The sequence below is a fragment of the Streptomyces sp. NPDC041200 genome (assembly GCF_055591805.1).
The window spans coordinates 1-112,540 of record NZ_JBVIZF010000002.1 but is presented as its reverse complement, the minus strand read 5'-3'; the positions used below and the strand labels follow the sequence as shown (position 1 = coordinate 112,540).

The 112,540-nt window shown below is 71.3% G+C and carries 99 protein-coding genes, 1 tRNA gene and 4 pseudogenes (1 of these 104 cut by a window edge); 49 read left to right on the top strand and 55 right to left on the bottom strand.

Annotated elements, in window-relative coordinates:
• On the top strand, window positions 1-1,702 hold the 3' portion of the coding sequence (locus ACZ6CL_RS05550; protein WP_468931519.1) for an NHL domain-containing thioredoxin family protein. It extends 119 nt beyond the left edge of the window; only the last 1,702 of its 1,821 coding nucleotides appear in the window; the start codon falls outside the window, past its left edge; its stop codon occupies window positions 1,700-1,702.
• Window positions 1,703-1,725: 23 nt separating this feature from the next.
• Here the strand turns inward: ACZ6CL_RS05550 and ACZ6CL_RS05545 are convergent, their stop codons facing one another.
• The 5 genes from ACZ6CL_RS05545 to ACZ6CL_RS05525 all read right to left on the bottom strand — a co-directional run bounded on the left by ACZ6CL_RS05545 (window position 1,726) and on the right by ACZ6CL_RS05525 (window position 8,174).
• Window positions 1,726-2,451 carry an XRE family transcriptional regulator gene (locus ACZ6CL_RS05545; protein ID WP_468931517.1) on the bottom strand — a complete coding sequence of 242 codons (726 nt, stop codon included), beginning with the start codon at window positions 2,449-2,451 and terminating at the stop codon, window positions 1,726-1,728.
• A 240-nt stretch (window positions 2,452-2,691) separates the two neighbouring features.
• Window positions 2,692-3,684, bottom strand: a complete 993-nt coding sequence (locus ACZ6CL_RS05540) for an NlpC/P60 family protein (protein WP_468931514.1) — start codon at window positions 3,682-3,684, stop codon at window positions 2,692-2,694.
• Window positions 3,685-3,992: 308 nt separating this feature from the next.
• Entirely contained in the window at window positions 3,993-4,763 is a 771-nt protein-coding gene (locus ACZ6CL_RS05535; protein WP_468931511.1) for a DUF4232 domain-containing protein, read from the bottom strand.
• A 134-nt stretch (window positions 4,764-4,897) separates the two neighbouring features.
• On the bottom strand, window positions 4,898-6,880 hold the full coding sequence (locus ACZ6CL_RS05530; protein WP_468931509.1) for an AfsR/SARP family transcriptional regulator: 1,983 nt from the start codon (window positions 6,878-6,880) through the stop codon (window positions 4,898-4,900).
• Between the two features lies 1 nt (window position 6,881).
• On the bottom strand, window positions 6,882-8,174 hold the full coding sequence (locus ACZ6CL_RS05525; RefSeq protein WP_468931507.1) for a M18 family aminopeptidase: 1,293 nt from the start codon (window positions 8,172-8,174) through the stop codon (window positions 6,882-6,884).
• A 190-nt stretch (window positions 8,175-8,364) separates the two neighbouring features.
• On the opposite strand from ACZ6CL_RS05525, the gene ACZ6CL_RS05520 reads away from it, so the two are divergent.
• Together ACZ6CL_RS05520 and ACZ6CL_RS05515 are read left to right on the top strand one after the other, a co-directional pair.
• On the top strand, window positions 8,365-9,114 hold the full coding sequence (locus ACZ6CL_RS05520; protein WP_468931505.1) for a TNT domain-containing protein: 750 nt from the start codon (window positions 8,365-8,367) through the stop codon (window positions 9,112-9,114).
• Window positions 9,115-9,131: 17 nt separating this feature from the next.
• Complete coding sequence (locus tag ACZ6CL_RS05515) at window positions 9,132-9,497, top strand: hypothetical protein (protein WP_468931503.1); 366 nt, start codon at window positions 9,132-9,134, stop codon at window positions 9,495-9,497.
• A 96-nt stretch (window positions 9,498-9,593) separates the two neighbouring features.
• On the opposite strand, the gene ACZ6CL_RS05510 is transcribed toward ACZ6CL_RS05515, so the two are convergent.
• Entirely contained in the window at window positions 9,594-11,420 is a 1,827-nt protein-coding gene (locus ACZ6CL_RS05510; protein ID WP_468931501.1) for an acyl-CoA dehydrogenase, read from the bottom strand.
• A gap of 160 nt (window positions 11,421-11,580) precedes the next feature.
• Between ACZ6CL_RS05510 and ACZ6CL_RS05505 the strand changes: the two genes are divergently transcribed.
• Window positions 11,581-12,078, top strand: coding sequence for an SseB family protein (locus ACZ6CL_RS05505; RefSeq protein WP_009716404.1), 498 nt, complete (start codon window positions 11,581-11,583; stop codon window positions 12,076-12,078).
• Window positions 12,079-12,224: 146 nt separating this feature from the next.
• Window positions 12,225-13,178 carry a pirin family protein gene (locus ACZ6CL_RS05500; RefSeq protein WP_468931498.1) on the top strand — a complete coding sequence of 318 codons (954 nt, stop codon included), beginning with the start codon at window positions 12,225-12,227 and terminating at the stop codon, window positions 13,176-13,178.
• Between the two features lie 26 nt (window positions 13,179-13,204).
• Here the strand turns inward: ACZ6CL_RS05500 and ACZ6CL_RS05495 are convergent, their stop codons facing one another.
• Window positions 13,205-15,319 carry an ATP-binding SpoIIE family protein phosphatase gene (locus ACZ6CL_RS05495; protein ID WP_468931495.1) on the bottom strand — a complete coding sequence of 705 codons (2,115 nt, stop codon included), beginning with the start codon at window positions 15,317-15,319 and terminating at the stop codon, window positions 13,205-13,207.
• A 118-nt stretch (window positions 15,320-15,437) separates the two neighbouring features.
• Here ACZ6CL_RS05495 and aspS point away from each other — a divergent pair, with 118 nt between their 5' ends.
• The 3 genes from aspS (at window position 15,438) to ACZ6CL_RS05480 (ending at window position 19,193) form a co-directional block, all read left to right on the top strand.
• The gene (gene aspS, locus ACZ6CL_RS05490; RefSeq protein ID WP_468933266.1) at window positions 15,438-17,276 is read left to right on the top strand and encodes an aspartate--tRNA ligase; all 1,839 of its coding nucleotides are present in this window, start codon (window positions 15,438-15,440) and stop codon (window positions 17,274-17,276) included.
• 57 nt (window positions 17,277-17,333) lie between these two features.
• Window positions 17,334-18,173, top strand: a complete 840-nt coding sequence (locus ACZ6CL_RS05485; protein WP_468931493.1) for a L,D-transpeptidase family protein — start codon at window positions 17,334-17,336, stop codon at window positions 18,171-18,173.
• A gap of 84 nt (window positions 18,174-18,257) precedes the next feature.
• Entirely contained in the window at window positions 18,258-19,193 is a 936-nt protein-coding gene (locus tag ACZ6CL_RS05480) for an intradiol ring-cleavage dioxygenase (protein WP_468931491.1), read from the top strand.
• A gap of 63 nt (window positions 19,194-19,256) precedes the next feature.
• On the opposite strand, the gene ACZ6CL_RS05475 is transcribed toward ACZ6CL_RS05480, so the two are convergent.
• The 3 genes from ACZ6CL_RS05475 to ACZ6CL_RS05465 all read right to left on the bottom strand — a co-directional run bounded on the left by ACZ6CL_RS05475 (window position 19,257) and on the right by ACZ6CL_RS05465 (window position 23,672).
• Window positions 19,257-19,646, bottom strand: coding sequence for a DNA-binding response regulator (locus tag ACZ6CL_RS05475; protein WP_468931488.1), 390 nt, complete (start codon window positions 19,644-19,646; stop codon window positions 19,257-19,259).
• An 87-nt stretch (window positions 19,647-19,733) separates the two neighbouring features.
• Window positions 19,734-21,488: a methionine--tRNA ligase gene (gene metG / locus ACZ6CL_RS05470; RefSeq protein WP_468931486.1), complete on the bottom strand. Its 1,755-nt coding sequence runs from the start codon at window positions 21,486-21,488 to the stop codon at window positions 19,734-19,736.
• A 147-nt stretch (window positions 21,489-21,635) separates the two neighbouring features.
• Window positions 21,636-23,672, bottom strand: a complete 2,037-nt coding sequence (locus ACZ6CL_RS05465; RefSeq protein ID WP_468931483.1) for a VWA domain-containing protein — start codon at window positions 23,670-23,672, stop codon at window positions 21,636-21,638.
• Window positions 23,673-23,962: 290 nt separating this feature from the next.
• Between ACZ6CL_RS05465 and ACZ6CL_RS05460 the strand changes: the two genes are divergently transcribed.
• Entirely contained in the window at window positions 23,963-26,020 is a 2,058-nt protein-coding gene (locus ACZ6CL_RS05460) for a PhoX family protein (protein WP_468931480.1), read from the top strand.
• Window positions 26,021-26,050: 30 nt separating this feature from the next.
• On the opposite strand, the gene ligD is transcribed toward ACZ6CL_RS05460, so the two are convergent.
• Window positions 26,051-26,986 carry a non-homologous end-joining DNA ligase gene (ligD, locus tag ACZ6CL_RS05455; protein WP_468931478.1) on the bottom strand — a complete coding sequence of 312 codons (936 nt, stop codon included), beginning with the start codon at window positions 26,984-26,986 and terminating at the stop codon, window positions 26,051-26,053.
• Between the two features lie 81 nt (window positions 26,987-27,067).
• Here ligD and ACZ6CL_RS05450 point away from each other — a divergent pair, with 81 nt between their 5' ends.
• On the top strand, window positions 27,068-28,156 hold the full coding sequence (locus ACZ6CL_RS05450; protein ID WP_468931475.1) for a LysR family transcriptional regulator: 1,089 nt from the start codon (window positions 27,068-27,070) through the stop codon (window positions 28,154-28,156).
• Here ACZ6CL_RS05450 and ACZ6CL_RS05445 read toward each other — a convergent pair.
• The 3 genes from ACZ6CL_RS05445 to ACZ6CL_RS05435 all read right to left on the bottom strand — a co-directional run bounded on the left by ACZ6CL_RS05445 (window position 28,153) and on the right by ACZ6CL_RS05435 (window position 31,499).
• Entirely contained in the window at window positions 28,153-29,190 is a 1,038-nt protein-coding gene (locus tag ACZ6CL_RS05445; protein ID WP_468931473.1) for an endonuclease/exonuclease/phosphatase family protein, read from the bottom strand. The two genes, ACZ6CL_RS05450 and ACZ6CL_RS05445, sit on opposite strands and share 4 nt — an antisense overlap.
• 99 nt (window positions 29,191-29,289) lie before the next feature.
• A complete protein-coding gene (locus ACZ6CL_RS05440) occupies window positions 29,290-30,828 on the bottom strand; it encodes an ATP-dependent DNA ligase (protein ID WP_468931471.1) in 1,539 nt (512 codons plus the stop codon).
• Between the two features lie 116 nt (window positions 30,829-30,944).
• Window positions 30,945-31,499, bottom strand: coding sequence for a DUF7144 family membrane protein (locus ACZ6CL_RS05435; protein WP_468931469.1), 555 nt, complete (start codon window positions 31,497-31,499; stop codon window positions 30,945-30,947).
• Between the two features lie 340 nt (window positions 31,500-31,839).
• On the opposite strand from ACZ6CL_RS05435, the gene ACZ6CL_RS05430 reads away from it, so the two are divergent.
• Window positions 31,840-34,545 (top strand): SpoIIE family protein phosphatase, encoded by a 2,706-nt coding sequence (locus ACZ6CL_RS05430; RefSeq protein WP_468931466.1) that lies wholly within the window; start codon window positions 31,840-31,842, stop codon window positions 34,543-34,545.
• A 43-nt stretch (window positions 34,546-34,588) separates the two neighbouring features.
• Here the strand turns inward: ACZ6CL_RS05430 and ACZ6CL_RS05425 are convergent, their stop codons facing one another.
• Window positions 34,589-35,188, bottom strand: coding sequence for a TetR/AcrR family transcriptional regulator (locus tag ACZ6CL_RS05425; RefSeq protein WP_468931464.1), 600 nt, complete (start codon window positions 35,186-35,188; stop codon window positions 34,589-34,591).
• Window positions 35,189-35,461: 273 nt separating this feature from the next.
• Between ACZ6CL_RS05425 and ACZ6CL_RS05420 the strand changes: the two genes are divergently transcribed.
• The 6 genes from ACZ6CL_RS05420 (at window position 35,462) to ACZ6CL_RS05395 (ending at window position 40,825) form a co-directional block, all read left to right on the top strand.
• Complete coding sequence (locus tag ACZ6CL_RS05420; RefSeq protein WP_468931462.1) at window positions 35,462-37,072, top strand: sensor histidine kinase; 1,611 nt, start codon at window positions 35,462-35,464, stop codon at window positions 37,070-37,072.
• Window positions 37,073-37,086: 14 nt separating this feature from the next.
• Entirely contained in the window at window positions 37,087-37,518 is a 432-nt protein-coding gene (locus ACZ6CL_RS05415; protein ID WP_468931459.1) for a roadblock/LC7 domain-containing protein, read from the top strand.
• Window positions 37,515-37,877, top strand: a complete 363-nt coding sequence (locus ACZ6CL_RS05410) for a DUF742 domain-containing protein (protein ID WP_385445530.1) — start codon at window positions 37,515-37,517, stop codon at window positions 37,875-37,877. Before ACZ6CL_RS05415 ends, ACZ6CL_RS05410 begins: the two co-directional genes overlap by 4 nt.
• The gene (locus ACZ6CL_RS05405; protein ID WP_468931457.1) at window positions 37,858-38,478 is read left to right on the top strand and encodes a GTP-binding protein; all 621 of its coding nucleotides are present in this window, start codon (window positions 37,858-37,860) and stop codon (window positions 38,476-38,478) included. The genes ACZ6CL_RS05410 and ACZ6CL_RS05405 overlap by 20 nt, the downstream gene beginning before the upstream one ends.
• Window positions 38,475-39,749, top strand: coding sequence for a cytochrome P450 (locus ACZ6CL_RS05400; protein ID WP_468931455.1), 1,275 nt, complete (start codon window positions 38,475-38,477; stop codon window positions 39,747-39,749). Before ACZ6CL_RS05405 ends, ACZ6CL_RS05400 begins: the two co-directional genes overlap by 4 nt.
• Window positions 39,750-40,198: 449 nt before the next feature.
• Window positions 40,199-40,825: a TetR-like C-terminal domain-containing protein gene (locus ACZ6CL_RS05395; protein WP_468931452.1), complete on the top strand. Its 627-nt coding sequence runs from the start codon at window positions 40,199-40,201 to the stop codon at window positions 40,823-40,825.
• Between the two features lie 50 nt (window positions 40,826-40,875).
• Here the strand turns inward: ACZ6CL_RS05395 and ACZ6CL_RS05390 are convergent, their stop codons facing one another.
• The 4 genes from ACZ6CL_RS05390 to ACZ6CL_RS05375 all read right to left on the bottom strand — a co-directional run bounded on the left by ACZ6CL_RS05390 (window position 40,876) and on the right by ACZ6CL_RS05375 (window position 43,216).
• Complete coding sequence (locus ACZ6CL_RS05390) at window positions 40,876-41,589, bottom strand: DUF305 domain-containing protein (protein WP_468931449.1); 714 nt, start codon at window positions 41,587-41,589, stop codon at window positions 40,876-40,878.
• Complete coding sequence (locus tag ACZ6CL_RS05385; RefSeq protein ID WP_468931447.1) at window positions 41,586-42,251, bottom strand: DUF3105 domain-containing protein; 666 nt, start codon at window positions 42,249-42,251, stop codon at window positions 41,586-41,588. The genes ACZ6CL_RS05390 and ACZ6CL_RS05385 overlap by 4 nt, the downstream gene beginning before the upstream one ends.
• 73 nt (window positions 42,252-42,324) lie before the next feature.
• On the bottom strand, window positions 42,325-42,810 hold the full coding sequence (locus tag ACZ6CL_RS05380) for a hypothetical protein (protein ID WP_468931445.1): 486 nt from the start codon (window positions 42,808-42,810) through the stop codon (window positions 42,325-42,327).
• A gap of 58 nt (window positions 42,811-42,868) precedes the next feature.
• Window positions 42,869-43,216, bottom strand: coding sequence for an ArsR/SmtB family transcription factor (locus ACZ6CL_RS05375; RefSeq protein ID WP_468931443.1), 348 nt, complete (start codon window positions 43,214-43,216; stop codon window positions 42,869-42,871).
• 91 nt (window positions 43,217-43,307) lie between these two features.
• On the opposite strand from ACZ6CL_RS05375, the gene ACZ6CL_RS05370 reads away from it, so the two are divergent.
• Window positions 43,308-44,420, top strand: a complete 1,113-nt coding sequence (locus tag ACZ6CL_RS05370) for a cation diffusion facilitator family transporter (RefSeq protein WP_468931440.1) — start codon at window positions 43,308-43,310, stop codon at window positions 44,418-44,420.
• A 9-nt stretch (window positions 44,421-44,429) separates the two neighbouring features.
• On the opposite strand, the gene ACZ6CL_RS05365 is transcribed toward ACZ6CL_RS05370, so the two are convergent.
• Together ACZ6CL_RS05365 and ACZ6CL_RS05360 are read right to left on the bottom strand one after the other, a co-directional pair.
• Window positions 44,430-44,774, bottom strand: coding sequence for a hypothetical protein (locus ACZ6CL_RS05365; RefSeq protein ID WP_179935572.1), 345 nt, complete (start codon window positions 44,772-44,774; stop codon window positions 44,430-44,432).
• 144 nt (window positions 44,775-44,918) lie between these two features.
• Window positions 44,919-46,649, bottom strand: a complete 1,731-nt coding sequence (locus tag ACZ6CL_RS05360; protein WP_468931438.1) for a cellulose binding domain-containing protein — start codon at window positions 46,647-46,649, stop codon at window positions 44,919-44,921.
• Window positions 46,650-47,252: 603 nt separating this feature from the next.
• On the opposite strand from ACZ6CL_RS05360, the gene ACZ6CL_RS05355 reads away from it, so the two are divergent.
• The gene (locus tag ACZ6CL_RS05355; protein ID WP_468933263.1) at window positions 47,253-51,575 is read left to right on the top strand and encodes a molybdopterin-dependent oxidoreductase; all 4,323 of its coding nucleotides are present in this window, start codon (window positions 47,253-47,255) and stop codon (window positions 51,573-51,575) included.
• A 66-nt stretch (window positions 51,576-51,641) separates the two neighbouring features.
• A complete protein-coding gene (locus ACZ6CL_RS05350; protein WP_468931436.1) occupies window positions 51,642-52,397 on the top strand; it encodes a hypothetical protein in 756 nt (251 codons plus the stop codon).
• Window position 52,398: 1 nt separating this feature from the next.
• On the opposite strand, the gene ACZ6CL_RS05345 is transcribed toward ACZ6CL_RS05350, so the two are convergent.
• Both ACZ6CL_RS05345 and ACZ6CL_RS05340 read right to left on the bottom strand, forming a co-directional pair.
• Window positions 52,399-53,424, bottom strand: coding sequence for a zinc-dependent alcohol dehydrogenase family protein (locus ACZ6CL_RS05345; protein ID WP_468931434.1), 1,026 nt, complete (start codon window positions 53,422-53,424; stop codon window positions 52,399-52,401).
• Entirely contained in the window at window positions 53,421-54,281 is an 861-nt protein-coding gene (locus ACZ6CL_RS05340; RefSeq protein WP_468931432.1) for a PhzF family phenazine biosynthesis isomerase, read from the bottom strand. Before ACZ6CL_RS05340 ends, ACZ6CL_RS05345 begins: the two co-directional genes overlap by 4 nt.
• An 84-nt stretch (window positions 54,282-54,365) precedes the next feature.
• Between ACZ6CL_RS05340 and ACZ6CL_RS05335 the strand changes: the two genes are divergently transcribed.
• The gene (locus tag ACZ6CL_RS05335) at window positions 54,366-55,265 is read left to right on the top strand and encodes a LysR family transcriptional regulator (protein ID WP_468931429.1); all 900 of its coding nucleotides are present in this window, start codon (window positions 54,366-54,368) and stop codon (window positions 55,263-55,265) included.
• Between the two features lie 4 nt (window positions 55,266-55,269).
• Here ACZ6CL_RS05335 and ACZ6CL_RS05330 read toward each other — a convergent pair.
• Window positions 55,270-55,678, bottom strand: a pseudogene (locus tag ACZ6CL_RS05330) (NUDIX hydrolase).
• A 227-nt stretch (window positions 55,679-55,905) separates the two neighbouring features.
• On the opposite strand from ACZ6CL_RS05330, the gene ACZ6CL_RS05325 reads away from it, so the two are divergent.
• Window positions 55,906-56,973, top strand: coding sequence for a hypothetical protein (locus tag ACZ6CL_RS05325; RefSeq protein ID WP_468931427.1), 1,068 nt, complete (start codon window positions 55,906-55,908; stop codon window positions 56,971-56,973).
• A gap of 20 nt (window positions 56,974-56,993) precedes the next feature.
• Here ACZ6CL_RS05325 and ACZ6CL_RS05320 read toward each other — a convergent pair whose 3' ends face one another.
• The 3 genes from ACZ6CL_RS05320 to ACZ6CL_RS05310 all read right to left on the bottom strand — a co-directional run bounded on the left by ACZ6CL_RS05320 (window position 56,994) and on the right by ACZ6CL_RS05310 (window position 61,400).
• On the bottom strand, window positions 56,994-57,566 hold the full coding sequence (locus ACZ6CL_RS05320; protein WP_468931424.1) for a hypothetical protein: 573 nt from the start codon (window positions 57,564-57,566) through the stop codon (window positions 56,994-56,996).
• Between the two features lie 82 nt (window positions 57,567-57,648).
• A complete protein-coding gene (locus ACZ6CL_RS05315; RefSeq protein ID WP_468931421.1) occupies window positions 57,649-59,748 on the bottom strand; it encodes a restriction endonuclease in 2,100 nt (699 codons plus the stop codon).
• Window positions 59,749-59,876: 128 nt separating this feature from the next.
• A complete protein-coding gene (locus tag ACZ6CL_RS05310; RefSeq protein ID WP_468931419.1) occupies window positions 59,877-61,400 on the bottom strand; it encodes a GMC family oxidoreductase in 1,524 nt (507 codons plus the stop codon).
• A 122-nt stretch (window positions 61,401-61,522) separates the two neighbouring features.
• Between ACZ6CL_RS05310 and ACZ6CL_RS05305 the strand changes: the two genes are divergently transcribed.
• Window positions 61,523-66,385 (top strand): RHS repeat-associated core domain-containing protein, encoded by a 4,863-nt coding sequence (locus tag ACZ6CL_RS05305; protein ID WP_468931417.1) that lies wholly within the window; start codon window positions 61,523-61,525, stop codon window positions 66,383-66,385.
• Window positions 66,385-66,756, top strand: a complete 372-nt coding sequence (locus ACZ6CL_RS05300) for a DUF6193 family natural product biosynthesis protein (RefSeq protein WP_468931415.1) — start codon at window positions 66,385-66,387, stop codon at window positions 66,754-66,756. Before ACZ6CL_RS05305 ends, ACZ6CL_RS05300 begins: the two co-directional genes overlap by 1 nt.
• Before the next feature lie 66 nt (window positions 66,757-66,822).
• Here ACZ6CL_RS05300 and ACZ6CL_RS05295 read toward each other — a convergent pair whose 3' ends face one another.
• The gene (locus ACZ6CL_RS05295) at window positions 66,823-68,232 is read right to left on the bottom strand and encodes a DUF1996 domain-containing protein (RefSeq protein WP_468931412.1); all 1,410 of its coding nucleotides are present in this window, start codon (window positions 68,230-68,232) and stop codon (window positions 66,823-66,825) included.
• 150 nt (window positions 68,233-68,382) lie between these two features.
• Here ACZ6CL_RS05295 and rpmG point away from each other — a divergent pair, with 150 nt between their 5' ends.
• Genes rpmG through rpsR form a run of 4 tightly spaced genes read left to right on the top strand, consistent with a single transcriptional unit; the run spans window position 68,383 to window position 70,260 of the window.
• Window positions 68,383-68,547 carry a 50S ribosomal protein L33 gene (gene rpmG / locus ACZ6CL_RS05290; protein ID WP_009716346.1) on the top strand — a complete coding sequence of 55 codons (165 nt, stop codon included), beginning with the start codon at window positions 68,383-68,385 and terminating at the stop codon, window positions 68,545-68,547.
• A gap of 5 nt (window positions 68,548-68,552) precedes the next feature.
• A complete protein-coding gene (locus ACZ6CL_RS05285; RefSeq protein ID WP_468931410.1) occupies window positions 68,553-68,813 on the top strand; it encodes a type B 50S ribosomal protein L31 in 261 nt (86 codons plus the stop codon).
• Window positions 68,810-69,982: a GTP-binding protein gene (locus ACZ6CL_RS05280; RefSeq protein ID WP_468931408.1), complete on the top strand. Its 1,173-nt coding sequence runs from the start codon at window positions 68,810-68,812 to the stop codon at window positions 69,980-69,982. Before ACZ6CL_RS05285 ends, ACZ6CL_RS05280 begins: the two co-directional genes overlap by 4 nt.
• A 35-nt stretch (window positions 69,983-70,017) precedes the next feature.
• Window positions 70,018-70,260 (top strand): 30S ribosomal protein S18, encoded by a 243-nt coding sequence (gene rpsR / locus ACZ6CL_RS05275; RefSeq protein ID WP_468931405.1) that lies wholly within the window; start codon window positions 70,018-70,020, stop codon window positions 70,258-70,260.
• Here the strand turns inward: rpsR and ACZ6CL_RS05270 are convergent.
• Window positions 70,245-72,464, bottom strand: a complete 2,220-nt coding sequence (locus tag ACZ6CL_RS05270) for a protein kinase domain-containing protein (protein ID WP_468931403.1) — start codon at window positions 72,462-72,464, stop codon at window positions 70,245-70,247. The two genes, rpsR and ACZ6CL_RS05270, sit on opposite strands and share 16 nt — an antisense overlap.
• A 249-nt stretch (window positions 72,465-72,713) precedes the next feature.
• Between ACZ6CL_RS05270 and ACZ6CL_RS05265 the strand changes: the two genes are divergently transcribed.
• Both ACZ6CL_RS05265 and ACZ6CL_RS05260 read left to right on the top strand, forming a co-directional pair.
• Window positions 72,714-73,046 carry a hypothetical protein gene (locus ACZ6CL_RS05265; RefSeq protein ID WP_468931400.1) on the top strand — a complete coding sequence of 111 codons (333 nt, stop codon included), beginning with the start codon at window positions 72,714-72,716 and terminating at the stop codon, window positions 73,044-73,046.
• Window positions 73,047-73,177: 131 nt separating this feature from the next.
• Window positions 73,178-73,903, top strand: coding sequence for a DUF899 domain-containing protein (locus ACZ6CL_RS05260; protein ID WP_468931398.1), 726 nt, complete (start codon window positions 73,178-73,180; stop codon window positions 73,901-73,903).
• Between the two features lie 187 nt (window positions 73,904-74,090).
• Here ACZ6CL_RS05260 and ACZ6CL_RS05255 read toward each other — a convergent pair whose 3' ends face one another.
• Both ACZ6CL_RS05255 and ACZ6CL_RS05250 read right to left on the bottom strand, forming a co-directional pair.
• Window positions 74,091-74,819 carry a hypothetical protein gene (locus ACZ6CL_RS05255; protein WP_468931396.1) on the bottom strand — a complete coding sequence of 243 codons (729 nt, stop codon included), beginning with the start codon at window positions 74,817-74,819 and terminating at the stop codon, window positions 74,091-74,093.
• Window positions 74,820-74,875: 56 nt separating this feature from the next.
• A complete protein-coding gene (locus ACZ6CL_RS05250) occupies window positions 74,876-75,451 on the bottom strand; it encodes a TerD family protein (protein ID WP_468931393.1) in 576 nt (191 codons plus the stop codon).
• Between the two features lie 117 nt (window positions 75,452-75,568).
• Between ACZ6CL_RS05250 and ACZ6CL_RS05245 the strand changes: the two genes are divergently transcribed.
• Window positions 75,569-75,964 (top strand): BlaI/MecI/CopY family transcriptional regulator, encoded by a 396-nt coding sequence (locus ACZ6CL_RS05245; protein WP_385446421.1) that lies wholly within the window; start codon window positions 75,569-75,571, stop codon window positions 75,962-75,964.
• Between the two features lie 6 nt (window positions 75,965-75,970).
• Window positions 75,971-76,909, top strand: a complete 939-nt coding sequence (locus tag ACZ6CL_RS05240) for a M56 family metallopeptidase (RefSeq protein WP_468931391.1) — start codon at window positions 75,971-75,973, stop codon at window positions 76,907-76,909.
• Between the two features lie 33 nt (window positions 76,910-76,942).
• Here the strand turns inward: ACZ6CL_RS05240 and ACZ6CL_RS05235 are convergent, their stop codons facing one another.
• The 4 genes from ACZ6CL_RS05235 to ACZ6CL_RS05220 all read right to left on the bottom strand — a co-directional run bounded on the left by ACZ6CL_RS05235 (window position 76,943) and on the right by ACZ6CL_RS05220 (window position 80,132).
• Entirely contained in the window at window positions 76,943-77,398 is a 456-nt protein-coding gene (locus ACZ6CL_RS05235) for a tellurite resistance TerB family protein (protein WP_468931389.1), read from the bottom strand.
• Between the two features lie 81 nt (window positions 77,399-77,479).
• Window positions 77,480-78,454, bottom strand: a complete 975-nt coding sequence (locus tag ACZ6CL_RS05230) for a sporulation protein (RefSeq protein WP_468931387.1) — start codon at window positions 78,452-78,454, stop codon at window positions 77,480-77,482.
• Between the two features lie 139 nt (window positions 78,455-78,593).
• Window positions 78,594-78,902 (bottom strand): SCO5918 family protein, encoded by a 309-nt coding sequence (locus tag ACZ6CL_RS05225; RefSeq protein WP_468931385.1) that lies wholly within the window; start codon window positions 78,900-78,902, stop codon window positions 78,594-78,596.
• A gap of 276 nt (window positions 78,903-79,178) precedes the next feature.
• Entirely contained in the window at window positions 79,179-80,132 is a 954-nt protein-coding gene (locus ACZ6CL_RS05220; RefSeq protein ID WP_468931382.1) for a helix-turn-helix transcriptional regulator, read from the bottom strand.
• Between the two features lie 251 nt (window positions 80,133-80,383).
• Here ACZ6CL_RS05220 and ACZ6CL_RS05215 point away from each other — a divergent pair, with 251 nt between their 5' ends.
• On the top strand, window positions 80,384-81,733 hold the full coding sequence (locus ACZ6CL_RS05215; protein ID WP_468931380.1) for an MFS transporter: 1,350 nt from the start codon (window positions 80,384-80,386) through the stop codon (window positions 81,731-81,733).
• 55 nt (window positions 81,734-81,788) lie between these two features.
• A complete protein-coding gene (locus ACZ6CL_RS05210) occupies window positions 81,789-82,832 on the top strand; it encodes an NAD(P)-dependent alcohol dehydrogenase (RefSeq protein ID WP_468931378.1) in 1,044 nt (347 codons plus the stop codon).
• 7 nt (window positions 82,833-82,839) lie between these two features.
• Here the strand turns inward: ACZ6CL_RS05210 and ACZ6CL_RS05205 are convergent, their stop codons facing one another.
• The 3 genes from ACZ6CL_RS05205 to ACZ6CL_RS05195 form a co-directional block, all read right to left on the bottom strand.
• Window positions 82,840-83,841 (bottom strand): cyclase family protein, encoded by a 1,002-nt coding sequence (locus ACZ6CL_RS05205; RefSeq protein ID WP_468931376.1) that lies wholly within the window; start codon window positions 83,839-83,841, stop codon window positions 82,840-82,842.
• Window positions 83,842-83,859: 18 nt separating this feature from the next.
• Complete coding sequence (locus ACZ6CL_RS05200; RefSeq protein ID WP_468931375.1) at window positions 83,860-84,723, bottom strand: IclR family transcriptional regulator; 864 nt, start codon at window positions 84,721-84,723, stop codon at window positions 83,860-83,862.
• Between the two features lie 212 nt (window positions 84,724-84,935).
• Window positions 84,936-85,340 (bottom strand): MerR family transcriptional regulator, encoded by a 405-nt coding sequence (locus ACZ6CL_RS05195; protein WP_468931373.1) that lies wholly within the window; start codon window positions 85,338-85,340, stop codon window positions 84,936-84,938.
• Between the two features lie 252 nt (window positions 85,341-85,592).
• Here ACZ6CL_RS05195 and ACZ6CL_RS05190 point away from each other — a divergent pair, with 252 nt between their 5' ends.
• Window positions 85,593-87,092, top strand: coding sequence for a SulP family inorganic anion transporter (locus ACZ6CL_RS05190; RefSeq protein WP_468931371.1), 1,500 nt, complete (start codon window positions 85,593-85,595; stop codon window positions 87,090-87,092).
• 99 nt (window positions 87,093-87,191) lie between these two features.
• Here ACZ6CL_RS05190 and ACZ6CL_RS05185 read toward each other — a convergent pair whose 3' ends face one another.
• Both ACZ6CL_RS05185 and ACZ6CL_RS05180 read right to left on the bottom strand, forming a co-directional pair.
• On the bottom strand, window positions 87,192-87,860 hold the full coding sequence (locus tag ACZ6CL_RS05185) for a DUF4232 domain-containing protein (RefSeq protein ID WP_468931370.1): 669 nt from the start codon (window positions 87,858-87,860) through the stop codon (window positions 87,192-87,194).
• Between the two features lie 220 nt (window positions 87,861-88,080).
• Window positions 88,081-88,659: a LysE family translocator gene (locus ACZ6CL_RS05180; RefSeq protein ID WP_468931368.1), complete on the bottom strand. Its 579-nt coding sequence runs from the start codon at window positions 88,657-88,659 to the stop codon at window positions 88,081-88,083.
• A 158-nt stretch (window positions 88,660-88,817) separates the two neighbouring features.
• On the opposite strand from ACZ6CL_RS05180, the gene ACZ6CL_RS05175 reads away from it, so the two are divergent.
• The 5 genes from ACZ6CL_RS05175 (at window position 88,818) to ACZ6CL_RS05155 (ending at window position 93,943) form a co-directional block, all read left to right on the top strand.
• A complete protein-coding gene (locus ACZ6CL_RS05175; RefSeq protein ID WP_468931366.1) occupies window positions 88,818-89,792 on the top strand; it encodes a LysR family transcriptional regulator in 975 nt (324 codons plus the stop codon).
• 256 nt (window positions 89,793-90,048) lie between these two features.
• Window positions 90,049-90,471, top strand: coding sequence for a PepSY domain-containing protein (locus ACZ6CL_RS05170; protein ID WP_468931364.1), 423 nt, complete (start codon window positions 90,049-90,051; stop codon window positions 90,469-90,471).
• Between the two features lie 304 nt (window positions 90,472-90,775).
• Window positions 90,776-91,528, top strand: a complete 753-nt coding sequence (locus tag ACZ6CL_RS05165; RefSeq protein WP_468931361.1) for a response regulator transcription factor — start codon at window positions 90,776-90,778, stop codon at window positions 91,526-91,528.
• The gene (locus ACZ6CL_RS05160; protein ID WP_468931358.1) at window positions 91,525-92,976 is read left to right on the top strand and encodes a sensor histidine kinase; all 1,452 of its coding nucleotides are present in this window, start codon (window positions 91,525-91,527) and stop codon (window positions 92,974-92,976) included. Before ACZ6CL_RS05165 ends, ACZ6CL_RS05160 begins: the two co-directional genes overlap by 4 nt.
• Window positions 92,977-93,397: 421 nt before the next feature.
• Entirely contained in the window at window positions 93,398-93,943 is a 546-nt protein-coding gene (locus ACZ6CL_RS05155; protein ID WP_468931356.1) for a hypothetical protein, read from the top strand.
• Between the two features lie 1,188 nt (window positions 93,944-95,131).
• Here ACZ6CL_RS05155 and ACZ6CL_RS05150 read toward each other — a convergent pair.
• The 3 genes from ACZ6CL_RS05150 to ACZ6CL_RS05140 all read right to left on the bottom strand — a co-directional run bounded on the left by ACZ6CL_RS05150 (window position 95,132) and on the right by ACZ6CL_RS05140 (window position 96,565).
• Window positions 95,132-95,566, bottom strand: coding sequence for a DUF2267 domain-containing protein (locus ACZ6CL_RS05150; RefSeq protein WP_468931353.1), 435 nt, complete (start codon window positions 95,564-95,566; stop codon window positions 95,132-95,134).
• A gap of 68 nt (window positions 95,567-95,634) precedes the next feature.
• Window positions 95,635-96,030, bottom strand: a complete 396-nt coding sequence (locus ACZ6CL_RS05145) for a DUF2267 domain-containing protein (protein WP_468931351.1) — start codon at window positions 96,028-96,030, stop codon at window positions 95,635-95,637.
• A gap of 103 nt (window positions 96,031-96,133) precedes the next feature.
• Complete coding sequence (locus ACZ6CL_RS05140; RefSeq protein ID WP_468931348.1) at window positions 96,134-96,565, bottom strand: Hsp20/alpha crystallin family protein; 432 nt, start codon at window positions 96,563-96,565, stop codon at window positions 96,134-96,136.
• A gap of 128 nt (window positions 96,566-96,693) precedes the next feature.
• Here ACZ6CL_RS05140 and ACZ6CL_RS05135 point away from each other — a divergent pair, with 128 nt between their 5' ends.
• Together ACZ6CL_RS05135 and ACZ6CL_RS05130 are read left to right on the top strand one after the other, a co-directional pair.
• On the top strand, window positions 96,694-97,323 hold the full coding sequence (locus tag ACZ6CL_RS05135; RefSeq protein WP_468931345.1) for a type III effector protein: 630 nt from the start codon (window positions 96,694-96,696) through the stop codon (window positions 97,321-97,323).
• A 202-nt stretch (window positions 97,324-97,525) separates the two neighbouring features.
• A pseudogene (locus ACZ6CL_RS05130) lies at window positions 97,526-97,903 on the top strand (PucR family transcriptional regulator); the annotation flags it as partial.
• 130 nt (window positions 97,904-98,033) lie between these two features.
• Here the strand turns inward: ACZ6CL_RS05130 and ACZ6CL_RS05125 are convergent.
• The 5 genes from ACZ6CL_RS05125 to ACZ6CL_RS05105 all read right to left on the bottom strand — a co-directional run bounded on the left by ACZ6CL_RS05125 (window position 98,034) and on the right by ACZ6CL_RS05105 (window position 102,185).
• Window positions 98,034-98,243 (bottom strand): hypothetical protein, encoded by a 210-nt coding sequence (locus ACZ6CL_RS05125; protein ID WP_468931343.1) that lies wholly within the window; start codon window positions 98,241-98,243, stop codon window positions 98,034-98,036.
• A 39-nt stretch (window positions 98,244-98,282) separates the two neighbouring features.
• Entirely contained in the window at window positions 98,283-99,044 is a 762-nt protein-coding gene (locus ACZ6CL_RS05120) for a class I SAM-dependent methyltransferase (protein WP_468931341.1), read from the bottom strand.
• Between the two features lie 502 nt (window positions 99,045-99,546).
• Window positions 99,547-100,791 (bottom strand): PP2C family protein-serine/threonine phosphatase, encoded by a 1,245-nt coding sequence (locus ACZ6CL_RS05115; RefSeq protein ID WP_468931338.1) that lies wholly within the window; start codon window positions 100,789-100,791, stop codon window positions 99,547-99,549.
• Window positions 100,792-101,038: 247 nt separating this feature from the next.
• Entirely contained in the window at window positions 101,039-101,305 is a 267-nt protein-coding gene (locus ACZ6CL_RS05110) for a hypothetical protein (RefSeq protein WP_468933260.1), read from the bottom strand.
• 298 nt (window positions 101,306-101,603) lie between these two features.
• Complete coding sequence (locus ACZ6CL_RS05105) at window positions 101,604-102,185, bottom strand: DUF5994 family protein (protein ID WP_468931335.1); 582 nt, start codon at window positions 102,183-102,185, stop codon at window positions 101,604-101,606.
• A 239-nt stretch (window positions 102,186-102,424) separates the two neighbouring features.
• On the opposite strand from ACZ6CL_RS05105, the gene ACZ6CL_RS05100 reads away from it, so the two are divergent.
• Window positions 102,425-102,970: a DUF5994 family protein gene (locus tag ACZ6CL_RS05100; RefSeq protein WP_468931332.1), complete on the top strand. Its 546-nt coding sequence runs from the start codon at window positions 102,425-102,427 to the stop codon at window positions 102,968-102,970.
• Between the two features lie 58 nt (window positions 102,971-103,028).
• The gene (locus ACZ6CL_RS05095) at window positions 103,029-103,403 is read left to right on the top strand and encodes a hypothetical protein (RefSeq protein ID WP_468931329.1); all 375 of its coding nucleotides are present in this window, start codon (window positions 103,029-103,031) and stop codon (window positions 103,401-103,403) included.
• 138 nt (window positions 103,404-103,541) lie between these two features.
• Here the strand turns inward: ACZ6CL_RS05095 and ACZ6CL_RS05090 are convergent.
• Window positions 103,542-103,730, bottom strand: a pseudogene (locus ACZ6CL_RS05090) (SCO5918 family protein); the annotation flags it as partial.
• Window positions 103,691-104,305, bottom strand: a pseudogene (locus tag ACZ6CL_RS05085) (DEAD/DEAH box helicase); the annotation flags it as partial. The pseudogenes ACZ6CL_RS05090 and ACZ6CL_RS05085, both read right to left, overlap by 40 nt.
• A 444-nt stretch (window positions 104,306-104,749) precedes the next feature.
• Between ACZ6CL_RS05085 and ACZ6CL_RS05080 the strand changes: the two are divergent.
• On the top strand, window positions 104,750-104,986 hold the full coding sequence (locus tag ACZ6CL_RS05080; protein WP_468931326.1) for a hypothetical protein: 237 nt from the start codon (window positions 104,750-104,752) through the stop codon (window positions 104,984-104,986).
• Here ACZ6CL_RS05080 and ACZ6CL_RS05075 read toward each other — a convergent pair.
• Window positions 104,983-105,309, bottom strand: a complete 327-nt coding sequence (locus ACZ6CL_RS05075) for a hypothetical protein (RefSeq protein WP_468931323.1) — start codon at window positions 105,307-105,309, stop codon at window positions 104,983-104,985. The two genes, ACZ6CL_RS05080 and ACZ6CL_RS05075, sit on opposite strands and share 4 nt — an antisense overlap.
• A gap of 527 nt (window positions 105,310-105,836) precedes the next feature.
• Between ACZ6CL_RS05075 and ACZ6CL_RS05070 the strand changes: the two genes are divergently transcribed.
• A complete protein-coding gene (locus ACZ6CL_RS05070) occupies window positions 105,837-106,853 on the top strand; it encodes a hypothetical protein (RefSeq protein ID WP_468931320.1) in 1,017 nt (338 codons plus the stop codon).
• A 568-nt stretch (window positions 106,854-107,421) separates the two neighbouring features.
• Here the strand turns inward: ACZ6CL_RS05070 and ACZ6CL_RS05065 are convergent.
• Complete coding sequence (locus ACZ6CL_RS05065; RefSeq protein ID WP_468931317.1) at window positions 107,422-107,940, bottom strand: hypothetical protein; 519 nt, start codon at window positions 107,938-107,940, stop codon at window positions 107,422-107,424.
• A gap of 353 nt (window positions 107,941-108,293) precedes the next feature.
• On the opposite strand from ACZ6CL_RS05065, the gene ACZ6CL_RS05060 reads away from it, so the two are divergent.
• Complete coding sequence (locus tag ACZ6CL_RS05060) at window positions 108,294-109,067, top strand: hypothetical protein (protein ID WP_468931315.1); 774 nt, start codon at window positions 108,294-108,296, stop codon at window positions 109,065-109,067.
• A 415-nt stretch (window positions 109,068-109,482) separates the two neighbouring features.
• Here ACZ6CL_RS05060 and ACZ6CL_RS05055 read toward each other — a convergent pair whose 3' ends face one another.
• Window positions 109,483-109,773, bottom strand: a complete 291-nt coding sequence (locus ACZ6CL_RS05055; RefSeq protein ID WP_468931312.1) for a hypothetical protein — start codon at window positions 109,771-109,773, stop codon at window positions 109,483-109,485.
• Complete coding sequence (locus ACZ6CL_RS05050) at window positions 109,770-110,174, bottom strand: ATP-binding protein (protein ID WP_468931309.1); 405 nt, start codon at window positions 110,172-110,174, stop codon at window positions 109,770-109,772. The genes ACZ6CL_RS05055 and ACZ6CL_RS05050 overlap by 4 nt, the downstream gene beginning before the upstream one ends.
• Window positions 110,175-110,329: 155 nt before the next feature.
• Between ACZ6CL_RS05050 and ACZ6CL_RS05045 the strand changes: the two genes are divergently transcribed.
• A complete protein-coding gene (locus tag ACZ6CL_RS05045; RefSeq protein ID WP_468931308.1) occupies window positions 110,330-110,872 on the top strand; it encodes a GntR family transcriptional regulator in 543 nt (180 codons plus the stop codon).
• Entirely contained in the window at window positions 110,869-111,648 is a 780-nt protein-coding gene (locus ACZ6CL_RS05040; protein ID WP_468931306.1) for a GntR family transcriptional regulator, read from the top strand. The genes ACZ6CL_RS05045 and ACZ6CL_RS05040 overlap by 4 nt, the downstream gene beginning before the upstream one ends.
• Before the next feature lie 252 nt (window positions 111,649-111,900).
• Here the strand turns inward: ACZ6CL_RS05040 and ACZ6CL_RS05035 are convergent.
• A tRNA-Gly gene (locus ACZ6CL_RS05035) sits at window positions 111,901-111,974 on the bottom strand.
• Between the last annotated feature and the right edge of the window lie 566 nt (window positions 111,975-112,540).

Genomic DNA, 112,540 nt, shown 5'->3' with positions numbered 1-112,540 from the left:
CTGGACGTTCTGTTGTGTGAACTGTCTGCACGTCCTGGACGAGCTGCGCGAGCTGGAGGAGAAGCACCGCGACACCGTCGTGATCGTCGGGGTCCACTCGCCGAAGTTCGTCCACGAGGCCGACCACCGGGCCGTCGTCGACGCCGTCGAGCGCTACGAGGTGCACCACCCGGTCCTGGACGACCCGGAGCTGACCACCTGGAAGCAGTACGCGGTCCGCGCCTGGCCCACCCTCGTCGTCATCGACCCCGAGGGGTACGTGGTCGCCCAGCACGCGGGCGAGGGGCATGCCCACGCCATCGAGGCCCTGGTGGGGCAGCTGGAGGCCGAGCACGAGGCCAAGGGCACGCTGCGCCGTGGCGACGGCCCCTACGTACCGCCCGAGCCGGTCCCCACCGAGCTGCGCTTCCCCGGCAAGGCGCTGCTGCTGCCCGGCGGCACGTTCCTGGTCTCCGACACCACCCGCCACCAGCTGGTCGAGCTGGCGGAGGACGGGACAAGCGTGCTGCGGCGCATCGGCGCGGGCGAGCGCGGCTTCGCCGACGGCCCGGCGGACCGGGCCCGGTTCAGCGAGCCGCAGGGGCTCGCCGCGCTGCCCGACGGCACGGTGGCGGTCGCCGACACCGTGAACCACGCGCTGCGCCGCTTCGACCCCGCGACCGGCGAGGTCGGCACGCTCGCCGGGACCGGCCGCCAGTGGTGGCAGGGCTCGCCCGCCGAGGGACCGGCCCGCGAGGTCGACCTGTCCTCCCCCTGGGACCTGGCCTGGTTCGCCGGCCGGCTGTGGATCGCCATGGCGGGCGTGCACCAGCTGTGGACGTACGACCTTCAGGACGGGACCGTCGCGGCCGCCGCCGGGACCACCAACGAGGGGCTGGTCGACGGTCCCGCGGACCAGGCGTGGTTCTCCCAGCCGTCCGGGCTCGCCGCGACGGACGACCGGCTGTGGATCGCCGACTCCGAAAGCTCCGCGGTGCGCTGGGTCGAGCGGGACGGCGACGGCTTCGCGGTCCGCACCGCCGTCGGCACCGGCCTCTTCGACTTCGGTCACCGCGACGGCGCCGCCGACCAGGCCCTGCTCCAGCACCCGCTGGGCGTCACCGCGCTGCCCGACGGCTCGGTCGCCGTCGCCGACACCTACAACCACGCGCTGCGCCGCTACGACCCGGCCACCGGCGAGGTCTCCACGCTCGCCACGGATCTGCGCGAGCCGTCCGGCGCGGTCCTGGTCGACCGGGACATCGTGGTGGTGGAGTCCGCCCGGCACCGGCTGACCCGGCTGCGGCTGCCCGAGGAGGCCGTACGGGTCGAGGCGGTGGCCCACCGGACCCAGCGCGCGGCCACCGACATCGCCCCGGGCACGCTCCGGCTGGACGTGGTCTTCCAGGCGCCCGCGGGCCAGAAGCTCGACACCCGCTACGGACCCTCCACCCGGCTGCTGGTCAGCTCCACCCCGCCCGGGCTGCTCGCGGGCGGCGAGGGCGCGGGCACGGACCTGCGCCGGGAGCTGGTGCTGGCGGAGGGGGTGACCGAGGGCGTGCTGCACGTCTCGGCGATGGCCGCCTCCTGCGACGACGATCCTGCGAACGAGTACCCCGCGTGCCATGTGCACCAGCAGGACTGGGGCGTTCCGGTCCGGGTCACCGAGGGCGGCGTGGCCCGGCTGCCGCTGGTCCTCGCCGGGCTGGACGAGGAGGCCTGACCCAGAAGCATCGACGTGGAAGGTCAGTCGGGGCAGTTGGGGAGCGTCGTGTACTGCACCTGGTCGTGATCGATCCGAATGGCCGGGATCCACATCCGCTGACCGTCTCTTAAGACGCGGAACCACATGCTGCTGTGCCCGCCCGCCTCGTCGGTGACGGTGACGCCGTTGGCGATGCGGCAGTCGGCGCGCAGCACGTCGCCGTGCCAGGCCCGGCCCGTGATGTTGGCGGGGCGGTAGGCCATGTACGGATCCCTGGCCAGGCCCAGGGAGCAGCTGCGGACGTGCTCGCCCCGGCAGCTCTTCTCCGCGTTGAAGACGGTGATCCGGGCGTTGCCCAGGGTCGCCGGGGGCTTGTCGGTGTCGGATGAGTCCGACGACTGGAAGGCGAGGACGGCGACCGTGGTCCCGGCGAGGACGGTGACCGTGCCCACCGCCGCGAGTGCGAGCCGCAGCCGCCGCCGGGGCGGCCGGTCCCCGGCCTCAGGGGGTGTGCCGTCCGCCGGGGCTTCGCCCTCCGCGTCCGTGACCGGCCCGGCCTCGTTGGCCCGGTGGAGCAGCTTCACCAGCTCGGGCAGCCGGTCCTCGGCGGTGAAGGACAGCGTGCCCCACTGGACCAGGAGCCGTTCGTCGGGAAGGCTCTGACCCCGCAGATAGCGGGAGAGCGAGGAGCGGCTGGCGGGCAGGCGCCCCTCCAGCTCCTTGAGGCTCAGGCCGAGTTCGCCGTGCATGTGGCGCAGTGCGGTCACGAATTCCCGTACCGGGCCGGAGAGTTCTTCGGGAAGCGGGGCGAGCGGTTTTCGTCGCGGGTGCTCGGAAGGACGCGGATCGGAATGACGCGGATCGGAATGATTCGGATGCGCTGGCACGCTTCCCATTGGAGCATGTGGATCATGAACATGACGAGCGACACGTCCACACCCCCGAGGTGGACGTGCCGCTCGTTACCGGAACCGGATCGTTCGCGCACCGGCCGGTGAACTACCCCGTCAGTCCGTGAACTTCAGCGGACGGTAGGGCTTGTACTCGCTGCCCGGCGCCAGGCCGTAGGTGCGGGTCGCGTGGTCCGTACCGAAGTCGCCGCGCTGCTCGTACGAGGTGTACGAGGTGTGGGCGTCGTTGTTCCACTTCTCGAACATCACGACATGGCGGGTGTTGTTGTCTCCGGCGGCGTCGATCAGCAGATCGCCCGGCCTGAGGTCGTTCACCGCGATCGGCTTGGTGATGCCGGAGCCGGTGAGGCCGACCGTGTTGGTGCCGGGCGTCTTCAGGCCCAGGGCCATGGAGACGTAGCCCGAGCAGTCCTGGCGGTAGCCGTCCTTCCAGATCTTGGCCTGGCTGTACGGGACCCGGCCGCCGCCGTTGGCCGTGAGCCAGGTGGAGGCGCGCTGCAGCGCCTCGGCGCGGGTGCCGCCGGGCTGGGGCGGCTTGGGCGGCTGCTGACCGCCGTTCTGCACGGGGACGCCGGGCAGCGAGTCCTCGGGGATGTCCACCGCGAGGACGCTCAGAAAGCCGCTGACCGGCCCGGTGATGTGCGCCATGTACGTCGAACAGGTGCTGCCCTCGCACGCCTTCTTGCCGGTGTCGACCTGGTAGTCGGCGGTGATGCGGTCCTGCCCGGCCACATCCTTGTTGATCATGCCGACGGACGGGCTGCTGGTGTCGGCCGTCTCGTGGACGACCCAGCGCGTGCCCCAGGTGGGGAAGTCGGCGGCGGCCGCCGCCTTCGTGCCGAACTCCCCGCTGGTCGTCTTCAGCTTGAGGGCGCCCCCGCCCTTCGCGGCCCCCGTGTCGCGGCTCATGGCGTTCTTGTCGGCCGCCCGGGCGCTGCCCGCCTTCGCCGCCTTCGCGTCATGGCCTCCGGTGCCCCCGTCGCCCGAGCAGCCCACGAGTCCGGTGGCGCCGATGCCCGCGGCGGCGATCGTGGGGAGGACCTTGCGCCAGATGGTCCGGCGCCGGGCGGTTGTGGTGGAGTGCGTCATGAGTGAATCCCCCTGTGCGGTTGAGCCGCCGGGCCGGTCCGCCGCGGCGACGGGAACCACTCTCGGCCGGGGGACAGGGGAGTTCGGGGCAGCTGTCGTCCCATGGGACGTCCCATCCCGTCACACCGCTTCCACCTGCGGGGACATGCCCGAGGAGGGCCCGGTGCGGGACATCGGCGGCGGCGCCGCGGGACATGACGGGACAGCGGACGGACAGCGGACGGCCCCCGCCGGGGCGGGGGCCGTCGGGGACACGTAGCCGGGGGGAGTCGGCTACGGGTCCGGTCTGGGGAAATCGTGGGGTGCCGTTACCAGGTGAGCGCGTCGGAGGCGGTGTTCTGCCAGTAGGTCACCTGGGCGGTGTTGTCGAGGTACACCGAGCCGCCGGGCAGGTCCAGGGTCGTCTCGGCATCCAGGCCCTCCAGGGACACCCCGAGCTTGGACACGTCGGTGCCGCCCGCGTCCGGGTCGTCACCGCGGGAGGTGGTGATGCCCGCGTAGGCGGACTCGCCGGGCGCCAGCCTGATGACGGACTGCGGCGTGGTCTCCCCGGCGGCCGGGGTGGCGGCCTGCGCGTCGTCGAAGCGGAGGATCGGGAAGCTGGGGACCTCGCAGTCCACTCCGGCCCGGTTGGTGAACTTCAGCAGCAGGTGGTTGATGGGACGCTTGACGGAGTCGACGGTCACCATGGCCTTGTTGACGTCGCAGGTGCCGACTTCCTGCTCGGCGTCCGTCCCGGAGCCGCCCCCGTTCTGCTTGGCCGCGCCGCCGTTCTGCTTCGAGACGCCCCCGGCCTGTCCGGCGGCGTCCTTCGTGCCGCCGGTGCCGCCGCTCTCCGAACCGCCGGTGCCGCCACCGTTCCCGCCGCCGGTGCCGCTCTCGCCCCGCGCGCCGGCGTCGGCGCCGCCCTGGTCCGCCGGGGCGGCGGCCGTGGAGTCGGCCTTGCCCGAGCTCTTGGCCCCCGTGCCGTCGTTGTCACCGCAGGCGGTGAGGGTCAGGCCCGCTGCGACGACCGTGAGACCGGCGGCGACGGAGCGGATGGCGCGGGCGTGGCGGGCGAGGAAGGTGGCGTGCGACATGGTGGGTTCCCCCCGGGGGTGAGGTTCGGCTGCTGTCCCGTGCTTTCCGGTACGACAATCAGCTTGTCCGGGGCCGCTGGCGTTCGGCTGCCGTGTGGCTGCCGAACGCTAACGCCTCACTAACGCCCCGCTGTTCAGGCTGGACCGGCCCCCTCGCCCGCGCCCTCGCCCGCGCCCTCGCCGGGCCTCCCGGCGCCGCGACCGCCATCGCCCTGGGCGAAGAGTTTCACCAGGTCACTCATGACGTAGCGGTTGGTGGCCTCCTCGTCTAGGAGATGCATCTCGGCAAGCCGTTCCAGGGAGTCCTGGATCAGGTCGGGGTCCGCCCCGGACAGCGCGGCCGCCTCCGCGGTGTTGACCTCCCGGGCGAAACCGGCGCCCAGGACCCGCAGCAGCTGGGCGTCGTCCGCGGAGAGCCGGGCCACCGAGCTGCGCAGCGCGGCCGCCACCCCGGCGTCCTCCGCCGACAGCAGGGCCAGCCGCCGCCGCTCGTCGCGCAGCGCCGTGGCCAGCCGGGCCAGCCGCCACCGCGGCCGGGCCACCAGCTGGGCGGAGGCGGCGCGCAGCGCGAGCGGCAGCCCGTCGCACAGCGTCACCAGCTCCTGTGCGGCCGCCGGGTCCTCGGCGACCCGGTCGGGGCCGAGCAGCGCGCCGATCAGGGCCACCCCGTCCTCGGGGCCGAGCGCGTGCAGCCGCACCGGCCGGGCGGCGTCGGTGGCGATCAGCCCGTCCAACCGGGAGCGGCTGGTGATCAGCGTGGCGCAGTGCTGCCCGCCGGGCAGCAGCGGCCGCACCTGGGCCGAGCTGCTCGCGTTGTCCAGCACCACCAGCAGCCGCCGCTGGGCCACCAGCGAGCGGTAGAGCGCCCCGGCGGCCTGCTCCGAGGGCGGTATCTGGTCGGCCGGGGTGCCCATGGCGAGCAGGAACTCGCGCAGCACGGCGGCCGGTTCCGCCTCCTCCCCGCCGCTGAAGCCGCGCAGATCGGCGAAGAGCCGCCCGTCGGGGAAGGCGGTGGCGTACGCGTGGCCCCAGTGCACGGCCAGGCCCGTCTTGCCGACGCCCGCGGGCCCGGTGACCAGGGTGATGCCGCCCTCGGCGGGGAGCCCGGCGGGAGCGCCGCCGTACGGGTGGTCCTGCCCGGTACCGGGCAGGACCAGCCGGGTCAGCTCGGCCAGCTCCGCGTCCCGGCCCAGGAACCCGGCGGGAGGCCGGGGCAGCAGCTCCGGCGCGGGGCCGGAGGCCGCCGCGGGTGCGGCGGGTGTGGCGGGTGCGGCCGGGGCCTCACCGCCGACGCGCGGGTCACGCGGAGCGTGCGCCTCCCGGGGGTCACGGGGGGCCCGCGGCTCGGGCGGCGGCTCCGCCACGGGCGTCGCCCGCAGGATCTCCTGGTACGCGGCGTTCAGCCGCTCCCCCGGGTCGACCCCCAGGTCGTCGGCGAGCATCTCGCGGGTGCGGTGGAACCAGGCGATCGCGTCGGACTGCCGCCCGGTGCGGTAGAGGACCAGCATCAGGTCCGCGATCAGCCCCTCGCGCAGCGGATTGCCGAGCGCCGCCGGGTGCAGCGCGCCCGCCGCCTTCTCGTACTCGCCGAGCGCCCCGTGCGCCCGCGCGAGGGCCTCCACGGCGGTCAGCCGCCGCTCCTCCAGGGCGTGCGCGGCCGCCGCGAACGGCGGGCTGGCCACCGTCCCGGTGAGCGCCGGGCCGCGCCACAGCCCGAGCGCCTGCCGCAGCATCGGCACGGCCTCGGCCGGGGCCGACTCGGGGTCGGCCCGGGCCACCAGGTCATCGAAGCGCACGGTGTCCACCAATGAGGCGGGCAGCCGGAGCAGATAGGCGGAAGCGTGGGTGGTCAGTTCGACACCGTGTTCCCCGGCGCCGCCCTCGGCGAGCGCCGCGCGCAGCCGGGAGACATGGCCCTGGATGACGGTACGGGCGTGGGCGGGCGGCTCGTCTTCCCACAGACCGGCCACCAACTGCTCGACCGAGACGGTCGAGTTGGGACGCAGAAGCAGCATCGCGAGCACGCTGCGGCGCTTGGCCGGTCCCAGCGGAAGCTCGACGGGGGCCGCCGCGGGGCCTGTGGTGACGGTCACCGGGCCCAGCAGGGAAAAGTCCAACTCAGCCCTCCAGAAAGGCGGTGAGTGCCTTGGCCAGCAGCCGCGGGTCCTGTGCGCCGCACAGTTCGCGCGCGGAGTGCATGGACAGGATCGCGACGCCGATGTCGACGGTGGTGATGCCGTGCCGGGCGGCGGTGATCGGGCCGATCGTGGTCCCGCACGGCATCGCGTTGTGCGAGACGAAGCTCTGCCAGGGCACGCCCGCGCGCTCGCAGGCGCCGACGAAGACGGCCCGCCCGGAGCCGTCGGTGGCGTACCGCTGGTTGACGTTGACCTTGAGGATGGGTCCTCCGTTGGGCCGCGGGTGGTGTCCCGGCTCGTGGCGTTCGGCGTAGTTGGGGTGGACGGCGTGGCCGGTGTCGGAGGACAGGCAGACGGTGCCCGCGAAGGCCCGGGCCCGGTCCTCGTAACCGCCGCCGCGCGCGTAGACGGACCGTTCCAGCACATTGCCGAGCAGCGGGCCGTCGGCGCCGGTGTCGGACTGGCTGCCGTTCTCCTCGTGGTCGAAGGCGGCGAGCACCGGGATGTACGGCAGCTCCGGGCGGGCCGCGACAGCGGTGAGCGCGGCCGTCCCGGCGTGCACGGACAGCAGGTTGTCCATCCGGGGCCCGGCGACCAGCTCGCGGTCCCGGCCGAGGTAGGCGGGCGGCTCGACGCTGTGGACCATCAGGTCCCAGCCCGTCACGTCCTCGGCCGCCACCCCGGTCTCCTCGGCGACGAACCGGATGAGGTCGCCCTCCTCGGCGCTGCCCAGCCCCCACACGGGTGTCATATGGCGCTGCTTGTCGAGCTTGAGGCCGTCGACGTTGACGGAACGGTCGAGATGCACGGCGAGCTGCGGCACGCGCAGCAAGGGTCTGTCCACGGTGACGAGATGGCTGGAGCCGTCCCGCAGGGTGATCCGCCCGGAGAGCCCGAGGTCGCGGTCGAGCCAGGTGTTGAGGAGGGCGCCGCCGTAGATCTCGACGGCGATCTGCCGCCAGCCGTGGCCCCCGGTGTCGGGGATCGGCTTGACGCGCAGATTGGGAGAGTCGGTGTGAGCACCCACAATCCGGTACGGAGTGGATGGGCCCGCGTCCTCCGGCACGTACCAGGCGACGATCGCGCCGCCCCGCAGCACATACCGCCCGCCCGCCGCGCCGTCCCAGGCCGCCGTCTCCTCGACCTGCCGGAACCCCGCCTTCTCCAGGCGCTCTGCCGTGTTCGCCACCGCGTGGTACGGCGAGGGGCTGGCGCGGAGGAAGGACATCAGGTCATCCGTATGGCCGCGGTCGATGCCGGGGTGTGCGCTCATGACATCAGCATAGATTCGGGACCGCCTTGCCTGCCGTGGTGCCGTGTTCGGGGGCGGGATCGCGCGGGGGCCCATCCGTGGGATCCCGTTGATCCAATCTGATGAAAGCACGTCAGACCGGCGGTATAAAAGTCGCGTATCGGCCGATAGTCCCCTTAACCGCTCACCAACGCACTCAAGAGGACAGCGGATGCGCGTTCTTCGACACCTCCTCGTCATCCTGGGGTCGCTGCTGCTGCTCTGCGGCGCGGGCCCGGCCGTGGCGCACACCGCCGGGATCGTCCCCGCCGGACAGCTGCCCGCCCCGGCCCCGGCGCCCACGCCCGCACCCGACGCCGCCGGGGCGGAGAACGGGGCCGACACCGGTGCCAAGGGCCACCCGCCCTGTCCGGCGACGGACCGCACCGGGGGGACCAACTCCGCGCCCACTCAGCCCTTCCAGCGCTACTACAAGGGCGACTGGCGGCTCGGCCCCGCCGAACTGCCGCGCAAGGGTGCGATCGGGAAGATGCTGAAGGGCTACGAGCGGCTGGACGGCCTGTCCGCCTCCGGATTCCTCGCGTGTTACTGGAACGAGCAGACCGGCGGCTGGTGGTATCCGTACCCGGACGGCTGGGTGCTGCTGAACGGCGTACCGCTCAAGACCACCATCACGCTGAAGGTGGGTCAGAAGGTCGATCTCTTCGGCAGCGGCTTCGGCCACTTCCTCGCCCCGGCGGGCACCCCGTACGCGGAGCGGGCGCTGCCGCCGAGCAACCTGAACACCTATGACCCCGCGTACCCGTACGGCTATCACCTCTACGAGGTCACCAAGCCGTTCCTGGTGGACGCCGGGCCCATCAGGCCCTGGTTCGGCCAGCCGGGTTACGGGCTGCAATACCTGACGGGACCGTCGATTCCTCAGCTGGTTGCCGCCGGTAACCTGCGGCCGCTGAACTGACCGCGCATCCTGGTGCCGTGGACAGAACGGAACTCGTCCGGGTGCTGCGCGCCGAGCAGGTCCCGGACGCTTTGTACGACATTCCCGGTGTGCGGGACATCGACGTCCAGCCGGACGCCTACTACTTCCTGCGGCCCGCGCCGGACGGCGGCTGGGTGACCGGGCTGTGGGAGCGCTCGGTGGACAAGGACATGAGCCGCTTCGCCTCCGAGGACGAGGCGTGCCGGGACCTGCTGGCCAAGCTGCGGGCCCGGCCGCGTCCGCCCGGAGCCGGTCAGGAGACGGTCGAGGAACTGCTGGCGCAGAACGAGGAGCTGCGGCGCCAGGCGCGTGAGGAGGTGGAGCGGGCCCTGCGGGAGCATCCGCCCGACGAGGAGGCCTGACGGGTCTGACGAGGAGGCCCGGACAGGCGGGAGCCGGCCGCCCCCCGGTGAAGGAGAGGGGCGACCGGCTCCCGGGTCGGTGGAACGAGCGGCCTCCTAGAAGGACGCCTCGTCCAGGTCCATCAGCTCCTTGGTGACGGACTCGGCCAGCGCGCGCTGCACCGAGACGCCCGGCAGCACCTCGTGGGCGAAGAACTTCGCCGCCGCGATCTTGCCCTGGTAGAACGCCACGTCCTTGGTGGCGGCCCCGCCCAGCTTCTCGGTGGCGACGGCCGCGCCCCGCAGGAGGAGGTAGCCGAGCACCACGTCACCGGAGGCGAGCAGCAGCCGGGTGGCGTTGAGGCCGACCTTGTAGATCGAGCTGACGTCCTGCTCGGTGGCCGAGAGGTCGGTGAGCATGGCGCCCACGATGCCCTCCAGGTCGACCGCGGCCTGGGCGAGCCGGTCGCGGGCCGGAGCCAGCTCCTCGCCGCCCGCGGCCTCCGCCAGGAACTTCTTGATCTCCTCGGAGAGGACGGTCAGCGCCTGGCCCTGGTCCCGGACGATCTTGCGGAAGAAGAAGTCCTGGCCCTGGATGGCGGTGGTGCCCTCGTAGAGGGTGTCGATCTTGGCGTCCCGGATGTACTGCTCCAGCGGGTACTCCTGGAGGTAGCCGGAGCCGCCGATGGTCTGCAGGGACTGCGCCAGCTGCTCGTACGCCTTCTCCGAGCCGTAGCCCTTGACGATCGGCAGCAGCAGGTCGTTGAGGCGGGATTCGGCCGAGGCGTCCTCGCCCGCGGCCTCCTTGACCATGATCTCGTCCTGCACGGAGGCGGTGTAGAGGGTGAGCGAGCGCAGGCCCTCCGCGTACGCCTTCTGCGTCATGAGCGAGCGGCGCACGTCCGGGTGGTGGGTGATGGTGACGCGCGGGGCGGTCTTGTCGGTGAAGGCCGCCAGGTCCGGGCCCTGGACGCGCTCCTTGGCGTACTCCAGCGCGTTGAGGTAGCCGGTGGAGAGGGTGGCCATGGCCTTCGTGCCGACCATCATCCGGGCGAACTCGATGATCTTGAACATCTGGCGGATGCCGTCGTGCTTCTCGCCCAGCAGCCAGCCCTTGGCCGGGCGGTCGGCGCCGAAGGTCAGCTCGCAGGTGTTGGAGACGCGCAGACCCATCTTGTGCTCGACGTTGGTCGCGTAGACGCCGTTGCGCTCGCCCAGCTCGCCGCTGTCCCAGTCGAAGTCGTACTTGGGGACGATGAACAGGGACAGCCCCTTGGTGCCGGGTCCCGCGCCCTCGGGGCGGGCCAGCACGAAGTGGATGATGTTGTCGGAGACGTCGTGCTCACCGGAGGTGATGAACCGCTTCACCCCGTCGATGTGCCAGGTGCCGTCCTCCTGCTGGACGGCCTTGGCGCGGCCCGCGCCCACGTCCGAGCCCGCGTCGGGCTCGGTCAGCACCATGGTGGAGCCCCACTGCCTGTCCACCATCAGCTGCGCGATCTTCAGCTGCTCCTCGGTGCCCTCGTCGTGCAGCACCCCGGCGAAGGCCGGCCCGGAGGCGTACATCCAGATCGGGGTGTTGGCGCCGAGGATCGTCTCGGCCGAGGCCCACAGCAGGGAGCGCGGGCAGGAGGTGCCGCCGAGGGCCTCCGGGACCCCGAGCCGCCACCACTCGGCGTCCATGTACGCCTGGTAGCTCTTCTTGAACGACTCGGGCAGCGGCGCCGTGTTCGTCTTCGGGTCGAAGACCGGCGGGTTGCGGTCCGAGTCGGCGTAGGAGGCGGCCAGCTCGTTCTCGGAGAGCCGGGATATCTCGGCGAGCACGCTCTTGGCGGTCTCGACGTCCATCTCCGCGAACGGGCCGGTGCCGTACAGCTTGTCGCGGCCGAGCACCTCGAAGAGGTTGAACTCGATGTCGCGGAGATTCGACTTGTAGTGCCCCATGGCGACGGCTCCGTAAGGACTCGGGAGAGGCAGGGACCTCTTCGTGGCGCGGTATCGATCAGCAGTCCGGTGCAGTCAATCCGGTGTCGCCATGATGCTACCCGTGGGTAATAAAGGGCAACCCTCAAGCGGCCAACTGTGACTCAGTACGCTTCAGTCCATGTACGGCTACGACCAGAACGCGAGCGCAGGGCAGGGTTACGCCGCCCCGCCACCTCCGCCGCAACAGCAGCCGCATGCGTCACACCACTCACAGCCGGGCCCCGGCTACGGTGGGCAGCCGCTGTACCCCGAGCCCTCGCCGCCGTCCCTCGCGGACGCGGTGCGCGCCTTCACCACGGGCTCCATGGCGGCAGAGGACTTCCAGCAGATCTTCGCGGCCTCCAAGGTGTACTGCCCGCGCGGTGACAACCCCGGTTTCCTCGCGCTGCACAACACCCAGCAGCCGGTGATCCCGATGTTCACCTCGCTCAAGGAGCTGCGGCGGTACGCGGGCAAGGAGTCCAAGTACTTCGTGATCACCGGTGCCGAGGTGATCGACCTGCTGCCGACCGGCTACGGCTTCGTCCTCGACATGGAGGGTGAGCACCGCATGGTCTTCGACGCCAAGGCGGTGGAGCAGATGGTCGACTTCGCGATGCGGCGCATGTATGGCTAGGCGCCATCGCTTCGCACCCGGCTGACCTGCACGGCTCCGGGGCGCACGGCACGCCCCTCGTGTCCCGCTAGAGCCGGAATAGGGCCCCTCTTGCGAGTCGTTCACCCTTCAATTAAGTTGAATGATGAACGACCGAGGAGGCCGTCATGCCCGCAGTGACCGTAGACAACCCCCTGAACCTGCCCCGGGTCGTGGCGCCCGTCGGCGCCCGCCCCCGCCCGGCGCTCGGTGTCACCACCGCGCCCAGTGGCTTCGAGGGCGAGGGATTCCCGGTGCGGCGCGCCTTCGCCGGGATCGACTACCAGCACCTCGACCCGTTCATCATGATGGATCAGATGGGCGAGGTGGAGTACGCGCCGGGCGAGCCCAAGGGCACCCCCTGGCACCCCCACCGCGGCTTCGAGACCGTGACGTACCTCATCGACGGCACCTTCGTGCACCAGGACTCGCAGGGTGGCGGCGGCACGATCAACGACGGTGACACCCAGTGGATGACCGCGGGCTCCGGGCTGCTCCACATCGAGGCCCCGCCGGAGCTCCTGGTCATGTCCGGCGGTCTCTTCCACGGGCTCCAGCTGTGGGTGAACCTGCCGAGCAAGGACAAGATGATGCCGCCGCGCTACCAGGACATCCGTGGCGCCAAGGTCAAGCTGCTCGCCTCCGCCGACGGCGGCGCGCTGCTGCGGGTGATCGCGGGCGACATCGACGGGCACCAGGGGCCGGGCATCACCCACACCCCGATCACCATGCTGCACGTCTCGCTGAACCCCGGCGCCGAGCTGACCCTGCCCTGGCGCCCGGACTTCAACGCGCTCGCCTACGGCCTCGCCGGACGCGGCACCGCGGGCGCGGAGCAGCGGCCCTTCCGCACCGGGCAGACGGTGGTCTTCGGCGCCGGTGACACGCTGACGATACGGGCGGACGCGGCCCAGGAGTCGCGCAGCCCCAACTTCGAGGTGGTGCTGCTCGGCGGGCAGCCGATCCGCGAGCCGATGATGCACTACGGCCCGTTCGTGATGAACACCCACGCCGAACTGGCCCAGGCCTTCGACGACTTCCGCGCCGGAAAGCTCGGGACGATACCCGCCGACGCCGAGTAGCCGTGACGGCCCGCGCCCAGGCGCGGCTACGCCTCCGGCGCGCGCTCGTGGAGTTCGTACCAGATGCACTTGCCGTCGCCGCGCGGGTCGACGCCCCAGGCGTCGGCCAGCATCTCCATCAGCATCAGCCCCCGCCCCGACGACGCGAGTTCGCCGGGGCGGCGGCGGTGCGGCAGCTCGTCGCTGCCGTCCGCGACGTCGAGCCGCAGCCGCCGCGACCCGCGCCGCCCGCTGACCTCGGCGACCAGCAGGGCGTCCCCGTCGGTGTGCACCAGGACGTTGGTGACCATCTCGGAGAGCAGCAGCACCGCCGACTCGACCTGGTCCGGGTCCGCCCAGTCGTGCAGCATGTCGCGCAGCTGCCTGCGGGCGCCCGCTATCCGCTCCGGCTCGGCCTGCGCGAGCGTGATCGCGGTACGCCGCACCGGCGCCGAACCCGCCCCGACGAGGCACACCTCCGCGTCCCGGCGGATCAGCAGCAGCGCTATGTCGTCCTCGCGGCGGTCGGCGAGCGGGCCGGTGGTGTGGTGCGAGGGCGGCCCGTGCACGGCCTGCACCAGGGCCTCGGCGAGCGCTTCCATGTCGTGCGGGCCGTCGGTCGCGGTGGCCGGGTGCTCGAAGACCGACCGGATGCGGTCCCAGCCGGTCTCCAGGTCGTGGCCGCCGGTCTCGATCAGCCCGTCGGTGCACATCAGCAGCGTCTCGCCGGGCTCCAGCACCACCCGGGTGGTCGGGTAGTCGCCCTCCGGGTCGACGCCCAGCGGCAGCCCGCCCGCGGTGGGGCGGATCATCATCGTGCCGTCGCCCAGCCGGACCGCCGGGTCCGGGTGGCCCGCGCGGGCGATGTCCAGGGTGCCCGCGACCGGATCCACCTCCATATAGAGGCAGGTCGCGAACCGGGGATCGTGTTCCCCGTCCCCGCCGGGGTCGGCGAGCCCGCACAGGAAGCGGGAGGCGCGGGCGAGCACCGCGTCCGGGTGGTGGCCCTCGGAGGCGTACGCCCGCACCGCGATCCGCAGCTGCCCCATGATTCCGGCGGCCCGGACGTCATGCCCCTGGACGTCGCCGATCACCAGGGCGGTGCGCCCCGAGGGCAGCGCGATCACGTCGTACCAGTCGCCGCCGACCTGGAGTCCGCCGCCGGTCGGTACGTAGCGCGCGGCCACCGTGAGCCCCGGGATGTCGGGCTTGGCGGCGGGCAGCATCGAGCGCTGCAGGCCGTCCGACAGCTCGCGCTCGGTCTCCTGGAGGGCCGCCCGGGACAGCGCCTGGGCCAGCATCCGGGCGATCGTGGTGAGCACCGAGCGCTCGTCGGGCGAGAAGGCGACCGGGTGGGCGAATCCGGCCATCCACGCGCCGATGGTGCGGCCCGCGACGATCAGCGGCAGAAAGGCCCAGGAGCGGCGCTTGAGGGGCCGCATCCGGTGCCAGGCGGCCGGGAACCGGCCCCGGTACTCCTCCGGAGAGGGCAGGTAGACGGCCCGGCCGGTACGGGCCACCTCGGCCGCCGGGTGGTCGGTGGCCACCGGCATGTCGGCGGACGGGTGCTCGGTGTCCAGCCGGTGCCCGTGGTGGCCGATGAGCGAGATCCGGTCACCCTTGACGCCGAAGACGGCGAGTCCGTCCGGCGAGAAACCGGGCATGGACAGCCCGGCGGCCACCCGCAGCACCTCGGCGGTGGACATCGCCTCGGCCAGCGCCCGGCCCGCGTCCAGCAGGAACGCCTCGCGGTTGCGCCGCCAGTCGCCGGTGACCGGGGTGCCGCCCGCGCTGGTGCCGGGCAGCGGCTCGGGGACCTCCTGGAGCGTGCCGAGCATCAGTTGGCCGTCCTGGCTGTCGGGGTGGGCGACCGGGCGGGACCGGGTGCGCACGGTCCGCAGCACCTTGCCCTTCTCGTCCACGATGCGCATCCGCGCCTCGGCGAGGGTGCCCTCGGCCGCCGCCAGCATCACGATGGACTGCATCTCCAGCCAGTCCGCCGGGTGGAAGCACGCCCGGGCGGTGGCTTCCGGGAGCGTGACCGCCTCGGCGGGCAGGCCCGTCAGACGGGCCGCCTCGGCGTCGTAGGAGACGGCGCCCGAGACGCTGTCCCACCGCCACAGTCCGGTCGCTATGGCGGCCAGCAGGTCCTCGGTGCGCATTGCGCTACCTTATGGGGATTTTCCGCGCGCTTACCAGTGAGGGTCACGGCGCCGGTAGGCTTGGCCGGAAGCTTGACGAGGGTACGCAATACTCACGACCAGACGACTTGGATGAATGATGCATCGGTACCGGTCCCACAACTGTGGCCAGCTCCGCGCCGCTGACGTCGACGCCGACGTACGGCTCTCCGGCTGGCTGCACAATCGACGGAACCTGGGCGGCATCCTCTTCATCGATCTGCGTGACCACTACGGCCTGGTGCAGCTCGTCGTCCGGCCCGACACCGCCGCCAACGAGAAGCTCAGCTCGATCTCCAAGGAGAGCGTCGTCCGCGTCGACGGCCGGGTGATCGCCCGCGGCGTCGACAACGTCAACCCCGAGCTGCCCACCGGCGAGATCGAGGTCGAGGTCACCGACGTCGAGGTGCTCGGCGCGGCCGACCCGCTGCCCTTCACCGTCTACCCCGAGGACGGGGTGGGCGAGGAGCGGCGTCTCGAGCACCGCTTCCTGGACCTGCGCCGGGAGCGGATGCACCGCAACATCATGCTGCGCTCCGCCGTGATCTCCGCGATCCGGCAGAAGATGACCGCGCAGGGCTTCAACGAGATGGCGACCCCGATCCTGTCCGCCACCTCCCCCGAGGGCGCGCGCGACTTCCTGGTCCCGTCCCGGCTGCACGCGGGCCGCTTCTACGCGCTGCCGCAGGCCCCGCAGCAGTTCAAGCAGCTGCTGATGATCGCGGGCTTCGACCGCTACTTCCAGATCGCGCCCTGCTTCCGCGACGAGGACGCCCGCGCCGACCGCTCGCCGGGCGAGTTCTACCAGCTCGACGTCGAGATGAGCTTCGTCGAGCAGGAGGACGTCTTCGAGGTCATCGAGAAGGTGATGACCGAGCTGTTCGAGGAGTTCGGAGGTGGCCGCCACGTCACCTCGCCGTTCCCGCGGATCCCGTTCCGCGAGGCGATGCTGAAGTACGGCTCCGACAAGCCGGACCTGCGGGCCAAGCTGGAACTGGTCGACGTCAGCCAGGTCTTCGCGGGCTCCGGCTTCAAGGCGTTCGCCGACAAGCACGTGCGCGCGCTGGCCGTGCCGGACACCGCCGAGCTGCCCCGTAAGTTCTTCGACCAGCTCGGCGAGTTCGCGGTGGAGCAGGGCGCCAAGGGCCTTGCCTGGGTCCGGATCGGCGAGGACTCCAAGCTCACCGGGCCGATCGCCAAGTTCCTCACCGACGAGGACGTCGAGAAGCTGATCGCCGAGGTCGAGGGCAAGCCCGGCACGTCGGTCTTCTTCGGCGCGGGCGACTTCGACGAGGTCTCCAAGATCATGGGCGCCGTGCGGGTCGAGGCCGCCAAGCGGACCGGCCACTTCGAGGAGAACGTCTTCCGCTTCTGCTGGATCGTGGACTTCCCCATGTTCGAGCGGAACGAGGACACCGGCGAGATCGAGTTCTCCCACAACCCGTTCTCCATGCCGCAGGGCGGTCTGGACGCGCTGGAGAACCGGGACCCGCTGGACATCCTGGCGTGGCAGTACGACATCGTCTGCAACGGCACCGAGCTGTCGTCCGGCGCCATCCGGAACCACGAGCCGGACGTGATGTTCAAGGCCTTCGAGATCGCCGGTTACTCCCGCGAGGACGTCGAGCGGGAATTCGGCGGCATGCTGCGCGCGTTCCACTTCGGGGCGCCGCCGCACGGCGGCATCGCCCCCGGTGTCGACCGCATCGTCATGCTGCTCGCCGACGAGCCGAACATCCGCGAGACCATCGCGTTCCCGCTCAACGGCAACGCCCAGGACCTGCTGATGGGCGCGCCCAGCGAGGTGGAGGACGCCCGGCTGCGGGAGCTGCACCTGTCGGTGCGCAAGCCGCAGATCAAGCAGGCCGAGAAGGCCGCCGAGAAGTCTGAGAAGGGCGAGAAGGCTGAGAAGCCGGTTGAGGGGAAAGACGCCGAGTAACGGCGCGGACGTGAGGGGAGATCCGTGCCCGGTGTGTATCCAGGGGCGGAGGACACAGTGAGGGTACGGATTCCGGCCGTGGTCACGGCGCTGCTCATCGCGGCGCTCGCGGGCTGCGGGGGGCCCGGGGACGGGTCCAAGAAGCACGCCACGAACACCAGGGGCACCGCGGACGCCAAGGGCTCCGCGGGCCGCTCCGGCGCGGCGGGCGCGCCCTCGGGCACCCAGAGCCCGGCCGGGCGGCCCGCTCCCGCCGAGCGGGCGGGCGACCTGCCCGGGCTCGGGCCGCGCACCCGCGCCGAGGTGCCCCGCGACGCCGAGCAGGTGGTGGTGGTCACCGGCAATGGCCGGGACGCGACCCGTTCCTCCGTCGTGCTCTACGAGCGTTCCGCGGCGGCCGGGAAGACCGGCGACCGGGAGGGCGACGCCGGAGGCGGCCCCGCCTGGCGGGCCGGGCCCTCCTGGAAGGCGCACAACGCCGCCCGCGGCTGGACCGATCACCACCGGCAGGGCGACCTCCGCTCCCCGGTCGGTGTCTTCCGCCTGTCCGACGCGGGCGGGAAGCTGCCCGATCCGGGCACCCGGCTCACGTACGACCACGCCGTCCAGGGCTTCACCATCAGCGGCACCGGCGCCGAGGGCGAGCCGCTGGCCGGGGCCTTCGACTACGTCGTGGCGATCAACTACAACCGCACGGCCGGGACCTCGCCGCGCGACTGGACCAGACCGATGGGCGCGGACCGGGGCGGCGGCATCTGGTTCCACGTCGACCACAACGGGCCCACCCAGGGCTGCATCAGCCTCTCCAGGGCGCACATGCGGACGCTGCTGCGCACCCTCGACCCCGACCGCCACCCGGTCGTGGTGATGGGTCCGGCCGACTCGCTGGCCCGCTGACTTTGGCTCGTTGACGCCGTTCCCACAGGCATTCACAGCAGGCTCCCATGCTGTTGCCAGGTTGCGGCTCTAGCGTCCCCTGCCATGACCGAACCCCAGAGCAACACCCCCGCGAACGGGCGGGACATGACGAGGCGCCGGGTGGTCGTGGCGGGCGGCGCCGCGGTCGCGGCAGCCGGTTTGGGCACCGTCGCCGCCACCGCCGCATCGGCCTCCGCCGACGGCTCCACCTCCGGTGCCTCCCCTTCGGCGTCGGCCTCCTCCTCGTCCCAGGAGGTCTGCTACCGGCTCACCTCGGAGACCACCGAGGGCCCGTACTACATCGACGCCGACAAGATCAGAAAGAACATCACGGAGGGCAAGGAGGGCATCCCGATGACCCTCCGGCTCAAGCTCATCGACTCCGACACCTGTAAACCGCTCGCGAAAGCGGCCGTCGACATCTGGCACTGCGACGCGCTCGGGCTCTACTCCGGCTACGAGGACTCCAGCAGCGGCGGAGGCACCCCGCCCACCGGCACCCCGCCCACCGGCACTCCGCCCACCGGTACGCCCACGGGCACGCCGACCGGAGGCCCGCCCGGTGGCGGTGGCGGCCACCAGGACCCGACCGACGACAAGCGGTATCTGCGTGGCACCCAGCTCACCGACCGGCACGGCTTCGTCGAGTTCACCACCGTCTTCCCCGGCTGGTACCGGGGCCGGTGCGTGCACATCCACACCAAGGTGCACGTGGGCGGCAAGATGACCGACTCCGGCTACGAGGGCGGCCACGCCTGCCACACCGGACAGCTCTTCTTCGCCGAGGAGGCCGTGCTCGACTCGGCCGAGGTGGCGCCGTACAGCACCAGCACCACGCCGCGCACCACCCTCGACGAAGACGGCATCTACCCGGGCAACGGGACCGAGGGCGGCCTGCTGAAGCTCCAGTACCACAAGGGGAAGATCGCCAAGGGAGTCGTCGGCTCGCTCACCCTCGGGGTCGACCCCGACGCGACGAACGACGGCACCGGCATGTGACGGCGGCCCCCGGGGGGCTCGTGGGGGCTCTCCGGGGGTTCCGCGCTCCGGTCGGCATGGTGATCAGCGCGGGAAGAGGTCGGTCAGCCGCCGGTCCACGCCGCAGGGCTCGCCCCGCTGCGCGCGGGCGGCCCGCCGCACGGCGCGCAGCAGCCGCCTGGGCGTGGTCCGGTGCTGCCACAGCACGGCCCGTACGCCGTACTCCATCACCGTCAGCAGCTCCGCCTCGCGCAGCTCGCCCGCGACCAGGACCACCCGCTGCCGCCCGCCCCGCACCAGGTGGCGCAGCTCGGCCCCGGCGCGGACGTCGAGGCGTTCGGCGAGCATGACGGCCACCGCGCCGGTCTGGTGCGTCAGCTCGACGCCCGGCTGCTGATCCAGATGGCGGACGACCCCGGCCCGCGCGAGCGGATCGGGGCCGTGGACCGACACCGTGACACATGGGTCCGGCACTGGGTTCCTCGACTTCCCTGTGGAGGTTTCCTCCACAGGGTCATCGCGCGGGCTAAACGTACGGTTGCCGAACGATCGACGCCGCCGCTACTTGGCCTTGGGCTCGGTGGGCTCCTGGGCCGCCACCGGCTCGTCCGTACCGCCGAAGCGCTCCCGGTAGGACTCCAGGTCCTCCTCGGTGATCTTCGCGAAGAGCACCGGCGGCACCGTGAAGGGCGTGCCCGCCGGGACCGAGGACAGCGCCCTGGCCTCCTCCTGGCCGACCCACCGCGCGGTGTCCCCCTCCAGCGCGAACGCCGACCGCATGGCCGCCGCCGACGCCGGGATGAAGGGCTCCGAGACGATCGCGTAGAGGTGGATCAGGTTCATCGCCGTGCGGAGCGTGAGCGCCGCGGCCTCCTGGTCGGCCTTGATCTCCAGCCAGGGGGCCTTCTCCTCCAGGTAGGAGTTGCCCGCGCTCCACAGGGCGCGCAGCGCGGCCGCCGCCTTGCGGAACTGGAGCGCGTCCATGTGCTCCTCGTACTCCGCGAGCAGGCGCGCGATCTCCTCGCCGAGGCGCTCCTCGGCCTCCCCCGCGGCCTTACCCGCGGGGACCTCGTCGCCGAACCGCTTGCGGGAGAACGACAGCACCCGGTTGACGAAGTTGCCGAGGGTGTCCGCCAGGTCCTTGTTGACCGTGGCGGTGAAGTGCTCCCAGGTGAACGACGTGTCGTCGGACTCCGGCGCGTTCGCCATCAGGAAGTAGCGCCAGTAGTCGGCGGGCAGCACCTCCAGCGCGGCGTCCGTGAAGACCCCGCGCTTCTGCGACGTGGAGAACTTGCCGCCGTAGTACGTCAGCCAGTTGAAGGCCTTGACGACGTCGACCTTCTTCCAGACGTCCCGGGTGCCGAGCAGGGTGGCCGGGAACATCACCGTGTGGAACGGGACGTTGTCCTTCGCCATGAACTCGGTGTAGCGGACGGTCGTGTCCACGTCGTACCACCACGACTTCCAGTCGCGCTGCGACGGGTCCTTGTCCGCCCACTCCTTGGTCGCGCCGATGTACTCGATCGGGGCGTCGAACCACACGTAGAAGACCTTGCCCTCGGCCGCCAGCTCCGGCCACGTGTCCGCCGGGACCGGAACACCCCAGTCCAGGTCGCGGGTGATCGCGCGGTCCTGGAGCCCCTCCGTCAGCCACTTGCGGGCGATCGACGAGGCGAGCGTCGGCCAGTCCTTCCCGCGCTCCTCGACCCAGGCGCCGACCTCCTCGGCCAGCTTCGACTGGAGCAGGAACAGGTGCTTGGTCTCCCGGATCTCCAGATCGCTGCTGCCGCTGATCGCGGAGCGGGCGTCGATCAGGTCCGTCGGGTCCAGCACCCGGGTGCAGTTCTCGCACTGGTCGCCGCGGGCCCGGTCGTAACCGCAGTGCGGGCAGGTGCCCTCGATGTAGCGGTCGGGGAGGAAGCGGCCGTCGGCGATCGAGTACACCTGACGGATCGAACGCTCCTCGATGAAGCCGTTCGCCTTCAGCTCGCGCGCGATCCGCTGGGTGATCTCGACGTTCTGCGGGGAGGAGCTGCGGCCGAAGTAGTCGAAGGCCAGGCCGAAGCCGTCGTAGATCGCCTTCTGCGCGTCGTGCTGCTGCGCGCAGAACACGTCCACCGGCAGCCCGGCCTCCTTGGCGGCCAGCTCGGCCGGGGTGCCGTGCTCGTCGGTGGCGCAGACGTACAGCACCTCGTGGCCGCGCTGGCGCATATAGCGGGCATAGACGTCGGCCGGGAGCATGGACCCCACCATGTTGCCCAGGTGCTTGATCCCGTTGATGTAGGGAAGGGCGCTGGTGATGAGGTGTCGAGCCATTGCAGGCTGCTCCCAAGTCGGTACGGTGGGTGACTTTTGGCCTGCCGTGCGGGCGGCAGGAGCCGCCCATATCGTATCTGAGCAGTGAGGGCCACCCGCGCGGTATTCCGGTGCGCGGACGGCCCTCGTCTGTGTGCTGTGTCTGTCCTACGCGAGTACGCCCGCGGCCCGAGCGCTCTCCAGCCACCCCGGGAACGCCTTCAGCAGCTCCTCGTACAGCTCGGCGTCGGACAGCGACCGGGGGTCGAGACCGGCGTGGAAGAACGCCGCGTTGTCGAGCGCCCGCTTCTCCGGCACGGCGAGCGCCGGTGAGGTGCCGAGCTTGCGGAGGAAGTCGAACCCCTTCGCCTCGGGGTCGCCGAACCCGACGAACTGCCAGAACAGCGGCAGCCCCGCCGCCTCGCACAGCGCCTTCTCCGCTGCCGCCTTGCCGGTGGGCGCGCCGTCCGTCTGGAAGACCACCAGGGCCGGGTCGGTCGCCCCGGACGCCTTGTAGTGCTCGATCACCGCTTCGACCGCCCGGTGGTAATTCGTCCGCCCCATGTGCCCGAGCGAGGCGTGCAGCTCCTCGACGCGGCCCTGGTAGTCGTCCACGCCGATCTCGGCGGTGCCGTCGATGTCCGTCGAGAAGAACACGATGGGCAGGGTGCCGCTGTCGTTGACGCTCGCGGAGAGGGCGAGCGTCTGCTCGGCGAAGTGCTGGACGGTGCCGTCCTTGAAGTAGTTCCGCATCGACCCCGAGCGGTCCAGCACGAGGTAGACGACCGCACGGGTGTCGCCGAGCTTGCGCCCCGCCAGCGCCTGCCCCGCGGCGGCGCCCATCCCGGCGAGCCCCGGAGCCCTCTGTGAGAGCCCGTCGACGCCCGCGTCGCCGTCCGCCGTGGCGGTGGTTCCGGCGGCGGCCTCGGCCGCCACCGTCTCGGGCTCGGGTGCGGCCTCGGCCTCGGTGTCCGCCGTGGGGGCGGGTTCGGTAGTGGACTCCTCCACGGCGGCTGTCACCGGTTCGGGTGCTGCCTCGGTGGCGGCGTTTTCGGCTTTGGTGGTTGCCTCGGCCTTGGTGTCGTCCGCCGGGGTGTCCTCGGGGGTGGCCGGCTCCGCCGGGATGGAGGTGGTGACGTCGGCCGGGGTGGCGGTCGCGTCCGCGACGGGAGTGGCCACCTCCGGTTCGGGCGCTGCGTCCGCGGGGACGTCCTCGGCGGACGGCTCCGGCTCGGCGTCCGTGCTCGCAGCGGCGACCGGCTCCGCCGATGCGGCCGGAGCCGCGGGCTGGGGCTCCGGCGCGGTATCTGCCGCAACGGCCTCCGCGGCCACGGCCGTCTCGGGCTCGGGTGCGGCCTCGGGCTTGGTGTCCGCCGTGGGGGCGGGTTCGGTGGTGGACTCCTCCACGGCGGCTGTCACCGGTTCGGGTGCTGCCTCGGTGGCGGCGTTTTCGGCTTTGGTGGTTGCCTCGGCCTTGGTGTCGTCCGCCGGGGTGTCCTCGGTGGTGGCGGGCTCCGGCGAGGTGGATGTGGTGACGTCGGCCGGGGTGGCGGTCGCGGGCTCGGCCGTGGCGGCGGCTTCGGCCGCCACCGGCTCGGGCGCCGCTTCGGCCTTGGCGCTGGTCGGCTCGGGCTGGGCCTCTGCCGAGGCGGTGTCGGGCTGGGCGGGCTCGTCGTCGGCGTTCGCCGCCGGCTCGCTCTCGGCTACCGCTTCGGCCTCGGCGTTGTCCGCCGGGGCGTCCTCGGCGGTCGGCTCCTGCTCGGCCTCCGCAGGCGCGGCAGGCGTGCTGTCGGCCGGGGCGGCGGCTTCCGCTGCCGGGGCCGGCTCGTCGGTGGCCGCGACGGCGGCCTCGGGCGTCACCGGCTCGGGCGCTGCCTCGTCCTTGGGAGCGTCCGCCTCCTCCTTGGGGGCGTCCGCCTCGTCCTTGGCGGTGGGCGCTTCCGCCTGCGCGGGCTGGGCGTCCGTGACGCCGGGCTCGGCCGTCTCCGCGGCGGGGGCGTCCTCCGGGGACTTGGGCTTGTCCTGGGGGGCCGTGGGGGCGGCGGGGGCGCCCAGGATTTCGTCCAGGGTCTTCAGGGGCTCGGCCAGAGCCGGGTCGTGGGCGGGTTCTTCCGGCGCCGGGTCGGGCTTCGGCTCGGGAGCCGAGTCCGACTCGGATGACGGGGCCGGGACAACTGCCGCCTCCGGCGCAGCGGAATCGTCCACCCGTGTGTCTCGGGAGCGTCCGAATACTTTGCGCAGTAGGTCCCGTATGCCCATGGGAGATGCCTCTCACGTGTTCGAGTGCGGTACATGACGTCGCATGACCGTGGTGCCGAAAGGCTAGCGGTCCGACCGGCTGGTTTCGGTCGTCGATTCCGGTCGCCGGTCGTTCACCCCCGGTTCACGGTGCGGTTGTCGGCGTGCGGTTCTACACGCCTAGCTTCGCGGCCAAAGGATTCCGACGTCATGTCGGCGGGGGCCGCCACGATGTGACGTCCTACGGAGGGGAAGTCGTGCCCAAGCTCCTGCCGCTCATCAGCTCGCATACGGGCGGTCGTTCCGCACTGACCTGCCGGTACCGCTGTGGTGACGCTTGTTTCCACGAGACGCCGAACACGAGTGACAACGCCTACGTCGGGGACGTCATCGCGGGCGCCCTGTCGCGCCGTTCGCTGATGCGGGCGAGTGCCGTGGTGACCGTCGCGGCCGCGACCGGGGTCGCGGCCGTGGGGCGGGCGCCCCGGGCCGCCGCCGCGTCGGGCAGGCCGGATACGGCGGGTAAGCCCGCCCGTGGGCTGCGTTTTCCGACGGTCGCGCCGAACACGAAGGACACGGTGGTCATCCCCGAGGGACATGACCAGAACCTTGTCATCCGCTGGGGCGACCCGATCCTCCGCGGCGCGCCCGCCTTCGATCCGGACCACCAGTCGGCGAAGGCCCAGGCGGGCCAGTTCGGCTACAACAACGACTACATGGCCGTGCTGGACGTCCCGCACGAGCGCGACCGCCAGCTGCTGGTGGTCAACCACGAGTACACCGACGAGGTGCTGATGTTCGCGGGGTACGACGCGGACAACCCCACCCGGGAGCAGGCCGAGATCGGCTGGGCGGCGCACGGGCTGTCCGTCGTGGTGGCGGAGGAGCACCGCACGGTCGGCAAGCTCACGGCCGTTCCGAGGCACCAGCTCAACCGGCGGATCACCGCGACGACGCCGTTCGAGGTGACGGGCCCGGCGGCGGGCGGCAAGCTGCTGCGGACCTCGGCGGACCCGTCCGGCAAGCGGATCCTCGGCACGCTGAACAACTGCGGCGGCGGCATCACCCCGTGGGGCACGGTCCTGTCGGGCGAGGAGAACTTCAACCAGTACTTCGGACACGCCGACCAGGCCCCCGACGCGACCACGAAGGCGCGCCTGAAGCGCTACGGCTTCGAGGAGGGCCCCTCCGAGCGCAAGTGGGAGCGTTTCGACGACCGTTTCGACGTGGCGAAGGAGCCCAACGAGCCGAACCGGTTCGGCTGGGTCATCGAGGTGGACCCGTTCGACCCGGACTCCACCCCGCGCAAGCTCACCGCGCTGGGCCGCTTCAAGCACGAGGCCGCCGAGCCGCGGCTGACGACCGACGGCCGCCCGGTGCTCTACATGGGCGACGACGAGAAGTTCGACTACTTCTACAAGTTCGTGTCCGCCAAGCGCATGATGAAGGGCGGCAGCCGCACCGCCCGCGAGCACAACCGCACGCTGCTGGACGAGGGCACGCTGTACGTCGCCAAGTTCACCGGTGACAGCCCGGCCTCGCAGATCGACGGCTCCGGGAAGCTGCCCGACGACGGGGAGTTCGACGGTTCCGGCGAGTGGATACCGCTGGCGACCGGCGACACCTCGCACGTGGACGGGATGACGGCCGAGGAGGTGTACGTCTTCACGCGGATGGCCGCCGACAAGGTGGGCGCGACGAAGATGGACCGCCCCGAGGACGTCGAGCCGAGCCCGCGCACCGGCCGGGTCTACGTCGCGCTGACGAACAACACCGACCGCGGCAAGGACGGCAAGGCGCCGGTCGACGAGGCCAATCCGCGGAACGGCAACAAGCACGGCCAGATCCTGGAGCTGACCGAGCACCGGAACAACCCGGGCTCCAAGAGCTTCAACTGGCGGCTGTTCCTGGTGTGCGGCGACCCGGAGGACCCGAGCACCTACTTCGGCGGCTTCCCGAAGGACGAGGTCAGCCCGATCTCCTGCCCGGACAACCTCACCTTCGACGCGTTCGGCAACCTCTGGATCTCCACCGACGGCAACGCGCTCGGCAACCACGACGGGCTGTTCGGGGTGGCGACGGCGGGTGGCCGGCGCGGTGAGGTGCGGCAGTTCCTGACCGTCCCGAACGGCGCCGAGACCTGCGGGCCGGTCGTGCAGGACCGGCGGGTGCTGGTGGCGGTGCAGCATCCGGGCGAGCTGGACGGGGCGAGCGTCGAGAAGCCCGCGTCCACGTGGCCGGAGGGGCCGGGCACGCTGGTCCGCCCGTCGGTGGTCAGCGTCTGGCGGCGCGACGGCGGGGACATCGGCGCGTAGCCGCACCTGATTGCCGCTGAGCGAGCCTGATCACCGCTGGGCGAGCCGCGTCAGCCGCCGCCGCGCGGTGCGCAGCGAACGACCCCTGGTGTCCGCGTGGGACCAGGGGTCGTTCCGCATCCGCTCCTCGAAGGTGCGCAGCGTCCAGCGGTCCGCGGCCAGCGCTGGGTCGTCCAGTTCGGCGGCGTCGATCGGCGCGGCGACGGGGGCGCCGGGGCGGGCGCGTACGGCGTACGGGGTGACCGCGGTCTGCGCGTAGGTGTTGCGCTGGGTGTCCAGGTAGAGCCGTCCGCCGCGCTGGTCCTTGCGCATCTCGGTGGTGAGCCGGTCGGGGTGGCGGGCGGCGAGCGTGTCGGCGGCGTCGCGGGCGAAGGCCCGTACGGTGTCGAAGTCCGCGCGCCGGTCGAGCGGGACCACGACGTGCAGCCCGCGCGAACCGGTGGTCATCAGCAGCCCAGGCAGCCCCAGTTCGCCGAGCAGCCCGCACACCTGCCGGGCCGCGAACCGCACCTCCTCGAAGCCGGAGCCGCCGCCTTCGCCGGGCGGGTCGAGGTCGAAGACGAGCCGGTCGGGGTGGTCAGGACGGTCGGCGCGGGAGAGCCAGCGGTGCGGGGTGATACAGGCCTGACCGGCCAGATAGGCAAGGGTCGCGGTGTCGTCGCACACCGGGTGGGTGACCTTGCCGCCCTCCTTGGGGAGAACGGCCCGGCGCACCCATTCCGGAAAGTGGTCGGGGGCATTCTTCTGCATGAGCGGCTTGCCGCCGATTCCGTCCGGGTGGCGTTCCATCATCAGGGGACGGTCGCGCAACTGCGGCACGATGAGCCGGGAGACCGCACGATAGTGATCGACGAGATCCGATTTGGTGATTCCGTCGTCGGGGAAGAGCACCTTTTCCGGGCGGCTGATCTCGACGGTGTGCCGTCCGGCCCTGACCTTCCGCGCATCGGTGCGTATCTCGCTCATATCCGCCCGGGTTACCAGGGGGCGGCTGCGTAAACTCGGGAGCCCCCGGCGGTACGCGGGGGAAAACGGGGAGGGGAAATCATGACGAGGACCGGACTGCTGGACAGTCCGCTCGCCCTCATGGACACCACGATGGACCAGCTCCGCACGCTGGTCGTGGTCCATGAGACCGGTACGGCGCTGGGCGCCGCCCGGGCGCTGGGGCGGGAACAGGCCAGTGTGCAAAAGCAGCTCGACACCATGAACCGCAACTTCTCCGAGCTGTGCGGCGAACCTCTGGTGCTCAAGCAGGGGCGCGGCAAGGATGTGCTGTTCACCGGCACGGGCGGGGCCCTCGTCGAATTGGCGCGGGAAACGCTGGGTAACTGGCTGGACGGCATCCACGGCTCCCGCCGTCGTCTCGGCCGGAGTCTGATGGTGGGCACCACGCGCCTTACGCTCGGTTATCTCGCGAGCGCCCGGGAGCGGGTGGCGGGGGAATTCCGGGAACGCGGGATCGACCTCAGGGTCGGCCATGTGCGGACCCGGGACGTGCTCGCGAAACTGCGCGCCAAGGAAATCGATCTGGTGTGCGGAAGCGTGGTGACCGGCGGCGAAAACTCCCGCGAACTCGACGCCTTCGACGTGATGGAGTGGCGGCGCAGCGCGGTCTCGCTGGTGACCAATCTGCCCGTGGACGAACTGCCCGGACCGGCCGTCGAGCGCGGTGAGCTGGCCACGCTGCCGATGGTGGTCTCGGCGGGCGGGGTGATGGCCGGGGTGCTGCACACCTGGTTCGGCGCCGGTTACCGCGACACCCTGCGCATCGCCGCCGAGATCGACAACGTCAACTACGGCTTCGAGCTGCTGCGTTCGGGGGTGGTGCGCGGCTGCATGCTGGTCACCGAGGGGGTCGCGGACGCGGCGGGCGACCCGCAGGCGGCGTACGCGCGCGGTCTGCGCGCCGTCGAACTGGTCAATGACACCGGGCCGAAGCTGGAGGTGCTGCTGGGCGCCTTCACCCGGCGCGGGGAGCGCGCGGCGTACGCCCCCGGCCATCCGCTCAATCTGCTGTGGAACGCGCTGGAGGCGGAGAAGGAGCGGTGGCGGCGCGAGCCCCACGGCCCCGGCGAGGCCCCGGCCCAGGACCCCTTCGAACTGGCCACCGCGGACGACCCGGACGGCCTCTAACCCGCCGCGTGCAGGTCCAGGTCGACCAGTAGCGCCCGGTGGTCGGTGTTCCCCAGGTCCAGGAAGCGGGCGGTGCGCGGCCGCAGCGCGTCGCTGACCAGGACGTGGTCGATCTGCGCGCCCAGCACCGGGGTCGTGGCGCTCGGCCAGCTCGGCGTCCGGGACAGCCCGGTGGCCCGTGCGCTGTCCCGCATCCCGGTGTCCAGCAGGGCCCGGAAGGCGGCGTGGTCCTGGGTCGCGTTGAAGTCGCCCGCGATCAGCGTGGGGTCGTCGCCCCGCCCGGCCGCGTAGGCGCGCAGCCGACCCAGTTCGGTGCGCCACACGCCCAGCTGCCCCGGCATCGGCGGCATCGGGTGCGCGACCTGGAGCCGTAGCCGTACGCCCGCGATCCGCGCGACCGCGCCCGGCATCGACAGCTCGCCGGAGACGCCCCGCGCCTTCTCCAGCGGGAAGGCGCTGAGGATCGCCGAGCCCTCGGCGGGGCTGCCGGTGACGATCTCCCGGTACGGATACGCCGTGCGGACGGCCGCCGAGCCGAGCGCGTCCGCGCAGTGGACGTCGCACTCCTGGACGGACACCACGTCCGGCCGCTCCCGGCGCAGCGCGTCCAGCAGCCCGTCCGTGGCCTGCCCGAACTCCAGGTTCGCGCTGAGCACCCGCAGCGGGGCGGCGACCGGGCCGCGCGGCGCGGGCGCCGGGCCGGGGTCGTACGGCTGGATGAACCAGCCGGTCACCGCGGCGGCCAGCAGCGCCCAGCCGCACCCCAGCGGCCAGCGCGCGGCCACGCTGAGCAGCAGCCCCAGCAGGGCGGGGACCAGCAGCCAGGGCAGAAAGGCCAGCAGCTGCGGTACGGGCGTGACGCCATCGGTGCCCACGGCCCGGCACCCCAGCACGACACTCACCACGGCCAGCGTCCCCAGCGCGCCCCAGGCCGCCGCCCGGCCCCCGCCGGGAAACCGGACCAGGCGGCGGACAGCGTCCCGCCGACCGGACGCGCGCCCGTCGGCACGGTCAGCGGCGACAGTCGTCTCCACGCGGGGCCTCTCGTTCGGTACGGGAGCGCCCATTGTCCCGCACCCCTGAACGAGGCTCCCGCGCAACACTCCTGACGGGACGTCAGTGGGCGGCCCGGCTCACGGCCGTCGCAGGGCCAGGACCGTTTCGACCGTGTCCGCCTGGGCCGCGGGCTTGTCCTCCCGGTAGCGGAGGACGCGGGCGAAGCGGAGGGTGACGCCCGCCGGGTAGCGGGAGGAGCGCTGGAGGCCGTCGAAGGCCACCTCCACCACCAGTTCGGGGCGCACCCGCACCACCCAGCCGTCGTCGCTGACCGCGATCCCCAGCAGGGCTTCCGTCTGCCAGTCCAGCAGCGCGTCGGTCAGCCCCTTGAAGGTCTTGCCGAGCATCAGGAACGTGCCGTCCGGGCGCCGGGCGCCCAGGTGGAGGTTGGAGAGCCTGCCGGTGCGGCGGCCGTGGCCCCATTCGGCGGCCAGGACCACCAGGTCGAGGGTGTGCACCGGCTTGACCTTCAGCCAGGACGCGCCGCGGCGGCCCGCGCCGTACGGGGCCTCCAGGCCCTTGGCGAGCACGCCCTCGTGGCCCCGGGCGAGCACGTCGGCGGCGAACGCGCGGGCCGCCCGCCGGGTCTCCGGGTCCGCCGGGTCCTCGGCGGCCAGTTGCCGCACCCGGCGGGGCGCGGGGGCCACCCGGGACAGTTCGGTGTGGCGCTCGCGGGTCGGCAGCGCGAGCAGATCGCGGTCGTCCACGGCGAGCAGGTCGAAGAAGACGGGGGACAGCGGCAGCGCGGCGGACGCCCCGGCGATGTCGAGCCGGGAGCCGACCCGGGCGGAGGTCTCCTGGAACGGGCGCGGCCGCCCGGCCTCGTCCAGCAGGATCACCTCGCCGTCGAGGATGGCCCGCCGCACGGCGAGTTCGCGGGCCGCCGCGATGACCTCGGGCAGCCGGTCGGTGACCTCGTCCAGGGTGCGGGTGTAGATCCGTACGTCGTCCCCGTCCCGGTGCACCTGGACCCGGATGCCGTCCAGCTTCTCCTCGATCACGCACGGGCCGAGCCGGTCCATGGCCTCGTCCAGATCTCCCGCGCTCTGCGCGAGCATCGGCAGCACCGGCCGCCCCACCTCCAGCCGGAAGTCGGCCAGCGCGGCCGGGCCGCGCGCGAGCAGCGCCTCGGCGACCGCGCCCAGCGAACCGCCGAGCATCACCGCCCGGCGCACCTCGGCGGGCGGTGCGCCGACCGCCTGCGCCAGCCCCTCCACGGCCAGCGCCTCCAGCGCGCCCTGGCGCAGCTCCCCGCCGATGAGCCCGAGCAGGAAGCGCTGCTCGTCCTCGGTTGCGTCGGCCATGAGCGCGCTCACCAGCCGTTTGCGCTCCGCCCCGGCGCCGGTGCCGGAGACGGCGGCGATCCGGCTCAGCGCGCGGTCCACGTCGAGGACGGCGAGCCGTGGCGCGGCGGCGGGCTCGCGCCGCCCACGCAGGGTGGACCAGCCGACACCGGTGCGGCGCTGCGGCAGCTTCCCCGCGAGGTAGGTGATCACCACGGGGGCCTCGGCGGGTTCGGTGCGGCGGAACAGCGCGGCCAGGGCGGCGATCTTCTCCGAGCGGGCGGAGGTGGCCGCGACCTGCCGGGAGGTGCGTGCGACATCGGCCAGCAGCATGGCTCCAGCCTGCCTCCGCCTCCGCCGCGCCGCACCCGCGGGCTGGGCTTACCCCGACGGCACGGCTGGTCTCGGTGTCACCGGCGGCCGGGCCGCCGGTGACACCGCCCTGGTCGTCATCGGGCTTCGGGATCCGGTCCGGGCCCGCCACCCCGGGGCTCGGGACCCTGCCCGCCGCCCGTGGGGCCCGTCCTGCCCGTGTCCGATCCGCTCATCCTCGCCCCGCCCATTCCCGCGCCGCCCATTCCCGGTTCCATGCCCTGGCCCCCGGTGCACAGGGCCCAGATGACGAACGCGTCGATGAGCAGCAGCACCGTCGCCCACAGCGGGGTGTACGGCAGCCAGAGGAAGTTGGCCAGCAGGGCGAGCCCCGCGATCACTACACCCACGGTCCGGGCCCACATCGCTCCGGTGAACGTCGCCAGTCCGGCGACCACCAGGACGACGCCGAGGATCATGTGGATCCAGCCCCACCCGCCGAGGTCGTAGCTGAAAACGTAGCTCTGGGTAGCCACGAACACCCTGTCGTTGCGTACGGCCGCGATGCCCTGGGCGAGGGTCATCAGACCGCCGAAGAGCATCATGACGGCCCCGAAGACGAGACGTCCGCTGACCCCGCCGTAGCTGCGGGGGGCGGTTCCCGGGTGGACTCCACCCGCGTGAGTGGCCATGTCGGGCTCCTTCGTCAGGCGCGACCGACGGCCCGGCGGCCGCCGTTTCGCGGCAATTCGGGTGAATTGCCCTAATGTCAGGTTTACACAGTCCGCCGGGCTCGGCACCCCGCGTCCCGGACGGCCGCCTGCACGCAAAGTCACCCCTTCTCGGCAGATGGTGATTCTCCTGGGCATAACGTGCGGATGGGGCTCGCCTTCCGGGAATTACCGGTGTAGATGTATCTCTATGGCCCGGTTCATGGGTCGATCGTGGGTTGCCCGCGTGTTCCCCGGTCGGCGCCCACGGAGTCGGCGGCGCGAGCGCCCTCAGGAGGCGGGACGGCGCTCTCGGACGTGGATGAGCGTCCGCAGTGTCGCCGGCCAGGTCTTCGTCCTCCAGCTGATCATCGTGCTGCTGCTCGGTGTCGCGGCGACCGTCGCCCTGGTGCTGCAGGTACGGCACGACGCCACCGATGAGGCCCGCGGCCGCTCGGTCGCCGTCGCCGAGTCGTTCGCCAACTCGCCGGGGATGGTCCAGGCCCTGCGCAGCCGCGACCCGACCGCCGTGCTCCAGCCGAAGGCGGAGGCCGTCCGGAAGCGGTCCGGGCTGGACTTCGTCGTCGTCATGAAGACCGACGGCATCCGGCTCACCCACCCCAAGCCCGACCGGATCGGCAAGCACTACGTCGGCACCATCGAACCGGCGCTGCACGGGCACACCACCACCGATGTCGGCCCCGGCACCCTGGGCCAGGCGATGGACGCGGTGGCGCCCATCTTCGACCGCCACCACAAGGTCGTCGGCGCGGTCGGCGCGGGGATCACGATCAGCACGGTGAGCGGGCTCGCCGACCGCCAGCTGCCGCTGCTCATCGGGGCCGTCACCGCCTCGCTCGCACTGGCCACCGGCGGCACCGCCATGGTCAGCCGGCGGCTGCGGCGCCAGACCCGGGGCCTTGACCCGGCCGAGATGACGCGGATGTACGAGCACCACGACGCGGTGCTGCACGCCGTCCGCGAGGGCGTGCTGATCCTCGACGGCGACGCCCGTCTCGTGCTCGCCAACGACGAGGCGTCCCGGCTGCTCGGCCTGCCGCCGCGCCCCGAGGGGCGCCCGATCCACCAGCTGGGCCTGGACCCCGGGATGGCCGGTCTGCTGGTCTCCCGGCGCGTCGTCACCGACGAGGTGCTGGCGGCCGGTGACCGGCTGCTGGCAGTGAACAACCGGCCCACCGACCGCGACGGCGGACCGCCCGGCAGCGTCGCGACCCTGCGCGACTCCACCGAGCTGCGCGCCCTGACGGGCCGCGCCGACGTGGCGCAGAAGCGGCTCAAGCTGCTGTACGACGCCAGTGTGGAGGTCGGCACCACGCTCGATGTGGGACGCACCGCCGTGGAGCTGGCGCGGGTGGCGGTCCCGCGGTTCGCCGACTTCGTCACGGTCGACCTGGCGGAGCCCGTGGCGCGCGGGGAGGAGCCGCCCGCGGTCGGCGGCGCGGAGATGTGCCGGGCGGCCGTCCACGGCATCCGGTCCGACCACCCCTTCTACAGCGTGGGCGAGCGGTTCTCGTTCGCCGAGTCCACACCCCAGGCGTGGGGCGTGGGCAGCGGGCAGGCGGTCGTGGAGGACGATCTGACCCAGGCGTACGGCTGGCAGGCGCAGGACCCCCACCAGACCCGCAAGGTCATCGAGTACGGCGTGCGCTCGCTGGTCACCGTGCCGCTGCGGGCCCGCGGCGTGCTGCTCGGCGTGGTCAACTTCTGGCGGATGGCGGAGCGCGAGCCCTTCGAGGAGGAAGAGGTGACGCTCGCGCAGGAGCTGGCCTTGCACGCGGCGGTGTGCATCGACAACGCCCGCCGCTACACGCGCGAGCACACCATGGCGGTGACCCTCCAGCACAGCCTGCTGCCCCGCGCCGTGCCCGCGCAGAGCGCCCTCGACGTGGCCTTCCGCTATCTGCCCGCCGAATCGGGCGTCGGCGGCGACTGGTTCGACGTGATCCCGCTGCCGGGCGCGCGGGTGGCGCTGGTGGTGGGCGACGTCGTCGGGCACGGGCTGCACGCGGCGGCGACGATGGGGCGGCTGCGGACGGCGGTGCACAACTTCTCCACCCTCGACCTGCCGCCCGACGAGATCCTGTCCCATCTGGACGATCTGGTGGCCCGCATCGACCAGGACGAGAGCCCGCTCGGCCGGGGCGTCCCCGGGGGCGAGCCCACCACCGGCGCGACCGGCGCCACCTGTCTGTACGCGATCTACGACCCGGTGACCCGGCGCTGCACCATGGCCCGGGCCGGGCATCCGCCGCCCGCGGTGGTGAGCCCGGACGGCTCGGTGGAGTTCCCGGACCTGCCCGCGGGGCCCCCGCTCGGCCTCGGCGGGCTGCCGTTCGACTCGGCCGAGCTGGAGTTGGCCGAAAACAGCCATCTCGTCCTCTACACCGACGGGCTCATCGAGGACCGCCGCCGGGAGATCGACATCGGTCTGGAGATGCTGCGCCACGCCCTGTCACGACCGGGGCGGTCGCCCGAGGAGATCTGCACCGAGGTGCTCGACGCGATGCTGCCCACCGAGCCGGGCGACGACATCGCGCTGATCGCCGCCCGGACCCGGGTGCTGGGCCCCGGCCGGGTGGTGTCCTCGGACGTGCCGTCCGACCCCGCCGCGGTGGCCAGGGTGCGCGCCGAGGCGCAGCGGCAGCTGGAGGAGTGGGGCATGGAGGAGGTGGCGTTCACCGCCGAACTCGTCCTCAGCGAGCTGATCACCAACGCCATCCGGCACGCCACCGGCCCGATCCGGTTGCAGCTGCTCCGCGACCGCAGTCTGATCTGCGAGGTGTCCGACACCAGCAGCACCTCACCGCATCTGCGGTACGCGACACCGGTCGACGAGGGCGGCCGGGGGCTGTTCCTGGTCGCGCAGTTCGCCGAGCGCTGGGGTACGCGCTACATCCCGGGCGGCAAGGTCATCTGGGCCGAACTGGCCCTGCCGGACCCGCCGGAGCCTCCCCTGGAGCCGTCGGCGCACGCGTCCCGGCCGCCGGTGGTACCCGGCCCGGCCTGACCGGCGCCCGCGTCAGGCCGTGGGGCCCGCGCCGTACGCCGCGTCAGGCCGCCGGGCCCGCGCCGCCCGCCGCGTCCCGGGCGAACCGCTCGACCAGGACGTCCAGCCGCTCCCGCTGCAGCTCCGGCGGGATCCGCCCCGCGCGGGCCAGTACGGCGAGCCCGTGCAGCGCGCCCCAGATGACCTCCGCGTACAGCTCGTCCCGTCCGCCGCCCGGCTGCCCGGCCGCGGCCACCAGCTCAGCGAAGGCGGCGCGCGGCGCGGTCGGCGTGTCCTCCTGGGCGAACGGGACGCCGGACTCCATCACGAACATCGCCGCGTAGAGCGCGGGGCGGGCGACCGCGAAGTCCAGATAGGCGCGGGCGACCGCGCGCAGCGCCTCCCGGGGCGATTCCGCGGTCCCCCGGGCCCGCCGCAGCCCGGCGGCGAGGTCGCCGAAGCCCTCGACGGCGACCGCCCGCACGATGGCGTCCTTGCCCTTGAAGTGGCTGTAGAGCACCGGCTGGCTGTAGGCGACGCGCTCGGCGAGCCGACGGGTCGTCACCGCGTCCCAGCCCTCGGCCTCCGCCAGTTCACGAGCGGCGGTGATGATCAGCTGATGGCGCCGGGCGCGCTCGTGGTCACGGCGTTCGGTTGAGGACATGACAGCTGACCCTAGCAGTGCTAGTCACTCTAGCCACGACAATCAGGTGTGCTGTGCGGGGAAAGGGATACGTGACCCCAGCTCAGAACCGTTCACCTTTGGCGCGATCGGACAACGTTCGGTACCGGACCGCGATGCTGACAGGTCGTCATGGTCCGTGTGCTGAGCGCGGTCGTTCAAAATTCTCTGAGCAGTACTACCATGTGCCGCCCACGGCTTGATGTCCGCGTGGTCCACCCTCAACCCTCGAACGCGCCCATGAGGACCTGATAGATGTCAGCACATATATCCAGCCATCCCTACAAAGGGCCTGCCGTAACCCGGCAGGCCCTGGCCGTGCCCCTGCTGGCCGCGGTCGTCGCCGGCGGGGCGGGAGCGTGGGTGACGGCAGAGGTGCCCGAAGCCCAGCGCGTCCTCGTCGCCGTCTTCTGCGCGCTGGTGGCCGTGGCGCTGGGGTTGACCCTCGCGGTCGCCGCCCACCGGTCGCGGACCATCGGCCGTCTGCAGTCCCGGATCGCGAGCCTGGAGGCCTCGGCCGCGCAGTACTCCGCGGAGGCCGCCCGTCTCGCTGACGAAACGATTCCCGCTGCGGTGAAGGGCCTGCGGGACGGCGGTTCCGTGGACACCGTGCTGATGCAGGTGACCAAGCCCGGCGACCAGGCGCACGGCCGGGTGCTGCGCCGGGTGGTGCAGGAGATCGGCACCGGTGAGCGCATGCGCGCCTCCGCGATGGCCGCCTGCGCCAACGCCGCGGGCCGGGTCCAGGCCCTGGCCACCAGCATGCTCGCGGACCTGCGCGAGATGGAGAACCGGCACGACGAGAGCGTCCTCGGCGACCTGCTGAAGCTCGACCACACCACCGCGCAGACGGGCCGTATCGCGGACAGCATCGCGGTGCTCACCGGCGCCCGCTCCGGGCGCCGCTGGACCAAACCCATCGTGATGGAGTCCATCCTGCGCGGCGCGGTCGGCCGGATCAGCGCCTATCAGCGGGTACGGGTCCACGCGGCCAGCAACGCCGCGGTGGCCGGTTACGCGGCCGAGGGCGTCATGCACGCCCTCGCCGAGCTGATGGACAACGCCACCAGCTTCTCGCCTCCCACCGAGGAGGTGCACGTGTACGTCGAGGAGACCCACACCGGCGTCGTGGTCACCATCGAGGACGGCGGCCTCGTCATGGGCCCGTCCGCGCTGGCCCGCGCCCAGAAGGCGGTCTCCTCGCAGACACTCGACCTGACCACCCTGTCCGGCACCCGGCTCGGCCTCGCGGTCGTCGGCTGTCTGGCCCGCAAGCACGGGCTGACGGTCTCCTTCCGGCCGTCCGCCCGGGGAGGTACCGGCGTCGTGGTTCTGATCCCGCAGCAGCTGATCACGCACATCAACCAGGACGCGGTGCCCGAGGCGCCCGTACGGAACCGTGTCGAGCCCGCCCGGCCGCGGACCGCCGCGAGTGCCGAGCGCGCCGAGCGCGCCGAGCCGGTGGCCGGGACGCCCGCCCCGTCGGCCCAGCCCGCTCCGGCCCGGCCTGCCCCGGCTCAGCCCGCTCCGGCTCAGCCCGCTCCGGCCGCTTCCGCGCCGTCGGCGCCGTCCGCCCCGTCGCCCGAGGCGGAGCCGTCCGGCGCGTCCGGCGCACCCAGCTCATCCGATGGCCCCTCCGGCGCCGACGCCCCGGCGGAGCCGCGCGTCAACGGGCTGCCCCGGCGGCGCCGCGGTGAGACGCTCGCCGCCGCCACCCGGTCCACACCGCGCCCCGCGCCCGACGCCAAGCCGAAGCCCCCGCGTACCGACGCCGGTGCCCGCTTCGGTGCCTTCCGTGACGCCACGCGCGGCTGTCCCGCGCCGTCCGCCGAGTCCGCTGAGTCCGCAGAGAACGACCAGCCGTGATGATAGGAACGCCGATGAACACCACAGACCGCAGCTTGGACTGGCTGCTGGAGAACCTGCTGGAGAAGACGCCGGGGGCCCGGCACGCGCTGGTGCTGTCCCGGGACGGTCTCAAGCTGTGCCTGACGTCCGGTCTCTCCGTGGACCAGGCCGACCAGCTGTCGGCCATCGCCTCGGGTATCCAGAGCCTCTCCCACGGCGCGTCGATCGAGTTCGGGGACGGCAGCGGCGGCGTCCGGCAGTCCATGACGGAGTTCCACGGGGGAATCCTGTTCATCGTCGAGGCGGGCGAGGGCGCGCACCTGGCCGTCGTGGCGCACGACGAGGCCGACGTCGGCATCATCGGCCACAACATGAACGAGATGGTCGAGCAGATCGGCGACCATCTGCGGGCGGCGCCCCGTACCTTCGCGAACGGTGGCCGGGGCGGCGGGACGGACGCATGATCCGAGGGCCGCTCGACAGCGAGGACCCTGACCGGCTGTACACCGTCACCGGTGGCCGCAGCCGCGCCGACGAGAGCGTGTTCGACATGGTCACGCTCATCGTCAGCGAATCCGATCCCTCACTCGGCATGCAGTCCGAGCACGTCAAGATCCTCCGGATGTGCCGTCGGCCCATGGCGGTCGTGGAGATCTCCTCGTACCTGGGACTGCCCGTCAGCGTGGTCAAGATCCTGCTCTGCGACCTGCTCGACACCGGCAAGATCACCGCGCGCCATCCGCATGCGGCCCGCCCCGACAACGGAGGGCTGCCGGAGCCCGAAACGCTGAAGAAGGTGCTCGTTGCACTCCAGAACCTCTGACCGCGCCGACGTCCGGGCACCGCTGCGGGCGAGCGCGAGCGATGGCCTCAAGATCGTCGTCGTCGGCGGATTCGGCGTGGGCAAGACGACGATGGTCCAGTCGGTGAGCGAGATCCGCCCGCTCAGCACCGAGGAGACGATGACCCAGGCGGGCGTCGGGATCGACGACGCCTCGTTCGTCCAGTCGAAGACGACCACCACGGTCGCCTTCGACTTCGGCCGGATCAGCCTGGACGAGCAGATGGTGCTCTATCTGTTCGGCGCGCCCGGACAGGAACGTTTCTGGTTCCTGTGGGACCGGCTCTTCGCCGGGACCCTGGGCGCGGTCGTCCTGGTCGACACCAACCGGCTCGCCGACTCGTGGTACGCCATCGACCGGCTCGAGTACCACGGGACGCCGTTCATCGTGGCCCGCAACAACTTCACCGAACCGCAGCACACCCTGGAGGAGGTCCGGGACGCGCTCGATCTGCCCCCGGATGTCCCCGTGATCGACTGCGACGCCCGTGAACGCGACTCCAGCAAGGCCGTGCTGGTCGCGCTGGCCCGTCACCTCTACTCCCTGTCCACCTCCTCCGCCGCCCGGGAGACCACCGCGTGACCACCCCGGACCCCACGTCCCCACCAGAGGACCCCTTCGCCCCCGCCGCACCGCCCCCGCAGGGCTGGCCGGAGCAGCCGGACGCGGTGCGGCTGGACATGGATCTGCTCCGCGCCGATCCGGACGAGCTGTACCGCAAGCTCCGCCGCGAGCACGGCCCCGTCGTCCCCGTGCTGCTCGAACCGGACATTCCCGTCTGGCTGGTGCTCGGGTACCGGGAGCTGCTGCGGGTCACCACGGACCCCAACCTGTTCGCCCGCGACTCACGCCGCTGGCACTCCTGGGACCGGGTCCCGGCCGACTGGGAGTTGATGACGTTCGTCGCCTACCGGCCGACGATGCTGTTCTCCGAGGGCGCCGAACACGAGCGCCGCTCCGAGGCGATCATCGACAGCATGGAGTCCGTGGACCCGTCCGAGCTGCGGGCGCAGTGCGAGCGGGTCGCGGACGCGCTGATCGACGTCTTCGCGGGCAGCGGGCGCGCCGATCTGATGGCCGAGTACGCCAGCCAGATCCCGCTGCGGGTGCTGAACCCCATGTACGGGCTGGACGACGACCCCGCTCTGACGCAGGAGATGGTCGACCTGGTCAGCGGGAAGGCGGGACCGGCCGCGTTCGACCGGCTGACCAACCGGATGGTGGCGCTGCTGGAGCACGCCCGGGCCAACCCCGGCGCGTCCAACATCGCCTCGGTGCTGGCGTTCCACCCGGCGGGCCTCAGTGACGAGGAGATCATCAACGACCTCCTGGGCAACGTCTACGCGGCCCACCAGCCCACCACCGACCTGATCGGCAACGCGCTGCGGCTCATGCTCACCGACGAGCGGTTCGCGGTGACGATGGCGGGTGGGCGGCGCAGCGTGGGCCAGGCGCTCAACGAGGTGCTGTGGGAGGCCACTCCGGTCCCCAACTGGGTCGGCCGCTGGGCGTCCGAGGACACCATGTTCGCCGGACGCCACATCCGCAAGGGCGACTGCATGATGCTGGGCCTCGCGGCGGCCAACGCAGACCCCGACGTACGCCCGGACTTCCGGGCCGGGGCGTCCGGCAACCAGGCCCACATGGCCTTCAGCCACGGCCCGCACGGCTGCCCCCAGGCCGCCCGCGAGCTGGCCGAGAACATCGCCATGGCCGCGATCGAGGTCCTGATCGACCGCCTCCCGGATGTGGCCCTGTCGGTCACCCCCGACGAGCTGGAGTGGCGCTCCGCGCTGATGATGCGCGGTGTGTCGTCCATCCCGGTCGACTTCACCCCGGCCTTCACCCGCTGACCCGACTTACTTCCGGCCCCGGCGGTCCCGTTACCGCCGGGGCCGCGCGCTGCCCGCCGGTTGTTCCGGCGCCGGGGCTCAGCCCAGGGCGTTGAAGACCGCTTCGGGACGGTCGCGTCCGGAGAACAGGGCCCACGCGGTGTCGGCGATGTCGAGGGGCTGTCCGCCCTGCAGGCCGAGGCGGCAGGGGGCTGCAAGCGCGCTGGACCTTCCCTCCCCGCGTACGGAAGGTCCAGCACGCTCACTTTCACGCCTCACCCTTAATGCTCATGGGCGCGCGTTAAGCTGGGGGCGTTACCGTATCCAGACGTGGGCACGTCACGCAATGCAGTACCGGCCGGTAGAGGCTTGAAGTAGTGAAGATTTCGTGCGCCCGGGTTTGGCGGGACGTAGGGTCGGCCCGTTACGGACCCCACTCACGGCACAGGAGACATGGCGGCTCACCATCCATGAACGCCCGACCACCCCACGGCTCGGCGCGCCCCGGCGGGCGCACGGCACGGACCCGCGCCGCCGTGCTGGCCGCCGCCTACGACGCGTTGGGCGACGAATCGATCAGCGCGCTCACCCTCGACAAGCTCGCCCGGCGCTCCGGGGTTCACGCGTCGACCATCCGGCGGCGCTGGCGGACGGTGGAGGGAGTCGTCCTCGATCTGCTGGCCCAGCGCAGCTCCACCCTCCCCACCCCCGACTCGGGCGACTTCCGGCGGGATCTGCGGGAACTCGCCCAGGCCATCGCCGACTTCAACACCGCGCTGCGCAACCGCAACCTCATCCAGGGGCTGTTGGCGGCCGCCGCCCAGGATCCACGGGTCGAGGAGATCGTCCGCGGCGCCTTCGTCGGACGGAGCGAGCAGGTGACCCAGATCGTGCGGCACGCGATCGACCGGGGTGAGGTTCCCCCGGACACCGACGCGATGGACGTCATCGCCGCGCTGGGCGCGCCCTTCTACTACCGGGTGCTCATCCTGCGCGGGCCCATCGACGCCCGCTTGGTGCGGACCAGCGCCGAGGCGGTCTATCAGGCCGCGCGCGCGGGGGTGTTCCGCAGGGAGAGCGAGGCCCCCGGCCCATGAGCGGGCCGGGGGCGTCACCGGGGGTGCCGCCGGGGGCGTCACCGGGGTGTTCAGGAGCCGCTGCCACGCTCCTTCAGCATGTCCGCCATCAGCTGGATCTCCGACTGCTGGGCCTTGACCATCGACGTGGCCAGCCGCTTCTCGGTCGGGTCCGCGACCAGCTCGACCGCGCCCTCCGCCATCGCGACGCCGCCCTTGTGGTGGGCGGTCATCAGCTTCAGGTAGAGCACCTCGGCCGCCTTGCCCTTGGCCGTGCGCAGCTCGTCCAGCTCGGTGTTGGTGGCCATGCCCGGCATGAGCGAGCCGTCGTGCGGCTTGTAGGCGTGGGCCATGCCCTTCATCGAGCCGTGGTCCATGCCGTCCATGCCGTCCGCCCCGGCGTCCTTCATCCACGTCATCGGCGCGTCCTCGGACGTCCGGTCAAGACCCCACCGGTCCAGCCAGCCCTGCAGGATCCCGCGCTCGGTGGCCTGCGCCGTGAGGATGTCGAACGCCAGCCGCCGCACGTCCTCGTCGCCGGTGCGGTCGCGCACGATGAGCGACATCTCCACCGCCTGCTGGTGGTGGGTGGACATGTCGCGGGCGAAACCGGCCTCGGCGGAGGCGTCGTTCGGCGTGCCGGTGCCGGTCGTGCCCTCCGAGCGGTCGCTCATCAGCCACACCACCCCCACCGCCACCAGCGTCAGCACCGCGAGGGCGGCGGTGATCCCCGCCACCAGCGGCTGCCGCGACGCGCGGCCGAGGGCGGTGGTCCCCTCCGTCACGAGGACTTCCCGTTGGTGCAGTAGGCGTTCGGCTCGGGGGTCTGCTTGCCCTGGACGAACTTCTTGAAGAAGGCGGCCACCCGCGGGTCCGACGCCTTCTGTATGTCCAGCTGGTTGCCCCACGCGTTGAGGACGATCGGCGCCTTCTGGTCGTCGTAGGGGCTCATCAGCGAGTACGGCGTCTTCTTCACCCGGGTCTTGAGGGTGGCGATGTCCTCCTTGGACGCCTTGTCGCTGTAGGTCACCCACACCGCGCCGTGCTCCAGCGAGTGCACGGCGTTCTCCTTGGTCAGCGGCTTGTCGTAGACGTCGCCCTGGCAGTTCTGCCAGACCTGGTTGTGGTTGCCGCCGACCGGCGGTGACATCGCGTACTTCACGGTGCCGCCGACGTGGGTGCGGCCCAGGTTCTTCCAGGTCTTCATGCCCTTGAACTCACCGGTCTTCACGACCGACGAGCTGACCTTCGTGGCCTTCTCCTCCTTCTTGTTGCCCGCGTCGACCAGGAAGAAGCCGCCGACCGCCAGCGCGGCGACGATCACGGTGCAGGAGGTGATGGTGATGATCCGGTACCTGCGCTCGCGGGCCTTCTCGGCGCGGCGCAGCTCCTCTATCTTCGCGCGGCGCTCGGCCGCGCCCTTCGTCTTCGATCCCTTGGAAGCCATGGCTGTCCAGTCCTCGCATATCTCGCACTGTCGCACTGAATGAGTGAAGTGATGGCGGATGTCGGCGATCGGCCTAGGTGCGGAGTACTTGGAGCTGATGGAGGCCGAGGGCGTGGACGTGGGGGTCGGGCGGCGCCCGTACGGAGTCCGTGACCCGGGGACCGCCCGGCGGCCGGAGCCCGGCGGGGGCGGGCGGCGGGACGGGCGCGGGGACCAGGGCGGGGTTCCCGCCGCGGGGACCGGCCACGCAGTCGTCGCTGCCGTTGCCCGGGGTTCTGGTGTCGTCCCCGGCGGCCGGGGCGCCGGGCGGGATGTGCCGAGGGGCGTCGAGAGCGGTCAGGGACCGCTCCAGCGGGGGCCGTTCGAGGTGCGGTTCGGCTACGAGACGGTGCGGGCAGCCCACCGATATCGGCGGGTGGTCGCCGCCGGAGTGGACGCACGACGGCGCCACCCAGAGGGCCACGGCGAAGAGCGCCACGGCACGTCTGAGCGCGGAGCGCGCGGTGGCTCGCACCCCGCGCATCCGTAAGCCCTCGTCTCCGGCCCGCCCTCTGCCCATCGCGCCAGATCGTAACCAGTGGGCCTGCCGGGGCTGAACGGGTACGGCGGCAATCGCGTCAGTCGTGCCGGGGGAGACCCGACAATTCGTGGTCGGCGTGGCTCAGCGCCTCGGTGACCAGCCGGGCCAGGTGGCCGTCCCGGAGGGCGTAGACGACGCGTCGGCCGTCCTTGCGCGAGGTGACGACCCCGGACAGCCGCAGCTTGGCCAGGTGCTGGCTGACGGCCGGGCGGGCCGCCCCGCAGACGGCGGTCAGCGCCGTCACATCGGCCTCGCCCGAGGCCAGGGTGTGCAGCAGTGCCAGCCGGGTGCGGTCGGCGAGCAGGCCCAGCACCTCGGCGGCGCGCGCGTACTGCTCGGCGCTCGGGGTGCGCGGATGCGCATCGTGCGCATCTGATAGGTGCATGCGTGCGCTCATACGCACATAATGGGCCGCGGGGACGGACCGTGTCCAGTACGTGCGGAGCACATGGGGAAGCACGAGGAAGGCGGAGGCCATGACGAACGACCGGCACGCGCACGACCACGGGCATGACCCTGGGCACGGGCACAGCCACGGGCGCGACGACGGGCACGATCCGGGGCACGGGCACAGCCACGGGCACAGCCACGGGCACGGCCGCGGGGCCCGGTGGCGCCACCGGGCGGGTCATCTGCTGCGCCCCCACTCCCATGACTCCGCCGACAAGACGGACCAGGCCCTGGAGTCCTCCGCCCGGGGCCTGCGCGCCCTGTGGGCCTCCCTGGCCGTCCTCGGCGTGACCGCTGTCGCGCAGGCCGTCGTCGTGGCCGTCTCCGGGTCCGTCGCGCTGCTCGGCGACACCGTCCACAACGCCGCCGACGCCCTGACCGCCCTCCCGCTCGCCCTCGCCTTCCTGCTCGGCCGCCGCGCCGCCACCCGCCGTTTCACCTACGGGTACGGGCGGGCCGAGGACCTGGCCGGGATCGCGATCGTGCTCACCATCGCGGCCTCCGCCGCGTTCGCCGCCTGGACCGCCGTGGACCGGCTGCTGCACCCGCGCGACATCGAGCAGCTGCCCGCCGTGGCCGCCGCGGCCGTGGTCGGTTTCCTCGGCAACGAATGGGTCGCCCGCTACCGCATCCGGGTCGGCCGTGAGATCGGCTCGGCCGCCCTCGTCGCCGACGGCCTGCACGCCCGTACCGACGGCTTCACCTCGCTCGCCGTCCTGCTGAGCGCGGCCGGTGCCGCGCTCGGCTGGCGGCTCGCCGACCCCCTCGTCGGCCTCGCCATCACCGCCGCGATCCTGCTGGTGCTGCGCGACGCCGCCCGCGAGGTGTTCCGCCGGGTGATGGACGCCGTCGACCCGGCCCTGACCGACGCCGCCGAGCGCGCCCTGCGCGCCGTACCTGGCGTCCAGGACATCGGCGAGCTGCGGCTGCGCTGGATCGGCCACCGGCTGCGCGCTGAGGTCGCGGTCGTGGTCGGCGGCGAGCTGACCGTACGGGAGGCACACGGGGTCGCGGTGGACGCCGAACACGCCCTGCTGCACGCCGTCCCCAAGCTGACCGCCGCCCTGATCCACGCCGACCCGGCCCCGTCCGACCGATCCCCCGACCCGCACGGCCCGTTGGCCCACCACGCCGTGTGAACGTGTGCTTCAGACGGCGCTGACCGGGGCGATCAGCCCGGCCGTGGAGGCCGGGGGCACGGGGCCCACGCGGGCGCTGACCAGGTCGCCGCGCTCCAGGAAGCCCGTACCGCTCAGGTCGACGTGGACGCGCAGCCCGTAGGCGTCGTCGGGGTCCAGCTCGCCCGGGACCGTCACGCTGAACGGGATGTGACCGGCCGGGCTCAGCGGCACATCGGTCTGTACCTGCGCCCCCACCACGGAGGTGGCCACATCGGCGCGGGACACGTTGCGCACCTCCACCACCACCCTTGCCGCCCGGACCGTGGGGGTGTCCGGGGGCAGGGACACGATGCCGCTGAGGACACTGCTCATGCGCGCCATTACATGCCACCCGCGCCCTTCGTGTAACACGGTCGGGGGCCCCGTACGGCCATCCGGGTGGGGGTGGCGGCCGCGCACCGGACGCGGCCCGGAATCCCGGGCCGCGTCCGTCCGTGCTTGCGGTGCTTGCGGTCCTCAGGCCGAGCAGCGCTCACCGTTCAGGGTGAAGGCGCGGGGCGGGGAGTTCCCGCTGTCCCAGGTGGCGAGGAAGCCCACGGAGAAGGGCTTGTTGGCGTCGACCCGGTGGTTGTAGTCGGCCGGTGTGGTGGTCACCGTGGAACCGCGCTGGGTGTACGCGCCGTTCCACATCTGGGTGACGCGCTGGCGGTCGGGGAAGTCCCAGGTGACCCGCCAGGTGTCGAGCGCGCTGCGGGAGGTCAGCGTGACCTCGGCCTTGAAGCCGTCGGGCCATTCGGTGACCAGGTTGTAGCGGGCCGTGCAGGCGGGCTTGCCCTTGGGCTTCCGGGTGGGGCCGTCGGAGGGCTGGTGGCCCCGGCCCGAGTCCTCCGGGGCGGGCGAGGAGGCGGGCGGGGTGGTGCGCTTCCCGTCCTTGTCCCCCGCGCGGCCGGTGTCCTCGGAGTCGTCCTTCCCGTCCTTCCCCGCCTTCCCGTCCTTCCCCGCCGTGCCGCCCACGCCGTCGCCGCTGCGGGAGGAGGACGGCTCGGCGGAGCCGTCGCCGGTGCGGCTGGGGGTTCCGCTGCCCACCGGTGTGGTGTCCGAGGGGCTGATCGGGGCGCTGGAGTCGCGGGTCACGCGGCCGGTGGCCTGCTCCCCGTTCCCGTCGCCGGACACCGCGGCGGTCCTGGTCAACGCGACCGTTGTGGCCAGCGCCACGACGGCCACCACCGCCAGGGCGATCGTCGCCGTACGGGCTCTGCGCCCACCGTGCACGGCTCGTCTTCGCCCGGTCGGGCCGCCGAGTCTCTGGCGCAGCAGGCGCGGCGCCATCATCACCGGGCCGCCGACCTTGTCCAGGACCCGGTCCCGTAACGGGACGCGGACGGCGTGCGACGCCGGCGCGGTCGAGGCGGGAGTGGCGCCCGGGGCCCGCTCGACGGCTCGTCGGCGCCGCGCCACGTACCCGTGTCCGCCCCAGCCCAGCACCCCGCCCGCCAGCGCGTTGGGCAGCCCGCCGCCGTGCAGGTACAGGCACGCGGCGGCCTCACGGCAGTTACGGCAGCGGGCCAGGTGCTGCCACAGATCCGCGGGGGAGTGGGCATCCGGCGAACGGGTGGCGGCGTCCAGCAGCTTGGCGTAGCTGCGGCACTCCTCATGGGTGAGGGTGTCCAGATGGTTGCGCTGGCAGCGCTGCCGGAACGCGGCCCGCACCCGGGCGATCTCCTCGGTGGCGTACGCGATGTCGCCGCCCAGCTGCCAGGCCAGCGCCTCGACCGGCTGCGACTCCACCTCGATTTCCCACAGCAGCGCCCCGTCGCGTTCCCCCAGGTCACGCAAGCCCCGCAGGGCGAGCGGCTGTTCGCGGGGCGGGACGGCGTAGCGGGCGACGCCGGTGGAGGAGAGCCAGACCCGCAGCTCCGGGTCGAGCCGGTCGCCGTCCCGGTGGGTGTGCCAGTCGGCGGCGGTCTTGCGTACGGAGGTCAGGAGCAGCGGAAGCCACGGCAACCGCGGCCCCCAGGAGCGGGCCCGCCGGTTGCGGGCGGCCCGGATACCGCGCCGGAACGCCTCGGTGGCCAGCCGCATGCCGTCTTCAGGAGTGGTGGTGCACAGGTCCGCGTAGTCGGCTACCGCGTCCCAGTAAAGGTTGAGCAGGGCCGTCGGGGAGACGGCGTCGGTGTCCGCTGCGGTGACGGACGGTTGGCCGGGTGACGCGAAGGCGCCGTCCCGGGATGCCGAGTGGTCGGGCATGGAGGCACATTCCTCACTCACGAACAGTGGCGCCCCCGCCAAGGGGGCAAGCCTCTCACATGGGGCCGCGGGGTTGGGCAGCCAACAGCACAGATCTGACTCGGAGTTGGGGATTCCCCTTCACGGGTGGGCCGAGCCTTTCACGTCCGTGAGTCGACTGACAAGAGACGATAGAGGAGTGACGGAGGAGTTGTGTCCAAGCCCCGCGAACCACACCGCCCCGAGCCCCTCGGGCGACGCATAACGCAGCGTCAGATGTGTGCATGACGCAGCGTCAGATGTGTGCATGACGGTGCGTCAGAGCGTGTCATCGGCGGTGTCTCGCTCTCGCTGCGCGCGCAACTTGTTGCATGAAGCACCAGTCGCCTCAGGCAATTGTTTTCCCCGGTAGGGCCCTCCTTCCCTCACACGCGGCGGAAGGGGAGTGTGCAGGGGACGTAATCGCTGGCGATCGGCGGATGTGACGCGCTCGCAACCGGGGGTTTTTACGGTGTGGGGCAGTGGGAGAGGCCCACCGCGAGCTTGAGAGGGGCATTCGTGACGGCATCGGCTCAGTCGGCACGGGCGGCGCGCACCGGCGCTGCCGCGGAGGTGGCGGGGTCGGTGCGGAGCGTGTGCTCGTACTGCGGGGTCGGGTGCGGGATCGTGCTCGACGTCGGGCGGGGCGCGGACGGACGGCGGACGGTGCTGAAGGCGTCCGGGGACCCGGCGCACCCCGCCAACGCGGGACGGCTGTGTACCAAGGGGGCGACCAGCGCGGACATGCTCCGGGCGGCCGGGCGGCTGGAGACGGCGCTGTCGCGGGACGACCGGGGCGCCGAACCGGCGGCGGTCGGGGTGGACGAGGCGATCACCGCGACCGCGCGGCGGCTGCGGGCGGTCCTCGACGAGCACGGGCCGGACGCGCTCGCCCTCTATGTGTCCGGGCAGATGACGCTGGAGGCGCAGTACCTGGCCAACAAGCTGGCCAAGGGGTTCATCGGCACCAACCAGATCGAGTCCAACTCACGGCTGTGCATGGCCAGCGCGGGCAGTGGCTACAAGCTGTCGCTGGGGGCGGACGGGCCACCCGGGTCGTACCGGGACTTCGAGCACGCCGACGTGTTCCTCGTCATCGGCTCCAACATGGCCGACTGCCATCCGATCCTGTACCTGCGGCTCATGGACCGGGTGAAGGCGGGCGCCAAGCTGATCGTGGTCGACCCGCGGCGCACCGCGACCGCCGCCAAGGCGGATCTGTTTCTGCAGATCAAGCCGGGTACGGATCTCGCGCTGCTCAACGGGCTGCTGCGGCTGCTGGTCGAGGGCGGGTACACCGATCAGGAGTTCATCGACGAGCACACCGAGGGCTGGGACGCCCTGCCCGCCTTCCTCGACGACTATCCGGCGGAGCGGGTCGCGGAGATCACCGGCATCCCGGAGGCGGACATCCGCGCAGCGGCGCGGTGGATCGGCGAGGCCGGGGAGTGGATGAGCTGCTGGACGATGGGGCTCAACCAGTCCACGCACGGCACCTGGAACACCAATGCCCTGGTCAACCTGCATCTGGCCACCGGCGCGATCTGCCGCCCCGGCAGCGGGCCCTTCTCGCTCACCGGCCAGCCCAACGCGATGGGCGGCCGCGAGATGGGGTACATGGGGCCGGGGCTGCCCGGGCAGCGGTCGGTGCTGGACGCGGAGGACCGGGCGTTCACCGAGGAGCTGTGGGGCATCGCGCCCGGCACCCTGCGGACGGACGGGGCCGGACTGGGCACCGTCGAGATGTTCCGGCGCATGGCGGACGGGGACATCAAGGCGTGCTGGATCATCTGCACCAACCCCGTGGCCTCGGTCGCCAACCGCCGGACGGTGATCGAGGGGCTGGAGACGGCCGAGTTCGTCGTCACCCAGGACGCCTTCGCCGAGACCGAGACGAACGCCTACGCGGATGTCGTGCTGCCCGCCGCGATGTGGGCCGAGGCCGACGGCGTGATGATCAACTCCGAGCGCAACCTCACCCTCGCCCAGCAGGCCGTCGACCCGCCCGGCGAGGCGCTGCCGGACTGGCGGATCATCGCCCGGATCGCCTGCGAGATGGGGTACGGGGACGCCTTCGGCTATGAGAGCGCGGAGGAGATCTTCGAGGAGATCAAGCGCGCCTCGAACCCGAAGACCGGCTACGACCTGCGCGGGGTGACGTACGGGCGGCTGCGCGAGGCCCCGGTGCAATGGCCCGCGGCGCCGGGTGACGGCGACGGGAACGGCGACGGCGACGGGAACGGCGACGGCCGCAACCCGGTCCGTTACCTCAACGACGGCGTCAGCCAGACCCTCGCCGTACGGGAGGACGGCACCCGGCCCCGGCTGGCCTTCCCCACGCCGAGCGGCCGCGCCGTCTTCCACGCCCGCCCGCACCTGGACGCCGCCGAGCTGCCGGACGACGACTTCCCGTATCTCCTGAACACCGGGCGGGTGCAGCACCAGTGGCACACGCTCACCAAGACCGGCAAGGTCGCCAAGCTGAACAAGCTCAACCCGGGGCCGTTCGTGGAGCTGCACCCGCGCGACGCGGAGCGGCTGGGCGTCGCCGAGGGCGACGCGGTGGAGGTCGCCTCGCGGCGCGGCCGGGCGGTGCTGCCCGCGGTGGTGACCGACCGGGTGCGGCCGGGGAACTGCTTCGCGCCGTTCCACTGGAACGACCTGTTCGGGGAGTACCTCAGCGTCAACGCGGTCACCCACGACGCGGTCGACCCGGTGTCCCTGCAGCCGGAGTTCAAGGTGTGCGCGGTGTCCCTGGCCAAGGTGGCATCGGCGCCACCCCGGCACGTCCCGGCAGCCCAGGCGGCCTCCGGCCCGGGCGCCACGGCGGGTGCGGCGGGGCTCCCTCCCGGCGGCCCGGGTGCGGCCGCGCTGACGGACGCCGCCACGTCCCACGGCGCCCCGCACACGGCTGCGGGTGCCGCCGGGGGTGGCGTGGTCGACGGGCTCGTCACCGCGTTCGGGGTCGCCGACCTCGCGCCGCCCGTCCTGACCGAGCCCGAGCGGCAGTACTTGCGCGGCTTCCTCGCCGGGCTTCCCGGCGGGGAAGCGGCCGCCACCGCCGTCCCCGTCCTGCCGCACGACGCGCCCTTCGCGCCCGAGCACGCCCTGTGGGTCAACGGCGTCCTGGCCGGGGCCTTTTCGCGCGCGAGCGCCCCCGCGCCCGTGGCGGCCCCGGACACCGCGGCACCCGGGGCGGGCCCCCGCGAAGTGGTCGTCCTGTGGGCCTCCCAGACCGGCAACGCCGAGGACGTCGCCGGTGCCACCGCCCGCCGCCTCGCCGAGACCGGGCGGCAGGCCCGGCTGCTGGAGATGGACGGCCTCGCCGCCGCCACCCTCCCCCGCCCGGCCGACATCCTCGTCATCAGCAGCACCTTCGGCGACGGCGACGCCCCCGACAACGGCTCCGGCTTCTGGGAGTCGCTGGCCGCCCCCGACGCGCCCCGCCTGGACGGCACCCGCTACGCCGTCCTCGCCCTCGGCGACTCCTCGTACGACGACTTCTGCGGCCATGGGCGCCGCCTGGACGAACGCCTCGGCGAGCTGGGCGCCGTACGCCTCGCCCCGCGTACCGACTGCGAACCGGACTACGACGAGCCCGCCCGCGCCTGGCTGGACACCGTCCTGGATGCCTTGGGGACCGCGTACACCGCCGCGTACACCGCACCGTCTCCGGCAGCCCCGGCAGCCCCGGCAGGCCCGGCAGCCCCGGCAGGCCCGGCAGGCCCGGCAGGCCCGGCAGGCCCGGCAGCCCCGGCAGGCCCGGCCGCCCGCCCCACCAAGGCGGAGCCGTTCACCACCCGCCTCATCGGCAACCGGCTGCTGAGCCTGCCCGGAGCGGCCAAGGAGGTGCGGCAGTTCGCGTTCGACACCCGCGACGGCGCGCTCGCGTACGAGGCCGGGGACGCGCTCGGCGTCTGGCCCGAGAACTGCCCGGAACTGGTCGCCGAATGGCTCGCCGTCACCGGCCTCGACCCGGCCGCCGAGGTGGCCGTCCAGGCCGTACCCGGCGCGGACGTGGCGCCGATGCCGCTCGCCGACGCCCTCCGGTGCCACCTGGAGATCGCGAAGATCACCCCGGACCTGCTGCGCTTCGTCCTCGACCGCACCCATGACCACGACCTCAAGCGGCTGCTGCGCCCGGACAACAAGGACGGTCTGGCCCAGTGGACCTGGGGCCGCCAGGCCGTGGACATCCTCGCCGAACACCCCGTACGGGCCTCCGCCCAGGAGTGGGCCGACGTCCTCAAGCGGCTCCAGCCCCGGCTGTACTCCATCTCCTCCAGCCCCCTCGCCCACCCCCACGAGGTGCGGCTGACCGTGTCCGTGGTGCGCTACGAGAGCCGCGGCGGGACGCTCCGCAAGGGCGTCGCCTCCACCCACCTCGCGGACGCCGCCGCCGACCGCCCCGTGCCCGTCTTCGTCCAGCGCGCGCCCGCCTTCCGGCCCCCGGCCGACCCCACGACGCCGATGGTGATGGTCGGCCCCGGCACCGGCGTCGCCCCGTTCCTCGGCTTCCTGGAGGAGCGCAGGGCGCGCGGCGCCACCGCCCCCAACTGGCTGTTCTTCGGCGAACAGCGCCGCGCCAGCGACTTCTACTACGCGGACGAGCTGGAGCAGCTGCGCCGCCATGGCACGCTCACCCGCCTCGACACCGCCTTCTCCCGCGACCAGCGGTCCAAGGTGTACGTGCAGGACCGGATGCGCGAACACGGCGCCCGGCTGTGGTCCTGGCTCCAGGACGGCGCCCACTTCTACGTCTGCGGGGACGCCACCCGGATGGCCAAGGACGTCGACCGGGCGCTGCGCGACATCGCCGTCGCCCACGGCGGGCTCGACGAGGACGCGGCCGAGCTGTACGTCAAGCAGCTCGCCGCCGACAAGCGCTACGCCCGCGACGTGTACTGAGCGCACAGCTGGTGCTCCGTCAAGGCTCCCCAGACACAGGCCCATCCGGCCTGAGAGGATGCCCCCGTGAGCGAACGGGGAGAGCACGGCGAGCGGAATGCGGCATGGCGGCGGCGCCTCATCGCGACGGCGGTGAGCCTCGTGGCCCTCGCGGTGGCGGTCGCCCATCTCGTCGCGCCGGACCTGAAGATAGACAACGTCACCGTCGCGTTGCTGGTCATCGCCATCGTCCCCTGGCTGCGCGATCTCTTCACCAGCATCGAACTTCCCGGCGGGCTCCGGGTCGAGTTCCGGGACGTCGAGCAGCGCGTCGAGGCGGCCGAGGCCATGGCCGACGCCGCGCTCGTCGGCGGCGGTGCGGGCCCGGGGGACACCGACGACCCGGCGGCCCGCGAGGACGTCCGCAGGCTGGCCGCCGAATACCTGGCGGTGCGGGATTCCATGGGCCCCGGATCGGCCCGTACGCAGCGCATGAACGGCATCTTCGCGCGCCTGGTACGCACCACCCAGCGCCTCGCCAACCCCGAACTGGTCGACTGGCTCAGGTCATCCGACGGCGGCCTCCGGCTCGCGGCCTACGCCCGCCTGTACGCCCTACCGGACGATTCCACGCTGGACATCCTGGCGCACGCCGTCACCGAGGAACCCCTCGCCTTCAGCCAGTACTGGGGAATCCGCGCCCTCGACAAGGCCGTGGACCTCGTCGGCCCGGCCAATGTGCGGCCGGCGGTCGTCCGCCGGCTGGAGGACTGCCGCCCGAACGGCGCCGACCGGGCCCATCTGCTGAACCGCCTGGTCGCGAAGATCCACGGCGTTCAATAGGTCACTGATCCGTGATGACCACCTTCCCGAAGTGGCCCCGGTCCGCGAAGTGGCGGTACGCGGCGGGCGCTTCCGCGAAGGGGAAGGCGCGGTCGATCACCGGACGCAGCCGGTGGCGCTCCAGCGCGCGGTTCATCTCCTCGAACATCTCCCGGCTGCCCACGTACATCCCCTGCAGCGTGATCCCCTTGCGCACCACCGCCATCGGATCGACCCCGCTGCCGTCGGCCAGCACGCCGATGACGCTGATCCGGCCGCCGGTGCGGACGGCGGTGAGCGACTGGGGCAGAGTGCCCGCGCCGCCGACCTCCACCACGTGGTCCACGCCGCCGCCGGTCGCCTCGTACACCGCCTGCCCCCACGAGGGCGTCCGCACGTAGTCGATCCCGTCCGCCGCGCCGAGCGCGCGCAGCCGGGCCAGTTTCGCGTCGCTGCTGGAGGTGGCGATGACCCGGGCGCCGCCCAGCGCGGCGAATTGCAGCGCGAAGAGCGAGACGCCGCCGCTGCCCATCGTCAGCACGGTCTGTCCCGGAGCGACCCCGCCCCCGGTGACCACCGTGTGCCAGGCGGTCACGGCGGCGCAGGGGAGGGTGGCGGCCTCGGCGAAGTCCAGGTGGGCGGGGGCGGCGACGAGGGCGTCCTGGTCGAAGAGGACGTACTGGGCGAGGACGCCGTCGGACGGGCCGCCGAGCGCGCCCGCGGTCCTGTCCGCGGTGGCCGGGCCGGAGATCCAGCGCGGCATGAAGATGCCCACCACCCGGTCCCCGGCGGACCACCGGGTGACCTCGGCGCCCGCGTCGGCCACCTCGCCCGCGCCGTCGGACAGCGGCACCAGGCCGGGGGTGAGCGCGCGTCCGTAGGTGTCCGAAGCGATCATCAGGTCGCGGTAGTTGAGCGACCAGGCGCGCATCCGGACCAGCACCTCGCGCGGCCCGGGGGCGGGCACCTCGCGTGTCGCGGGGCGGAGGGCGTCCACGCCGGTGAAGCGGGGCAGCTCGAAGTAGCGGTTGGTTGTCCGTGTCGTCATGCGGGGATCCTCACCGCGTGGCCGCTGACGCGGACGCGGGTGTCGTCGGGAGTGATGTCCACCAGAAGTTCGCTGGGCCGCCCCATGTCCTCGCCCTGCCGGATACGGACCCGGGCCGCCTCCCCGACCAGGCCGGTCGCCAGCAGGTAGCCGCCGAAGGCGGCGGCCGCGGCGCCGGTGGCCGGGTCCTCCACGACCCCGCCCACCGGGAACGGATCACGGGCGTCGAAGTCGAGCCGGTCCGGGTCCGGGCGGTGCACCAGGTGCACGGTGGTCCAGCCGCGCCGCCGCATCAGCTCCTCCAGCGCGTCGTAGTCGTACGCGAGGTCGGCGAGGCGGGCCCGGGTGGCGGCGGCGAGGACGAGGTGGTCGTTGCCCGCGAACGCGACGTGCGGCGCGAGGGCCGGGTCGAGGTCGTCCGGGGACCAGCGCAGTGCCGCCAGCGCGGGCGCGATCTCCGTGTCCGCGTCGGCGGGACGCGACCGGGCGGGCACGGAGGTGAGGGTGGCGTACGGCGTCCCGCCGTCCGTGCTCGTCGCCACCCGGACCTCGCCCGCCGCCGTGTCGAAGACCAGCTCGCCGGGGCCGTCCCGTTCGGCGAGGGCGACGGCGGTGGCGACGGTGGCGTGCCCGCAGAAGGCGACCTCGGCGCGCGGGCTGAAGTACCGCACCCGGTAGCGGCGCCGGGCCGGGTCCTGTGCGGTGAGGAACGCGGTCTCGGAGTCCCCGACCCGGGCGGCCAGCGCCACCATGGCGGCGTCGTCCTCGCCGAGCGGACCGGCGTCGAGGACCACACCGGCGGGGTTGCCGCCGGAGGGGTGGGTGGTGAAGGCGGAGTAGCGCAGCACTTCGGTCATGCCGTCCAGGCTTCCACCGGGCCCCCATCGCGTCCAACGATTCCTTTCGCTGGACGCCATCGACAGATTCGATACCCTCGTGACGTGGACACCCGACTCCTGCGGACGTTCGCGGCCCTGGCCAGGACCGGGAGCTTCACCGCCACCGCCGCCGAGCTGCATCTCGCCCAGTCCACGGTCACCGTCCAGGTCCGCAGCCTGGAACGGGAGCTGGGCACCCGCCTGTTCGACCGGCTGCCCACCGGCGCCGTCCCCACCAGCGCCGGGCGGCGGCTGCTCACCGAGGCCGAGGACGTCCTCGACGCCGAGGCCCGGCTGCGCGCGGCGGCCGCCGGTGTCGCCGGGGCCCAGGGGCCGCCGGAGGGGCAGGTTGCCCTCGGCGCGGGCGAGTCCCTGTGCGCCTCACGGCTGCCCGCCGTGATCGCCTCCCTCGCCCGCAGCCACCCCGGCGTCGAACTCAACCTCCACCCCGCGGGCAGCGCCGCCGCCGTCGAGGGGCTGCGCGCGGGCCGCCTCGACCTCGCGCTCCTCCTGGAGCAGCGGGTCGACCACGCCGACCTCGCCGCCCGCGCCCTCGCCCGCGAACCGCTCGTCTATCTCGCCGCGCCCGGCCACCCGTTCGCGGACCGCGCCGTGGGCTGGGCCGAGCTGGCCCGGCAGACCTTCTTCGTCCACGAGGAGGGCTGCTCGTACAGCGACCACCTGGTGCGCACCCTGCGCACCGTCCCCGGACCGCCGCCCCGGCTCACCCGCTTCGGCAGCATCGAGGCCGCCCGCTCCTGCGTCGCCGCCGGGCTCGGCCTCACCCTGCTCCCACGGGCCACGGTCGGACGCCAGCTGGCCGACGGCACGCTGGCCGAGGTCCACGGCCCCGAGATCCCCCCGGTCCCGATCCAGCTGACCCGTGCCCGCCGCCGCTGGACCAGCCCCGCCGCGCAGGCGGTCGCCACCGAACTGGCCCGCCTGATCCCGGCGGGCGACTGACGCCTCAGAGCAGCCGCACGCCGTCGTGGGCGCGGACGGCGGGCGGGGCGGCGGTGTCGAGCGCGTCCAGGATGCGGGCCGCGTACGCCTCGCACGCCAGGTCGGGCACCTCGGCGCGGGTGGCCCAGCGCCAGGCCCGGGTGCGCGGACCGGTCGAGGGGGGTGCCGTCGACGGCCCGGCAGCGGAAGACGAGGGAGACGCCCAGGCCGTTCATGTCCTTGTAGACGCCGGTCAGGGCCGCCGGAAGCGCGATCTTCACGCCCGTCTCCTCCAGCAGCTCGCTCCGCAGGGCGTCGGGAATCGTCTCGTCCGGGCCCAGCGGCCCGCCCGGCGGCTCCCAGGTCCTGCTGTCCCGGCGCTTGATCAACAGCGCCCGGTCCCGCTCGTCGACGATGACGCCGGCGACGTTCACTGTGTGCGGGCGGTCCACGGTCACGTTCTCGGCCCTCTCGACTGGCTGCGCGCCCCTCACGGTAGCCCAAGTCCCGTACCACCGGCCGCCGTCGGGGCCCATGTGACCGGGTCCCCGAGGCGTGGTCGGTGGCGTCTTCTACGCTGTCGGCAGCCCGCCGGGGACGGTACGGCGGGGAATCACCACGCAGAGGGAACAACGGGGGACACATGCGGACACGCATGAGGATGGCCGGTGCGATCGCAGGGGCGGGCGCGCTGGCCCTGGTCGGCACGGGATGCGGTGCCGCCAAGGACGGCGTGGCTGCGGGCTCGGCGAAGAAGCCGGAGCCCAAGCCGACGGCGTCCGCGCAGCCGGTGCCGATGGAGACCGCAGCGAAGAAGGCCGCCTGGACGGACGACCGGGACCGGGCGCAGCAGCTGAAGGTGGCGCCCAAGCGGCTGGTCCTGGGCAAGGAGTCGGACCTCAAGCGGGTCCGGCTCGACGATGACGTCGACGGGAAGGTGCCGTTCTACCTCACCGTCTCCTACACCAACACCGGCAAGGAGACGCTGACCAGGCCCCGTCCGGAGAACAACTTCACGATCACCCTCGCCGACGGGACGCCCGGTCAGTCGATCTCCCTCATCAATATGAACCCGCTGTCCAGCGAGTCGGCCGTGCCCAAGGAGTGCGACAAGGGCAGCCCCGAGTCCCTGGCCCCGGGGCATACGGGCGAGGCATGCCAGATCGTCATGGTGCCCAAGAACCGGACGCCCGCGATCGTCTCGTACACCGACGAGGCGAGCGGCGCCCTGATGTGGAAGATCGGCGACGGCAAGGGCTACGCGGGCACCAACGGCCTGATGCCGGTCGGCAAGTCCGCCGACGCCATATGGCAGAACGACAACCGCGACGTCCGGATGAGCGTCACCCTGACGGGCATGCGCAAGGGCGACATCGGGGACCTGAGCCGCTTCGACCTGGACGCGGACCAGAAGAAGATGACCCCGTACTACGTCACCCTCCGGTACCGGAACCGCGGCGCGCACAAGCTGCTGCCCACCATGCAGGACAACGTGGGGGTGAGCACCGCGGGCGGACTGCAGCTGCAGCCCACGACGTTCATGGACTTCTCCACCCCCGACCAGGGCATCGACGGCTGCCACAGCAACGCGGCGCAAGACTGGCTGAGGCCGGACTCTTCCGTCACCATGTGCTCCGTCCACCTCATGCCCGAGGGTGACCAGCCGGTCGCGGTCACCTTCAAGGGCGAGGGCAGGAGCGCCTACCAGTTCGGCTGGCGCGTGCCGTGAGCTGACGTCCGCGTACGAGGCTACGAGGCGGTGTCCTCGAAGTACGCGTCGAGGACCTCGTCCAGCCGCGCCGTCCAGTCCTTGAGGGCGCCGCGGGCCGAGGCCTCGACGTCGGCGGCGTACCAGCGGTGGGCGGTCGTGTAGACGGTGACGCTGAAGCGGCGGCCGAAGCGGGGGGTGTCGATCTCCACCGCGCCGATCTCGTCCCAGGAGAACTCGGCGTTCTCGCCGTCCAGGTGGAAGGCGACACCGGAGCGCCCGGCGGTGATCGAGCCGCGGCGGTCGGAGACCTCGAAGACCGGCCCGTCCTCGGCCTCGTCGCCGTCCTCGGCCTGCTCCTTCGACGCGTCTGCCTCGTCTGCCTCGTCCGGCTCCTCGGCTTCGGCTTCGGCTTCGGCGGTCTCCGCTTCTTCCGGCTCGGGACCGGCGTCTTCCGGGGCCTCCGGCGCTTCCGGGGCCTCCGGGGCCGTCTTCGCCTCCGCGGTCACCTCCTCGGGCGTGTCCGGGCGCGGGGGCGTCAGGCCGGGGATGTGCCCCGGATCAGTCCCGGCGGCGGGTACGGGCGGGGTGATCGGACCTATGCGCTGCTCCACGCCCGGCAGTATGTCGGATGAAGCTGTGCCAGCGACACCCAGTCCCCGAGTGTCTTCCCGACTGTTCCGCCGCGCGTCACGATCACGCGACGTCGATGCCGTACTCCCGCACCAGCGCCTCCAGCCCGCCCGGGTAGCCCTTGCCGCCGATCACGAAGTCCCAGTCGCCATTGGCCCGGCGCCGGAACGAGCCGAGGACCAGGGCGGTTTCGCCGCTGCGGCCGTCGGAGACCTCCAACTGGCCGAGTTCGGCGCCCGACGCGTCCAGCAGCCGTATCCGGGCGTCGGCGAAGCCGGACAGGTCCGCCCCGGGGTCGACCTCGGGGTCGACGGCCGCGGCGAGGACGAGGCGGTCGGCCTCGGGCGGCAGGGCGTCGAAGGCGACGCGGACCGCCGCCCGGTCGGGTGCGGTGGCGGGCAGGGCGCTGACGGTGCCGTCGGGGGTGCGGGGGTTGTTGAAGAAGACGAAGTGGTCCTCGCTCAGCACCCGGCCGCCGTCGCAGACGAGGGCGCAGACGTCGAGGGCGACCTCGCCCGACCAGGACATGCCCAGCACGTTGTGATCGGGCGGTACGCCGTCGGAGGGAGAGCCGGAACCGGCGGCACCGTCCCCCAACCGCCCCCGCAGCCCGTGCCGGTGGAGCAGGTCCACCAGCTCCGCCCCGGACACCAGCTCCAGCGGCTTCCCCTGGGCGAAGGTGTGCGAGCCGGGCCCGAACCGCGAGGTGGTGACCAGCACGCCCTTGTTCGCGCCACTGCCCTGGACCGTGCCGTACAGATCGCGCACCGCGGTCGGCGGCACCGTGCCCCGGTACCGCTTCACCTGCACCACGATCCGGCCGCCCCGGATCGGCGTGGGGTCCATCGCCTCCACGTCCACCCCGCCGTCGTTCGAACGCCGGGTCGTCACCGCCCGCATCCCCATGGCCCGGAACAGGTCCGCGACGAGCGACTCGAAGGCGATCGGATCCATCGCGAGCAGATCCGGTTCGTCGCCCCCGCCCTGGGTCAGGACGCCGGAGCCGACCTCGTCCGGCGTCCGCCCGGGGGCTACGGCGGCGCGCTGGTCGGGGCGCGCGGACAGCCGCCCGCGGACGCCGTCGACCAGGCAGTCCACCGCGCTGACCTGCTCCAGCCGCAGTTCGGCGAAGGCGGTACGGGTCACCGTGACGGTCGCCAGGACGATCCGGGCCCGGTGGCCGGTCGCCGGATCGTGGTCGTCCACGAAGCCGTTCAGCGCGACCGACTCCAGCACCCCGGCCCCGTCCGCACCGGCCCCGTCCGCCGCGAACAGGTCGCGCAGCGCCAGCAGCACGCACTGCGCCAGCACGTCCCGGTACAGCGCCCGGCGCTGCGCGGCCGAGCGCGCCGTCTCCCGGTCCTCGTCGGTACTGGGCATGTACCGCACCGACTTGACCTCCGGGACGATCTCGTACCGCGGCAGCTCCCAGTCCAGCACGAGCTGGCGCGCCGCCGGGTCGTACGCGGCGGACACCTCGCGGGGCGGGCCCTGTGGCCACACCGGGGAGGCGTACGTGGAGTGGTAGAGCGCCGCCGTGAAGTACTCCACCACCGCCTCGGGGTCCCCGGCCCGCACCTCCGCGACCAGCTCCGCCACGCCCGCGTTGTGCCGGTGTATCTCCGCGATCCGCTCCGCGGCCCACCGCTCGTACCGCTGCCGGTACGCCTCCAGCCGCCGCACCCGCTCGGCCTCCGCCGCCCGCGCGGCCCGCCAGTCCCGCTCGTACCGCTCCCGCGCCTCGTCCCGCTCCCGCCGCCCGGCGCCGAACCCCCAGCCGCCCTGCGGCTGGTAGTGCCGCTGGTCCGGCATCGGTACGGGGTGCGCCAGCGCGCCCGGGTCGAACGGCTCGACCTGCTCGGGCCGTTGCAGCCCCGCCGGGCGGAACGCCGGTGCCCGGCACCCGGCCGCCAGCAGCGACCGCAGCGCCTCGACCCGCGCCTCCAGCTCCTCCGTACGCCGCCGCGCGTCCGCCTCACGCTGCCGCCGGTACGCCGCCTGCCGCTCCCGCTGATCGCGCGCCCGCTCCCGCTCGGCGGCCCGCAGCCGCCGCTCCTCCTCGCGCTCCTGCCGCGCCCGGGCCCGCTCCTGCGCCTCGCGCTGCCGCTGGGCCTCGGCCCACAGGGAGATCAGGACGCCGGATCGACCGGAGCGACGGCTCATCTACGACTCCCCCCGGGCCCACCGGACCCCACCCTCGCGCCCGGCCCCCAACCAGCGGTAACGCCCCCGATTCTAGTGGCCGCCGGTCTGGCGGCCGCCCAAAGCCCCGGGACCTTCCGCCGCAGCGCTCAGACGCCGGTCAGAAGGTCGGCGGCCTTCTCACCGATCATGATCGACGGGGCGTTGGTGTTCCCCGACGAGATCGACGGCATGATCGAGGCGTCCGCGACCCGCAGCCCCGCCACGCCGTACACCCGCAGCTTCGGGTCGACGACGGCCAGGGAGTCCTGGCCCATCTTGCAGGTGCCCACCTGGTGGTGGTACGTACCGACCGCGCGCCGTACGAACTCCCGCAGGTCCTCCCGGGTACGGGCCTCCGGGCCCGGGGCGGCCTCGGCCTTGCGCCAGTCGTCGAACGCCGCGTGGGCGCCGATCTCCCGGCATATCTCGACCGCGTCGACCATGGCCTCCATGTCGTACCGCTCGGCGAGGATGTCCGGGTCCAGCAGCGGCGCCGCCTCCGGGTCGGACGAGGCCAGCCGCAGGGTGCCGCGCGAGAGCGGGCGGACGATCCCGGCGGCGAGGGTGTAGCCGTGCTCCGGCATCTCGTACGACTCGGCCGGATAGACCAGGTGCAGGAAGAGCGGCTGCAGGTCGGGGCCCGGGCGGCGCGGGTCGGTGCTCGCGAACAGCTGGCTCTCCAGCAGGTTCGCCGTCCCGGGCGGCAGCGGCCGCGTCGCCTCGTAGACATTGCTGACCAGCGGGTGGTCGTGCAGGTTCGCGCCGACCCCCGGCAGATCCACGGCCACCTCGACGCCGACGTCGCGCAAGTGCGCGGCCGGGCCGATCCCGGAGAGCAGCAGCAGCGCGGCCGAGCCGATCACCCCGCCGCTCAGCACCACCTCCGAGGCGGCGCGGGACTGGTGCAGGGCGCCGTCCGCCGCGTACTCCACCCCGGTCGCCCGGCCGTCCTCCAGCAGCACCCGGTGCACCCGGGCCCCGGTGGTGACGGTCAGCTTCGGATGGTCCAGGACGGGGGCCATGAAGCTCTGCCAGGCGCTCATCCGGCGCCCGTCGCGGGTGGTGGTGTGGTTGAACCCGGCGCCGATCATCCGCTCGCCGTTGAAGTCCTCGGTCAGCGGGTGCCCCAGCGCCACCGCGGCCTCGACGAACGCCTCAGCCGTGGGATGCGGTTCGGCGATCCGGCTGACCGGCAGCGGCCCGTCGCCGCCGTGCCACTCGCTCGCCCCGTCCATGTGGTTCTCGGACCGCTTGAACAGCGGGAGCACACTGTCCCAGTCCCACCCGGAGCAGCCCTGGTAGGCCCACGCGTCGTAGTCGCTGCGGTGCCCGCGTACGTAGATCATCCCGTTGAGCGAGCTGCTGCCGCCCAGCACCTTGCCCCGCGGCCAGAACAGCCGCCGGTCGTTCGCGTGCCGCTGCGGCACCGTCATGGCCGCCCAGTCCAGCTCGGACCGGAGCAGCATCGGCCACCCCTGCGGGCTGTGCACGCGCTCGTCCGTATCCTCGGGGCCCGCCTCGATGACATGGACCGAATGCCCCCGGTCCAGCAGCCGCCGTGCGATCACGCTCCCGGAGGAACCCGCTCCGACGATGACGAAATCGTGCTCGGCACCTGGCGTCAACGCCATGGTGACATGCCCCCTCAGTGTTGCTGTCGTTCCATCAAAACACTATGTGGGCAGGGAGTTTGATGGGAAACTCTGTTCGTACCGCGGGTGGGGATCACAGGTGTACACGGGGGATGGGGAACGTGGCTGTCACGGTGCCGGACTGGGCGGACACTCTGCTGGACCTGATCGGGGTGTCCTGGCCGAACGTGGACGAGGACGCCTACCGGGACATGGCGGACTCGCTGCGCGGCTTCGCCGACGACCTTGAGGACGACGGGCAGCTGGCCAACGGCCATGTGGAGCGGCTGCTGTCGTCGGGGTACGGCGAGGCGATGGACGCCCTCAACCTCCATTGGGGCAAGGTCAAGGGCACCCACATCAAGGACATCGCCTCGGCGGCGCGCACCATCGCGGGGGCGCTGGACACCGCCGCGACGGCGATCGAGGGGATGAAGGGCGCGGCCGTCGTCCAGCTCGGCTACTTGGCGAGTGAGGCGGGCATCGCGCTGTCGCTGATCCCGGTGACCGGCGGGCTGTCGGCGCTGCTGGGCGCGGGGGCGATTCGGGCCACGCAGGAGGCGGTCCGGCGGCTGATCAAGGAGTGCATGGAGGAGGCGGTCGGCTACATCGTCGCGGCGCTGACCGAGCCCGCCGTCGCCGCTCTGGAGAATCTGGCCGCCGATCTGGTGGTGCAACTGGGCGCCACGGCGATGGGGCTGCAGGACGGGGTGGATCTCGGCCAGGCCCAGCAGGCGGGCAAGGACGGGTTCAAGGACGGGGTGCAGGGCGCGAAGGACGCCATGCAGCTGGCCTCCGCGGACGGCGCGGGCGCAGGCGGTGGTGGTGCCGGTGGCGGCAGGGGCGCGGCCGGCAAGGGCTTCCACATCGAGCACAGCGAGCACGACCACGCCTCGACCCAGCTGAGCGGCCTCAGCGTCAATTTCCACGGCAAGACGGCGGGCAGGCTCTCCAAGGCGAAGACCCACCACGGCCGCACTCGCGGCCGGGACGACATCGCCCGGGCCATCGACCCGGTCGCCGACAAGGCCATCGACGCCCTGGAGAAGGCGCTCAAGACCATGGGCGACCACGTCAGCACCAAGCTGCCGAAGGCCGTCAAGCAGGTCTCCACCGACCACCGGAACACCGACCAGGACATCCGCTCCACGTTCGCCCGCGACCACCGCAAGAACGACGGCGGCGACCTGGGCGGCGACGCGGGCACCGGCCGCAAGGGCGGTGGCGACGGCGGGAAGTCGTCCCGCACCAAGCCGGACGCCCTGCGCGACGCCAAGGACGCACCGCGTCGCAACGGCATCTCGCTTGAGAAGACGGTCTGCAAGAACGACCCGATCGACGTCGCCACCGGAGAGATGCTGCTCCCGGAAACCGACCTGGACCTCCCCGGCGCCCTCCCCCTCGTCCTCCGCCGCACGCATCTGTCCGAGTACCGCCACGGCCACTGGTTCGGCCGCAGCTGGGCCTCCACGCTCGACGAGCGCATCGAACTCGACCGCGTCGGCGGCGGCGCCCTCTGGGCCCGCGAGGACGGCTCGGTCCTCGTCTATCCCCGGCTGCCCCGCCCCGGCGCCCTCGACCCCGTATACCCCGAGGAGGGCCCGCGGCTGGCCCTCACCTACGGCGGCGAGGACAACTCCACGACCACATACACGGTCACCGATCCGCGCACCGGCCTGACCCGCTGCTTCACCGGAAGCCCGTACCACGCGTCGTCCGCCTACTGGCTCACCGCGATCGAGGACCGCAACGGGAACCGCATCACCTTCGCCCGCCGCCCCGACGGCACCCCGACCTCCGTCTCCCACTCCGGCGGCTATCTGGCCACCCTCACCACCGACGACGCCCGCGTCCGCGAACTGGCGGTGCGCACCCCCGACGGCTCGGTCACCGTGCTGCGCTACGGCTACGACGCCCCCGGCAACCTCACCGAGGTCATCAACTCCTCCGGCCTGCCCCTGCGCTTCACCTACGACCCGGACGCCCGGATCACCTCCTGGACCGACCGGAACGGCTCCTCGTTCCGCTATGTGTACGACGCCGAGGGCCGGGTCGTGCGGACCATCGGCCCGGACGGCTTCCTGTCGTCCGTCTTCGCGTACGACGTCCACCCGGAGACCGGAGACCCGATCACCCGCTACACCGACTCCACGGGCGCGACGACCGTCCACTACCTCAACCGCCACCTCCAGGTGGTCGCCGAGACCGACCCCCTCGGCCGCACCACCCACCAGACCTGGGACCGCTACGACCGGCTGCTCTCCCACACCGATCCGCTCGGCCGGACCACCTCCTACACGTACGACGACGGCGGCGACCTCACCGCCGTCGAGCACCCCAACGGCGGCACGGCCGCCGTCACCTACAACGACCTGCACCAGATCACCTCGGTCACCGGCCCGGACGGCGCCACCTGGCGCCAGGAGTACGACGACCGCGGCAACCCCACCGCCTTCACCCGCCCCGACGGCACCACGACCCGGCTCACCCACGACGCGCACGGACACCTCACCGGCGTCGACGACGCCCTCGGCGCGCTGGACCGGCTGCGCTGCGATCCGGCCGGGCTCCCACTGGCCGTCCGGGGCCCGATGGGCACCGTCACCCGGTACACCCGCGACGCCTTCGGCCGCCCGACCCGCGTCACCGGCCCGGACGGCGGCACCACCGAGCTGGAGTGGACCGTCGAGGGCAAGCTCGCCCGGCGCACCGACCCGGACGGGGCGACCCAGTCGTGGACGTACGACGGTGAGGGCAACTGCCTGCTCCACAGGGACGCCACGGGCGGCGAAACCCGCTTCGAATACACCCACTTCGACCTGCTCGCCGCCCGCACCACCCCCGACGGGGCCCGCCACGCGTTCACCCACGACACCGAGTTGCGCATCGCCCAGGTCACCAACCCGCAGGGCCTGACCTGGAGTTACGTATACGACCAAGCGGGCCGCCTCACCGCCGAGACCGACTTCGACGGCCGCACCCTCGCCTACACCCACGACGCCCTCGGCCGCCTCGCCACCCGCACCAACGGCTGCGGCCAGACCATCCGCTACACCCGCGACACCGCAGGGCGCGTGATCACCAAGGACGCCGAGGGCGCCCTCACCCACTTCACCTACGACGCCCTCGGCCGCCTCTCGGGCGCGGTCGGCCCCGACGCGTCGCTGTCGTACGTACGCGACGAGGCGGGCCGGATCCTGCGCGAGACCTGCGACGGCCGCGCCCTCACCCACGCCTACGACGCCTCCGGCCGCCGCGTCCGCCGCACCACCCCCACCGGAGCCGTCAGCACGTGGGCCTACCCGGCCGACCGGCGCGCCCTGCTCGACACCTCCGGTCACCGGATCGTCTTCGAGTTCGACGAGGCTGGCCGCGAAACCACCCGCCGTATCGACGACACCCTGACCATCGACCACGGCTACGACACCCTCGGCCGCCTCACCGACCAGCTCGTCCGCGGCCCCGGCGAGGCCACCGTGCAGCGCCGCGCCTACACCTACCGCCCCGATGGCCAGCTCACCGCCATCGACGACCACCTGCGCGGCCGGCGCCACCTGGAGCTGGGCCGGGACGGCCGGGTCACCGCCGTCACCGCCGACAACTGGAGCGAGCGCTACGCCTACGACGAGGCGGGCAACCAGACCGAAGCCTCCTGGCCCCGCGACGGCGGCGCCGCCGGTCCCCGCGCGTACACCGGCACCCGCGTCACCCGCGCGGGCGGCATCCGCTACGAACACGACGCCCAGGGCCGCGTCACCCTCCGCCAGAAGGCCCGGGTGTCGCGCAAGCCCGACACCTGGCGCTACGCCTGGGACGCCGAGGACCGCCTCACCTGCCTCACCACCCCCGACGGCACCCGCTGGCGCTACCTGTACGACCCGCTGGGCCGCCGCACCGCCAAGCTGCGCCTCGCCGACGACGGCACCACGGTCACCGAGCGGACCGACTTCACCTGGGACGGCGACACCCTCTGCGAACAGTCCACCCACACCCCCGGCTCCTCCGGGCCCACCGTCCTGACCTGGGACCACGACGGCCTCACCCCGGTGGCCCAGACCGAACGCAAACTCGACCTCGCGCAGCACGAGGTCGACCGCCGCTTCTTCACCATCGTCACCGACCTCGTCGGCACCCCGCGCGAACTCATCGACGAACAGGGCGAGATCGCTTGGCACACCCGAGCCACCCTCTGGGGCACCACCAGCTGGAACCGCACCGCCACCGGCTACACCCCCCTCCGCTTCCCCGGCCAGTACTTCGACCCCGAGTCAGGCCTCCACTACAACCACCACCGCCACTACGACCCCGACTCCGCCCGCTACCTCACCCCCGACCCCCTGGGCCTCACCCCGGCCCCCAACCCGTACACGTACGTCGACAACCCGCTGCTATGGGTCGACCCCCTGGGCCTGGCAGGCTGCCCGCACCAGGCGAGTGGCGAGCATCGCCACAGTGTGGTGCTGGGCGTGAACAGACCCGGGGGACACTCGGAAAGTCTTGCCAAACACCTGCGGGAGAACGGTGACCCGGGAGCACACACTTATAACGGCGACGACTACTCGGGCGTCGGAGAGGGCGGTCCGGTGTGGATGACGAACGTCCTGGCCGCCCTTGCCGACCGCAACAACACCACGCTGTCCGTGACCCTGGACGGAATGCCCAACCTGAAGGGGGAGAAAGGGCTGTGGGACACCCCCGAGTCCATCCTCGAGGCTTTCCACGTCGCCGTCAGACACGGCGACAACTTCAGTCTGAGCAGCCCGGACAAGTGGCCCAGTCCCGGTAACGGAACGGCATGGGAGATGAGTGCCCTGGCGAAGGCCGTACGTGACCATGAGATCGCCGTGAAGTATGGCGATCCTCCGGACGGCAGGCCCTGGGAAGACATTCACTGGTACTCGAACAATGAGCGGGTCCACATCCCCAAGCCGGATATCGTGGAAATCGATCCGCTCTACCACCAGAAGAAGGGTAAGACCGGCTGATGGCACAGAACGAATCCCCTTCCAGCGCTGACGAAATAGTCGCGCTGGAGTGGCAGAGCGTCCTGGCCGAGGGCGCGGGTCTCATCGATCCGCAGGTCCCGCGCAGTGCCTACGCCCGACTCGAACTGCGGCAGCTCTTCCCGGCGATCAGCCACGGCACGCTGTTTCTGAGCCGGTGCACGCGCTTTCCGTTCACCAGGGACGTCCCGACGGTGTATTCGCGCACCAGCGGGGGATACACGGTGATCCGGTTGTCGGACGGGGCCAGGCTCGGGGAGGCGGCGACGCTGGAGGAGGCGTATGCCCTGGTCGTGGAGAACCTCCCGCCGGGCACGGGCCCGGCCATCGACGGGACGCCCGACGACCTGTGAGGCGCGGGGCCCGGTGGGATGGGGGCAGCCATCCCACCGGGCCGGTCGGTGCGTGCGGTTCGTGCGTCAGCCGCACTTACGGCCGCTGTTGATGCACTTCACGGCCTGCTTCATCAGCGAGTTCGACATCACGTTGATGAAGTCGCCATGGTCCGTGACCGGCTTGTGCAGCTGCTCGGGGAAGCTGTCCACCGCGAAGACCGACTTCGGCGCGATCTTGTAGGTGATGCGCTGGGTCAGGGCCGGGATGGCCTTGAAGCCCTTGCCGCACGCGCCGTTGGCCCCGGCGAAGGCCACATGCGTGCGGTGGTTGGCGCTGTCGGTGTTGCGGCCGTCCCAGCAGCTCTGGAACTTGAGCGACCGCACCACGTTGCTGCCCTTGGGGCACAGCGGGTACTTGTCCTTGAGCTGGCGGTTCTCGAATCCGGTGCAGCTCCACGAGGCGTTGGCGTTGGCCGGGCCGTTGGTGAAGGACTTGGCGTCACCGGTGATGATGCGCAGGAACTTCGGCATCGCCGCGACCTTGCCGACCGCGCTGCCGCGGAAGGTGAGCTGGACGGAGGTGGGCTGGAGGATGGTGCCGACGTTGCCTTCGGTGCCGCCGCCCGGGGCGCCCGCGTCCTTCTCGTTCTTGCCGTCGCGCAGGCGCAGGACCGGCCAGTAGTGGGTGGAGCGATCGCCGTTGGTGCAGGTGGTGGTCGCGGTGGCGAGGGTCTGGTCGGTGGCGAAGGCGTCGTTCTTCTGGTTGCCCACGTAGTCGTGCATGTGGTGGGCGCCGTTGCTCACGCCGGGGGCGGCGATGACGTTGTCGGAGTTGAACTTCTTGTTCTCGTTGCGCCCGCAGCGCGAGGAGAAGGTGCCCTTGGAGGCGGCCGCCTGCTTGCGCGGGTTCTTGACGTTCGGCTGCACCTTCCGGATGTCCACGAAGTCGGCCTTCTGGGGGCCGGAGCCCTGCGCGCCCGAAGCCGCACCGGCCGCCGGGGCCGCCGCCACGGCGTTGGTCTCGCCCTGCTTCACCGTGCAGGACGCCATCGAGTTCAGCCCGGACGCCGCTTGCGAGCCCTTCCCCATCTGGGTGGAGATGCGGTTCAGGGCGCCGCGGCGCTGGGACGACAGCGGCTCCAGGACGCGCGTACGCACCCACTCCTGGTCGGCGGCCTTGGTGCCCTGCGCGGAGAGCTGCTTGTAGGCCGCGGCGACCTGGTTGTCCATCTGCGCCAGTTCCTTGTCCACCGCGGGACGCGCCGTCTGCGGCACGTTCGACAGCCGGGTGGCGACATCGGGGCACTGGATGGTCATCGAGGACTGGCGGGCGGACTCGGTCCGGTTGGGGGCCTGCCGGGCGGCCGAGGCGTTGTTGTCGGTCATCAGCAGCGCACCGCCGCCGACCGCCAGGGCCACGACGCCGACGCCGGACACGACGAGCACCCGTGACCGCTTGTGTCTCTTCTTGTATCTCACCACTACGCCCCTCATTGGTAGTTGTCGTACTGCGATACGAAAACCAGGGCGGTTCCGCTCATCGGCGGCCGTAGGGGATGAAGGTGTGGCGGGAAACGTACGGCCCGAGGCGGAAGCCCACCCCGTAGATGAAAATGAAAACCAGAATCATGTACGCTCTGGGGTATGGCCCGGAACGAACTACGCCCGATCATCAAGCTCAGGTCCACCGCCGGCACCGGCTACACCTACGTGACCCGCAAGAACCGCCGAAACGACCCCGACCGGATGGTCCTGCGCAAGTACGACCCGGTCGTGGGCCGCCACGTCGACTTCCGAGAGGAGCGCTGACCGCCATGAAGCCCGGTATCCACCCCGCGTACGCGCCGGTCGTCTTCCGCGACCGCGCCGCCGGTTTCGCCTTTCTGACCCGCTCCACGGCCACCAGCGACCAGACCGTCGAGTGGGAGGACGGCCGCGTCTACCCGGTCATCGACGTCGAGGTCTCCTCGGCGAGCCACCCCTTCTACACCGGCACCCAGCGGATCATGGACACCGCGGGCCGCGTCGAGCGCTTCGAGCGGCGCTACGGTCCCGGTCGCGGGGGTGCGCGGTGAGCGGCGACGAGGACCGGCTCGCCGTCGCGGTCGTCGGCGGGCTGCACGCCGACGCCCGCCGCGCCGCCGTGGACGAGATCCTCCGTTCGGTGCCCGGCGCCGTCGCCCTGCACCACGACCTGTCGGCCGCGACCGACCGCGCCGTGCGCCGCACCGTACGGGACGCCACCGGCCCGCTCGGCAGCGGCGAGGCGCCGCTGGTGAACGACTGCGCGTGCTGCGCCCTGCGCGAGGACCTGGTCCCCGAACTGCTGCGGCTGGCCGAGGGCGGCGGCCACCGGCTGGCCGTGGTCGAGCTGTGGGACTCCGTCGAACCTCAGGCCATGGCCGCGGTCATCGCCGCCGAGGGCGCGCCCCTGGCACTGAGCGGGGTGGCCACCGCGGTCGATCCGGCGCTGGTCGTGCCGTACCTCGCCAACGGCGACGACCTCGCCGACGCCGGTCTCGCCGCCGCCCCGACCGACCAGCGCACCGTGGCCGACACCTTCGCCCGGCAGCTGGAGTACCCGACGCTGATCGCCGTCGCCGAAAACAGCGCACCGGACGAACCGGCCGACGACGCCGACCACGCCCTGCTCACCCAGCTCACCCCCGGCGCCCAGCGGCTGCGGCTCGGCGACGGCGGCGGCGTCCTGGGGGCGGCCCTGCTGCGCGGCTTCGACATCGAGGCGGCGGCCGCCCGTCAGCACCCGGCGTGCGTCCTGCTGCCGCAGGAGAGCGACGAACACGGGGTGTCCACCCTCGTCTGGCGGCGGAGGCGCCCCTTCCACCCGGGTCGGCTCTACGCCGCGCTGGAGGACCTGACCTGCGCCGCGGCCCGCAGCCGGGGCCGCTTCTGGCTGGCCGACCGGCCCGACGCGCTCCTCGCGTGGGACGCCGCCGGCGGCGCGCTGTGCGTGGAGTCCCGGGGGCCCTGGCTGGCCGCCCTCCCGGACGCCGCCTGGGAGATGGTCCCCGCCGAACGCCGCGTCGCGGCCTCCCTCGACTGGCACCCGGAACACGGCGACCGCTGCCAGCACCTCACCTTCACGTCCCCGGGGCTTGACCGCGACGGCCTGCTGTCGCTGCTCGACTCCTGCCTGCTCACCGACGACGAGTACGCGGCGGGCCCGGACGGCTGGCGGCACCTGCCGCCCGTCTTCGACGACCTCCTCGACCCGGTCGCCTGACCACCCCTGACCCGTACGGAAAGGACAGACGCCCCATGCCCTCCCGCCGCACCGCCGGGCGCCCCGACCCCCGGCGCCGCCGCGCCAACCCGCTGGACGCCGCGGGCATCACCTACGTCGACTACAAGGACACCGACCTGCTGCGGAAGTTCATCTCCGACCGAGGCAAGATCCGCAGCCGCCGGGTGACCCATGTGACGCGCCGGCAGCAGCGCCAGATCGCCCGCGCCATCAAGAACGCCCGCGAAATGGCCCTGATCCCCTACGGTTCCCGCTGACCGGTCTCCTTCGAAGGGGCCTTCGGCTGGTCCGGGCGTACGGAGAACACGGTGTCCCCGGCCATCGCCACGATCGCGTCCTTGACGAGCAGCACGGTCGGCGGCCGCTCCTGCGCCGTGTCCCCGGGGTCGGTCAGCGCCGAGGTGCGCCACACCTCCGCCCCGGTGGCGCTGTTCAGCGACAGCAGGCGGCCGAACCGGTTCGAGAAGTAGAGCCTGCCCTGCCGCTTCGACTCCACGGGCGCGGACAGGCTCTCCGTCTCCGTCGCCCGCTGCCACAGCTGCTTGCCGCTGCGCGCCGCCACCGCGGTGACCGTCCCGTTGGTCCGCACCGCGTAGACGACCCCGTTCAGCAGGGTTGCCGAGCCGTGCACGGGGTGCCCCAGCGGGACGCGCGTGGTGTGGCCGGTGCGCGGGTCCACCCGGATCAGCGCGTTGTACGGGCGCTCGTAACCGGCCTCGTACACCTCCTTCGCGGTCTGCGGGGCGAGGAAGACGGGCGTCCCGTCGTCGGAGCCGAGGTGCAGCGCCTTCTTGGGGAGGGTCGCGAGGGCGCGCTGCGAACCGTCGGAGGGGTCGAGGCGCAGCAGGGTGTACGGGCCTTCCTCGGCCAGCCCGTCCGTCGTGAGCCGCGAGCACAGGGCGTACGGGGCGCCGGACGCGACCGGCGTCGCGGGATCGCAGAACTGCCCCTGCGGCGCGGGCGACTGCCACAGCCGCTGCCCCGACTTCCCGTAGGCGACGAGCTGACGGTCGTCGGCCGACAGCGTCAGCAGCCCGCCGCGGAACAGGCGCACCGACGCGGACTCGCTGACCCTGCGTTCCCACCGCTGCTTCTTGGTGTCGGTGTCCAGGACGGTCACCCGGCGGCCCTGGTCTTCCGGCTCCGAGTAGCTGTAGACGATCCCGTCCCGCACCCCGATGGGGCGCGCGTCCTGCGGCCTGGTGCCGTTCCGCCATCTGACCTGGCCGGTGGAGGCGTCGACCTTGGCCACGGTGAAGCCCTTGCCGCCGCAGTACAGGGCGGTGCCGCGGTCCGGTACGCACGCGGCGTCCCCGTACACGAGCGGGGGCAGCGGGGCCTCGTACCGCATCGTCGTCCGCCAGGGGCGCCAGCCCTCGGGCAGGGACACCGGGTGCGCGACGGGGCTGGTGGCCGTGGAGGGGCGGTACGGCGGCGGTTCGTCGGCCATGTGGAAGGCCACCCTCGTGATCAGCGCGCCGACGGCCAGGGCGCCGACCCCGATGAGGATCGCCCGCCGCCCGGGCTTCCGACGCGCCCCTGCCGCGGCGTCCGCCCGTTCCGCCCCTTCCGCCCGTTCCGTCTGTTCCATCCGTTCCGGCTGTGGAGCCGGGCGCTTCGGGGCCGCCTCCGGGGCAGCGGCCGCGGCGGCGAAGTCCGGTAGCGCGGCGAGCATGTGGTGCAGTTCGTCCAGGCCCGGCCGCGCGTCCGGATCCTTGTCCAGGCACCGCCTGGCGAGTTTGAGGAGCGGTTCCGGCACGCCGTCCAGCACCGGCGGCTCGTACATCACCTGGTACCCCGACAGATACGGGCTCTCGGCGTCGAACGGCCCTATGCCGATGGCCGCGTAGACCACCAGCGCCCCCAGCGAGAACACGTCCGAGGCCGCGGTGACGTCCCGCGGACTGCGCAGCTGCTCCGGCGACATGAAGCGCGGCGTACCGAGCACCCGCCCCGCCGTGACGGTGAGCGTCTGGTTGTCGGCGGCCCGCGAGATGCCGAAGTCGATGACCCGCGGCCCGTCCCCGGCCATCAGGATGTTGGCCGGTTTCAGATCCCGGTGCACCACCCCGGCGCGGTGGATGTCCCGCAGCGCCTCGACGAGCCCCAGCCCCAGCCGCCGCAACTCCCGTCCGCCGAACGGGCCGTCCCGCAGCACGGCCTCGGCGAGGGTGCGCCCCGGCACGTACTGGGTGGCCATCCACGGCCGCTCGGCCTCCGGATCGGCGTCCACGACCGCGGCGGTGAACGCCCCGCTCACCCTGCGCGCCGCCGCGACCTCCTGCCGGAAGCGCGTCCGGAACTCCTCGTCCTGCGCGTACTGCGCGTGCGTGAGCTTGACCGCGACCTGCCGCCCCGAGGCCGACCGCGCCAGATAGACGACCCCCATACCGCCCGACCCGAGCCGGTCGAGCAGGGCGTAACCGCCTATGGACGCCGGATCATCGGTACTCAGCGGCATCGCCGGATCCCCTTTCCCTCGCCCCAACCCCCGCAACCGCCCCCTAGGTTAGGCCGCCACCCCCGCCCCCACCGCACGCGTCCCCACGCGCGTCGCCGCGGCCGGGATAAGGTGATCATGGCCAGGACGTGTGTAACGGCCATCCATCGGGGGCCGGTTGGACCGGAACGGCCTCTGTCCGCCCTGGGGCCTCGACGATCAGCAAGCTCACTCCCGAGGAGTGAGTGGCACCGCCCTGAAAGAGAAACGATGCGCGTTCAGAACCTCTCCCTCCTCGCCCTGGCCGTCGCGGCCGGCCTCTCGCTCAGCGCCTGCCAGGGGAGCGACTCCTCCTCCCAGAGCTCCGGCGACAGCGGCGCGTCCGCCGAGCCGAAGTCGGACACCGGCACGGGCGGCACCGGCGCCGAGGACGGCTCCGACGGTTCCGGCTCCTCCGGCGACATCGGCGCGACCTTCACCAGCCTCAGCGTCACCCCGCCCGGAGAGACCCACGCCGCCTCCGTGCCGGTCAGCATCAACGTCCCCGCCTCCGACAGCGCCCCCTCCGCCATCACGGTCGAACCCGTCGGCAGCGGAAAGTAACCGCGCCCGCACCCTCGGCACGTTCAGCCCCAGGCCGCTGGCCTGGGGTTTTGCCGATCGGCGTGCGCCGGGGAGCACGGCGGAAGACCCTGGATGAAGGGGCCAGCCGACCGGACCGGAAGGTGGCCATCATGAAGACACCGCCGATCGTTTCGCCGGGGGAGTGGGAGGAGGCGCGCCAGCGGCTGCTGGTGGAAGAGAAGCAGCTGACCCACGCCCATGACGCGCTGGCCGCCAAGCGCCGCCGGATGCCCTGGGTGGCGGTGGAGAAGGAGTACGCGTTCGACGGCCCCGAGGGCACGGTGAGCCTGCCCGGCCTGTTCAAGGGCCGCCGTCAGCTGATCGTCTACCGCGCCTTCTTCGAGCCCGGTGTCTTCGGCTGGCCGGAGCACGCCTGCCGCGGCTGCTCCATGGTGGCCGACCACGTCGGCGACCTCGCCCATCTGAACGCCCGCGACACCACTTTGGTCTTCGCCTCGCGCGCGCCGCAGCGGAACATCGAGGACGTGAAGGCGCGGATGGGCTGGACGATGCCCTGGTACACGATCACCGACGATTTCGACGCCGACTTCGACGTGGACCAGTGGCACGGCACGAACGCCTTCATCCGCGACGGCGACCGCGTTTTCCGCACCTACCTCATCAACGCGCGCGGCGACGAGTCCCTGGGCAGCACCTGGAGCTACCTCGACATGACCGCCCTGGGGCGGCAGGAGTCCTGGGAGGACTCCCCCGAGGGCTACCCCCAGACCGCGCCGTACGAATGGTGGGACTGGCACGACGCCTACGGCGCCGCCGACCCGCCCCAGGAATGGCTCGCCCAAACCCGCCGCGGCCCCCGAGGGCGGGCTAGCTGAGCCTCCATCGGTGACCGGGCGCTGGAAGGGACGGCCACACGGTCCGGATCAACGTGTACCGGATGAACAAGAACGACGTCGACTTCATGGACGAGGTCCTGACGAAGAGCGGCAAGCTGCCGACGGCGTAGCCCGCGCTTCCTCCCGCGAATCCCGGGTCTCCTGCGCCGCGCCCCCGGGCGTGGCGTCAGTCCTCGGAGGGGCCGTCGGCCCGGTGAAAGCCGGGCCCGGCGTACTCGGGGCCCGCGAAATCCGGGCTCGTGCAGCCCAGCCGCGGGCGGCGGCCGGGGGCAGCGGTCCGGCTCGGCTCGGTCTGGCGCAACTGGGCGCGTAGGTACGGCAGGACGCCGCGTTCGAGCAGGGCCCGCCGCCATGCCTCGCGGGCCTCGGCCGTGCCCCCGGGGTCACTGGGCGGTGCCGGTGTGCGGTGGCGGGCGGCGGTGCGGAGTAGCCAGGTCACTCCGCACGCCGTCGTCACCGCCGTGGTCACGGCCGCGGTCTGTCCCGCGGTCAGCAGCGCGTCGCCCAGTTCGCGCCCCGAGCTGCTGAGCCCCAGGACGTAGCCGAGGAACAGGAAGACGGCGGTCGCGGCCGCCGCCAGCACCGGTGCCAGGACCGCGAGCGCGGGCAGCAGTCCGCGTGCGCCCGCCGCGGCGGAGGGGGCCCGGTCGGCGCGTACGCCGGGGGCTCCCGCTGAGCGTTGCCGCATATAGGCGGCGTACTCGGCCGCGGCGGCCGCGGCGATGCCGGTGCGTTCGGCGAGGGCCCGAGCCCGGAGCCGCTCGGCCACCGCGCCCCCGGCGGATCCGTGCCGCCGCAGGGCCGCGCGGATCTCCGGGGTGTTCAGCGCCTGCCGCAGCACCCGTTCGACGTCGGGTTCGTCTTCCGGTCGTAACGCGGGTGGTGTGCCGTTCATGTCGGTGTCCGTGTCCTCAGGGCGGGCCGGGGCGCGGACCGCGCCGCGGGCGGTGGTCAGAGGCTGACGCCGAAGTCGGAGGCGATGCCCGCCAGGCCCGAGGCGTAGCCCTGGCCGACCGCGCGGAACTTCCATTCCGCGCCGTGGCGGTACAGCTCGCCGAAGACCATCGCGGTCTCGGACGCGGCGTCCTCGCTCAGGTCGTAGCGGGCGAGTTCGGCGTTGTCGGCCTGGTTGACCACCCGGATGAAGGCGTTGCGGACCTGGCCGAAGCTCTGGCCGCGGCTCTGGGCGTCGTGGATGGAGACGGGGAAGACGATGCGGGCGACGTCGGCGGGGACCGTCGCCAGGTTCACCTTGACCGACTCGTCGTCGCCCTCGCCCTCACCGGTGAGGTTGTCGCCGGTGTGCTCGACCGAACCGTCGGGGCTGGTGAGGTTGTTGTAGAAGACGAAGTGGCGGTCGGACACGACCTTTCCGGACTCGTCGCACAGCAGGGCGCTGGCGTCGAGGTCGTAGTCGGTGCCCGTGGTCGTCCGTACGTCCCAGCCCAGGCCGACCAGGACCGCGGTCAGGCCCGGCGCCTCCTTGCTGAGCGAGACGTTGCCGCCTTTGGACAGGGAAACTCCCACGATCTCCTCCTCGGTGTTCGATGGATACCCGTAAGAATCTACAGCACTGTAGAAGTAAGCGGACCCTGTACCGTCACCTGACGGCTGGTTGTCGGCGGCGTGCCGGAGGGAGATGGCGTGAGAGAGCAGGACGAGGGCGACCCGGGACCGCGCTTCCGGCGGCGGGGGCAGGGCGAGCTGGAGGCGCAGGTGCTGGCGGTGCTGCGGCGGGCGGACGGCCCGGTGACGGCCGCCTGGGTGCAGGAGCGGCTCGACGGCGATCTCGCGTACACCACGGTCATGACGATCCTCTCCAGGCTGCAGGCGAAGCAGGCGGTGACCCGGGAGCGGGCGGGCCGGTCGTTCGTGTGGCAGGCGGAGTCGGACGAGGCGGGGCTGGCCGCGCTGCGGATGCGCCGGGTGCTGGACGGCCAGGACGACCGGGGGGCGGTGCTGGCCAGCTTTGTGACGGGGCTGACGGCCGACGACGAGCAGCTGCTGCGTGGCCTGTTGAGCGAAGCGGAGGGAGACTGAGCCGCGTTGGGTATGTTCGTCTTTCTGCCCCTGGTTCTGCCGTTAACGGCGCTGCCGATCACGCGGCTGGCCGAGCAGTACCTCCATCCGCGGCGTGCCACCCGGCTGTTGTCGCTGGTGGGGGGCGTCCTCGCGGTGTCCTCCACGCTGTGCCTGGCGCTGCTGGTGGTCGTCGGCACGGCCCAGCTGCCGGGTAACCCGCTGCCGGACGGCTGGTCGGACCCCGAGGTGCGGGCGGCGGTGCCGTTCGACGAGGTGGCCGGGAAGGCGGCCATCATCGCGCTCATTCCGGTCGCCGTGGCGTGTGCGGGGACGGTCCGGCGGCACCTGCGGGCGCGGCGGCGCGCCCAGGAGGCGGTTGCCGGGCTGGCCGACGAGCTGGTCACGACCCTGCCCGACGACGAGGCGTACGCGTACGCGCTGCCCGCCGCGTCCGGCAGGCCCGGCCGGATCGTCGTCTCCACCGCGATGCTCGCCTGCCTGAACGCCTCCGAACGGCGCGCCCTGATCGCTCATGAGCACGCCCACCTCGCCGGGCGGCATCACCGCTACCTGCTGGCCGCCCAGTTGGCGGCGCGGGCGAACCCCCTGCTGCTCCCGCTGCGCGGTGCGGTCGCGTACTGCGCCGAGCGCTGGGCGGACGAGGAGGCGGCCGGTGCGGTGGCGGACCGCAAGGTCGTGGCGAGGGCGGTCGGCAAGGCCGCGCTGGTCTCCCGCGGCACCCCCGCCCCGACGCTGGCCGGGTTCGCCGCGCCCGGTCCCGTCCCGCGCCGGGTGGCCGCGCTGCTGGGGCCGGTGCCGTCCGCCCGGCACTGGCCGCCCGCGTTCACGGCCGCGGGCGTCGCCGCGTGGGTCGCCGCCGGGGGTACCACCGCGTCCGCGCTGTCCTCGGCGAACGCGGCGATCGCGCTCTTCCGGGTCCTCCAGGCGGCGACCCCGCTGTAGCCGCGACGACAGCGGGGGCGCCGCCCGCACCGGCTACAGATCGAACTCGGTGGGGTCCAGGTCCAGGCTGAAGCAGGCCTCGCGGACCACGGCCCGCTCGGTCTTGTCGAAGTCGCCGTCGGCGCCGCCGATGACGATGCCGATCTGGATGACGGCGCGCGCCTCGGCGGGCTTCTTCTTCGCCTTGGCCACCTCCTGGAGGACGCTGACCTTGCCGAATTCGAAGTCCGCGGTGAGCTTGTCGAGGTAGTCGTCGAAACGCCACCGCAGGTCGTCCGCGGCGAAGTTCTGCAGCACTTCGTTGGTGGCGATCAGCTGGGCGACGCGCTGCCGCTCGGACGGGTCGATCGAGCCGTCAGCCGCCGCCACCAGGGCACACATCGCCATGCTGGCATCGCGGAACGCACCGCTCTTGAGATCGTTCTTCTTGGCGAGCAGCTGGCTCTGCATCGTCGATGCGGAATCCTTGATGCGGTCCCACAGGGCCATGACCAACTCCGTACGTCGTCGCTGACTGCTAACTTCTACAACACTGTAGAAGTTAGCAGAATGGCCGATGGACGCGGGGGGTCAGTCCTCTTCGTCCTCGAAGGCGTCGCCGATCTCGTCGACGACCTCCGCCGCGACGAAGCCGCCGACGACGCCGACCGCGACGCCTGCCGCGACACCGCCGACGATGGCTCCGGTGCTGGGTCCGGAGCGGTGGTTGCCGTCGTGGTGATGGCCGTCGTGGTGGTGGCCCTCGAATCCGTGGTGGTGCGAGCCGTGCGCGGGGGAGCTGTCGACGAGCTGCCGGATCCAGGCGTCGACCTCCGCGTTCCAGTCGCGGTGCTCGACGCCCTCATGGCCGACGGTGAAGCGGGTGAGCGCGTCATGCCCCGAGGAGAAGAGCCCGCCGCGTTTGTCGGCCTCCAGGACGACGTCCAGACCGCTGGGGTTCGCGAGGAAGGTCACCTCCAGCTCGTTGAAGGCGTGGGCGTACTGCGGGGCGGGGGTCAGCTCGATCTCCTGGTAGAACGGCAGCCGCTGCCCCGTCCCGCCGATGTGGCCCAGCTCCAGATCGGCGGACTTGAAGCCGAAGCCGAGCTGCCCCAGCGCCTCCAGGACGGCCTCCTGGGCCGGCAGCGGACCCACCGTCAGCTGGTCCAGGTCGCCCTTGTCCCGCGCGCCCGCCACCTCCAGCCCGGTGCGGACCCCGAGGACGATGCCCAGCGGCTGCCCGTACAGCTCGGTGACGGGCGTCTCCCACGGCAGGTGCGCGGTGAACGGCAGGCTGCGCTGCTCGCCCTCGGCGAGCCGGAACCCGCCGCCCACCGTGAAGTGGTCGAAGACGACGGTGCCTTCGCGCTCCTCGTCGCCGTGCTCGGCCTCAACCCGGGCGACGAGGTCCAGGGTGATCTGCTCGATCTCGAAGTCCGCGCTGCCGCCCCGGAGATGGACCTGCCCGGTCAGCGGCCCGCCGGGGCGTACGGGGCCGGGGTCCAGCACGGTGTCCACGGTGGGGGCGCCGACACCGAGCGAACCGAGCAGTCGTTTGAACACCATCGTGGCGTCCACTCCTTATATGCCTATGCGTTCTGTTCCGGGCGCGTGTGAGCGCGCGAGCCGCACGTCGGCGTTCGCGTCTCTACAAACATGTAGAAGCATAGGGGGGCGGCGCGGCCGCTGTCCCGGTCCCGGTTGGTTACCCGGCCTCGGGGGTGCCGAGTTGAGCCGACGCCCGCTCAAGCGGAGTGGAGGCGTCCGAGGGTGCGGCGGTGGGGACGGCGCGGCAGGTGAAGCCGAGCCGGGCCATGGCCCGGGTGACCTCACCGGCGCTGAAGTCGCGACGGTCCTGCTTGGTGATGATTTCGCCCACCTGCTTCACGGGGTACTGGCGGCGGCCGATGAGCACGGACTCGCCCGTGATGGGCTCGGGCGTGACGTCCTTCATCGACGCCAGCACCCCGCTCTTGGTCAGGTCGAACGGGTAACGGGCGATGACGCAGCGCATGATGCCTCGCAGGAAGCTCGCAGGGGGAGGGAGGAGGGGCCGGCCGTCCCGGCCGGGTTGCGTCTCGCGGCGCCGAGTAGCGCGGAGAATCGCGAGACGGATTTTCGTCCAGAGCCTTTGATGGAGCGTCCGCAAAACGGTGGAACAGCGGAACCCTCGGATGATGCTGCCGGTGTAAGCGGCGTGGCGTCTCCTTCGGGGGCAGGGCCCGGTATCCGCAGTGTGCGGGGAATGCCACGCTAGCACGGCGCGATCGGCTGGGCCCGGCGGCCACAGTTATTGGTAGGACTGGGGGCGCTGGGGTCGCTCGCCCTTCGTGTCCCGCTCGGGGCGCTCGGCGGACGGGGGCGCGGTCAGGTCGAGCAGGAGCATCGCGTCGTGGTCGGGGGTGCCGGGCTCGGCGGTGTAGACGCCGAGGCGCTGGCCGGGGGTGCCTTCGAGCTGCATGCTCTGGCTGCTGAGGGTGAGGACGCCGACCTCGGGGTGGTGGAACGTCTTCTGGAACCGCTTGCGGCCGACGACGTCGTAGCGCTCCCACAGCGTGGCGAAGTCGGGGCTCTTCAGCAGGAGTTCGCCCACCAGCTGGGTGAGGTCGGGGGCGTCGGGGGCGGTGCCCGCCAGGGCGCGCAGCCGGGCGACGCAGCCGCGGACCTGCTCCTCCCAGTCGGGGAAGAGGGTGCGGGCGGCGGGGTGGAGGAAGAGGTAGCGGGCGAGGTTGCGCTGCTTGGCGGGCCAGTCGGCGAGGCCCGCGTACAGGGCGAGGCCGCCGGGGTTCCAGGCGAGCACGTCCATGCTGCGGCTGATGACGTACGCGGGGCTCGGCCGCAGCGTCGTCAGGACGAGCTTCAGGTGCGGGCGCACCGTCCGGCTGGGCGGGGGCGGCGGCTCGGGGGCGTACCGGGCCGCGCGGGTGGCGAGATCGCGCAGATGCTGGTGCTCGGCGTCGTCGAGGCGCAGGGCGCGGGCGAGGGCGTCGAGCACGGCGGGGCTGGGGCGGGTCTCCTTGCCGCGCTCCATCCGGACGTAGTAGTCGATGCTCATCCCGGCGAGCGTGGCCAGCTCCTCGCGGCGCAGGCCGGGGGTGCGGCGCAGCCCGGGGCCCACGGTGAGGCCGACCTGGTCGGGGCGGGTCTGGGTACGGCGGGCGCGCAGGAACTGGCCCAGCTCCATGCCGCCACCGGTGCCGCCGCTGCTGCCGCCGCTGCCGCTGGTGCTCTGCTCGGATGCCATAGCGTCAGTGTCACACCGCGCTGACCTGCGTGGCGGCCGGGTGAGGGGCCCTGTCATTACCCCTGAGCGCCGCTCCCCGGCACGTCCCGGCCTGCCACCGGGGCCGGAAGAGCGCGAGGCTCGATCTCCGTCAGCACCCGCTTCCCAGCGCAGGAGATCCTCCCGTGTCCCCGTCGTCCCCGCCGCCCCCGCCGCCCCCGTCCATCCCCCCGCAGGCCGCCCCCGCCGGTCCGCAGCCGCGGAGCGGGCCCGTGAGCAGGCCCGGCGGGCGGGCGGCCCTGGCCGCCGTCCTGGTCGGCTTCTTCACGATCATGGTCGACGCCATGATCGTGAACGTCGCCCTGCCCTCGATCGGCCGCGGTTTCGGCAGCACGATGACCGGGCTCCAGTGGGTGGTGGACGGGTACACCCTCACCTTCGCCGCCTTCCTGCTGTCCGCGGGCGCGGTCAGCGACCGGGTCGGGGCCCGCCAGGCGTTCGCCGGTGGTCTGGCCCTGTTCGTCGCGGCGTCCCTGGTGTGCGGGCTGGCACCGGACCTCGGCGTCCTGGTGGCGGCGAGGCTGGTGCAGGGGGTGGGCGCCGCGATGGTCCTGCCGTCGTCACTCGCCCTGCTGAGGGAGACCTTCCCGGATCCGGCCGAGCGCGCGCGGGCCATCGCCCTGTGGGGCGTGAGCGGCGCGGTCGGCGCGGCCGCCGGACCCGTCGCCGGGGGGCTGCTCACGGTGATCGACTGGCGGATGGTCTTCTTCGTCAACCTGCCGGTCGGCGCGGTGGCCCTGCTGCTCCTCCGGTACGTCCAGCCGTCCCCGCGCCAGGCGGTGCCGTTCGACCTGGCCGGTCAGATCGCCGCCGTCGCCGCCATGGGCGGGCTGACGTACGCGGCCATCGAGGCCGGGGCCGTCGGCTTCGGTACCCCGCGCGTCCTGGCCGCCCTCGCCGTGGCGGTCGTGTCGGCCGTCGTCTACGTGTTCGCGCAGGCCCGTGGGCGGCACCCGATGACGCCGCTGCCGCTGCTGCGCTCCCGCACGATGTCCCTCACGGCGGCCATCGGGTTCGCGCTGAACGTCGGCTTCTACGGGATGATCTTCCTGCTCGGGCTGTATCTGCAGCAGGTGCACGGGCTGAGCGCGCTCGCCACCGGTGTCGCGTTCCTGCCGATGAGCGTGCTCACCTCCTTCACGGGTCCCGTCGCCGCCCGGCTGGCCACGCGGTTCGGCGCGCGCGTGCCGATGGTCACCGGTCAGCTGCTGATGGCCACGGGCCTGCTCTCGATGGTGGCCCTGCCCGCCACGGCGCCGGTCTGGCTGACGGTGCTGCTGATGGTGCCCGTCGGCGCCGGTGGCGGGATGGCGATGCCCGCGATGACGGCGCTGCTGCTGGAGAAGGTGCCCGCCGAGCGCGCCGGGGTCGCCAGCGGTGTGCTGAACGCCGCCCGGCAGCTCGGCGGCGCCCTGGCCGTCGCCGCCTTCGGCGCCCTGGTCGCCGACCGCGCCCGGTTCGTCTCCGGGCTGCACACCGGTCTCCTGATCGCGGCGGCGGTGGTGGGCGCGAGCGTCGCGGCCACCTGGCTGCTGGAACCCGTACGCCGCGCCGCCCGCTGACCACCCCCTGTCCCTCTGTCCTCCGCCGACCCACCCACGACCAACCTGGAGCACTGTGTTCACCGTCAACGCCTACGGAGCGACCTCCGCCACCGAGCCGCTCGTCCCCATGACCGTCGAGCGCCGCGACCTCGGGCCGCACGACGTCCTCATCGAGATCGCGTACACCGGCATCTGCCACTCCGACATCCACCACACCCGCGGTGACTGGAGGGAGGAGACCTACCCCCTCGTCCCCGGCCACGAGATCGCGGGCGTCGTCACCGAGGTCGGCTCCGGGGTCACCCGGCACGCCGTCGGGGACCGGGTGGGCGTCGGCTGCATGGTCGACTCCTGCCGCGAGTGCGCCAACTGCCGCAAGGGCGAGGAGCAGTACTGCCTGCGGGGCAACACCCTCACCTACGCCTCCGTCGGCGGCGACGGCCGGCCCACCCAGGGCGGCTACGCCACCCACATCGTCGTCACCGAGGACTTCGTCCTGCGCGTCCCCGACGCCCTGGGCCTGGACGTGGCGGCGCCGCTGCTGTGCGCCGGGATCACCACGTACGCGCCGCTGCGCCGCTGGAGCGCGGGACCCGGCAAACAGGTCGCCGTCGTCGGCCTCGGCGGGCTCGGGCACATGGCGGTGAAGCTCGCGCATGCCATGGGCGCCGAAGTCACCGTGCTGTCACAGTCGTTGAAGAAGCGGGAGGACGGGCTGCGGCTGGGGGCCGACCACTACTACGCCACCAGCGATCCCGAGACCTTCACGAGCCTCGCCGGTTCCTTCGACCTCATCGTGAACACGGTGAGCGCCCCGCTCGACCTCGACGCCTACCTCTCGCTGCTGGCCACCGACGGCGTCCTGGCCAACGTGGGCGCCCCGGCCGAACCCGTCTCGCTCAACGTCTTCTCCCTCCTCGGCGGCGGGCGCGCCCTCGCCGGTTCCCTGATCGGCGGCATCCGCGAGACCCAGGACATGCTCGACTTCTGCGCCGAGCACCACCTCGGGTCCGAGATCGAGGTGATCCCGGCAGAAGGGATCAACGAGGCGTACGGCCGGGTGCTGGCCTCCGACGTGCGCTATCGGTTCGTCATCGACGCCTCGACCCTGCGCTGAACGACCGTCAGCGCAGAGCGGTGGCGTTGGCGGGTGAGCCGACGCCACCGGTGAGGTTGAGGGGTTTGACGGTCAGGAGGCTGGTCCAGCGGCCCGTGGCCCGGGAGTCGGTGGTGAGGGCGGTGAGGTTCCACAGCTCGCCCAGGGGCAGGCCGAGCTTGGCGATCAGCTCCTGGTGCATCATGCCGTTGTCCTCGGGCGCGCTGTGGTGGAAGTCGCTGTCGGGGACGACGGGCAGGACTTCGACGGCGAAGGTGTCCGTGGCCAGCAGCGCGACGCGGTGGTCCCAGCACCAGGCGGCGAAGTCCCGGGACTGGGCGAACCCGGTGGCGCGCCGCTCGGCGCGGACCCTGGCCCGTATGCCGGGTTCGGCGCTGAGGTACCAGTGGGCCCACCCGGTGTGGACGAGGACGAGGTCACCCGGCTCGACCTGGCAGTGCTGCGCCTCCAGCGCCGCGTCGAGCAGACCGGGGCCGAGGGCGGGGCCGGTCGCGTGGTCGGGCGGGGTGCCCCGGGCCCGGAGGAGGCCATCGATGTCGATGAGCAGCGCGCGGCCGACCAGCGGGGTCTGGGCCCACAGCTGCACGCCGAGCCGGGGGCTCCGGGGTGCGATCTCCTCGTCGGGTACGGCGTTGTAGAAGCCGTGTCCGGAGGCGCGGCGGTGGCGCAGTCCGTCGATCTGGGTGCTGGCCTGGAGGTGGAAGTTGTCCAGGACGTCGTCGCGGGCCTGGTCGTGCGCGGCGGTGATGCGGTGGTGGGGAATGCCACGGGCACGGGACATGGGCGGGTCGAAGGCGTCGAGGGCGTAGTCGAGGTTGAAGGCCCGGCCGTCGCGGACCTCCTGTGCCGCCCGCCGGATCTGCTCGGGGCCCGCGAAGTTGGCCATGCCGCGTTCGGGCTGGTCGGGGAAGAGGTGCCAACTGGAGCCGGACGGGGCGTCGGTGCGCCGCAGCAGCTGGTCGTAGGTGAGGTGGCGCGAGGCGGGAGGGCGCGAGGCGGGAGGGCGCAAGGGGGTGGCGCTTTCTGCTCAGGGGCAGCGGGCGGCGATGGCGCCGGCTGCCCGGCGTACTTCGGTGATGACGCGCGGATGGTCGGCGGCGGGCAGGTCGCCGCTGGGTCCGGCGACGCTGAGCGCGCCGAGGACCCGGTCCTCGCGGTGGACGGCGGCGCTGAAGGCGGTGACGTCCAGGACGCGTTCGCTGAGGGAGACGGCGTAACCGTTCTCCTTGATCCGCCGCAGCTCGCCGCGCAGGTCGTCGGCGTCGACGCGTTCGCCGGAGATCCGGGTGAAGGGGGCGACGCTGTCGACGTAGGCGTCGAGTTCCTCCTCGGGCAGCCAGGCGGCCAGGGATTTCCCGGCGCCCAGGTGCAGGGGGAGCTTCTCGCCGATGGGCAGTTGGTACCGGAGCGGGTTGAGGCCCTCGACGCGCGCGATCAGCACGCGGGCGAGGCCGACCCGTACGTACAGGGTGGACGTCACGCCGGTGATCGCGGCGAGTTCCTGCAGGACGGGCAGGGCGACCTGGCTGAGCCGGTTGTTGACCAGGAAGGCGTGGGCGGTGGCCACGGACGCCGGGCCCGCGACGTACCCGGTCTCCTCCTTGACGGCGTAGCCGCGGTCGATGAGGACGTTCAGGATGCGCTGAGCGGTGGCCACGAGATCGGCGACCACCGCGCGGGCGATGACGATCCCGGCCGCGCCCGAGAAGCCCTCCCCGACCCGCGCCGCGTTCAGTACGGCCATACTCGGGGCTGACGCGCACACGATGGAGAAGAGGGTGAACAGCACGGTTCCCGAAACGAGGACCGGGCGGCGCCCGACCGCGTCACTGAGCGGTCCCAGGACGAGCTGTCCGGCGATGATGCCCGCCAGGAATCCGGTCAGGGACATCTGCGCGCCCGAGGCGTCGGCCCCCAGCGAACGTGCCAGGTCCGGAAGCCCGGGAAGTACATGTCGGTCGCCAGCGGACTGGCGGCGCTCAGCCCGGCCAACACCAGGAGCAGCCGCGCCCGTTGCCGGGACGCGGCGCGAGGAGCGTGACGAGGCCGGGCCGCGCCCTCGGCGCTGTGGGTGGTCATAGCGGGGGAGCCGAAGCCCTGCCGTCAGTGGCGCTGTGCGGAGGTGAGACGCTCGTCCAGCGTGGCGGCGAACTCCTCCGCTCGCGCCAGTTGGGTCCGCAGGTCCGCCACCCGCTGCCGCGCGGTTTCCTGGTAGCCGCGCACCCGGTCCAGCAGCTCCTCCCGCTCATCGGCCGGCAACTCGGCACCCGAGTCGAGGCGGTCGGTGGCCTCCAGCAGGTCGCGCATCTGGTCCAGGGTGAAGCCGAGCGGCTTCATGCGGCGGATGACCATCAGGCGGGCGACATCGGCCTCGGTGTAGAGGCGGAAGCCGCCCTGGGAGCGGGCGGAGGGGACGACGAGGCCGGTCTCCTCGTAGTGCCGGATGGTGCGCAGGGACAGCTCGGTCCGCGCGGCGACTTCGCCGATCTGCATGTGCTTGCCGTCCACGCCCGTGATCCTCTGGTCCTTCTCGTCCCCGTCATCCCCGGCCGATCTCTACCCTAACGTTAGGGTAGAGTTGCTGGCGTCCAAGGCCGCTTACCGCTGCCCTGCCGCTGCCGTGCCGGGGCCGATGGTGCCCCCGGTGAAGATCCGATTCTCGCAGGAGAACCGCGGGGCGCCGGTCCGGCACTCCGCGCCCTCCCGCATGCCCCGGCCTTGCCGAGCAGGGCGTGCCCGAGCACGAGGTTCGTACTCCCCTTGTCTGGTTCCGCTGTATCCCCGGCCGTGCGCCCGCGCGCCGTGAAACCCGAGTGGCTGAAAGATCCGAAGGTCTGGCGCACCGAAGTCCTGGGCGGCTTGGTGGTCGCGCTCGCGCTGATCCCCGAGGCGATCTCGTTCTCGATCATCGCCGGGGTGGACCCGGCCATCGGCCTGTTCGCCTCCTTCACCATGGCCGTCACCATCTCGATCGTCGGCGGTCGCCGGGCGATGATCTCCGCAGCGACCGGCGCCGTCGCGCTGGTCACCGCGCCGATGAACCGGGAACACGGCCTGGGCTACCTGGTCGCCACCGTGATCCTGGCCGGTGTGGTCCAGGTGGCGCTGGGTGCGCTGGGGGTGGCGAAGCTGATGCGGTTCGTCCCCCGCTCGGTGATGGTCGGCTTCGTCAACGCCCTCGCCATCCTGGTCTTCATGGCCCAGGTCCCCGAGATGACCGATGTGCCCTGGGCCGTCTACCCGCTGATCGCGGCCGGGCTCGTGCTGATGGTGTTCTTCCCGAAGGTCACCACCGTGATCCCGGCCCCCCTGGTGTCGATCGGGATCCTCACCGTCGTCACGGTCGCGGCCGGGATCGCGGTGCCCACCGTCGGCGACAAGGGCGCGCTGCCGTCCTCCCTGCCGGTCCCCGGCCTGCCCGATGTGCCGTTCACCCTGGACACGCTGACCACCATCGCGCCGTACGCCTTCGCGATGGCGCTGGTCGGCCTGATGGAGTCGCTGATGACCGCCAAACTGGTCGACGACATCACCGACACCCACTCCAGCAAGACCCGCGAGTCCATCGGCCAGGGCATCGCCAACATCGTCACCGGATTCTTCGGCGGCATGGGCGGCTGCGCCATGATCGGCCAGACGATGATCAACGTGAAGGTCTCCGGCGCCCGCACCCGCCTGTCCACGTTCCTGGCGGGCGCGTTCCTGATGGTGCTGTGCATCGTCTTCGGCCCGGTCGTCTCCGACATCCCCATGGCCGCTCTGGTCGCCGTCATGGTCATGGTGTCGTTCACGACCTTCGACTGGCACTCCATCGCCCCCACGACCCTCAAGCGACTGCCCGCCGGGGAGATCGCCGTCATGGCGATCACCGTCGCGGTCGTCGTGGCCACCCACAACCTGGCCATCGGCGTCGTCGTCGGCTCGGTCACCGCCATGGTCGTCTTCGCCAAACGCGTCGCCCACCTCGCCCAGGTCACCGCGGTGACCGACCCCGATCACGCCACCGTGGTGTACCGGGTCACCGGCGAGCTGTTCTTCGCCTCCTCCAACGACCTCGTCGGCCAGTTCGACTACGCCACCGACCCCGACAAGGTCGTCATCGACCTGTCCGCCGCCCACATCTGGGACGCCTCCTCCGTCGCGGCCCTCGACGCGATCGAGACCAGGTACGCGCAGCGGGGCAAGACCGTCGAGATCACCGGCCTGAACGAGCCGAGCGCCGACCTCCACGGCAAGCTCAGCGGCGAACTCGCGCGCTGAGCCGGGGAATCACCGGGCCTTCCAGGCCAGCCAGGCCATCCAGGTCAGCCAGGCCAGCCAGGGCAGCCAGGGCCGACCTGGATGGACGAAGCTGGCGGGTCACTGGTCCGTTCCGCCGAAGGGAACAGCGTCCGCCGCGGAGGTGTGCCAGCTGGTGACGATGGGCTTGTCGACGGTGATGGTGCCGACGGGCAGGGAGGCCGGGTTGGGGTCGTCAGCCCCGACGCCGACGATGATGCTGTCCAGTTCCTCGCCACCGCTTTCGTCGGTGAACTTCGGGTTCACCCCGGCGTAGGCGGTGGTTCCGCTGCTCAGCGTGACCTTCTCGCCCACGGCCTGCTCCGCGGGCCCGGCCTCGGTGCCGTCCGGCCCGAAGGCCACGCTGGGCAGCGCGGCGGGCAGAACACAGGTGATCCCCGGCTTGGCCTTCGCGATGATCAGGATGTAACCGCCCGCCTGTGTCTCCGACTTGGTGCTCCAGGAGAGGTCATCGGCCCCGCACTCCTGCCCGACCTCGGCCTTCTCCCCGTTGCCGACGTCGACACCGGAGCCGCCGCCATCCTCCGTCCCCTCGCCCTTCGCGCCGGAGGTCGACGAGCCGGAAGCGGTGTCCTTGCCAGCCTCGCCCGCGGCCTCGGCGGAGGAAGACGGGTCACTGGACCCCGTGCTCGTGTCCTCCGAGGCCTGGCAAGCGGTGGTGAACATGGCTGCGGCCGCCAGCAGGCTGGCACCGGCGAACATACGGACTCGGGTGCGCGTGGTACGCATGCGAAGACTTCCTCGTCCACGCCGCTAACGACGCGCTGCCGCGGCCGCGACCAGCGCGACGTGATCACGAGAACTCTGGCACAGGGCGCCCGGTTGGGCCGACCAGGCTGCCAGGCCGGTCCCGCCATCCATCGTGACGGTTCCTCCGAGGAAGACGATGAGCCACAAGGCGGCAGATGCCGCGGGCGATCGGGCGCTGGAAGAAGTACCGGCCCGGTCCTCAGAGACCTGCTGCCACCGCGGCGCCCAGCCCCAGCAGGACGACGCCGGTCGTCACGCTGAGTCCCCGCAGGACGGTCGGCTGCGATATCAGGGCGCGACCCCGGCTGACGGCCCAGGTGAGCAACATGTACCAGGAGGCGCTGACGAGTGCCCACAGGGCTCCCAGGGCGACGGTTGACAGGAACACCGGGCCTTTCGCGGTCACGAACTGGGGCAGCACCGAGACGGCGAACACGCCTGCCTTGGGGTTGCCGAGGTTGGTGAACAGGCCGGTGAGATATCCGCCCGCGAAGCCAGTGCCGCGCCCGCCCTCGCCGGGCGGGCGGGTGGAGACGGTGGTGGTGAGCGCGGTCCGTAGCGTCTTCACCCCGAGGACCATCAGCACGACGCCGCCTGCGATCCGGAGCACCGCGTACGCGGTGGGGCTGGCCAGCAGGACGGCGGACAGCCCGGCCGCGGCGGCCGTGGACCACAGCAGGAAGCCGCTGGCATTGCCCGCGAGCGTGCCCCGGAGCGTACGTTGGCCGCCTTCCAGAACCTGCCGGATCATCAGGGCTTGACTCGCGCCTGGCAGCATCGCTAACAGCAAGGTGGTGGCGATGAAAACGGGCACATGCGTGGGCATGGGAAAGGAACCCCCTCCGGGGATTGCGGCCGATGCGTGTACCACCAGGCTTCCTGTCCCGCGCCCCTAAGAGAAGTTAAAAGAGGAGGCTGCAGCATTAGGATTAGTGAATGGTGGTGGATCCGGGACAGCTGCGGCTTCTCGCGTTGATCGAGCGGCACGGCTCCCTGACGGCGGCGGCTCACGCACTCCACCTCACGCCCGCGGCGGTCACCCAGCAGGTGGCCAAGGCCGAGCGCGACTGGCAGGTGCCCCTGGTCACCCGTAGTCCTCGCGGAGCAACGCTCACCGCGGCCGGTGCGCTGCTCGCCTCCCACGGTCGAACTGTGGAGGAGGCATCGGACAGGGCCGAGGCGGAACTGGCCGCACTGCTCGGCCACCTGTCACTCCGTCTGCGGATAGGGACGTTCCAGGCGGCTGCCCTGCACCTGCTGCCACCGGCCCTGACGACCCTGCGACACCGCCATCCGGACGCCGACGTCTCCGTCATTGACGTGGTGTCCGGACGCGGAGCGGACGAGATCAGCGCGGGACGCCTGGACGTGGTCATCGTCGCGTCCTGGGGCACGCCGCTCGCGCCGCCCCCACACGTACGGGCCCACCCGCTCCTGTTGGACCCGATGGTCGTGGTTCTCCCCGATGACCATCCACTGGCCACCGGGCAGCCCGCGGATACCGAACTTCACCTGGAACAACTGCGCGACGAATCGTGGGTTTCCATCCTGGCCGGCCATGCCGCCCGCGAACAGTTCCACGACGCTGCCCGCGAGGCCGGCTTCACTCCCACCGTGCGGTTCGAGACCGAGTCCTACGACGTCGCCCAGGCCCTCGTCGGCACAGGCATCGCGGTGGCCCTGGTCTCGCGCCTGGCCCTGGCCCATGCGCCCGGCACCACCCATCGCGAACTGGCCCACCCCAGGCCCTACCGCCAGCTCTACGCCGTGACCAGGACCGACGCCAGCCTCACACCACTCGCAGACATGCTCGTCGACCTCCTCCGTGATGTCGCCCGCGACATCACCGCCGCCTGGGAGGCTCCCCCGCAAGAACCACAACGCTCATCGAACTCACCGCACGGAGCCTGAAAACCCCCCGGCTCTGCATCGACACCCCTGGTCCGGAGCGGCAGGCCCCGTTCCGACCGCCCTCCTCTCAAGGTCGCGCGAGATGGCTTCCACCGGCGGTGACCAGCGGCTTCGCGGCCGTGCTGAAAGATTGGTCGTTTGCTGGTCGGGTCCTGCCGTTTGTTGGCCTTGCGCTGGATGACGTGTTCCTAGGGTCGGGTGCATTCCCTGGGAGTCCGGCCTTCGGACCCCGTACTCGACTGTCTGGAGACACCTGATGCGTGCGTTGCCCCGTCGTGCCCTGGTCGCTGCTCCCGCTGCCGTTCTGATGTTCACCCTGGTGGCCTGTGGCGGTGGTTCCGACTCCGGTGGCTCGAAGTCCGCGGACACGCAGCAGTCGGCGCAGGGCGCCGACGGGTCCGGTGGTGCCGGGGCGGATGGCGGCGCCGAAGAGGAAGAGGCGGGTGAGAAGAAGGAGCCACCGCTGACCGGTGAGGTGAAGAAGAAGGCGGAGGCGGCGGCGGTGGCCAAGTTCCCCGGAACCGTCCTGAAGTCCGAGGAGGACGTCGAGAAGCCGGGCATGTACGCGGTGGAGATCAAGAAGTCGGACGGCACGACGGTGGAGGTCTACCTCGACAAGAGCTACACGGTCACCGACACCAAGCAGGAAGGCACCGAGGAGAAGGAGAACGGGGGCTGACGGGCGCGGCCTCCCGACCGGTGGGGTCGCCTCCTGTTGGTGATGATCGGGCGACGAGCGTGACGAGGACGGCAGCAGCACAGGCGCAGGGACGGTGACCACCGCGACGACGGCTGGCTCCCCGACGCCGTGTCGTCGCCGTCCCGCCGCTGACGTCCGGCCGATCCACCACTCCCGCACCGATCGGCCGGACCGCAGGGTCTTTGCCCCGATGCCTCCCGCCGCATCGGACGTTTCCGCACGTCCCTAGCAGGTTGTGATGAATGCTGCGACTGCTGTTGTGCCGCTGTGCGAGCCTTTCGCCATGCGGCTGCTGCTGATCGAAGACGACGACCGGCTTGCCGGTCCGATCACCGAGGGGCTCGGGCGGTACGGATTCACCGTCGACCGGGCGCGTACCGGTGCCGCCGGGCTTGCGGGGGCCGTTGAGGAGCCAGATCTGGTCCTGCTCGATCTCGGACTGCCCGACATGGACGGTCTGGATGTCTGCCGCCGTCTCCGCGCCCGGTCCGCGATCCCGATCATCATGATCACTGCCCGGGGTGAGGAGGCAGACCGGATCGTCGGGCTGGAGCTGGGGGCGGACGACTATGTCGCCAAGCCGTTCGGCGTGCGGGAGCTGGTCGCCCGCATCCGGGCCGTGACCCGCCGCACCGCCGGTCATCTGGTGCTGGCGGACGCCCCGCTATCCGCCGGGACGCCTTCGGCGACCACGGCCGGGGCTGGTCCGCAGCGCCTGGGTTCGCTGGAGATCGACCGGCGTACCCGGGAAGTCCGCCTCGACGGATGTGACGTAGCCCTGTCCCCAAGGGAGTTCGACCTGCTCGCCTATCTCGCCCAGGACCCCGGCGCGGTGCACTCCCGGCAGCAGATCATGGACACGGTCTGGGACCCGCACTTCTTCGGACCCACCAAGACGCTGGACGCGCACGTCGCCGCCCTGCGCCGCAAACTCGGTGATCCTTCCTGGATCACCACCGCCCGCGGTGTCGGCTTCCGCCTCACCGTCCCCGCCGGGCGGCCCGGCGACGGCTCGCCTCCCCAAGCCGCGTCATGACCCGGCGCCTGATGCTGAGTTACCTCGCGCTGGCACTGCTGGTGCTCGTGGGCCTGGAGATCCCGCTCGGCTACTTCTACGCTCGCGGGGAGGAATCCCGCTTCTCCCAGGCCGTGGAACGCGACGCGTCGATGCTGGCCGAAGTCGCGGAGGAGAACATCGAGAAGCACAACCTGGACGCCCTGCCCGAACTGGCCCAGGAGTACGCCGAGGACACCGGTGCCCGCGTCGTGGTCGTAGACCGCACCGGCCGCCTTCTCACCGACTCCGCGCACACCGCCGCGACCGGGGCCGATTTATCCGGGCAGACGGACATCGCCGCTGCCCTGCGCAACAAGGCCACCGCTGCCACCCGTACGGACGCTCAAGGCGGTGACGTCCTGGCGGTGACCATGCCGGGCTCCTCGGGAACCACCATCCGCGGCGCGTTGCAAGTGACGTACCCGATGACGATGGTCACCGCCCGGGAGCACCGCATCTGGCTCGCGCTCGCCCTCGCCGGAACGGGCATCCTGGCCGTCGTGGCCTTCGTGGCGTTCACCCTGGCCCGCTGGATCACCCGCCCCTTGCGCACCCTGGAACGCGCTACCACCCAGCTCGCCGACGGACACCTGGACCACCCGCCCGACGCCGCCACCGGACCGCCTGAACTGCGCCGCCTGGCCACCTCGTTCAACCACACCGCCACCCGCCTGCAGCACCTGCTCCAAGCCCAGCACGGTTTCGCCTCCGAGGCATCCCACCAGCTCAAAACGCCGCTGGCGTCGTTGCGGCTACGGCTGGAGAACTTCGAGCCCTACCTCGACCCACGCGCCCACACCAGCCTTGAGGAGACCATCGAGGAAGTCGAACGGCTCAGCCGCATGGTGCACGGACTACTCGCCCTCGCCCGCCTGGAGAACACCGCCACCACCCCCGAGCCGGTCGACTTGGACGCCGTCCTCACCGACCGGGCCGCCATGTGGGAAGCGCTCGCCTACGAACAGCAGGTCGCTGTGGCTGTCACCGGGCCGGCGGCCGGCCGGGTGTGGGCGATTCCCGGGGCGCTGGAGCAGATCGTCGACAACCTGATCGCCAACGCGCTGCGCGTCTCCCCACCCGGCACGACCATCACCCTCGCCCGAGCACCAGGCGCCGAACTCCACGTCATCGACCAGGGCCCCGGCATGCCAAAGGCCGACCGGGAGCGCGCCTTCGACCGCTTCTGGCGTGCATCCGACGCCCACCACGACGGCACCGGCCTCGGCCTCCCGATCGTCCGCCACCTCGTCCACGCCTCCGGCGGCCGGATCACCCTCGACCCCGCACCAGGCGGCGGCCTCGACGCCCACGTCCAACTGCGCCCCGCCGACCAGGAACGCCGCCCCGGAAGCGTCACCGGACGTGCTGCTCACCACGCCGGCTGGCGAACACCGACACCCAGAAACGGACCTCGCACCCCGGTCTGATCGCTGTCTTCGCCACCAGCGGCCCAGCCGAGTGGCAGGGGCGATCGCCGTAGTGGCGACCATCGTTGCGAAGGCGTACCGGCTACTGAAAGCCATCCTGGAGACGGCCGTTGAGTACGAACTGATCCGCCGGGTGCGTCGGGCCGCTCCCGAGCTGACCGCTGGTCGGCGGGTTGTCGGTGATACGAAGTCGGAGGCGGGGAAATCGGGCACGCAACGGGCGCGGCGGGGGCACTGGGCGGGCTGTGCCCCCAGTGCGTCCTCCAGGCCGAAGCTCGGTCAAGTCCTGGCCTGCTGTCGCGAGGACGTGCAGCCCCTTGCCGGTGCGGTGGTTGCTGTGCCCCGCTGCTGTACGCGCCTTGCGTGAGTCATGTAGTCGTATGGTCTGCGGCAAGGGCCATGTTGGCCGGGAGGCGGGGGTATGTCGGGACAAGTATTCACATTGATCGGCGTGCTCGTGGGCGCGGCAGGCTCTTATGTAGTCTCGGCCTTGACCGAACGCGCACGCTGGAACAGAGAGTTGGCAACGCGCTGGGATCAACACCGTTTGGAATCGTATCTCCGATACGCCGACGCGATAAAGAGGTTTGTGTCAGTGGCTGGACGGTTGGCGGCAGAGAAAGGGCTGTTCAATCTGCCGCAACCGGTTGGCGAAGAATCCGGCCTGGAAATGCTCGCGCAAGCTGAGCTGGACCGGGGGTACGCGTTTGAATCGGTGCTCCTGATGGGTGATTCGGAGACCATATCTGCAGCTAGGGCCATGCAGCGCCGGGCCTGGGTGCTTGAGCAATTTGCTCGGGGGATCCGTTCCGGTTCTGCTGAGGACTGGACGGGCGCATATAGCGAGTTCCAGGAGGCCCGTGATGCTTTCTACGTCTCCGCCCGGAAAAGCTTGGGGGTCTCTGCACCGTTTCGGCTGCGCGCCGAAGACCCGGTCATCATGGGACCGGATCCACGGCAGATGTAAACACTATTGGCAGCTCCATGCGAACGACAGGCGGGCGGTTGGTTGGGACCGCTGAACTGGAGAGTCGCTGCCGCGCGGTGGCGGTCCGCTGTGGTCACGATGGCTGCCGTACAGCACTCACTGAGCTGTCTCTCGGGTCGGGTTTACTGCTTGGCCTAGCGGGTCCCGTTGCCGGGAAATGGGATAATCCCGTTTGTGTCGCCTGTTTTTTCTAGTGGCTGGCCCACCGACTCTATTCCGGCCGGGATGGAATCTGGCGCCTCCAGTGAGGGGCAAATTCGCGTGTGGGGAATAGCGGCTTTCGTTTTTGGTGCACCTGTAGGGCTCGTGGGGAACGTGGCGCGAACGCCTGGAGTTGGTGGCCTTCTGTTCCGTCTGCTTGTTCCATTGATCGCCTTCTTCGAGGCCGCTCAGCGATTGAGTACAGAGGCGGACTCGCAGGGTCCAGTTTTCGCCATAACCTGGAACGCAATTCGCGTCGCGGCATGCGTCGTCGGCGTGGCTCTCATGGGACACACCGTGTGGAGCTGGCGCGTTAGGCGTGGCCGAACGGAAGTTGCCGCGCCTGCACGGCGTCTCTGACCCCTCGTTCTGACGTTATCCACAGGACCGAACGCCCGCGCCCTGTGCCCCGGTAGGAGACTGCCGTACGGGAACCCTTCCGCCTCGGCGCCTGCGGCTGGCCGCCTACCGGGCGGGCGATCCGTTCTTCGACAGCGTCGGCCCCGACACCTCATGCGCACGCACCCTGTACTGCGGCAGAGGGCTGCTGTTCGTCGCGCACGAGATGGCGCGCCGTAACCGTCGGCGGCCGCGCGCACCGCGTGCATCGCGCGGACCGGGCCGTGCCAGTCGCGGCCGTCGCTGTAGCGGGCCTGGAGCATGCCCATGCCGTCAGTCGTGGGGGTGTGTTGGCTTGCTTCGGTGGAGCCCCGGGCTGCTGGCCTGGGGCTTTCGCATGGAGCGGGTGACGAGAATCGAACTCGCGCTCTGAGCTTGGGAATCACCGGTGCTGACCATGGTTGTAGACCGCTGATCAGGTAAAACGCGGCCTCTGGGCCTCAGCGGGTGGGTCTGATCGTGCCTTCATCGACCTCTGTGCGGCGGTCACCTCGCATGGTCCGGGGCGCAGGGCGGACAGCGACGCGGCGGTCGTCGCGAGCCCGCCCCGAGCACGCATGTCCTCGTCTACGCGGCGGGGGTGAGTTCGGCGCGGCCGAACAGCAGCGCGTAGCCGGAGGTGAGCTGGCGCAGGATGCGGGTGATGAGGTCGGGGCCGGCGTAGGCCGCGACGGCGGAGAAGACGGTTCCGGTGTCCCAGCGGGTGGTGGCCAGGGAGGCGCCGGTGCGGGTGGCGAGGTCCTTGACGAAGGCCCAGCCACCCAGGGGCTGGGTGTCGGGGATCTGGGCGGTGAGGATGCGTGCGGCTTCGAGGGGGAGGCGGGCGGCCAGTTCGACGCGTTCGTCGCCGGTCAGCTGACGTCCCAGTCCCGCGAGGACGAGGCGGACGGCTTCCTCGGCCTTCTCGCGGGTGGGGTAGGCGCCGTCGTAGCGGACCTTTTCCAGCATGTGCTCGTACGCCCTTGTGCAGGGCTGCTGGAGCGGTGCGCTCTGGTCGGACATCACTGCGGTGGTTGCCTTTCTGTCACCAGGGTCGTGGTGGCCGGTGTGCGGTCACCGGGGGTGGGTGGTCAGATGAGTCGGGGGCGGCCGAACAGGAGGTCGTAGCCTGCGGGGAGCTGGAGCAGGATCTCGCTGAGGAGGTCGTCGCCGGCGCTGTCGGCGACCGTGGACAGGACAGCGCTGACGTCCCAGGCCGCGGTCTGTTCGGTGGCCCCTTCGATCCAGGCCGCGGTCGCCCGCACGAACCGCTCCGGGGGGAGCGGCTCGGCGCTCTGTAGCGGGTTGAGGAGGATCAGGGCGAAGTCTTCCGGCAGACGCGCCGCCAGCTGGGCGCGTACCTCGCCGACCAGGTGTGCGCCCAGCAGGGCCAGCACCACGCGGGCCGCGCGTTCGGCCTCCTGCCGAGTGCCGTAGTCGCCGCGTTCCTTCACATGGTCGAGGAACGCTTCGCGTCGCACAGCCACTTCGGCCGTCACCCCCTTCCTCGGCCCGTGGGGCGCGGAGGACGGGCGAGGGGGGAGATCAGATACCCGTCCTCCGCCGCTGTTCAGCCCTTGTCTGTCCGGTTCAGCCGGAGATCTCCTTGCGGCCGGTACCGACGCCGACGGTGACCTTGCGGGGCTTGGCGCGCTCGGCGATCGGGATGCGCAGGGTGAGCACGCCCGCGTCGTAGTCGGCCTGGATGTGCTCGGTGTCGAGGGTGTCGGCGAGCGCGATCTGGCGGGAGAAGGCACCCAGCGGCCGCTCGGACAGCTCCATCTGCACGTCGTCGGTCTTCGTCACGGGCCGGCGCTCGGCCTTGACGGTCAGCATGTTGCGTTCGACGTCGATGTCGATCGCGTCCGCGCTGACGCCGGGGATGTCGAAGGCCACCACGTACTGGTCGCCCTCGCGGTAGGCGTCCATCGGCATCGGGGACGGCCGGGACCAGGTAGCCGGTCCCATCAGCTGCTGCGTCAGCCGGTCGAGCTCACGAAAGGGGTCGGTGCGCATCAACATCGGAAAACACCTCCAGGAAGGTTCGGGCAGTTGCTGCCAATGCGCCTCACTGATTCCGTTGTAGCATGTCATCCAATGGATGACAAACCTTGTGTCGTCCAAAGGATGACTACCTGAGGGAGGTGCCCATGACTCCGGCCGACCAGCCGGCATCGTCCAGCGCCGACACACAGAGCCCGGCGTCGTTCCTCACCGCCGCGGCGGCCCTGCAGGCCATAGACGACGCCCTGCATGCCGCCCGGCACGAGGTCCCCGGCACTGCCGACACTCACGACGTCGGCCCGGAGCAGGCCCTGGCCTCGCTTCTCCTGCTGCGGCAGGTACGCGAGCAGCTCGCCGGATGGGAATCCGGCCTGATCGAAACCGCTCGAGAGGCGGGTGCCAGCTGGGCGGACCTCGCCCACCCCCTCGGCGTCGCCAGCCGCCAGGCCGCCGAACGCCGCTACCTGCGCAACCGGCCCGGTCCCGCCGGAACCACCGGCGAACAACGCGTCCAGGCCACCCGCGAACGCCGCGCTGCCCAACGCACCACCACCACCTGGGCCCGCCGCAACGCAGCCGACCTGCGCCGCATCGCCGGCCAGATCACCGCCCTCACCGACCTGCCCACCACGGCCCGCCTCCCGCTCAGCCAGCTCCACGCCGCCCTCGCCCACGACGACCCTGCCGAGCTCATCCGTCCCCTCAACGCCACCCGCCCCCACTTGGCCGCCCACCCCGACCTCGCCGCACAACTCGACACCTTCACACCGCCCTGACTCCACTCGTTACTCCAAGGCGCGCGCGAGACATCCCCCTGCCTCCACGGCGTTCGCTGGGTACGGCAGCGGCGAGGCCCTCTGGGGCCACCAGGAGCAGATCCGCCCGGGCCACGAAGGGGCCGCGTCCGCCACTGTCCGGCGGACGCCGCCCCTGGGCACGACGGCGGCGAACGGGCCAGTGGGGTTTCCGCGGCCCGGCGGTGAGCGTGAACGTACGATCCTGGACGCCTTCGTCGGCTGGGTGCACGGTCCCGGCAGCGGGCAGGCAGGAGCGCGGCGGGTGGCCGTCGGCCGTGAGCACCCGGGGGCCGGTGGCGTGGTGCGCAGTTACGAGGAGGCTCTGGACGCACTGGAGCTCGCCGACCGTCTTGAGCTGCCCGGTCCCGTTCTGCGCGCCGCCGACCCGCTGGTCTTTCCGGTGCTCCTGCGGGACCGTGCTGCCATGTCCGACCTGGTGCGTACGGTGCTCGGCCCGCTCGCACGGGCCCGGGGCGGAGCCGGGCCGCTCGTGGAGACGCTCACCGCGTGCGCGGCGGCGGCCTACGTCAACGCCGAGGCGGCCAGGCGGCTGAACATCGAGGGAGATCATGGAAGACCTCGGCACCTGACTGCTGACCGCGGACGCGGGCGGGGCGGGCGAAGGGGGCCCCTCCCTCCGCCCGCCCCGCGCACGTCCGCGGACAGTCGTGGGACGGCCTGCACTGGCGTCAGAAGCTGGAGGCGATGTCGTCGTACGTCGCGTCGTCGATCAGGCCGGAGTCGTCGAGGACGTTCTGGTGGTCGGGGACGGTGAGGTTGACCTCGGAGGCGAAGCGGCGCATGAGGGAGTTCTTGGTGCTGGCGCGGACCTGGGCGATGGTGACGAAGATCTTCCCGTGGGTGCCGCGCAGGTCCCGAGGCGCGTGCCCACCGCTCATCGGGCGCCATTCATGCCGTCTCGTCCCGCCATGCAAGGTTCAGGGGCGGACCGCCACCAGGACATCAACCACGTAGGTCTCTTCCACCGCCTCGTCTGGGAAAGCCCGGCTCAACCGCTCACGCTCATCGGCGAAAAAGGCATGACGGTCGGCCCGATCAAGGACGAGGAACGCCGAACGGCTGCCGATATTGGCGAGATGCAGGTCCAGGGGGACCGTGCGGCTCCAGCGCACTTGGCGGCGCGCGACCCGCAGCTCTGTCAGGCCCGCCAGCCGGATGGCGTCACTGTCGGTGGGGCGCACCGAGGATTTCGGCTTCATCCCGCAGTGGTGAGCGATGCGCTCGTGCTGCTCACGGACCCACGGAACATCGAAGGCCGTGGTGTTCCACCAGATCGCGAGCGCGCCGCCCGGACGCAGGACCCGCAACGCTTCCGGGACGGAGCGGGCGGTATCGGTCCACTGCCAGGACTGCGCATACGCGATGAGGTCGCGGGAAGCCTCGGCAAGCGGCAGAGCGTTGCCGTCCCCTCTCACGATCGGCACGTCCGGATGAGCCTGGCGGAACGCGGCGGCCATGGCCTCGCCGGGCTCGACCGCGATCACATCGGCGCCCCGCTCCCGCAGCAGCGCGGTGGCGATTCCGGTGCCCGCCCCGACATCGGCGACCCGGGAACCGGCCAGGCGACGGCCCGCGAACTCCTCGACGTGGTCGAAGAGCCCGGGTGGATAAGACGGCCGACTCGCCGCGTACTGGGCAGCGGCCACATCGAACGACCGGGCACGTGGGCTGGCGGACATTCCCCCATCATCGCCTTCAGGCCACAAGCTGGTCGGCGAGAGCAGGGCCAAGCCCAAGCAGTCGTTCACTGCCGACTGCCCTCGGACGGCCCATGGGCGGCCCCCACCGAGTTCACTCCCTCGTGACGCCTGGCGTCGCACTCGCCGAGTCGCGCGTTCAAGTGAGTGTTGAGGTCGTCACCTGACGGGGCCTCGTGGGCTTGCTCATAGGTGCGGCGTGCCCCGGAGGCCAGATGGCCAGCTGGCACGGAACGGGCACGAGGAGCCCAGAGAGGTCTGGACAACAAACAAGGCCGGGTCTGTGACCTGGGCCTTCGCTATGGAGCGGGTGACGAGAATCGAACTCGGCCTCTGAGCTCGGGAATCAACGGCGCTCTCATAGCTGTGGTGCGGATGACCAGGGAAAACGTGTCCGGCAGGGTGTCGCACGCCCGCAATGCCCACCCGGTCCGAGGCCGGCCTTGCAGACGCAAGCCCGAGCGCCAGGGGGGGAGCATGCTGGTCATACCTCTACCGTGACGAGCTGGTCGGCGGTGCCCCCGCTCCACTCGACCAGGAAGAGGGTCGCGTCGTCGGTGGTGACCCCGCCCCGTTCCCGCATCAGGGCGTGGGACAGGCCGCGCACCATCTCCTGCACACTTTCACCCACGCACCCCGCGTGGTCCACGAAGTCGAGCATGCGCTCCTCGCCGAACTGGTCCTCGCCGGCGCGGTGCTCCTCGACGAGCCCGTCGGTGAAGAAGAGGATCCGGTCGCCGCGGGACAGCGCCTGCTCGCTGACCTGCGGGATGGCGCCGCCGAAGCCGACGGGCAGGGTGCCAGGGCTCTCCAGCGGCTGGAGGACGCGGTGGTCGCGGATCAGCAGCGGCGCCGGGTGACCGGCGTTGACCCATTGCAGGTGGCCGGTTCCGATATCCAGGCGCATCATCTGTGCCGTGACGAAGTGGTCGGGCCCGAACTGCTCGTCGATGGCCTTGTCCATGAACATGTACAGCTCGGCGAGCCCGATATCGCCGCGTCTGGCGTGCCGGTAGGCGCCGATGGCGACGGTGGCCAGCACGGCCGCGTCCAGCCCGTGGCCCATGGCATCGATGACGGCCATGTGCAGGATGCTGTCGTTCAGGGCGTAGTCGAAGCTGTCACCTGCGACGTCGTAGGCAGGCTCGAGAATTCCGGCCACCGCGACCTGCGGTGTGATCATGGTCAGCGGCGGCAGCAATGACCATTGGATCTCCGCGGCCAGGGTCATCCGCTCACGGCGCCGGGCCCGGAAGAACTGATCGGTGTAGCTGTTCTTGGTGACCAGCATGTCGGCGACCAGGCCGGCGAGGCGTCGCAGCAACCGCCGGTCGTCGTCATCGACGGTGCTCAGGGTGACGGCCAGTACCCCCACCTCGTCGCTGCCGTCCAGCAGTGGCAGGTAGATCCGTACGCCATCGGCCTGTGGCTGTTCCACCGTCTCCGCGCTCAGAAAAGCCCTGCCGGCCTGGGAATCGTCGATCCGCACGGGTTCCCCGACCACGAGTCTCATGCCCGGCAGAGGAGCCAGTATCAGCTGGTCGTAGTCCTGAAGGAGGATCGAGACGTCACGCCCGCCGATCCTGGCCACTTCCTCCGCGACCAGCGGGGCGATCAGCTGGGGCGGCATCTCGTGTGCCCGGTCCAGCAGCACACCCAGCAGCCGCTCACCGAATCCCTCTGACCGATCCACCGTGACTTTTCGGAAGTCCTCTTCACCTTCTGTCATGGCGACCTCGATTCGCCGCACCGCCCTCACACTGAGGTGAGCCCTTGTGCTGCTTGCCGCGCTGTGGTCGGTGCTGTCTCCTCCACCCCGCCGTCGGGGCTCTTCCCACAACGGCCCCGGCGCAGAAACACCGGGGCCGCCCTTTCGGGTCGGTCGCACGTGAGAGTGCACCGGCCCATTCACCATGCTATGCCGGGTTCACCTTTCCGGCATGAGGGGCTTTTCGGTCCCGCTGACGAGCATCCCTTCAGACTTCGTCCGTCTGCGTGGCGTCCTGCCCGGAGGACCGGCTTGCCACCAGCCAGGACCGCGCCGGCTCTGCCGTGTGCGTGGTGTCCACGGTGAGATGGAGGCGGGTGCCGCCTTCCGCGCCGGCGGGGTAGCTCCGCTGTTCGGTGCCGTCGAAACAACGACGGAGTACCTCTGCGACCTGACGGGCGGCCTCGGGGGACGCGGCGACGATACGCACCTCGGCGCGCCCTGCCGGGGGTGATTCCGGTGGCTGCGTGGTGATGACGTGCCGCTGGGTGTGGGGCCCCGCTCCGGGCCCACCGGCCCCGGTCAGGAGAAGGCCATGCGCCGTTCGCGGCCCGTCGCGGTGTTCGGGGTGAGGAGGAGGGGGCGACGGGCGATCAGGCGGGCTTGCCGGCCGTCGGCCCTTCCGGCTCCGTCGGCCGACTCCCGGCAGGGCATCGCCGTAGTGGAAGGCTGCGATCCGCTCGTTGTGCTGGCCGTTGAGCAGGTGGATCAGCAGCACTCCGAGCATGATCATGCCGATGATCACGGACACCGTGATGGCGGTCTCCACATCCTCACCTCCCTTGGAGCTCAGGAGTCCGGTGGAGCTCAGGGCTCCCGTCGGGTTCGGCCTCCGGCCGCCACTGAGGCAGCCCGCCATCGGTCTCCCACTCCTCCTCGCGGCTGAGATCCTCCCGGGCGTTACGGGTGGCGGTCTCGCCTGCCATCAGACCGCTGGCGGTGAGGAGGCTGCCGACGGTGGCTGCGGCGGCCATCAGCCGGGCGGCGGCTGCCGCACTCGTCTCCGGCGGGATCACCAGAAGGTCCCAGCGGCCTGCGGTGTAGGAGAGCAGGATCAACTTGTGCGGGTCCTGCTCATCGGTGAACCAGCCCACGTTCACGGTGTGCCCGGTCGCAGGCACCTTGCGCGGGATCACGGGCCAGTGGGCCGGGTTCACGGAGACGCGAGTGATCCGGCCCCAGCGTGCGTCCAGCACGTCCGTCAGGGCCGGCAGCTCACGGAGGAGATCGCGGGAGCGGGGCCACCACGCACCGTCCAGAGCACCTGGAACCGGGCTGGCCGCGGCCAGTGACAAGCGGACCGGCGGTGAGGGCACGCGCTCATTGGTGGTCGTACGGTCGATGGTCACGGTCATGGCGCTGACCTGTCCCCAGGCACGTCTTGCAACGTCCCGGTGCTGTCACTCGCCGAAAACGACACCCGCGTGGAAGCCGGTGTGCGAAATGCTCCCGGTGGTTTCACTGTACTCCGGTGCGTGGTCCCGCCGGGCCCGCGTGTGATCAGTATCCGCAGGGCGCGGCCGAGCCTGTGAGTGGGCTCCCGGAGTACGGTGAAACCGGCGGTCCACCGAACCCCGCAGAGGGTGAGCAGACCATGTCCGACGCCGACACCCCGCGTGAAGTGAATCTTCTGCCGGACGCGATCCAGCATGCTGTGAAACCTGGAACAGCCCTGCTGCGGTTGGCGACGACACATACCCGTGAGGGCCTCCTCGACGGTGCGTGGTGGCCGCGCTCGCGCGACATCGGCGCGGAGCTTCCCGCCCTGGTCGCCGCGCTGACCGAGCACCTCGGGCCCGTCACGCGCGTCGGCCTGGACTCCGACGCCTGGGAAGAACTGCCGACACGGCTGATCATCGACGACCGCGTCGTGCACATCGACTCGTTCCCCGTGGGTGACGACACCATCCTCATCACCCGAGGCGATCAAGACCTCTTCTCCCTGCTGGTGATCCCGCCCCACGCGACGCCCGACGCGGCACGCACCGCGATGACCCGGTCCGTCCGCGCCGACAACCTCGCACCGGCCAAGCAGATCCTCATTGACACCGGCACCGGCACCGGCACCGGCACCGACCGAGCCCGCCCGACCGCCGAGGAAGACCCGCGGACAGGACCGGAACGCCGCGGCACGTCCTGAGGCCTCATCTGACGGACCCAGTGCCAGTTGGACGGACCGATGAATAGAATCGACTTTCATGTCGAACGCTGATGAACTGCTTGTGGACATCGCTGCCATGGTGGAGTCCGAGCAGAGCACTCAGATGTCCCTGACCGTGGTCACCGGTGGCGCTGTCATCACCGGACGGTTGGCTCCCGAAGCCGTGTGGAGGCGGCGTGTGTCGGAGATCCTCAAGGACTCGGACCACCTCGGTCCGTTCTCCGGAGTCTTCACCGCGGAGCCGACGCACGACGGGCCTGACCGCGGTGAGCCGCCCACACATCTGCACTTTCACGTCGCACGCATCCTGCAAGGCAGTATGGGGATCCCCGAGACCGGCGGGATGTACCGCGTCGCGATCAAGGACGTCAGCGGTTGGACCGTTGGCGACTTCAGCTATTCCGACCAATGAGTCATCGTTGCCGCATGCAGGGCCCGCCCGGAAGGTGCTGTCTGCCGCCCGGACGCTGAACGCGACGAGGGCTCGGCCGACGCGCGTCGGCCGAGCCCTCACAGCCGTCCTGGTCCTGGCTTCCGCCTGCCCCGTCGGTTACCCGGGCTCGGGGGAGCCGAGCTGAGTCCACGCTTGCTCAAACGGCGTGGGGGCGTCCCCGGGTGAGGTTGTGGGGACGGCACGGCAGGTGAAGCCGAGACGGGCCATGGCCCGGGTGACTTCGCCGGCGCTGAAGTCGCGACGGTCCTGCCCGGTGATGACTTCGCCCACCTCGCGACGACGACCTCCGCCCCACCACGCAGCGCACCGGCCTGCTTGCCGATCGCCATCCCACCAACCACCGTGGCCAGCCGCACATGCACGGAGCGGGCGTACGGAGTGAGCGCATCGGTGACCTGCTGCGCCAGCTCCCGGGTGGGCACCAGCACCAGGGCCAGCGGCTGCCGGGGCTCGGCTCGCCGACCGGCCGTACGGGCCAGCAGCGCCAGGCCGAAGGCGAGGGTCTTGCCGGATCCGGTGCGCCCACGGCCGAGTACGTCACGACCCGCGAGGGAGTTCGGCAGGGTCGCCGCCTGGATCGGGAACGGCACGGTCACGCCTTCGGCCGCGAGCGCCCCTAGCAGAAGGCGAGGCATGTCGAGATCAGCGAACGCCTCGACGGCGGGGAGTGCGGGGCTGATCGTCACCGGCAGGGCGAACTCCCCCTGCGGCGCGGCAGGGCGCCGCCCGTCACCATGCGAAGCGTTCGGTTTGCCGGAGCGCTTGGAAACACCGGCCCCCGAGCGGCTGCCGCTCTTCCCGGAGCCGCGACCGCCGGTACGGGTAGGGGCGAAACGGGCGTTGGGACGTGTGCGGTTCATGCGGAACCTTCCTCGAAGCGGAACGCATCAAGGAATTCCCGCGGCGCTGAGCAGCGCAGAGAATCGCAAGAACGGGCCAAACATAAGTGAAACAGAATCCAACCGGCCGTAAAACGGCTGTCCGATGGCTGTACCGCTGGATGCGGCCGAGTGAGTCGGCGAACATACGGCGGTCGAATCCGGCGTCGTTCTGTGCGGCGAGTGCCATGAGCTGGTCGCGGGTGTAGCCGGCGTCCAGCAGTCCCGCGACGTCGATGGCGTCGCTGACCTCGGCTCGGGTGAACAGTGCGCTGGTCTTGCCTGCGGCGACATCGTCGCGGTGCAGGACCGGGCCCAGCTCGGATTCGACTGGTGCGTGGTGCAAGAACTCGGCGACGAGCTCCACCTTGCTCTACGTGCCCGAGGCGGTGTCGGTGACCCCCACCTGGTGTAGGTGGGGGTCAGATGGGCTTGCTCGACGGCGTATCCGGCGGCTTCGTAGGCGGTGGTGATCCGTTCTGCGGCCTGGCTCATCTCACGGCTCGCTCTGTCGAACGGCGCGAAGAGGTCCACGTCGTCACTGACACGGTTGACGATGTGGTGGGCCTGGACGGCGTATCCGCCCGCGAGGGCCTACCCGTAGTCCTCGGCAAGCGCGTCCAGCCCGATGCGGATCAGTTGGTGGTGCAGTTCGTCCACTAGGCGGCAGCCGTCGTGCTGGACCCGCGGAGTTCGGGGAAGCGAGCTTCCCAGGCCGCCCGGACCGGGGAGGGCAGGAACAGGTCTCGCCACACCTCTCGCAGAGGCGTGGTGTGCATATAGATCTTGAGGTCGTCGCGCGTCTGGGCCTCGCGGATGACGCGCTCGTACATCAGCCGGAAGTCTGCTTCGTCGGCCAGGTCGTAGACGTAGCGCGGTCCCCAGTCGATGTGGCGCGGCAGGGTGACGTTGCCGGTTGTCGGCCCGTTCAGCTCGGCGAGCGATTCCGGCAGTACGTACGGCTTCGCCGCTGCATACCTGCTCATGGGTCCAGCATGTCTGATGGGGACAGCCGAGGGCATCGGCAGTGCGGATGAGTGCCCGAGGGAGTGAACGCGGTCGCCGGGGCGCGGAACGGCATCGGGTACGGATCGGGCACGGCGACCCCTGAGAGGTCTGGACAACAAAGAAGCCCCGGGTCGCTGGCCTGGGGCTTTGTGCTGGAGCGGGTGACGAGAATCGAACTCGCGCTCTGAGCTTGGGAATCACGGGGCGGTTGACGCTGATCTGGCTTCTGACCTGCGTAAACGAGCGCTGACGGCATGTTGTCTTGGTTGCCCCAGTACCCGTCATTGACCGCTATTCACCGCTCCATCTGGTGCGCATCTGGTGCGGGGCGCGTCGAGAGGCAGCGTCATGAGTACGATCAAGTGCGCGCATAAGGTACCTCAGCTCGGTTATTCTGTCGAACTGGGACATGGTGGCTGCATGGGGCTGGCATCATCGCCGCATGTTGGCTCGGATTCAGTCACGGCTTGCTCGACAACGGAGGGCATCTGCCGGTAGCGAGATCATGGAATTCGCCGAGAGCGTGGATGTCCTTTGGCCGGGGCGTCGGGTCCCACTCAGGGTGCGTCTTGCCCTTCGCGTGAATGATCGCACCGCGCGCGCAAGTTCAGCAGCTGTTTTTATTTGCGGCGCAGTTATCGGAATTTGGTGGCCAATGCCCATAGTTTTGCTATTGGACGACAGGCGTGGTTCGTTCCGCGAGACCATGAGTCATTTCGATGGCAAGATGGCATCCGTGATTGCGGATTCTGCGAATTCTGGAGATATGGTCTCGCAGCTTATCAGGGTAGGTCTAGGGTTCCTGGCCCTTGGGGCATATTACATGATTGCGGCAGTTGGGCCAGCAGTTTTCGCGTATCGTATGGGGCGGGGGTACCAGGGAATTAAATTCCCTGGGCGTAAGACTATCCTGTTGTTTCGTCGATCTGCCATAGTCTGTGCTTGTGCCTCTGCGGTCGTCGCTTTGGCTAAGCCGCTTGGTAATTCAGGTGAACGACGAGTGGTGCAACTCCATGAAGCAGTCGGTAAAATTACGCAAGTGCGCAAATTGCTTTCTTCGCTTCCTCGGCTCGAAGCTGGCCCACGCAATGGGCGGCGCAGAAGGAAGCGGATTGTCAGGAGGCACGTTCGGAGGGTTGCAGTGGCTCTTGGGCGACTGGAAGATCGTGCGGGAGAGGCATCCGATCGGGATCTTAAAGAGATCGGTGAAATTCTACTGAAGATTTCTAGTCGACTCGCAGATCGGCAATACAGAAACCTCCTCGATGCTGAGGATCTTCAGGATGTGGTCGTTCCTGAGCGAGAGGCTCTTCGCCTTGCGCTGGGGGCATTTCTTGTGTTGCTGTTGTCCGGTACCTCTATGGGATTTCTTGGTCTTCTCGGATTCTCGGATGGTTTGGAACCGGTAGCTATCGGGACTTCCGTTGTTGTTTCTGCAGTGATCGTTTTTCGAGGAAAGGCGCTGGCGAAGCTAGAATCCATTGGCGTACTCGGTGCAAAGTCTGACCGGGGACAACAGTGATGGGTCCTAGACCAGCACCCATCAGAGCTGCATAAGGTACATGGCATGGACTCTGCGAACTGGGCAACATGGGTGGGATCCGCCGCTGCAACTGTGGCCGCCGTCGCCTCCGTCGCTGTCTGGTGGCGAGGCCGTGCAGACGTCACCTGGGAACTGGAGCCGGTTAGCCGGGGCTTCTCGCAGCTCGTCAACACCGGTACTGCCACAGCGAAACGCGTGCGTGTCCGAGTCGGCTCCGCCAGCAGCCCCGGAGACCGAGACACGCACGTCGACCGGGATGCGGTAGCCCCCGGCGAAAACGTACCCGTCCCCACCTCCCGTGACATGGGTGATCCACAAGACTTTGGCGTCATTGTCACCTGGCGAAGCGCGTTCAGGGGGAGACAGACGTGGATACGACTCGTCCTGTGACGCCACGAGGGTGAACCCGGCGTCGGAAGGCGGCTACCGCAAACCTTTTCTGGATTGGTGAGATCAAGGGAAACACACAGACCCCTTCCCATAGCCTCAGTTGCGAGAGGGCCGAATCAACCCATTCCGGGGGTCACCCTTACCCATCTTGATCACATTAAGCCAATTTCGGCGGCCAGCCTGTCTGGGGGAAATGTTCGCTTACGAAGTTGAGCACCCGCCAGCCGAAGGGGGCCGAGTAGCGCATCAGAAGAGGCATGTATGCGTACTGTTCGTCGGGCTGAATGGCGCCGGTCGCTGGTACCGGCAGATAACGCAGCAACTCGATGTCTAGAGCGACGAGGCGACGGCCAGAGGCGAAGCCCCATGTCTGCGGGGACACCTTGAATGACGCACACAAAGCATCCACTTGAGTGCGAGCGAAGGGCTCCCAAAGGCTGTGGGTGGGCTCGTCCAGGATGAGTTGGTCCACAACCTCGTCTGGGTGATACCCATCCTGCTGTGCCTGCGGTAGGAGGGGCGTCAGCCACGACTGTGCCCAGCACGTGCGAAGCAATGGGTCAACGTGCGGCCATGCGGTCGCCAAGCTGTGTTGCACCCATATCGCCTCGATGAAGGCTGAAGCCCCCGCCACGACCGGGGCAGTTGCCGCCAAGTTCTCGTCATCCCAGTCCATGCGCACAGTTTGCCGAACGTCAGCAGGTAGGGCACTGCTCGTGGACCAAATTTCTTCCTTCGGCCCGCCACCGGGAGTTCGATCCGGTGGCTCTTCCTGTTCTGCCCAGATGCGCGGCATCAGCGTCGGCCAATCCGAGTCGAGCCGCCTGGGTGCGCCGGCGTCCGTCCTCGTTGATGTGCAGGCGCAGATGTCAGCCACTTCATCTGGCGCCCTTTGCTGCCCCGATCCGCAGGTCGGTTGACATGCGGCGCACGATTGGTCGTTCATCTGAGCTGCGCTCGTGCACTTCGGGTGCAGGGCATGTGGTCCTCCAACTAGCCTGTGGAGACACCGCCGTTAGGATGTAACGCGTGTCTAGCCCGGATGAGGTACCTGAGACCCCCGAGCCTGAGGCGGCCCCGCTGTCACGTTGGGAGCGTCTAGGGGCATCGCTGTCCGGCATCATTCTGTCCGGAGCCGGGGTGGCTGCGGTGTTTGTGACCAGCAACCAAGCTGGTTCGGTCGCACTTCTATTGGTCGGGGTAGTTCTCCTGATCATGGCGATAAACGGGTCGCCGCTTACACGCGCTCGTTACCAAGATTACGAACTGTTCATGACTCGCCGTCGGCGTCAGATTGCTGCGACTATCGAGCAAGAGTCGCCTGCGGATGCCAGGCAAGCCCTGCAGGTTTTGAGTGCAATCGATCCGCGTGCCATCGAAGATCCCGCAGTAGCGCGAGTCTCTGCGCATGTTTATGAGCGGGAGGTGGTCAATTGCCTGGCCCGGATCTACCCTGAAACGCAACACCGAGGCGGAGCCGGTGACCAAGGTGTTGACGCAACCGTGCGGACGCCTGAGGGGCTCATCGGGGTGGAGGTTAAAGCAGGTCGCGGAAGTCTGACGGGAGCCGCGATTAGGAATATTGTTCAAGCGGCTGCATACGCCCGTGAGTCGGGCCATGTTCCCATTAAGGGCCTTCTTGTGGTAACGAACATGCCCTTTTCTCGGGACCATGGGAGAAGGATTAGGGAATCTGGTGCGAATCTGCCTACTGTTGTCGTTCGGTGGCTGGACGAACAGGACGATGATGCGCTTAAAGTCAAGTTGCAAGAATTGATTTCGCGCTTGAATTCGTCCAGCTGACCGCCGGTCTCAACCCACTACTTCCCCCCGGCTCCCATCCCGTCTGCCGTCGACCCACACACCGTGGAGCGGGCGTGGTTCCTGGCGTCCAGGTGGAGCGCGCCACTGTACGAACGACCTGGACGCCAGGGGCCGCGTCTGCTCGGCTCTGCCTGGGTTGACGGCAGACGGGATGGGAGCTCCCGCGCACGCCACCGATAACCGGTACTCGCGTATGGCGCCCCGTCCATCCCGGAGCCTGAGCGCCCCCGCCGGAGGCATCAATCTCTAAGGTCAGGCGGCTGCTTGCTGTGTGCGCGGCACGGACGGCGGCCGGGCTGGAGCGGGGCGGAGACATGAGCGCAGGCCCGGCCGGGGGCCGGGCCGCGCGCGCCGCGCTTGCGCGGCGCCTTGAACCCGTAAAGAAGGCTGTAACTCACTGCTTGCGCCTGGCACGTTCGTGCTCGGCGATGCTGATGATGGTCTCGGCGCCGTCGAGCCGGTGGCGGAGCTTGTTGAGCACGTCGGTGCGGGCCGAGTGGATGAGGTGGTCCGTGGTCGGCGCCGTGCCGTTTGGGGTTCCGGTGGGGGTCCAGAACGTCTTGTGGCAGTGCTCGCGGACTATGTCCTGGCACATGCGGATCACCCAGTTCATGGCCACGGTTATCTCGTCGCGGTGGAGCTGGTCCAGGTCCCAACCGTCGTTGTGCTCGGGGCGGGGCGTCATGCGGAGTGTTCTGCGATCGGCGTCGACTTCATGGTGAACCACACCGTCTTGCCCACGGTGTGCTCGATGTCGCCCCAGTCGTCCGCGAGTTCGGCTACGAGGAGCAGGCCGCGGCCGTGTTCGCTGTCGAGGCGCGGGGCTTGGGATACGGGGCGGCCGTCGCCGGAGTCGCGTACCGCGATGCGTACTTCTTCGTCGGCCGCTTCGACGCGCACCCGGAACAGCCGGCCGGGTGGGGCGCCGTGGAGGAGTGCGTTGGTCGCGAGTTCCGATACGCAGAGCTCGATCTCGTCTAAGCGGTCGACGTAGCCCCACTCGGAGAGTGTTCGGGTCACGAACTGTCGGCTGGCCCGGATGGATGGCTTGCGCCGCGTAAACAGCTGTTGGCGCGTCAGGCGCACGGTCGGTCACCGCCTCATAGCGTGCTGTGAGATTGAGGTCACCTTATTGCTATTCACGAAAGGTGGCAAGATAGTCTCAGGGTGGTGGCCATGGGGTCGCTTACTGTGTAAAGCGGCAAGGTTGGCGAGTCCGATCACGCTTGAGGAGGGGTTCGATGCCTGGCGACGCGTGGATCAGCACCTCGATGCCTTATCTGCGACCGGCTGCCGGAGGGCAGGGCGATGTGTGGGGGCAGGAGGCCGCGGCGCGTGGGCGTCGGGGCACTCAACGGATCGTGGCGGCGGGGGAGGTGCCCGCTCCCGATGCGGTGGCCCGGCTTCTGGGGCTTGAGGAGGGGGAACAGGTCGTCGTGCGGCGCCGGATCATGTACTTGGACGAGCAGCCGTGCGAGCTGACCGACTCCTACTACCCGGCCCGGGTCGCGGCAGGAACCGCCCTCGCGGGCACCGCGAAGATCCGCGGCGGAGCGGTGGCGTTGCTCGCCGAACTGGGTTACGTGGGGCGGCGTGTGCGGGAGGACGTGACGGCCCGGATGCCGGATGAGGAGGAGCGGGCGCTGTTGCGGGCCGATGCCGACGAGCCGGTCTTGCGGCTGGAGCGTGTCGTGCTCGATGGGGACGAGCGTCCGATCCAGGCCGACTTGATCACCATGCCTGCCCACCGGCAGCGTCTTCGCTACGAACTCACGATGGGATGACCGTGCCCAAGGCCGAACAGGGCGCCGTCGACCGGCGCTCCCTGCACGAGCGGATCGCCGCCGATCTACGGGACGAGATCATGTCGGGCGACCTTCGCCCCGGCGCGAATCTGCCGTCGACCGCACAGCTCAAGGAGCGGTTCTCGGCGTCGAACGCGACGGTGCAGAAGGCGTTGCAGCTGCTGAAGGACGAAGGTCTGGCGGTGGGCCGCGCCGGAGCGGCCGTCACCGTACGGGAGCACCGGCAGCGCACCATGCGCCCCGCCTCGTACATGGCCCCGGCCGCGTCCGGTGAGCCGTACCGGTGGATCAGCGAGGCCGCCAGTCATCAGACGCGCGGGAGCAGCCGTCTCCTGGACGTGGCCGAGGTCCGGCCGCCCGCCGATGTCGCCGAGGCGCTGCGCCTGCCGGAGGGCGGCACGGCGCTGCTGCGGACGCAGGTGCTGCTCATGGATGACGAGCCGGTGGAGCTGGTGAAGTCCTACTACCCGCTGGAGTTGGCGCGCGGGACGGCGATGATGGACCGCCGCAAGATCAAGGGCGGCACCCCGGCCCTCCTGGCGGAGTTGGGCTACCCGCCCCGTCTCAGTGTCGACAAGGTGTCCGCCCGCGTGCCGACCCAGGAGCAGTACACGGTGCTCGGCCTGCCGGGCAATCTGCCCGTACTGCGTACGTTGCGGGTGGTGTGCAGCGACGACGAGCGCCCCATCGAGGCCACCGTGATGGCCAAAGCCGGTCACCTCTACGAGTTGCAGTACGAGTTCACACCTTCCTGACCGTCGTCTTGCCCATCAATCCGATGGCCGTCGTCGTGTTGGCTACCCGGAGTTGTGGGTCACACCGGCCACCGAGGCATCGCGTTCAGGTGAGTGTTGAGGTCGTCACACGATCGGGCCTCGCGGATGACGCGCTGCGGCGCGCGTCGGCGCCGCAGCATCTGGTGCGGATCGGGCACGCGGAGGGCACGGCGACCCCAGAGAGGTCTAGACAACAAACAAGCCCCGGGCCGCTGGCCTGGGGCTTTGCGTTGGAGCGGGTGACGAGAATCGAACTCGCGCTCTGAGCTTGGGAAGCTCATGTTCTACCATTAAACTACACCCGCGAGGAGGCCCCGATCCCTCGGTGCCGCATCGTCGCTCACTGTACCCCATGGCTGACCCCCGGCGCATTCGCTGTGGGGTTTTCACGCTTTTCGGGGGGAGTTCGGGGGGCTTCGCGGCGGGGTGGAGTGGGGGAAGGCGCTGTGGGAGTGCGGGAGTTGGGGCGTACCGTGTGGGGCGGAGTGCCGCTTGGAGCGGTGTGCGGTTGATCCCCTAATGTGGCTTTTGTCGTCCACTCGTCCACGTTCATGGGGAAGGGACTCAATGGAGCGCACCGTCGTCCGTTGTGCCGAAGGGCATGTGTTCAGCACCGCTTCGTTCCCGATGCGGCACCTTACGGTCGACCGCATCGGGCCCGGGCGGCTGCTGCGGTGTCCGCGTTGTGCCAGGCTCCGGCATGCGGTGCCGGTAGCGCGCGAGGAGCTGTAGCAGCGGGTAGTCGCGGGTAGTTGCGGTAGTCGAACGAAGATCGTGGGCGCGGGGACGGTCCTGTGTGGGCAGGCACGCGCCAGGGGGTGGGGGGGGTTTTTTTTTTCCCCTTCCTTTTTTCTCTCCCACAAAAAAACCC

Bases quoted from the DNA above. Each gene is read 5' to 3' on its own strand.
- ACZ6CL_RS05300 (WP_468931415.1), top strand. From the start codon at position 66,385: ATGGCACAGAACGAATCCCCTTCCAGCGCTGACGAAATAGTCGCGCTG.
- ACZ6CL_RS05230 (WP_468931387.1), bottom strand. From the start codon at position 78,454: ATGGTGTTCAAACGACTGCTCGGTTCGCTCGGTGTCGGCGCCCCCACC.
- ACZ6CL_RS05180 (WP_468931368.1), bottom strand. From the start codon at position 88,659: ATGCTGCCAGGCGCGAGTCAAGCCCTGATGATCCGGCAGGTTCTGGAA.
- ACZ6CL_RS05160 (WP_468931358.1), top strand. From the start codon at position 91,525: ATGACCCGGCGCCTGATGCTGAGTTACCTCGCGCTGGCACTGCTGGTG.
- ACZ6CL_RS05415 (WP_468931459.1), top strand. From the start codon at position 37,087: ATGAACACCACAGACCGCAGCTTGGACTGGCTGCTGGAGAACCTGCTG.
- ACZ6CL_RS05510 (WP_468931501.1), bottom strand. From the start codon at position 11,420: ATGGGGCACTACAAGTCGAATCTCCGCGACATCGAGTTCAACCTCTTC.
- ACZ6CL_RS05345 (WP_468931434.1), bottom strand. From the start codon at position 53,424: ATGACGACACGGACAACCAACCGCTACTTCGAGCTGCCCCGCTTCACC.
- ACZ6CL_RS05340 (WP_468931432.1), bottom strand. From the start codon at position 54,281: ATGACCGAAGTGCTGCGCTACTCCGCCTTCACCACCCACCCCTCCGGC.
- ACZ6CL_RS05175 (WP_468931366.1), top strand. From the start codon at position 88,818: ATGGTGGTGGATCCGGGACAGCTGCGGCTTCTCGCGTTGATCGAGCGG.
- ACZ6CL_RS05115 (WP_468931338.1), bottom strand. From the start codon at position 100,791: ATGACAGAAGGTGAAGAGGACTTCCGAAAAGTCACGGTGGATCGGTCA.
- ACZ6CL_RS05525 (WP_468931507.1), bottom strand. From the start codon at position 8,174: ATGAGCGCACACCCCGGCATCGACCGCGGCCATACGGATGACCTGATG.
- ACZ6CL_RS05080 (WP_468931326.1), top strand. From the start codon at position 104,750: ATGGGCTTGCTCGACGGCGTATCCGGCGGCTTCGTAGGCGGTGGTGAT.
- ACZ6CL_RS05285 (WP_468931410.1), top strand. From the start codon at position 68,553: ATGAAGCCCGGTATCCACCCCGCGTACGCGCCGGTCGTCTTCCGCGAC.
- ACZ6CL_RS05270 (WP_468931403.1), bottom strand. From the start codon at position 72,464: ATGCCGCTGAGTACCGATGATCCGGCGTCCATAGGCGGTTACGCCCTG.
- ACZ6CL_RS05070 (WP_468931320.1), top strand. From the start codon at position 105,837: ATGGAATTCGCCGAGAGCGTGGATGTCCTTTGGCCGGGGCGTCGGGTC.
- ACZ6CL_RS05170 (WP_468931364.1), top strand. From the start codon at position 90,049: ATGCGTGCGTTGCCCCGTCGTGCCCTGGTCGCTGCTCCCGCTGCCGTT.
- ACZ6CL_RS05440 (WP_468931471.1), bottom strand. From the start codon at position 30,828: ATGCTGCTGGCCGATGTCGCACGCACCTCCCGGCAGGTCGCGGCCACC.
- ACZ6CL_RS05150 (WP_468931353.1), bottom strand. From the start codon at position 95,566: ATGTCCGACCAGAGCGCACCGCTCCAGCAGCCCTGCACAAGGGCGTAC.
- rpmG (WP_009716346.1), top strand. From the start codon at position 68,383: ATGGCCCGGAACGAACTACGCCCGATCATCAAGCTCAGGTCCACCGCC.
- ACZ6CL_RS05430 (WP_468931466.1), top strand. From the start codon at position 31,840: ATGAGCGTCCGCAGTGTCGCCGGCCAGGTCTTCGTCCTCCAGCTGATC.
- ACZ6CL_RS05155 (WP_468931356.1), top strand. From the start codon at position 93,398: ATGTCGGGACAAGTATTCACATTGATCGGCGTGCTCGTGGGCGCGGCA.
- ACZ6CL_RS05520 (WP_468931505.1), top strand. From the start codon at position 8,365: ATGCGCGTTCTTCGACACCTCCTCGTCATCCTGGGGTCGCTGCTGCTG.
- ACZ6CL_RS05105 (WP_468931335.1), bottom strand. From the start codon at position 102,185: ATGACCGTGACCATCGACCGTACGACCACCAATGAGCGCGTGCCCTCA.
- ACZ6CL_RS05260 (WP_468931398.1), top strand. From the start codon at position 73,178: ATGAAGACACCGCCGATCGTTTCGCCGGGGGAGTGGGAGGAGGCGCGC.
- ACZ6CL_RS05185 (WP_468931370.1), bottom strand. From the start codon at position 87,860: ATGCGTACCACGCGCACCCGAGTCCGTATGTTCGCCGGTGCCAGCCTG.
- ACZ6CL_RS05225 (WP_468931385.1), bottom strand. From the start codon at position 78,902: ATGCGCTGCGTCATCGCCCGTTACCCGTTCGACCTGACCAAGAGCGGG.
- ACZ6CL_RS05135 (WP_468931345.1), top strand. From the start codon at position 96,694: ATGACTCCGGCCGACCAGCCGGCATCGTCCAGCGCCGACACACAGAGC.
- ACZ6CL_RS05395 (WP_468931452.1), top strand. From the start codon at position 40,199: ATGAACGCCCGACCACCCCACGGCTCGGCGCGCCCCGGCGGGCGCACG.
- ACZ6CL_RS05325 (WP_468931427.1), top strand. From the start codon at position 55,906: ATGGCCGGTGCGATCGCAGGGGCGGGCGCGCTGGCCCTGGTCGGCACG.
- ACZ6CL_RS05045 (WP_468931308.1), top strand. From the start codon at position 110,330: ATGCCTGGCGACGCGTGGATCAGCACCTCGATGCCTTATCTGCGACCG.
- ACZ6CL_RS05200 (WP_468931375.1), bottom strand. From the start codon at position 84,723: ATGTCCCTGACCGGATTCCTGGCGGGCATCATCGCCGGACAGCTCGTC.
- ACZ6CL_RS05295 (WP_468931412.1), bottom strand. From the start codon at position 68,232: ATGAGGGGCGTAGTGGTGAGATACAAGAAGAGACACAAGCGGTCACGG.
- ACZ6CL_RS05125 (WP_468931343.1), bottom strand. From the start codon at position 98,243: ATGAGCGGTGGGCACGCGCCTCGGGACCTGCGCGGCACCCACGGGAAG.
- ACZ6CL_RS05265 (WP_468931400.1), top strand. From the start codon at position 72,714: ATGCGCGTTCAGAACCTCTCCCTCCTCGCCCTGGCCGTCGCGGCCGGC.
- ACZ6CL_RS05165 (WP_468931361.1), top strand. From the start codon at position 90,776: ATGCGGCTGCTGCTGATCGAAGACGACGACCGGCTTGCCGGTCCGATC.
- ACZ6CL_RS05235 (WP_468931389.1), bottom strand. From the start codon at position 77,398: ATGGCCCTGTGGGACCGCATCAAGGATTCCGCATCGACGATGCAGAGC.
- ACZ6CL_RS05500 (WP_468931498.1), top strand. From the start codon at position 12,225: ATGCCCGCAGTGACCGTAGACAACCCCCTGAACCTGCCCCGGGTCGTG.
- ACZ6CL_RS05385 (WP_468931447.1), bottom strand. From the start codon at position 42,251: ATGGCTTCCAAGGGATCGAAGACGAAGGGCGCGGCCGAGCGCCGCGCG.
- ACZ6CL_RS05410 (WP_385445530.1), top strand. From the start codon at position 37,515: ATGATCCGAGGGCCGCTCGACAGCGAGGACCCTGACCGGCTGTACACC.
- ACZ6CL_RS05220 (WP_468931382.1), bottom strand. From the start codon at position 80,132: ATGGCATCCGAGCAGAGCACCAGCGGCAGCGGCGGCAGCAGCGGCGGC.
- ACZ6CL_RS05375 (WP_468931443.1), bottom strand. From the start codon at position 43,216: ATGCACCTATCAGATGCGCACGATGCGCATCCGCGCACCCCGAGCGCC.
- ACZ6CL_RS05420 (WP_468931462.1), top strand. From the start codon at position 35,462: ATGTCAGCACATATATCCAGCCATCCCTACAAAGGGCCTGCCGTAACC.
- ACZ6CL_RS05370 (WP_468931440.1), top strand. From the start codon at position 43,308: ATGACGAACGACCGGCACGCGCACGACCACGGGCATGACCCTGGGCAC.
- ACZ6CL_RS05075 (WP_468931323.1), bottom strand. From the start codon at position 105,309: ATGAGCAGGTATGCAGCGGCGAAGCCGTACGTACTGCCGGAATCGCTC.
- ACZ6CL_RS05360 (WP_468931438.1), bottom strand. From the start codon at position 46,649: ATGCCCGACCACTCGGCATCCCGGGACGGCGCCTTCGCGTCACCCGGC.
- ACZ6CL_RS05310 (WP_468931419.1), bottom strand. From the start codon at position 61,400: ATGGCGTTGACGCCAGGTGCCGAGCACGATTTCGTCATCGTCGGAGCG.
- ACZ6CL_RS05040 (WP_468931306.1), top strand. From the start codon at position 110,869: ATGACCGTGCCCAAGGCCGAACAGGGCGCCGTCGACCGGCGCTCCCTG.
- aspS (WP_468933266.1), top strand. From the start codon at position 15,438: ATGCATCGGTACCGGTCCCACAACTGTGGCCAGCTCCGCGCCGCTGAC.
- ACZ6CL_RS05255 (WP_468931396.1), bottom strand. From the start codon at position 74,819: ATGAACGGCACACCACCCGCGTTACGACCGGAAGACGAACCCGACGTC.
- ACZ6CL_RS05495 (WP_468931495.1), bottom strand. From the start codon at position 15,319: ATGCGCACCGAGGACCTGCTGGCCGCCATAGCGACCGGACTGTGGCGG.
- ACZ6CL_RS05065 (WP_468931317.1), bottom strand. From the start codon at position 107,940: ATGGACTGGGATGACGAGAACTTGGCGGCAACTGCCCCGGTCGTGGCG.
- ACZ6CL_RS05435 (WP_468931469.1), bottom strand. From the start codon at position 31,499: ATGGCCACTCACGCGGGTGGAGTCCACCCGGGAACCGCCCCCCGCAGC.
- ACZ6CL_RS05425 (WP_468931464.1), bottom strand. From the start codon at position 35,188: ATGTCCTCAACCGAACGCCGTGACCACGAGCGCGCCCGGCGCCATCAG.
- ACZ6CL_RS05535 (WP_468931511.1), bottom strand. From the start codon at position 4,763: ATGTCGCACGCCACCTTCCTCGCCCGCCACGCCCGCGCCATCCGCTCC.
- ACZ6CL_RS05380 (WP_468931445.1), bottom strand. From the start codon at position 42,810: ATGGGCAGAGGGCGGGCCGGAGACGAGGGCTTACGGATGCGCGGGGTG.
- ACZ6CL_RS05365 (WP_179935572.1), bottom strand. From the start codon at position 44,774: ATGAGCAGTGTCCTCAGCGGCATCGTGTCCCTGCCCCCGGACACCCCC.
- ACZ6CL_RS05100 (WP_468931332.1), top strand. From the start codon at position 102,425: ATGTCCGACGCCGACACCCCGCGTGAAGTGAATCTTCTGCCGGACGCG.
- ACZ6CL_RS05095 (WP_468931329.1), top strand. From the start codon at position 103,029: ATGTCGAACGCTGATGAACTGCTTGTGGACATCGCTGCCATGGTGGAG.
- ACZ6CL_RS05540 (WP_468931514.1), bottom strand. From the start codon at position 3,684: ATGACGCACTCCACCACAACCGCCCGGCGCCGGACCATCTGGCGCAAG.
- ACZ6CL_RS05055 (WP_468931312.1), bottom strand. From the start codon at position 109,773: ATGACGCCCCGCCCCGAGCACAACGACGGTTGGGACCTGGACCAGCTC.
- ACZ6CL_RS05120 (WP_468931341.1), bottom strand. From the start codon at position 99,044: ATGTCCGCCAGCCCACGTGCCCGGTCGTTCGATGTGGCCGCTGCCCAG.
- ligD (WP_468931478.1), bottom strand. From the start codon at position 26,986: ATGAGCGAGATACGCACCGATGCGCGGAAGGTCAGGGCCGGACGGCAC.
- metG (WP_468931486.1), bottom strand. From the start codon at position 21,488: ATGGCTCGACACCTCATCACCAGCGCCCTTCCCTACATCAACGGGATC.
- ACZ6CL_RS05505 (WP_009716404.1), top strand. From the start codon at position 11,581: ATGTACGGCTACGACCAGAACGCGAGCGCAGGGCAGGGTTACGCCGCC.
- ACZ6CL_RS05140 (WP_468931348.1), bottom strand. From the start codon at position 96,565: ATGTTGATGCGCACCGACCCCTTTCGTGAGCTCGACCGGCTGACGCAG.
- ACZ6CL_RS05450 (WP_468931475.1), top strand. From the start codon at position 27,068: ATGACGAGGACCGGACTGCTGGACAGTCCGCTCGCCCTCATGGACACC.
- ACZ6CL_RS05480 (WP_468931491.1), top strand. From the start codon at position 18,258: ATGACCGAACCCCAGAGCAACACCCCCGCGAACGGGCGGGACATGACG.
- ACZ6CL_RS05315 (WP_468931421.1), bottom strand. From the start codon at position 59,748: ATGAGCCGTCGCTCCGGTCGATCCGGCGTCCTGATCTCCCTGTGGGCC.
- rpsR (WP_468931405.1), top strand. From the start codon at position 70,018: ATGCCCTCCCGCCGCACCGCCGGGCGCCCCGACCCCCGGCGCCGCCGC.